The sequence below is a fragment of the Marvinbryantia formatexigens DSM 14469 genome, assembly GCF_025148285.1.
Classification (GTDB): Bacteria; Bacillota; Clostridia; order Lachnospirales; family Lachnospiraceae; genus Marvinbryantia; species Marvinbryantia formatexigens.
In genome coordinates, this window is the sequence record NZ_CP102268.1 from 2,658,880 (window position 1) to 2,774,222 (window position 115,343).

At 47.6% G+C, this 115,343-nt stretch carries 99 protein-coding genes, 3 tRNA genes, 2 pseudogenes and 1 riboswitch (2 of these 105 only partly in view); of the genes and pseudogenes, 95 read left to right on the forward strand and 9 right to left on the reverse strand.

From position 1 onward, the window contains the following. Nucleotides 1–252, reverse strand: partial view of an ROK family protein gene (locus NQ534_RS12520; RefSeq protein WP_006860393.1) — the start only. It extends 1,020 nt beyond the left edge of the window; the window shows 252 of its 1,272 coding nt (coding positions 1–252); it begins with the start codon at nucleotides 250–252; the stop codon falls past the left edge of the window. Nucleotides 253–603: 351 nt separating this feature from the next. Here NQ534_RS12520 and NQ534_RS12525 point away from each other — a divergent pair, with 351 nt between their 5' ends. Further along, nucleotides 604–1,053, forward strand: coding sequence for a hypothetical protein (locus NQ534_RS12525; RefSeq protein ID WP_143115824.1), 450 nt, complete (start codon nucleotides 604–606; stop codon nucleotides 1,051–1,053). 406 nt (nucleotides 1,054–1,459) lie between these two features. Then, on the forward strand, nucleotides 1,460–1,939 hold the full coding sequence (locus NQ534_RS12530; protein WP_040781579.1) for a flavodoxin: 480 nt from the start codon (nucleotides 1,460–1,462) through the stop codon (nucleotides 1,937–1,939). A 490-nt stretch (nucleotides 1,940–2,429) separates the two neighbouring features. Here the strand turns inward: NQ534_RS12530 and NQ534_RS12535 are convergent. Continuing rightward, nucleotides 2,430–3,822: pseudogene (locus tag NQ534_RS12535) on the reverse strand (transposase). A gap of 175 nt (nucleotides 3,823–3,997) precedes the next feature. Between NQ534_RS12535 and NQ534_RS12540 the strand changes: the two are divergent. Continuing rightward, a complete protein-coding gene (locus NQ534_RS12540) occupies nucleotides 3,998–4,639 on the forward strand; it encodes a major tail protein (RefSeq protein WP_242655299.1) in 642 nt (213 codons plus the stop codon). On the opposite strand, the gene NQ534_RS12545 is transcribed toward NQ534_RS12540, so the two are convergent. Continuing rightward, nucleotides 4,565–5,686 (reverse strand): ISAs1 family transposase, encoded by a 1,122-nt coding sequence (locus tag NQ534_RS12545; protein ID WP_260042662.1) that lies wholly within the window; start codon nucleotides 5,684–5,686, stop codon nucleotides 4,565–4,567. The genes NQ534_RS12540 and NQ534_RS12545 overlap by 75 nt on opposite strands. Before the next feature lie 170 nt (nucleotides 5,687–5,856). Here NQ534_RS12545 and NQ534_RS12550 point away from each other — a divergent pair, with 170 nt between their 5' ends. Both NQ534_RS12550 and NQ534_RS12555 read left to right on the forward strand, forming a co-directional pair. After that, nucleotides 5,857–6,231 carry a hypothetical protein gene (locus tag NQ534_RS12550; RefSeq protein WP_006864452.1) on the forward strand — a complete coding sequence of 125 codons (375 nt, stop codon included), beginning with the start codon at nucleotides 5,857–5,859 and terminating at the stop codon, nucleotides 6,229–6,231. After that, on the forward strand, nucleotides 6,228–6,401 hold the full coding sequence (locus NQ534_RS12555; protein WP_006864451.1) for a hypothetical protein: 174 nt from the start codon (nucleotides 6,228–6,230) through the stop codon (nucleotides 6,399–6,401). Before NQ534_RS12550 ends, NQ534_RS12555 begins: the two co-directional genes overlap by 4 nt. A gap of 72 nt (nucleotides 6,402–6,473) precedes the next feature. Here NQ534_RS12555 and NQ534_RS12560 read toward each other — a convergent pair whose 3' ends face one another. Further along, nucleotides 6,474–6,692, reverse strand: a complete 219-nt coding sequence (locus tag NQ534_RS12560) for a type II toxin-antitoxin system Phd/YefM family antitoxin (protein ID WP_006864450.1) — start codon at nucleotides 6,690–6,692, stop codon at nucleotides 6,474–6,476. A gap of 289 nt (nucleotides 6,693–6,981) precedes the next feature. Here NQ534_RS12560 and NQ534_RS12565 point away from each other — a divergent pair, with 289 nt between their 5' ends. From NQ534_RS12565 to NQ534_RS12780, 46 genes and pseudogenes are all read left to right on the forward strand, one after another. Then, a complete protein-coding gene (locus NQ534_RS12565) occupies nucleotides 6,982–7,239 on the forward strand; it encodes a type II toxin-antitoxin system prevent-host-death family antitoxin (RefSeq protein ID WP_006864449.1) in 258 nt (85 codons plus the stop codon). Further along, nucleotides 7,229–7,561, forward strand: a complete 333-nt coding sequence (locus NQ534_RS12570) for a type II toxin-antitoxin system RelE/ParE family toxin (RefSeq protein ID WP_006864448.1) — start codon at nucleotides 7,229–7,231, stop codon at nucleotides 7,559–7,561. Before NQ534_RS12565 ends, NQ534_RS12570 begins: the two co-directional genes overlap by 11 nt. Before the next feature lie 128 nt (nucleotides 7,562–7,689). Continuing rightward, entirely contained in the window at nucleotides 7,690–7,980 is a 291-nt protein-coding gene (locus NQ534_RS21420; protein ID WP_006864447.1) for a hypothetical protein, read from the forward strand. A gap of 94 nt (nucleotides 7,981–8,074) precedes the next feature. Then, the gene (locus NQ534_RS12575) at nucleotides 8,075–10,828 is read left to right on the forward strand and encodes a phage tail tape measure protein (protein WP_006864446.1); all 2,754 of its coding nucleotides are present in this window, start codon (nucleotides 8,075–8,077) and stop codon (nucleotides 10,826–10,828) included. Next, the gene (locus tag NQ534_RS12580) at nucleotides 10,825–11,475 is read left to right on the forward strand and encodes a phage tail family protein (protein WP_006864445.1); all 651 of its coding nucleotides are present in this window, start codon (nucleotides 10,825–10,827) and stop codon (nucleotides 11,473–11,475) included. Before NQ534_RS12575 ends, NQ534_RS12580 begins: the two co-directional genes overlap by 4 nt. Next, nucleotides 11,472–12,929: a phage tail spike protein gene (locus NQ534_RS12585; RefSeq protein WP_006864444.1), complete on the forward strand. Its 1,458-nt coding sequence runs from the start codon at nucleotides 11,472–11,474 to the stop codon at nucleotides 12,927–12,929. Before NQ534_RS12580 ends, NQ534_RS12585 begins: the two co-directional genes overlap by 4 nt. Nucleotides 12,930–12,958: 29 nt before the next feature. Then, a complete protein-coding gene (locus tag NQ534_RS12590; protein ID WP_006864443.1) occupies nucleotides 12,959–13,810 on the forward strand; it encodes an SH3 domain-containing protein in 852 nt (283 codons plus the stop codon). A gap of 129 nt (nucleotides 13,811–13,939) precedes the next feature. Next, entirely contained in the window at nucleotides 13,940–14,164 is a 225-nt protein-coding gene (locus tag NQ534_RS12595; protein WP_040785448.1) for an SHOCT domain-containing protein, read from the forward strand. A 62-nt stretch (nucleotides 14,165–14,226) separates the two neighbouring features. After that, nucleotides 14,227–15,780: a recombinase family protein gene (locus NQ534_RS12600; protein ID WP_040785445.1), complete on the forward strand. Its 1,554-nt coding sequence runs from the start codon at nucleotides 14,227–14,229 to the stop codon at nucleotides 15,778–15,780. 4 nt (nucleotides 15,781–15,784) lie between these two features. Further along, nucleotides 15,785–16,198: a serine integrase family protein gene (locus NQ534_RS12605; protein WP_006864440.1), complete on the forward strand. Its 414-nt coding sequence runs from the start codon at nucleotides 15,785–15,787 to the stop codon at nucleotides 16,196–16,198. 2 nt (nucleotides 16,199–16,200) lie between these two features. After that, nucleotides 16,201–17,781, forward strand: a complete 1,581-nt coding sequence (locus tag NQ534_RS12610; protein WP_006864439.1) for a recombinase family protein — start codon at nucleotides 16,201–16,203, stop codon at nucleotides 17,779–17,781. Between the two features lie 151 nt (nucleotides 17,782–17,932). Then, the gene (locus NQ534_RS12615) at nucleotides 17,933–18,166 is read left to right on the forward strand and encodes a helix-turn-helix domain-containing protein (RefSeq protein ID WP_040785442.1); all 234 of its coding nucleotides are present in this window, start codon (nucleotides 17,933–17,935) and stop codon (nucleotides 18,164–18,166) included. Beyond that, complete coding sequence (locus tag NQ534_RS12620) at nucleotides 18,167–20,137, forward strand: P-loop NTPase fold protein (RefSeq protein WP_006864437.1); 1,971 nt, start codon at nucleotides 18,167–18,169, stop codon at nucleotides 20,135–20,137. It begins immediately after the preceding gene. A 41-nt stretch (nucleotides 20,138–20,178) separates the two neighbouring features. Continuing rightward, nucleotides 20,179–22,170 carry an ATP-dependent nuclease gene (locus tag NQ534_RS12625; protein WP_006864436.1) on the forward strand — a complete coding sequence of 664 codons (1,992 nt, stop codon included), beginning with the start codon at nucleotides 20,179–20,181 and terminating at the stop codon, nucleotides 22,168–22,170. A gap of 1 nt (nucleotide 22,171) precedes the next feature. Further along, nucleotides 22,172–23,938, forward strand: a complete 1,767-nt coding sequence (locus tag NQ534_RS12630; protein ID WP_006864435.1) for an ATP-dependent helicase — start codon at nucleotides 22,172–22,174, stop codon at nucleotides 23,936–23,938. A gap of 609 nt (nucleotides 23,939–24,547) precedes the next feature. Next, nucleotides 24,548–25,180: a hypothetical protein gene (locus NQ534_RS12635; RefSeq protein ID WP_006864434.1), complete on the forward strand. Its 633-nt coding sequence runs from the start codon at nucleotides 24,548–24,550 to the stop codon at nucleotides 25,178–25,180. A 618-nt stretch (nucleotides 25,181–25,798) separates the two neighbouring features. Further along, nucleotides 25,799–26,668: an ABC transporter permease gene (locus NQ534_RS21550; protein ID WP_074680279.1), complete on the forward strand. Its 870-nt coding sequence runs from the start codon at nucleotides 25,799–25,801 to the stop codon at nucleotides 26,666–26,668. A gap of 140 nt (nucleotides 26,669–26,808) precedes the next feature. Then, complete coding sequence (locus tag NQ534_RS12645; protein ID WP_006864700.1) at nucleotides 26,809–27,228, forward strand: MarR family winged helix-turn-helix transcriptional regulator; 420 nt, start codon at nucleotides 26,809–26,811, stop codon at nucleotides 27,226–27,228. Nucleotides 27,229–27,347: 119 nt separating this feature from the next. Then, a complete protein-coding gene (locus NQ534_RS12650) occupies nucleotides 27,348–29,105 on the forward strand; it encodes an ABC transporter ATP-binding protein (RefSeq protein ID WP_260042669.1) in 1,758 nt (585 codons plus the stop codon). Further along, on the forward strand, nucleotides 29,098–30,918 hold the full coding sequence (locus NQ534_RS12655; protein WP_260042670.1) for an ABC transporter ATP-binding protein: 1,821 nt from the start codon (nucleotides 29,098–29,100) through the stop codon (nucleotides 30,916–30,918). Before NQ534_RS12650 ends, NQ534_RS12655 begins: the two co-directional genes overlap by 8 nt. A 39-nt stretch (nucleotides 30,919–30,957) precedes the next feature. Beyond that, nucleotides 30,958–31,854 carry an aldo/keto reductase gene (locus tag NQ534_RS12660; RefSeq protein WP_006862993.1) on the forward strand — a complete coding sequence of 299 codons (897 nt, stop codon included), beginning with the start codon at nucleotides 30,958–30,960 and terminating at the stop codon, nucleotides 31,852–31,854. Nucleotides 31,855–31,930: 76 nt separating this feature from the next. Then, a complete protein-coding gene (gene ftsH, locus NQ534_RS12665; protein WP_006862992.1) occupies nucleotides 31,931–33,856 on the forward strand; it encodes an ATP-dependent zinc metalloprotease FtsH in 1,926 nt (641 codons plus the stop codon). 592 nt (nucleotides 33,857–34,448) lie between these two features. Beyond that, complete coding sequence (locus tag NQ534_RS12670; RefSeq protein WP_006862990.1) at nucleotides 34,449–34,604, forward strand: hypothetical protein; 156 nt, start codon at nucleotides 34,449–34,451, stop codon at nucleotides 34,602–34,604. A 72-nt stretch (nucleotides 34,605–34,676) separates the two neighbouring features. Then, complete coding sequence (locus NQ534_RS12675) at nucleotides 34,677–36,011, forward strand: RNA-binding domain-containing protein (RefSeq protein WP_006862989.1); 1,335 nt, start codon at nucleotides 34,677–34,679, stop codon at nucleotides 36,009–36,011. Nucleotides 36,012–36,086: 75 nt separating this feature from the next. Next, nucleotides 36,087–36,302, forward strand: a pseudogene (locus NQ534_RS12680) (hypothetical protein); the annotation flags it as partial. A gap of 75 nt (nucleotides 36,303–36,377) precedes the next feature. Beyond that, nucleotides 36,378–38,867, forward strand: coding sequence for a DUF8426 domain-containing protein (locus NQ534_RS12685; protein ID WP_006862987.1), 2,490 nt, complete (start codon nucleotides 36,378–36,380; stop codon nucleotides 38,865–38,867). Continuing rightward, entirely contained in the window at nucleotides 38,864–39,904 is a 1,041-nt protein-coding gene (gene mcrC / locus NQ534_RS12690; RefSeq protein ID WP_006862986.1) for a 5-methylcytosine-specific restriction endonuclease system specificity protein McrC, read from the forward strand. The genes NQ534_RS12685 and mcrC overlap by 4 nt, the downstream gene beginning before the upstream one ends. Nucleotides 39,905–40,040: 136 nt before the next feature. After that, nucleotides 40,041–41,288: a TOTE conflict system archaeo-eukaryotic primase domain-containing protein gene (locus NQ534_RS21425; protein WP_006862985.1), complete on the forward strand. Its 1,248-nt coding sequence runs from the start codon at nucleotides 40,041–40,043 to the stop codon at nucleotides 41,286–41,288. A gap of 68 nt (nucleotides 41,289–41,356) precedes the next feature. Continuing rightward, entirely contained in the window at nucleotides 41,357–43,006 is a 1,650-nt protein-coding gene (locus NQ534_RS21430) for a DEAD/DEAH box helicase family protein (RefSeq protein ID WP_322790973.1), read from the forward strand. A gap of 717 nt (nucleotides 43,007–43,723) precedes the next feature. Next, nucleotides 43,724–45,349 (forward strand): anthranilate synthase component I family protein, encoded by a 1,626-nt coding sequence (locus NQ534_RS12700; protein WP_050778339.1) that lies wholly within the window; start codon nucleotides 43,724–43,726, stop codon nucleotides 45,347–45,349. Further along, entirely contained in the window at nucleotides 45,346–45,933 is a 588-nt protein-coding gene (locus NQ534_RS12705) for an anthranilate synthase component II (protein ID WP_006862979.1), read from the forward strand. Before NQ534_RS12700 ends, NQ534_RS12705 begins: the two co-directional genes overlap by 4 nt. Continuing rightward, nucleotides 45,930–46,940: an anthranilate phosphoribosyltransferase gene (gene trpD, locus NQ534_RS12710; RefSeq protein ID WP_006862978.1), complete on the forward strand. Its 1,011-nt coding sequence runs from the start codon at nucleotides 45,930–45,932 to the stop codon at nucleotides 46,938–46,940. Before NQ534_RS12705 ends, trpD begins: the two co-directional genes overlap by 4 nt. A gap of 18 nt (nucleotides 46,941–46,958) precedes the next feature. Next, on the forward strand, nucleotides 46,959–47,897 hold the full coding sequence (gene trpC / locus NQ534_RS12715) for an indole-3-glycerol phosphate synthase TrpC (protein ID WP_006862977.1): 939 nt from the start codon (nucleotides 46,959–46,961) through the stop codon (nucleotides 47,895–47,897). Nucleotides 47,898–47,969: 72 nt separating this feature from the next. Further along, the gene (locus tag NQ534_RS12720) at nucleotides 47,970–48,608 is read left to right on the forward strand and encodes a phosphoribosylanthranilate isomerase (protein ID WP_006862976.1); all 639 of its coding nucleotides are present in this window, start codon (nucleotides 47,970–47,972) and stop codon (nucleotides 48,606–48,608) included. A 215-nt stretch (nucleotides 48,609–48,823) separates the two neighbouring features. Continuing rightward, entirely contained in the window at nucleotides 48,824–50,008 is a 1,185-nt protein-coding gene (gene trpB, locus NQ534_RS12725) for a tryptophan synthase subunit beta (protein ID WP_040784211.1), read from the forward strand. Then, nucleotides 50,001–50,906: a tryptophan synthase subunit alpha gene (trpA, locus tag NQ534_RS12730; protein WP_006862974.1), complete on the forward strand. Its 906-nt coding sequence runs from the start codon at nucleotides 50,001–50,003 to the stop codon at nucleotides 50,904–50,906. The genes trpB and trpA overlap by 8 nt, the downstream gene beginning before the upstream one ends. A gap of 109 nt (nucleotides 50,907–51,015) precedes the next feature. Continuing rightward, nucleotides 51,016–51,555, forward strand: coding sequence for a prolyl-tRNA synthetase associated domain-containing protein (locus NQ534_RS12735; protein ID WP_006862973.1), 540 nt, complete (start codon nucleotides 51,016–51,018; stop codon nucleotides 51,553–51,555). Between the two features lie 98 nt (nucleotides 51,556–51,653). Beyond that, entirely contained in the window at nucleotides 51,654–52,577 is a 924-nt protein-coding gene (locus tag NQ534_RS12740) for an ArsR/SmtB family transcription factor (RefSeq protein WP_006862972.1), read from the forward strand. A 351-nt stretch (nucleotides 52,578–52,928) separates the two neighbouring features. Then, nucleotides 52,929–54,239: an extracellular solute-binding protein gene (locus NQ534_RS12745; protein WP_006862970.1), complete on the forward strand. Its 1,311-nt coding sequence runs from the start codon at nucleotides 52,929–52,931 to the stop codon at nucleotides 54,237–54,239. An 87-nt stretch (nucleotides 54,240–54,326) separates the two neighbouring features. Next, on the forward strand, nucleotides 54,327–55,214 hold the full coding sequence (locus NQ534_RS12750) for a carbohydrate ABC transporter permease (RefSeq protein WP_040784133.1): 888 nt from the start codon (nucleotides 54,327–54,329) through the stop codon (nucleotides 55,212–55,214). A 1-nt stretch (nucleotide 55,215) separates the two neighbouring features. Next, entirely contained in the window at nucleotides 55,216–56,064 is an 849-nt protein-coding gene (locus tag NQ534_RS12755; protein ID WP_006862968.1) for a carbohydrate ABC transporter permease, read from the forward strand. A gap of 62 nt (nucleotides 56,065–56,126) precedes the next feature. Then, nucleotides 56,127–57,926: a glycoside hydrolase family 2 protein gene (locus NQ534_RS12760; protein ID WP_143115794.1), complete on the forward strand. Its 1,800-nt coding sequence runs from the start codon at nucleotides 56,127–56,129 to the stop codon at nucleotides 57,924–57,926. A 214-nt stretch (nucleotides 57,927–58,140) separates the two neighbouring features. Continuing rightward, complete coding sequence (locus NQ534_RS12765) at nucleotides 58,141–58,578, forward strand: GatB/YqeY domain-containing protein (protein ID WP_040784131.1); 438 nt, start codon at nucleotides 58,141–58,143, stop codon at nucleotides 58,576–58,578. A gap of 17 nt (nucleotides 58,579–58,595) precedes the next feature. Continuing rightward, nucleotides 58,596–60,452 carry a transglutaminase domain-containing protein gene (locus NQ534_RS12770; protein WP_040784128.1) on the forward strand — a complete coding sequence of 619 codons (1,857 nt, stop codon included), beginning with the start codon at nucleotides 58,596–58,598 and terminating at the stop codon, nucleotides 60,450–60,452. A 256-nt stretch (nucleotides 60,453–60,708) separates the two neighbouring features. After that, nucleotides 60,709–60,894: a hypothetical protein gene (locus tag NQ534_RS12775; RefSeq protein WP_143115793.1), complete on the forward strand. Its 186-nt coding sequence runs from the start codon at nucleotides 60,709–60,711 to the stop codon at nucleotides 60,892–60,894. A gap of 88 nt (nucleotides 60,895–60,982) precedes the next feature. Further along, nucleotides 60,983–63,550: a PEP/pyruvate-binding domain-containing protein gene (locus tag NQ534_RS12780; RefSeq protein ID WP_006862961.1), complete on the forward strand. Its 2,568-nt coding sequence runs from the start codon at nucleotides 60,983–60,985 to the stop codon at nucleotides 63,548–63,550. A gap of 12 nt (nucleotides 63,551–63,562) precedes the next feature. Here NQ534_RS12780 and NQ534_RS12785 read toward each other — a convergent pair whose 3' ends face one another. Together NQ534_RS12785 and NQ534_RS12790 are read right to left on the reverse strand one after the other, a co-directional pair. Beyond that, nucleotides 63,563–65,164, reverse strand: coding sequence for a response regulator (locus NQ534_RS12785; protein WP_050778338.1), 1,602 nt, complete (start codon nucleotides 65,162–65,164; stop codon nucleotides 63,563–63,565). Between the two features lie 29 nt (nucleotides 65,165–65,193). Then, nucleotides 65,194–67,014 carry a sensor histidine kinase gene (locus NQ534_RS12790; protein ID WP_006862959.1) on the reverse strand — a complete coding sequence of 607 codons (1,821 nt, stop codon included), beginning with the start codon at nucleotides 67,012–67,014 and terminating at the stop codon, nucleotides 65,194–65,196. A gap of 211 nt (nucleotides 67,015–67,225) precedes the next feature. Between NQ534_RS12790 and NQ534_RS12795 the strand changes: the two genes are divergently transcribed. The 27 genes from NQ534_RS12795 to NQ534_RS12925 all read left to right on the forward strand — a co-directional run bounded on the left by NQ534_RS12795 (nucleotide 67,226) and on the right by NQ534_RS12925 (nucleotide 95,700). Further along, nucleotides 67,226–68,446 carry an ABC transporter substrate-binding protein gene (locus NQ534_RS12795; RefSeq protein ID WP_006862958.1) on the forward strand — a complete coding sequence of 407 codons (1,221 nt, stop codon included), beginning with the start codon at nucleotides 67,226–67,228 and terminating at the stop codon, nucleotides 68,444–68,446. An 80-nt stretch (nucleotides 68,447–68,526) separates the two neighbouring features. Beyond that, complete coding sequence (locus NQ534_RS12800; RefSeq protein WP_006862957.1) at nucleotides 68,527–69,402, forward strand: carbohydrate ABC transporter permease; 876 nt, start codon at nucleotides 68,527–68,529, stop codon at nucleotides 69,400–69,402. Between the two features lie 53 nt (nucleotides 69,403–69,455). Continuing rightward, the gene (locus tag NQ534_RS12805; protein ID WP_050778342.1) at nucleotides 69,456–70,262 is read left to right on the forward strand and encodes a carbohydrate ABC transporter permease; all 807 of its coding nucleotides are present in this window, start codon (nucleotides 69,456–69,458) and stop codon (nucleotides 70,260–70,262) included. Then, nucleotides 70,259–71,362 (forward strand): glycoside hydrolase family 172 protein, encoded by a 1,104-nt coding sequence (locus tag NQ534_RS12810; protein WP_006862955.1) that lies wholly within the window; start codon nucleotides 70,259–70,261, stop codon nucleotides 71,360–71,362. The genes NQ534_RS12805 and NQ534_RS12810 overlap by 4 nt, the downstream gene beginning before the upstream one ends. 848 nt (nucleotides 71,363–72,210) lie before the next feature. Next, entirely contained in the window at nucleotides 72,211–73,707 is a 1,497-nt protein-coding gene (araA, locus tag NQ534_RS12815) for an L-arabinose isomerase (protein WP_006862950.1), read from the forward strand. A gap of 134 nt (nucleotides 73,708–73,841) precedes the next feature. After that, nucleotides 73,842–75,449, forward strand: coding sequence for a xylulokinase (locus NQ534_RS12820; protein ID WP_006862949.1), 1,608 nt, complete (start codon nucleotides 73,842–73,844; stop codon nucleotides 75,447–75,449). 22 nt (nucleotides 75,450–75,471) lie between these two features. Continuing rightward, a complete protein-coding gene (gene araD / locus NQ534_RS12825; protein ID WP_006862948.1) occupies nucleotides 75,472–76,161 on the forward strand; it encodes an L-ribulose-5-phosphate 4-epimerase in 690 nt (229 codons plus the stop codon). Nucleotides 76,162–76,164: 3 nt separating this feature from the next. Beyond that, nucleotides 76,165–77,787 carry a response regulator gene (locus tag NQ534_RS12830; RefSeq protein WP_006862947.1) on the forward strand — a complete coding sequence of 541 codons (1,623 nt, stop codon included), beginning with the start codon at nucleotides 76,165–76,167 and terminating at the stop codon, nucleotides 77,785–77,787. A 5-nt stretch (nucleotides 77,788–77,792) separates the two neighbouring features. Beyond that, nucleotides 77,793–79,241, forward strand: coding sequence for a sensor histidine kinase (locus tag NQ534_RS12835; protein WP_006862946.1), 1,449 nt, complete (start codon nucleotides 77,793–77,795; stop codon nucleotides 79,239–79,241). A gap of 169 nt (nucleotides 79,242–79,410) precedes the next feature. Then, nucleotides 79,411–80,397: an ABC transporter substrate-binding protein gene (locus NQ534_RS12840; protein WP_040784121.1), complete on the forward strand. Its 987-nt coding sequence runs from the start codon at nucleotides 79,411–79,413 to the stop codon at nucleotides 80,395–80,397. A gap of 104 nt (nucleotides 80,398–80,501) precedes the next feature. Beyond that, a complete protein-coding gene (locus NQ534_RS12845) occupies nucleotides 80,502–82,025 on the forward strand; it encodes a sugar ABC transporter ATP-binding protein (RefSeq protein WP_040784119.1) in 1,524 nt (507 codons plus the stop codon). Continuing rightward, nucleotides 82,018–83,085 carry an ABC transporter permease gene (locus NQ534_RS12850; RefSeq protein ID WP_006862943.1) on the forward strand — a complete coding sequence of 356 codons (1,068 nt, stop codon included), beginning with the start codon at nucleotides 82,018–82,020 and terminating at the stop codon, nucleotides 83,083–83,085. Before NQ534_RS12845 ends, NQ534_RS12850 begins: the two co-directional genes overlap by 8 nt. Continuing rightward, nucleotides 83,082–84,095, forward strand: a complete 1,014-nt coding sequence (locus NQ534_RS12855; RefSeq protein WP_006862942.1) for an ABC transporter permease subunit — start codon at nucleotides 83,082–83,084, stop codon at nucleotides 84,093–84,095. Before NQ534_RS12850 ends, NQ534_RS12855 begins: the two co-directional genes overlap by 4 nt. A 104-nt stretch (nucleotides 84,096–84,199) precedes the next feature. Then, a complete protein-coding gene (locus NQ534_RS12860; protein WP_006862941.1) occupies nucleotides 84,200–85,219 on the forward strand; it encodes an ABC transporter substrate-binding protein in 1,020 nt (339 codons plus the stop codon). Between the two features lie 151 nt (nucleotides 85,220–85,370). Next, nucleotides 85,371–86,357 carry a diaminopimelate dehydrogenase gene (locus NQ534_RS12865; RefSeq protein WP_040784117.1) on the forward strand — a complete coding sequence of 329 codons (987 nt, stop codon included), beginning with the start codon at nucleotides 85,371–85,373 and terminating at the stop codon, nucleotides 86,355–86,357. Nucleotides 86,358–86,564: 207 nt separating this feature from the next. Next, nucleotides 86,565–86,637 (forward strand) — tRNA-Val (locus NQ534_RS12870). Between the two features lie 56 nt (nucleotides 86,638–86,693). Continuing rightward, nucleotides 86,694–86,767 (forward strand) — tRNA-Met (locus tag NQ534_RS12875). A gap of 355 nt (nucleotides 86,768–87,122) precedes the next feature. Beyond that, entirely contained in the window at nucleotides 87,123–87,371 is a 249-nt protein-coding gene (locus NQ534_RS12880) for a hypothetical protein (RefSeq protein WP_143115792.1), read from the forward strand. Between the two features lie 240 nt (nucleotides 87,372–87,611). After that, nucleotides 87,612–88,175, forward strand: coding sequence for a 2-C-methyl-D-erythritol 2,4-cyclodiphosphate synthase (ispF, locus tag NQ534_RS12885; RefSeq protein WP_040784112.1), 564 nt, complete (start codon nucleotides 87,612–87,614; stop codon nucleotides 88,173–88,175). Nucleotides 88,176–88,212: 37 nt separating this feature from the next. Further along, complete coding sequence (locus tag NQ534_RS12890) at nucleotides 88,213–89,886, forward strand: GNAT family N-acetyltransferase (RefSeq protein WP_207645541.1); 1,674 nt, start codon at nucleotides 88,213–88,215, stop codon at nucleotides 89,884–89,886. A 376-nt stretch (nucleotides 89,887–90,262) separates the two neighbouring features. Beyond that, a complete protein-coding gene (locus NQ534_RS12895; RefSeq protein ID WP_006862935.1) occupies nucleotides 90,263–91,132 on the forward strand; it encodes a KilA-N domain-containing protein in 870 nt (289 codons plus the stop codon). Nucleotides 91,133–91,394: 262 nt separating this feature from the next. Continuing rightward, nucleotides 91,395–92,804, forward strand: coding sequence for a cysteine--tRNA ligase (cysS, locus tag NQ534_RS12900; RefSeq protein ID WP_006862933.1), 1,410 nt, complete (start codon nucleotides 91,395–91,397; stop codon nucleotides 92,802–92,804). Next, nucleotides 92,789–93,256 (forward strand): Mini-ribonuclease 3, encoded by a 468-nt coding sequence (locus tag NQ534_RS12905; RefSeq protein WP_006862932.1) that lies wholly within the window; start codon nucleotides 92,789–92,791, stop codon nucleotides 93,254–93,256. The genes cysS and NQ534_RS12905 overlap by 16 nt, the downstream gene beginning before the upstream one ends. 23 nt (nucleotides 93,257–93,279) lie before the next feature. Then, nucleotides 93,280–93,435, forward strand: coding sequence for a hypothetical protein (locus NQ534_RS12910; protein WP_006862931.1), 156 nt, complete (start codon nucleotides 93,280–93,282; stop codon nucleotides 93,433–93,435). Beyond that, nucleotides 93,432–94,169 (forward strand): 23S rRNA (guanosine(2251)-2'-O)-methyltransferase RlmB, encoded by a 738-nt coding sequence (gene rlmB, locus NQ534_RS12915; RefSeq protein WP_006862930.1) that lies wholly within the window; start codon nucleotides 93,432–93,434, stop codon nucleotides 94,167–94,169. Before NQ534_RS12910 ends, rlmB begins: the two co-directional genes overlap by 4 nt. A 189-nt stretch (nucleotides 94,170–94,358) precedes the next feature. Continuing rightward, nucleotides 94,359–94,535, forward strand: a complete 177-nt coding sequence (locus NQ534_RS12920; protein ID WP_157200744.1) for an AlbA family DNA-binding domain-containing protein — start codon at nucleotides 94,359–94,361, stop codon at nucleotides 94,533–94,535. A gap of 28 nt (nucleotides 94,536–94,563) precedes the next feature. Then, nucleotides 94,564–95,700 carry a DUF8451 domain-containing protein gene (locus NQ534_RS12925; protein WP_006862927.1) on the forward strand — a complete coding sequence of 379 codons (1,137 nt, stop codon included), beginning with the start codon at nucleotides 94,564–94,566 and terminating at the stop codon, nucleotides 95,698–95,700. A gap of 706 nt (nucleotides 95,701–96,406) precedes the next feature. On the opposite strand, the gene NQ534_RS12930 is transcribed toward NQ534_RS12925, so the two are convergent. Continuing rightward, nucleotides 96,407–96,479: transfer RNA gene (locus tag NQ534_RS12930), tRNA-Thr, on the reverse strand. A gap of 210 nt (nucleotides 96,480–96,689) precedes the next feature. After that, a riboswitch (cobalamin riboswitch) is annotated at nucleotides 96,690–96,895 on the forward strand. Between the two features lie 141 nt (nucleotides 96,896–97,036). Between NQ534_RS12930 and NQ534_RS12935 the strand changes: the two genes are divergently transcribed. The 11 genes from NQ534_RS12935 to NQ534_RS12985 all read left to right on the forward strand — a co-directional run bounded on the left by NQ534_RS12935 (nucleotide 97,037) and on the right by NQ534_RS12985 (nucleotide 107,153). Next, a complete protein-coding gene (locus tag NQ534_RS12935; RefSeq protein ID WP_006862923.1) occupies nucleotides 97,037–98,680 on the forward strand; it encodes an ABC transporter substrate-binding protein in 1,644 nt (547 codons plus the stop codon). A 64-nt stretch (nucleotides 98,681–98,744) separates the two neighbouring features. Next, nucleotides 98,745–99,737: an ABC transporter permease gene (locus NQ534_RS12940; RefSeq protein ID WP_006862922.1), complete on the forward strand. Its 993-nt coding sequence runs from the start codon at nucleotides 98,745–98,747 to the stop codon at nucleotides 99,735–99,737. Further along, nucleotides 99,727–100,533 (forward strand): ABC transporter permease, encoded by an 807-nt coding sequence (locus tag NQ534_RS12945; protein WP_074680072.1) that lies wholly within the window; start codon nucleotides 99,727–99,729, stop codon nucleotides 100,531–100,533. The genes NQ534_RS12940 and NQ534_RS12945 overlap by 11 nt, the downstream gene beginning before the upstream one ends. An 8-nt stretch (nucleotides 100,534–100,541) precedes the next feature. After that, entirely contained in the window at nucleotides 100,542–101,471 is a 930-nt protein-coding gene (locus NQ534_RS12950; RefSeq protein WP_006864109.1) for an ABC transporter ATP-binding protein, read from the forward strand. Beyond that, entirely contained in the window at nucleotides 101,455–101,895 is a 441-nt protein-coding gene (locus NQ534_RS12955; protein ID WP_006864110.1) for an ATP-binding cassette domain-containing protein, read from the forward strand. The genes NQ534_RS12950 and NQ534_RS12955 overlap by 17 nt, the downstream gene beginning before the upstream one ends. 27 nt (nucleotides 101,896–101,922) lie before the next feature. Further along, nucleotides 101,923–102,162: an ATP-binding cassette domain-containing protein gene (locus tag NQ534_RS12960; protein ID WP_006864111.1), complete on the forward strand. Its 240-nt coding sequence runs from the start codon at nucleotides 101,923–101,925 to the stop codon at nucleotides 102,160–102,162. 34 nt (nucleotides 102,163–102,196) lie between these two features. After that, nucleotides 102,197–103,126, forward strand: coding sequence for a DMT family transporter (locus tag NQ534_RS12965; RefSeq protein ID WP_006864112.1), 930 nt, complete (start codon nucleotides 102,197–102,199; stop codon nucleotides 103,124–103,126). A gap of 260 nt (nucleotides 103,127–103,386) precedes the next feature. Continuing rightward, nucleotides 103,387–104,211: a DNA-formamidopyrimidine glycosylase gene (gene mutM, locus NQ534_RS12970; RefSeq protein ID WP_040785202.1), complete on the forward strand. Its 825-nt coding sequence runs from the start codon at nucleotides 103,387–103,389 to the stop codon at nucleotides 104,209–104,211. A 78-nt stretch (nucleotides 104,212–104,289) separates the two neighbouring features. Then, a complete protein-coding gene (locus NQ534_RS12975; protein ID WP_050778377.1) occupies nucleotides 104,290–105,219 on the forward strand; it encodes an RluA family pseudouridine synthase in 930 nt (309 codons plus the stop codon). Then, nucleotides 105,179–106,519, forward strand: coding sequence for a DUF362 domain-containing protein (locus NQ534_RS12980; protein ID WP_040785176.1), 1,341 nt, complete (start codon nucleotides 105,179–105,181; stop codon nucleotides 106,517–106,519). Before NQ534_RS12975 ends, NQ534_RS12980 begins: the two co-directional genes overlap by 41 nt. Nucleotides 106,520–106,748: 229 nt before the next feature. Further along, nucleotides 106,749–107,153, forward strand: a complete 405-nt coding sequence (locus NQ534_RS12985; RefSeq protein WP_050778378.1) for a hypothetical protein — start codon at nucleotides 106,749–106,751, stop codon at nucleotides 107,151–107,153. 124 nt (nucleotides 107,154–107,277) lie between these two features. Here the strand turns inward: NQ534_RS12985 and glyA are convergent, their stop codons facing one another. Continuing rightward, the gene (gene glyA, locus NQ534_RS12990; protein WP_040785179.1) at nucleotides 107,278–108,516 is read right to left on the reverse strand and encodes a serine hydroxymethyltransferase; all 1,239 of its coding nucleotides are present in this window, start codon (nucleotides 108,514–108,516) and stop codon (nucleotides 107,278–107,280) included. Nucleotides 108,517–108,874: 358 nt separating this feature from the next. Between glyA and NQ534_RS12995 the strand changes: the two genes are divergently transcribed. The 4 genes from NQ534_RS12995 (at nucleotide 108,875) to NQ534_RS13010 (ending at nucleotide 112,715) form a co-directional block, all read left to right on the forward strand. Continuing rightward, nucleotides 108,875–109,411 carry a phosphatase PAP2 family protein gene (locus NQ534_RS12995; RefSeq protein ID WP_040785209.1) on the forward strand — a complete coding sequence of 179 codons (537 nt, stop codon included), beginning with the start codon at nucleotides 108,875–108,877 and terminating at the stop codon, nucleotides 109,409–109,411. Between the two features lie 211 nt (nucleotides 109,412–109,622). Beyond that, the gene (locus NQ534_RS13000) at nucleotides 109,623–110,954 is read left to right on the forward strand and encodes a phosphoadenosine phosphosulfate reductase (RefSeq protein ID WP_006864121.1); all 1,332 of its coding nucleotides are present in this window, start codon (nucleotides 109,623–109,625) and stop codon (nucleotides 110,952–110,954) included. After that, entirely contained in the window at nucleotides 110,944–111,507 is a 564-nt protein-coding gene (locus NQ534_RS13005; protein ID WP_006864122.1) for an IbrB-like domain-containing protein, read from the forward strand. The genes NQ534_RS13000 and NQ534_RS13005 overlap by 11 nt, the downstream gene beginning before the upstream one ends. Before the next feature lie 59 nt (nucleotides 111,508–111,566). Next, a complete protein-coding gene (locus tag NQ534_RS13010; RefSeq protein ID WP_006864123.1) occupies nucleotides 111,567–112,715 on the forward strand; it encodes an aldo/keto reductase in 1,149 nt (382 codons plus the stop codon). A gap of 93 nt (nucleotides 112,716–112,808) precedes the next feature. On the opposite strand, the gene NQ534_RS13015 is transcribed toward NQ534_RS13010, so the two are convergent. Continuing rightward, complete coding sequence (locus tag NQ534_RS13015) at nucleotides 112,809–113,636, reverse strand: mechanosensitive ion channel family protein (protein ID WP_006864124.1); 828 nt, start codon at nucleotides 113,634–113,636, stop codon at nucleotides 112,809–112,811. A 406-nt stretch (nucleotides 113,637–114,042) separates the two neighbouring features. Here NQ534_RS13015 and NQ534_RS13020 point away from each other — a divergent pair, with 406 nt between their 5' ends. Both NQ534_RS13020 and NQ534_RS13025 read left to right on the forward strand, forming a co-directional pair. Next, a complete protein-coding gene (locus tag NQ534_RS13020) occupies nucleotides 114,043–114,561 on the forward strand; it encodes a type III toxin-antitoxin system ToxN/AbiQ family toxin (protein ID WP_006864127.1) in 519 nt (172 codons plus the stop codon). 304 nt (nucleotides 114,562–114,865) lie between these two features. Further along, a protein-coding gene (locus tag NQ534_RS13025; protein WP_040785182.1) for a sugar ABC transporter ATP-binding protein crosses the window boundary here: on the forward strand, nucleotides 114,866–115,343 show its start. 1,034 nt of this gene lie beyond the right edge of the window; 478 of the gene's 1,512 nt are visible here — the first part of the coding sequence; its start codon is at nucleotides 114,866–114,868; its stop codon lies off the right edge, out of view.

Here is a 115,343-nt window from a genome sequence, read left to right on the forward strand (position 1 = left end):
GTCGATAATTGATAATTTAATTTGTGCAGCGCCAATAGATACTCCAACCATATGAGCAAAATCAGGATTTATGCATAAACCATCAGAGGTATTTAATACAGATAGTTTTTTTAAGATATCTATGTTATTTGCAACTGTTGGCCATGAAACTTTTAAATTTTCAGATAATGCACTCTTGGAAATTTGTGGTTGACACCTTATGATATTGATTAATTTATTATGTGATTTCAATTGTGAAATTAGTTTCTCCATATAGATACTCCTTTAATGTAGTCAAATAAATGTTTATGCAATAAGTAGATTGATCTTTTTGCGGTAACATTTTAAGCGTAGTTTTTGTGTAGTTATGAAATACTTATTTGTATGATAGCATACCCAAAAAAAATAAGCAATTCTTTGTTGTGAAAAATATATTAAAAAACTCTAATAAAATTTTTATAGTAGTGAAATTAAATAATGAAAAAAATAAATCAAAGAAATTTGAAAAAATATTGACAAGAAAATATAAATATATTATGATTAAAATGTAAAAATCATACAAAAGTTGATTTGACCCAGGAGGTGATGGCATGGTTCCTCTCTAGTGTAATGGACATATCAAAAATGACTACATGGATGAAGGACTTATATGTACTTATAGCAGATTTGCCCGCATGGGCAAAAACAATTATAGCATTACTTATTGTGGCATACCTTTTTTATAAGAAAAAGTTAAAGCACAAAGAGAAAATGAAGAATATGCAGTTAAAGCGTGATATCAGAAGGCAGAAAGAAATTACGAAGAGGACGAAGATAATTGCAGAAAGTTTGACCAAAATGAATGAAAGTAATAACCAACTTTCAAAAACAAAGACTCTTTTTGGAAAGTGTAATGTAATTGATTATAGTGATGAGCAAAGAAAAGGGTTGGCTAAAAAATTTGATGCGAAAATGATGGACACTATAAATGATGAGATCGAAGAAATATTTTCAAAGGAAAGTACTCCTGTTTGTAAAGATGAAAAAGCTAAACAAATTAACTTTCCTAAGAATAAAAAGAAAAGGAGTAAATGAAAAGTGAATATTGAAAAGATACATATTTAATAACCTTAGTTTTAGGAAGAAGACTAAGGTTATTTTTTATTGATTTGGAAGACGATTGAACCTTACGGCAAAACTGAAAATAAGCCTGTACCTTTGGGCAAAAGGGATTTCGGATACATAAATACATTATATTAGTAAGATAGCTGAACACGAAGAAAACAGGCACTTTTCTATTTACATTTATAAGTATAGGCGTACTCTCTCACTGGCTTGCGTACCACAAATTAATACAATGCACCCTTTGAGCGATGAGGGTGCAAATTTAACGATTACCCCTACTCAAAAAACGATAGGGTGCATTTGCCTTGAATTTATGGTATTCTATGATAAAACACAGCGATAAAATATGATTTTCAGGAAAGGTAAGGTATTGACGATGAGCAAGGTATTAGTAGCGTATTTCAGTGCCAGCGGCGTAACAGCGAAACTGGCGAAGCGGCTTGCAGAGGCTATAGGAGCAGATTTACATGAGATTCAGCCGGAGGTTCCATATACGGATGCGGATCTGGACTGGATGAATAAAAAGAGCCGAAGCAGTGTGGAAATGAATGATAAATCATTCCGGCCTGCCGTTGCAAATAAAATGGAGAACATGGAGCAGTATTCCGTGATTTTCACAGCCTTCCCTATCTGGTGGTACGTCGCTCCGACTATTGTGAACACGTTTCTGGAGCAATATGAACTGACTGGAAAGACGATTATTCCACTGGCAACTTCGGGCAGCAGCGGTATGGGGAACACAAACAAGGAACTGGCGGTTTCCTGTCCGGGAGCGGAATTAAAGGAAGGAAAGCGATTCCCTGCGGATGCAAGTGCGGAAGAACTGAAAGCATGGGCAGAAGGATTCGGGATTTAAAGAAAAGACCGATAAACTTCTCAATATAGACCCATAAAGTTATCTTTCATGACAACGAATAATAAGAAATCTATGGTAACATCCTACCCGTAGTGGTAAATTATTCTACAGGAAAGGGTGCGAAGCATGGAAAATGAAGTATATGAAAAAGATTATGGAGAGGAATTCCGGGAACGGAGCGATAAGTCAGAGGGAAAGGATTTCTTAGACACATAGGTAATTGCGAAACAGGTTCCGGATATAGCTCTAATTAGTGCCGAAGCTTGGGAGTTTAGAATATCTGAGATTGAAAAGAACGGAAAAACATGGTGGATCATGATATAAGTTGGAATTGAACAGGAAATGGGCGCACTTATAGAGGGAAATGAAAAAACTTGTTTTAAAAATAGTAACTTCTATGCAATTAAGGGTTTAAGACTTCGGATGTACTGATGCTGTTCGATCTTATCAGCGAGAATCACTCCGATAAGCTGTGTGATGCCGGCCAGGATCAGATCAGCGTGAAGCGTTTTCTCATTTTGCGTTTTGCGGCCGGCGATCCCAAAGCTGTCTTTGAAGTGGCTGATGGAGCGTTCCACAGTGGTTCTGATCCTGTATGTATCGTTCCATTCTTCAGTCCCACGCACAGTGCCGGGATAAGTACGGAAGTCTTTTTCCGGGTAAAGGTATACCATTCTTCCGCATGGTGAAGATGTGCAGGGAGTGTCACAGTGACAGACACGGTGATATTTTCCTGTGGAAGGATTCTTTTCCCATCTGACTTTTGGACAGCTGAATTTATAGCGTACAATGCCGTTCCTGCGTTTGCTGGTCCCTTCATATTTCATAGGAAGGGAATGGTCAATCGGGCAACATGGGATCCCATTTTCATTTACTGGATAGTCATTGTTTCCTAATCCGGAACGGGAATTTAATGGGATGTAGGCTTTCCGGAAGTGAATGCCATTACCGTCAGCATCCATGCCAAAGGTGTCTCCTGAAAGAAGCTCTTTATAAAGTCTGGCGGAGTCAAAGGCGGCATCTCCTAAAAAAATATCCGGGCTGATGAGGGGATGTGCAGCAAACAGGTCCTGTAAAGTAGGGATAAGCAGCCTGGCATCATGGACCGATTTATCCTCATCCGGAGAACCGGACTTCTTTCCAGGAATAATTTCAGGATGCTTATCAAAAAAATCCTTATTGTAGAGGTCGATATGCCGGACAATGCCCAGACCATTTGTGACAATGCCAAATTTGTAGGCATAACAAAAATGCCCGTCAATGTAAAGCTGCTTAATATCGGGATTTGCGGCAGCATGGGAAGGCATGGAGCCGTAAGCAGCCTTGTAAGGGTCATAGTTCTGATCAAAATGCATGGTCTTTGCATATGCTTTGAGCTGTTTGATAATACGGTTGGAATATTTGGGATTGTTTTCCGTAACCCAGGCCTCTATGCCAGAGGAATCAAAGATGGTCATATCAGCCCTGGCAGAATCGATTGCCTGACAGACTGGCTCAGTAAGATCGACCAGGTGGTGAAAAAGGAGCTGCAGATCTTCAAGAAAATCCTGCTTGAACCGGGTGATTTTAGAAGCATCTGGAACCTTGTTGAAACCACGGAATTCACGGAGATGCCGGGAATACTGAAGGAAAACAAGGAGCAGGGAGTCAGTAGGGACAGAAAAAATCCGCTGGATGATAAGCGCCCATAAAAAAGCGTTCAGAGGGTATTTACGGGATCTGCCCGTTGATGCATAGAAATGCTTCCGGAAGGAAGCAGGAACAATTTCATCAAGGTCAATGTGCTGTTGTAAGAGGGACAGAAACTGAGGTCTGTCAGATTCAAAAATTTCCTGGCAATCTGAAAAAATATCTGCCAAAGAAAGCTGATTGTATGGTATCATATAGGTACAACTCCTTTCAGGTGGGTATGGTTGATTTTTGTTTGGTCACTTAAATTTTACCACAAACCTGTGAGGAGTTGTTCTGTTTTATCAAAGAAAAAGCCCGATTTTATGCGGGCTGTGGCGTTTCGCAAACGCCTAGTAAAGTGATTTATGAAATGGAGGTATGAAGGCTATGGGGAACAAAGTTAAATATAATCTGAAAAATGTCCATGCCGCCAAGCTGACCGAGACGGTGGCGGACGGGGAGACCACCTTTACCTATGCCGCACCGAAGGCGATTCCCGGTGCGGTGAGTATCAGCCTGGATGCGGAGGGGGAATCCAGTCCGTTCTATGCGGACGGCATTGTGTATTTCCGTTCTGTGACCAACAACGGATACAGCGGCGACCTGGAGATCGCATTGATCCCGGAGTGGTTCCGCACGGAGATTTTGCAGGAAGAGCTGGACGGCAAGGGCGTCCTGGTGGAGAACAGCGGGGTTGGGGAGAGCGTGAAGTTTGCCCTGCTCTTTGAGTTTGACGGGGATGTGAACGCCATCCGTCATGTGCTGTATAACTGCTCGGCATCCCGTCCGTCCATTGAATCGGAAACGAAAGAGGACACCATTGAGCCGGGAACGGAAACCCTGTCGATCACGGCGGACCCGCGCTCGGATGGGCTTGTAAAGGCAAGGACGGGCGACACCCACGACAAACGCATGAATGATTCCTATCGTCCAATTTCTGTTTTTCTTATTTTTTTAAGATTCCAATACTTCTTCCAAATGCTTGATTGGACGCAATCCAATTACATATCTCTTTTTTCTCATGGATAATTTATGTCTTGACACCTCTGCTGTCTTCAGTATACTTAAACTCCATTTCCTGATAATATTCAGGTTCTGTGCCGCCATCTTATCAATCGTTGTGTTTGCATCTTCCCGGAATGTCACATCCAAATGCCAGTGCATACTCTCTATACTCCAATGACCTCTTACCGCCCGGCTTACTGTTTCTATTTCTTCCTTCAGACTGCTGATAAAATACCGGTATTCTATCAGCCGCTTCCCTTCTTTTTCCAATGTCTTCCGTTCCATTATGATACTTTTCAGACCTTTCCAGGCTTTCTTCTGGCTTAGCCATTTTATTTTTTCCGTCTGGTAATACTCCCTTGTTTCAATCTGTCCATGTGCTTTTTCCTGTGTTTTCTTATAAATTCCCCTTTCCTTTATCTCCTTCTGGAACTCCGGGTCTTCAAAATATTCTCTTACATCCTCATATAATGTTCCCTGGTTTGCTTTTAACGAAAGAACATAATCTGCCCTCTTATTCCTTATCTTTTCTGCTATCGCTGTCTGGGTCCCCATTGCATCTATGGTTACAATCTGCCCTTTTACCTGTATTTTCTCCAGTAACTCAGGAATGGCTGTTATCTCATTGCTCTTTTCCCCGACAGCCTTCTGCCCAAGGCAGTACCCGTCTTCCTTACTCCACGCGGAAACAATATGGCCGGGTTTCTCTCCATTCCTCTTATTGGAACGCATGGTTTTACCATCAATACATATGATTTTTTTCAGCAGTTCCCCTTCGTTCCTGTTTAACCGCTCCTGCCATTTCCCATAAAGCTGCTGCAGGATCTCCGGTGACACCATTCCCATAACCCGCCGCAGGGTATCATGCGATGGCGGACCATTTTTCAGTTCAATGTACTTACGCAAATAATCCTGATAATCCTCAGCAAACAGGGCCATTTCTACCCAGTCATCTGCATTTGCAAGAGTCGCAAACAGCACAATTACCAGGATATCCTTTAACGTATGCCGGACTTTGCTTTGTTGGCGGCTGTCTTCAATATATTCCATCCATTCTAATAATTCCTGCATATCTTCACTCCCCTTTTCTTTTATTTTAACAGAAAAGAGGCGTGTTCACAATTTGTTTACTCATGCGTTTGTCGTGGGGCGACACCACGGACAAAACGGCTTATACGAACTGGTATAAATCGGTGTACCTGCCAACCAGACAGGAAGAAGCAGAGGGAGGAGTGTAAAAAATGCTGAAACGGGAGATTGAGATCTGTGGGAAAAAGGTGGCGTTCCGTTCTTCGGCCACCATCCCCCGGCTGTACCGGGCGAAGTTTAAGAGGGACATTTTCAAGGATCTTTCCAAGCTGGAGAAATCCTACAAAGGCAGGACCGAGGAGGGGGAGGAATTCCAGATCGAGGATCTGGAAATCTTCGAGAACGTGGCTTATATCATGGCTTACCATGCGGACAATTCCATCCCTCCGACCATTGAGGAATGGCTGGACCAGTTTGACATGTTCTCCATCTATGAAGTCCTGCCGCAGATCCTGGAACTGTGGGGACAGAACATGATGGTGGAGGTGCAGGCAAAAAAAGAGTTGGCAGGAGTACAAGGGAAATGACAACGCCCCTGTTCCTCCTGCGTTGTGTGGAACTTGGCATTGCAATCTCTGACCTGGACCTTCTTATGATTGGCCTCGTCATTGATATGTGGACAGAAAAAGGAAACGATGATGTGAAATACAAAAAAGTGGCCCGTGAAGCCACCCAGGAAGATTTCGATGCCTTTTAGAGTGGCTATGATAAAAGGAATGCCCCGCTGGGAAACCGGCGGGGCACAGTCTTATTCGTCACTTGTATGTTCTTACAGGGAGTTATTTGCTTTTTCTATGAGTGCTTCTTCCAGAGTGATATCAGAGGGAATCACACCGAGAAGGGCGTTTGCCATTGCAATGCGGTCTGCATGGGGATTGGACAGCATTGCAAGAATTTTTCCATTGTTGGAAATGAGAATATTTTCAGTTTCTGCAAGTTGCAGATATTTATCAAGGTTTTGTTTTAATTCTGTGACAGTAATTATCATGCATTGGACCTCCAGGTTATATTGAAATTAGTATGGTTTTCATTATGAAAAACAAAAAAAGAGGGCCCTCAGGTCCTCCCACGGTTTCAGTCCTCGCAAGTATCTGAAACCTGATCACTGGTATAAAGTTTACCGTAAGGAATAAAAAAAGTCAATATTTTTAAAGAAATGCAGGCTTTGGGAGGCATCAATATATTTTAGCACCATTTGGAAATCATAAAATTTTCCCACTCCTTGACTTGTGGCTGAATTTAGGGTAAAATAAAGCCACAAGAAAGGAGGTGCTTTTATGCAGATTATTCCTATGCGTGATTTGAAAAACACGGTCGAGGTAGAACGGCGCTGTGCTGAAGAAAATGGACCGGTTTATGTAACGAAGAATGGATATGGCCGTCTGGTTGTCATGGATATTGAGTATTACGAACGGACCATGCAGAAAATGTATGAAGCGAAAACGATCATGGAAGGTTTGGAGGATGTAAAAGCAGGACGGACTGTGGATGGAGAAAAAGCGATCAGCGATATAAGGAGAAAATATGGAATCTAAATGGGGCTATCAGTTGACGCAGAAAGCGGATGCCGATTTGGATGACATTGTGGGATATATCGCTGTGGAATTGGCAAACCCAAAGGCAGCACCGGATTTTGTGGACAAATTGCAGGGAGCGATTGAGGAGGCCCGGTCTTTCCCGGAAAGCGGTTCTTTAGTCGTGAATGAATTTGTACCAAATACGGAGATCAGAAAAAAACTGGTGGGTAATTATATTATGTATTATCTGCCGGATTTTGATGAAAAAATGATTTTTGTCCTGCGGATTATTTATGGCAGAAGGAACATGGATGAAATTTTGCGGCAGCTAAATGTATAGTGTGAAAAAAGAATAATGAAATTACACAAGGCATCGGTCAATGAATGATCGGTGCTTTCTTTATGCTCGGAAAAATGTTTATAGATTTCCGGGCTTTTCTTTTGCACATTTTTAGGAGGTGAGGAACAGTGGCAAGCAGGATCAAGGGCATCACGATTGAGATTGGGGGCGATACAACAGGGCTTGATAAAGCCTTAAAAAGCGTTAATTCGTCCATCACCCATACCCAGAGTGCCTTAAAAGATGTCAATAAGCTGCTGAAGCTGGACCCCGCCAACACAGAAACAGAAGTTATTAAAAGATGCCATTTCCTCTACCAAGGAAAAACTGGATGCCTTAAAACAGGCGCAGGCACAGGCAAAGGAGCAGCTGGAGAATGGCGACTTAGGGCAGGACAAATACGATGCCCTCCAGCGTGAGATCATCGAGACCGAGCAGGAATTAAAGCGGCTCCAGGAGCAGGCGGCGACCACCAGCACGGCCCTTGCGAAGATTGATGAGATCGGCGGCAAGATGGAGAACCTGGGTAATTCCATTGCCGGCGTTGGGAAAACGATCATGCCGATCTCCACAGGGGTTGCCGGTCTGGGGATCGCGGCAGTCAAGACAGCTGCGGATTTTGATTCTGCCATGAGCCAGGTGGCGGCGGTATCCGGGGCAACCGGGGATGACTTACAGTCCCTCCGGGATAAGGCCCGTGAGATGGGCGAGAAAACCAAGTTCTCCGCATCCGAGGCGGCGGAGGCCATGAACTATATGGCCATGGCCGGCTGGAAATCGAAAGACATGATCTCCGGCATTGACGGCATCATGAACCTTGCCGCCGCATCGGGAGAGGACCTGGCGACTACATCGGATATTGTCACCGATGCCTTGACCGCCTTCGGACTGACCGCAGCGGACTCCGGGCATTTCGCGGATATTCTTGCGGCGGCATCCTCCAATGCGAACACCAACGTGTCCATGATGGGGGAAACCTTCAAGTATTGTGCGCCGATTGCTGGCGCGCTTGGTTTTTCCGCAGAAGATACCGCCGAGGCAATCGGCCTGATGGCAAACGCGGGTATCAAATCCTCTCAGGCAGGTACTTCCCTTCGTACCATTATGAATAACCTTGCCGGGGATGTGAAGATCAGCGGGCAGGCCATCGGGGATGTGACCATTGCCACAACGAACGCGGACGGCAGCATGCGGAGCCTGTCGGATATCCTGGCAGACTGTCGTACTGCTTTTGGAAAGCTGACGGAGTCTGAAAAAGCACAGGCAGCAGAATCCCTGGTAGGCAAGAACGCCATGAGCGGGTTCCTTGCCCTTATGAACGCTGCACCTGCGGATATTGAAAAGTTAAGCGGCGCCATTGACAACTGCGATGGCACGGCTGAGAAGATGGCGGCTACCATGCAGGATAACCTGATGGGGCAGCTTACCATCTTAAAGAGTCAGTTGGAGGAACTTGCCATTTCCTTTGGCGAGATGCTGATGCCCGTGATCCGCAGCATTGTGACGAAAATACAGGAGTTTGTGGATAAGTTAAATGGCATGGATGAAGGCACCCGCCAGATGGTCTTGAAAGTAGGGCTTTTGGTGGCGGCGCTTGGGCCGTTCCTGGTGATCCTCGGTACTACGATAGCCAAGATCGGCACGGCCATGAAAGGGTTTGTACAGTTGGCGAACGGCTTTAACAAACTGAAAGTGGCAGTGCAGGGCGGCACGGGGCTGTTTGGAAAACTAGGTGCGGCACTGGGCGGCATCTCGGCTCCCGTTGTGGCAGTGGTGGCAGTCATCGGGACACTGGTGGCTGCTTTTCTGCATCTGTGGAATACCAATGAGGGATTCCGGGAGGCCATCATCGGAACCTGGAATACCATCAAAGAGACGGTCAGTACTTTCTGCCAGGGAATCGTGGACCGGCTGAATGCCCTGGGCTTTAGTTTCCAGGACATCACGCAGGTGATCTCAGCGGTATGGAATGGTTTCTGTTCCCTGCTTGCCCCGGTCTTTGAAGGCGCGTTTCAGGCAATCGCCGCAGTGCTTTCCACGGTGCTGAACGTGATCACTGGTATTTTAGATGTGTTTATCGGGCTGTTTACCGGGAACTGGTCGCAGATGTGGACGGGGATTCAAACGATTTTCTCCGGGGTATGGGAGGGAATCAAGGGTGTCCTTTCGGCAGCGGTCGGTATCATCCAGGGCATTGTGGATGTGTTCCTCGGCTGGTTCGGTACGAGCTGGAGCGAGGTCTGGACGAATATCAAGACCTTCTTTGAGGGTATCTGGAACGGTATTGTAGCTTTCTTCTCCGGCATTTGGGAGACCATCACGAACGTGGTGCAGACAGGGATCATGCTGATTGGCTCCATTCTGAGTGCTGCCTTTGACATTATCACGCTGCCTTTCCAGTTTATCTGGGAGAACTGTAAAGAGATTATCACGGGTGCATGGAACGCCATCAAATCGGTGGTATCTACAGCCATCCATGCGGTTTCTAGTGTGATCTCCTCCGTGATGTCCGTCATCCAAAATGCCATTTCGACTGTCTGGACGGCGATCAGCACAAAGATTTCCACGGTGCTGAACACGATAAAATCCGTGGTGACTACGGTATTTAACGCCATTAAGTCGGTGGCTTCCACAGTATGGAACGGTATCAAATCCGCCATTTCTACTGTGGTGGACGGAATCAAGAGCAAGGTTTCGTCTGTATTTAATGCGGTCAAGAGTACGGTGACTTCTGTATTCAATGGCATTAAAAGTACCACCACTTCCGTCTGGAACGGTATCAAGACCGCCATTATCACCCCGATTGAGGCGGCGAAAAACACCATCAAGGGGATTGTGGATAAGATTACCGGATTCTTCTCCAGCATGAAGATTTCCCTGCCGCACATCAAGCTGCCGCATTTCAGAATTTCCGGCAGCCTGTCCATTGCGCCGCCGAGTGTGCCGCACCTGTCGATTGACTGGTACAAAGAAGGCGGTATCATGACGCGGCCGACACTGTTTGGCATGAACGGCACAAACTTAATGGCTGGCGGTGAAGCCGGGGCAGAAGCGATCCTGCCATTGAAAGGTTTTTACAGTCAGCTGGAGAGTATCCTTTCTAACCGGATGGATACCAGCACCATGGAGCGTTACCTATCCATCATTGCGGCAAACAGCAGCAAGGGCATCTATCTGGAGGACGGAACACTGGTAGGGCATCTGCTCCCGGCCATTGACAGTAAACTGGGGCAGATGCAGAAGCTGAACAGGAGGTTGAGCCTATGAGACCAGATGTAAAACTAAATAATATGTGGCTGTCTGGTCTTGGGTGGCTGCGGGAGAGCATCCATTTCCCAACACCCCAGTCCCAGAGTAATACCATAGTGGTGCCGGGGCGGAATTCCCCGATCCGGTACACGGAAGCGTTGGGGCGGGTATCCTACCAGCCCCGGAGCTTTGAAATCATACTCTCCATGCTTGGCACCAGGGAGCAGTTTAATCAAAAGGTCAGTGCGGTGGTGAACCCGTTTGCCGGACAGCTGGTGAAAGTGGTTTGCAGCGAGGAACCGGGGCTGTATGCCATCGGCACACTGGAAATGGCCCCGGCCTATGATCCTCTGACCGGAAAAGGGCAGCTTACCATTTCCTGTTCCGATGGGGATTCCTACCGTTACCATGTGGAAGAAACCGTTATCACCGTGACGGGCGGAGGGAATGTCATTCTGGATAATGACTATATGCCTGTGGTCCCGGTCATCACAGCCACGGCGGAAACGGCGCTGAGCTGGCAGATCGGTACAGATACCTTCCGAAAAACAGTCAGTTCCGGCACCTGGGAGTTTCCTGAAATGGAATTGCAGGCTGGAAGAAATGTGGTGTCTGTCACTGGAAATGGAACTGTGACCTTCCGGTACCGGGAGGGATGCCTATGAGATTATTCCGTATCTATGTGGACGGGACGCTGTTTTACCATCCGCAGTTATCGAAACTGGCAGTCACGGAGGCGAAGGTGGAGGAGGATGCGGAGAACATTGACAGCCTGACGCTGTCGGCTCCTTATAACCATCCGTATTTGCATAGCATTAAACCAATGGCCTCTGTGATCGTTTGCAAAAAAGGGAATGAAACGGTTTTTGAGGGGCGGGCGCTGGATGACGGCAGTGATTTTTATAACACCCACACATGGACCTGTGAATCGGCTCTTTCCTATTTGAAGGACAGCCAGCAGCCGCCCTATAACTACAAAGGGAGCTTAAGAGGGCTTTTCGAGTATTTCATAACTGAACACAACAAAAGTGTGGAGGAGCGGAAGCAGTTCACGGTGGGAGAAGTAACGGTGGTCGATAACAATGATTATGTGGCTTACAGCTGTTCGGATTATTCCATGACGATGGACGCCATCCGGGAGAAACTGATCAATACCCATGGCGGGTACCTGCGTCTCCGGTATACCAGTTCCGGTAAGGTGTTGGATTATTTGGCGGATTTTACGGAAGCCTCCCTTCAAAAAGTGGAGTACGGAAAGAACCTGACCGATGTGAAGATCACGTTTGACCACACAGAACGGGTAACAGCACTCATTCCCCTTGGGGCAAAGGTCAAGACCACGGATGAGGACGGCAATGAGGTGGAAACGGACGAGCGAGTCACCATCGAAGCCGCCAACGATGGGAAGAACTATGTGTTTGATGAGGATGCGGTCAAAGAGATCGGCTGGATATGGGCAACGGAAGTGTGGGAGGATGTAACACTTTCTTCCAACCTTCTTAGGAAAGCGAAGGCCCGCATCGCAGAGCTGGCGAAGGGCATCACCAGCATGGAGCTGACCATTGTGGATGAATCGGATACTGGCGCGGACATTGCGGATATCCATGCAAGGCAGTATGTGTACTGTTCTTCCCCGCCCCATGGGATTGACGGGCGGTATCTGTGCATCCAGAGGACGCGGGATTATCTGAATCCTTCCGGCAACACCATCACCATCGGGGCAAGCGGTATCCGGCTGACTGCCATCAGTGCGAAGCAGAACCAGAACTTAAGCACACTGGAGCAGGATATCCTGGGGCAGACGGAGAAAATCGAGAACATCTTCGGGAAAGTCGAGGATATCACCACAGCGAAAATGTACCGGACAGAGCTGGTGGTGGAAGGCACGAGCATCTTCCGGGATAAAGGGCAGCAGAGTATTTTAAGATGCAGGGTATTGTCCTGGGATAAGGATATCACAGATACCCTTCCTGCTTCCGCTTTTTGCTGGCACAGGAAATCCGGCAATGCGGAAACGGATGCCGACTGGGACGGCCTGCACAAAGGAATGAAAAGCGTAACCATATCAACTGAGGACGTGCTAGACAATGCGTCCTTTTATTGTGAAGTCACCATTTAACTTTTTATCATCTGAAGGAGGAACAAGAAATGCCTACTATCTTAACATCCAGCCAGCAGACTTTTGTGGACATCACAGACCAGCGGAAGCTGTCGGCCTATATCACGTCCAACCTGCCGAAAACGCAGAGTGAGGACCCGAACACCTTACCTCACGCTTATGCGCCGAACTGGGAAACATCCCATCTGGTGCTGACCCCGGTGATCTTCTTAGACCAGACCAACGTGGCCCTGGATGCATCCGGGCTGACCATTTCATGGAAACGAAAAGACGGAACAGGAGCAGAGAGCGCCCTGTCATCGGGAGAAACGGTGTCCGGCGGCATCCTGACGGTCAGCCAGAACAAGCTTTCGGCATCTTCCTCTGGGATGATCACTTATATCTGTTATATCAGCTACTACGATTCGGAAACCAAGAACACGGTCAACATTTCTTCTGACATTACCTACACGCTGGTAAAGAATGCGGAGAACGCAAAACTGGCCTATGTGACGGCGGATACCTATGTGTTCAAGTACCGTGTACGAAAGACCTGGGCAGACGCAGCATCCCAGAAAGGCGCATTCCACAGCCTTGCCAATGCGAAGAAGTGTGCTGATGAGAATGCCGGGTATTCCGTGTTCGATGAATCCGGCAAGAATCTCTATATCGGGAAACAGACTGCCTTTCAGCCGTATCTGGTGAAGGTGTCTGTCTCGGACCTGCGTATCCGCAAAGGTCCCGGAACCGATAAGGCCAAGACCGGAAAGTACACGGGTACAGGTGTCTTTACGATTGTCGAGGAAGCGGACGGCCCCGGTGCATCCAAGTGGGGGCTTTTGAAAGCATACCAGAAAAATCGTGATGGCTGGGTGAGCTTGGATTTTGCACAGAGAGTATAAGTAAAGAGTGACAGGGGGGGGTATGTTTCTGCCGGCTGCATTGGATGTGGCCGGCAGAAACTGTATTGTAGATTTATGAAAGAAGGTCAATATTCCCGTCTTTACATAACAGAAGGGAGTGTGTTTGGAATGGAAGAAAGAAAAGTGCAGGTTCTTAATGCGCCGATAGCGGCAGTACCAGAAAAAAAGCAGTTTACGCAGGAAGAACTGCAGCGGGAATATGACTATATACGGGCGGAAAAACTGACCAGGAAACTGTACAATCTTGGGTTGATTACTATAGAAGAATTTGACAAAATCATGGCGTTAAACCGGGAATCTTTCTCTCCGGCATTGGCAAGGATTATGCCCTGAAATGCTTGCTATAGAGGAACTTTGACGGTAACATGTCACATACCGGAAAGGAAGGTGAGTGGATGAAAAGGATAACAAAGATTGATAAGGTAGAACCTCTTATCCCTAAAAAGCTCCGGGTGGCGGCTTACTGCAGGGTATCAACAGGAAGTGACGAACAGTTGGCAAGCCTGGAGGCACAAAAATCCCATTATGAGTCTTTCATAAAAGCAAATCCAGAATGGGAGTTTGCGGGAGTCTATTATGACGAAGGAATAACCGGAACCAAGAAAGAAAAAAGAACACAGCTGTTAAGGCTGATTTCAGATTGCGAAGCACACAAGGTTGATTTCATTGTTGTAAAGTCTATCAGCCGGTTCGCAAGGAATACAACGGATTGCCTGGAACTGGTGCGGAAACTAACGGACCTTGGCGTCTTCATCTATTTTGAAAAGGAAAATATCAATACCCAGTCCATGGAGAGCGAACTGATGCTTTCTATCCTGAGCAGCCTTGCGGAGAGCGAGTCCGTTTCAATTTCTGAAAACAGCAAATGGGGAGTCAAGAGAAGGTTCCAGAACGGCACGTTCAAGATTTCCTATCCGCCATACGGATATGATTATGTGGACGGGGGAATGGAGATCAACCCGGAGCAGGCAGAGATTGTAAAATATATTTTTGCACAGGTGCTATCTGGAATCGGTACACACCAGATAGCAGATGAACTGAATGCCAGGAAAGTGCCCACAAAAAAGGGTGGGAAATGGACGGCATCGACGATCCGGGGGATGATCTATAACGAGAAGTATGTGGGGGATGTGATCTTCCAGAAAACCTATACGGATGAGCACTTTAGCAGGCATACGAACTATGGGGAGAAAGACCAGTACCTGATGCAATGCCACCATGAACCGATCATCAGCCGTGAGGATTTTGAGGCTGCCGGGGCAGTCCTCAATCAGAGGCGGCTGGAAAAGGGAATCACAAAAGGCAGCGGGAAATATCTGAACCGGTATCCGTTCTCAGGGAAAATTGTCTGTTCGGAATGCGGCGGCAAATTTAAATGGAGGATACACAGCAAAAACGGCGGAAAGTATGTGGCATGGTGCTGTGGGAAACATATCGATGACGTCACAGCGTGTTCCATGAAATTCATCCGCAATGCGGATGTGGAGAAAGCCTTTGTGACGATGATGAACAAACTGGTTTATGGACGGAGGTTTGTGCTGAGGCCCCTGCTGGAAAGGTTGAGGGAGATGGACCGGTCGGACAGTTTCAGCATGATACAGGAATTGGAATTGAAGATGGAGAAAAATGCGGAGCAGAGACAGATACTCACTGGCCTGATGGCGAAAGGGTATCTGGAACCTGCTCTTTTTAATAAGGAAAACAATGAGTTATTGCAGGAAGCGGCGGAACTGGAGTTGCAAAAGAATGGGCTTTCCCATTCTGTAAACGGGGAAATGGTAAAGACCGGGGAAGTGGAGGCACTTTTGAAATTTGCAGAGAAGGGTGAGATGCTCACAGCCTTTGACGGGGAACTCTTTGGAAGGTTTGTGGAGCAGATTATCGTATATTCCAGAACCGAGGTCGGTTTCCAGATGAAATGCGGACTCACGCTCAGGGAAAGGATGTGATGGGGTGGGACTTACACCATATGGATACCGGATTGAGGAAGGACGTGCGGTGATTGATGAGGAGCAGGCAGAAAGGGTCAGGAAACTGTACCGGGGTTATTTATCGGGACTTGCCTTGATGCCGGCCGCAAAGCAGGCGGGGATTGAGACTTGGCATGGTTCTGCTAAACGGTTATTGCAGAACAGGCATTACCTTGGGGATGCGTATTACCCGGCGATCATTGACCGGGAGACGTTTGACAAGGCGGAGCAGGAACTTAAAAAACGGGCAGAAAAGCTGGGAAGGGTATGGGAACAGAAGGAAGAAGAAAAAGTTACCTATCCGGTGGATTTCTCCATAAAACCGATGGAGAAACAATATGAAGATCCATTTATGCAGGCAGAATATGCCTATAGTCTGATAGAAAGTGAGGGTTAGATATGAGGCAGATAGTTGGAAATCCGACGGTTACCGTTATCCCGGCCAGACCGCGTATGGGACTGGGAAGGAATAACGAAGAAAGACAAAAGATCCGTGTGGCTGCCTACTGCCGCGTCTCTACGGACAGTGATGAGCAGGCCACAAGTTATGAAGCGCAGATAGAGCATTACACGGCATTTATCAAAAAGAATCCCGATTGGGAATTTGCCGGAATATTCGCAGATGATGGAATCTCCGGAACGGATACCCGGAAACGGGAAGAATTTAACCGTATGATTGAAGAGTGCATGGAAGGGAAAATCCAGATGGTCATTACAAAGTCCATCAGCCGTTTTGCAAGGAATACACTGGACTGCCTGAAATATATCCGGCAGCTGAAGGACAGAGGCATCCCCGTATTTTTTGAAAAGGAAAACATCAATACAATGGATGCGAAAGGCGAAGTCATGCTGACCATTATGGCGTCTTTGGCACAGCAGGAAAGTGAGTCATTGAGCCAGAATGTGAAGATCGGCCTGCAGTACCGTTACCAGCAGGGACTCGTACAGGTCAACCACAACCGTTTCCTCGGATATACGAAAGACACTGAGGGGCATCTGGTCATTGAGCCGGAGGAAGCAGAAGTAGTCAAACGAATCTACCGGGAATACCTGGAAGGGGCAAGCCTTTTGCAGATTGGGAAAGGGCTGGAGGCGGAAGGTATCCTTACCGGGGCAGGGAAGAAAAAATGGAGACCGGAGACTATAAAGAAAATCCTGCAGAATGAAAAATATATCGGAGATGCGCTGCTTGCGAAAACATATACAGTGGATTTTCTCACGAAAAAGCGGGTAAAGAACAACGGGATTGTACCGCAGTATTATGTGGAGAACAGCCATGAGCCGATTATTCCCCGTGACCTTTATATGCAGGTGCAGGAAGAAATGGTACGGCGGGCAAACTTGCACAGCGGGGAAAACAGGAAGAAAAGGGTTTACAGCAGTAAATATGCGTTATCCAGCATTGTTTACTGCCCGAAATGCGGTGAAATTTACCGCAGGATTGCGTGGAATAACAGAGGAAAGCGTTCTACGGTGTGGCGGTGCTGCACCCGCGTGGAACACGGACCAGAAGGATGTGATGCGCCGACGATCCAGGAGTCAGAGTTGCAGGAGGCGGTGGCAAGGGCGATCAATGACCTGCTAGGCAGCAGAGATTCTTTCCTGCCCATCCTGCAGGCAAATATCCTTCAGGTGCTTGAGAATAACAGCAGTGATAAGATCGCAGAGATTGACTGCAGGCTGGTAGAACAGCAGCAGAAACTACTGAAACTGGCAAATGGAAAGAAGGATTACAACGCTGTGGCTGATGAAATCCACAGCCTCCGGGAGCAGAGGCAAAAGGTATTGGCACAGGACGCGAAACGTGACGGGCAGAAGAAGCATATCGAAGAGTTGAAAGCATTCCTGGAGGAACAGAAGGATATACCGATAGAGTATGATGAGCAGCTGGTCAGACGGCTGGTGGAAAAGGTAACCATTTATGATGAGAGGATAGTAGTGGAATTTAAGTCCGGAGTGGAGATAGAAGCGGATAGATAGGCATGGCATGGAGGCATCCAGCAGGTTCAGACGAACTTGTGGGATGCCTTTTTTTCGTGGGGGAATGGGGAATGAGTGTGGATATAAAGGAATATGAGGATTGTGTTTAGCAACCATGTGGTTTATAATGGAAATGTCAGGAGGAGTGAAAATGACAACATCTGATATGATTCGGGAACTTTGTGAAAAAATGAATATCAGCATCTCAGAGCTTGCTCGGAGGATTGGGCAGTCACCGCAGAATTTTAATAAGAAGTTGCAGCGGGGAACTGTTAGTGTGGAGGAAATGATTACTATTGCGAATGTGCTGGGAATCACATTTGAACAACGGTTTATTTTAGAAAATGGAAGTGAAATACGGTTTAATAACATTGGAGGAAGGTAGATGTCAACATTAAATGAATTGGAGTATTACTGCCATGAAGAGAATTCTTTTGGAGCATTAATGTTTATAGGGGAATGGGGATGTGGAAAAACGTATTTGATTGAGCATGAACTGGCGGATCGATTAGGCGAAGGTTTTATAGTTATTCGTATTTCCTTATTTGGGGAGTCATCGATAGAAAGTATCAATCGTAAAGTTCAAAAAGCATATTTTCAAGAAGTAATGTTGAATATGGGAGGAAACGTAGAGGAACTTGTGAAGGTGGTTCCCGGAGTTACGGATAAAAAGGCTTCGCAGATTGGTGAAGGTATCAATAAGGCTGCTGGAAAATTTGAGGAAATGTCGGATAAGTTAAATAAAAGCAAGTTTGGAAGGTTCGTTCACTTTGCAGCAGAAATGGCAAAGAAGATACCGGGAGCAGATAAGGTATTAGCTTTAAATCCAAGTGAGTGTATGCCTATTGAAGCGAGTATTGCAGATAAAAAAGTCATTTTAGTTTTTGATGATTTGGAAAGAAGTACTGTTGATGAAGTGACTGTTTTAGGATGTATCAATGAGTATTGTGAGAATAAACATATTAAAACTATTATTGTTGCAAATGAAGAAAAAATACTAGAGAAAAACTTTGGACAAGAAGTGGATGCGAATCAAGAAACTAGTTTCGATAAAACAATGCATACGGACACTGCGGTCAAAATCAAATATTCAGAAATAAAAGAAAAAATAGTGGTGAGAACTATAAAGAATATCCCAGATTACAAGAGTATATTTACTGAAATAATAACTGATTATAATACGCAGAATGAAGAATATAAAAATTTCTTGATAGAAAATAAAATGTGTTTAGTAAATGTTTTTACAAGTGGCAGTATTGCTAATATTAGAAGCATCAAATGTGCAATACAAGACTTTCAAAGAGTTTTTATTGAATTGAGAAAGAAAGGAATTGAAGATGACCTGCCAATATACTTCCAGACCTTTGTTGCGTATACATTGCTGATAAAAACAGGAAGAATTCCTAAATCAGAAAGATATGGGTATCTATTTTGTGATTCAGAAATTGAAAAAGAATATCCGGGTTACTATGTGAGAAGATATATGCTGCCTGGAGTAAGGGAGTGGCTAACAGAAGGTAAATGGAATGAGCAGAATATATGTGATGATATAGATAAAATGCTTGAAGTGAAGAAAGGCGCAGAACCAAAAGATCTCGTGAGGAATTTACGCTTGATAGATCTTGAAGAAGATACGATTAAGAAGGGTTTACCGAAAGTATTGGAAATGGCTTATGCCGGAACGCTGGACATTGATGACTACATTACATTATTAGGTAATATGTATTGGGCAAGAACTATTTCTTATGAATTACCAGAAAAACCGGATATGAAGAAGTTAGAAACAGGTGTTGAAAAATGTTTAGAGATTTTATGCAATAGTGATGAGGCAGATACAAGAGTCAGGAAAATGATTTCACCAAATGATATGCATCTTCTGTCTGAGGATGAAAAACGTATTTATATGAAAATTTGTGACTTTAGAGATAAAGAATTGCAGATGTTTGCAATAAATAAAAGAAAATATTTAAGAGCACTGAAATCCGGGAAGATGGCTGAAATATATGAGTGTGAAAATAAACGTTTCAATATTTTTGACGATGAATTGGCATCTGCGGTGGCAGATTGTTTTAAGGTACTTCCAAATTCAGATCGCCCCTCTTTTTCAGGCGTGTTTTGTAAAATGTGGAATTTAAGAATTGGTTCACAGGATTTATTAATTAAAGAATCAATTCCGGGACTGATGAAACTGAAAGATGGGCTTTCTCAGATAAAAACTGATGAAGAAGGAAATGGATATGGTTTGAAAGCTGCTTTGACTAAAAACTTTATGCAGGATGTCGAAGGGACTGTAACAAAAATGAAAGAAAGGCTAGATGAAATGGAAGCTTCAAAAGATGGTGGAGAACAAGGGTAAAGTGGACACAATTTTTAGAAATATCTGTGGATGGTGGGAAAATGTATTTAAAAAAACTTATTATAAAAAATTTTAGAATATTTGATGAAATGGGTATAGAACTTATTTTTAATAAGGGCGTAAATGCAATTATTGGAGAAAACAATTCTGGTAAATCTTCTGTAATAGATGCGCTTAGGATTGTTTATTCAACTGTGACATATAGAAAAGACATATTCTTTTCAAAGTCGGATTTTCATGTTTGTGAAGATGGAACAGTGGTAGACTACACTCAATTTGATGTGTATTTGGAGGATGTACCTCGTAGAATGACGGAAATCTGGAATCCACAAAGTGAGAGTGGCATGGGAGGGGATTTTCATATTAAGTTTGAAAAATATATCGCTCCCAATGGAACTGAAAAGGTTCGGTCAGTTTATTGGGGATTTGGAACAGAAGGAAATCAATTATCTTCAGATACATTTGAGGCAACAGATGTAGTTTTCTTGGGGGCACTGCGAGATTCAGAAAGTGAGATGAAACCTTCAAGAAACAGTAAACTGGCACAATTACTTCGAAATTTGGTTCCAGAAGAAGCTGTTAGGGAAGAATTAGTTCAGATTTTGAATAACGCAAATAATGATTTGTTGAAAAAAGAACAGTTAAAAAAGACGAGAAATACAATAAATCAAAATCTTGCAAGAATTGAACAGGAATTTTTAAATCAACAGATTGATATTGGCTTAGTAGAACCGAGGTTTGATTCAATTGCATCTTCCCTACGCGCATGGGTTAAGCCAAAATGGATTCTAATAAATAAGGAAGATGCTGTTTATGAAACGGCACATACATATTTTCAAAGTAATATGGATCTGAAAAAAATACAAGATGATGCAAAGGGCATATATTTTGAAATCTCTATTTTGGATAGTGAGACTGAACTTGACAAGAAAGTAGCAGATAGAATTAGTGAAATAGCGAATAAATCTTTTGAACTATATCAGAATGGCTTGGGATATAATAATTTGTTGTTTATGTCAGCAGTACTTGGTGATATGGCAATTGAGAGGGGTGGAGTTTATCAAAATCTTTTGTTAGTCGAAGAACCAGAGGCCCATCTGCATCCGCAACTACAGGAATTGGTACATGATTTTTTATCAGATGCAAATAAAAATGATGGTAATATCCAGATAATTTATACATCACATTCTCCTACGCTGGCTTCAAAAATAGATATAGATAATATTAATTTGTTATATGAGTATGGGCATAAGAAATATTGTTTGCCTTTCTCACAAACAAACCTAACAGAGGAGAATAAAAAATATTTACAGAGGTACTTGGATGTAACAAAATCTCAGATGTTTTTTGCGCGAGGAATTTTATTTGTAGAAGGAATCAGTGAAGCAATTTTACTTCCGGCAATGGCGAAGGCATTGGGCAGACCTTTTGAAAAGTATGCGGTAGAATTGGTCAATGTAGATAGTGTTGCATTTACACCATTTGTAAATCTCTTATCATCTGATAAAGTTAAGACCTGTTTTTCAAAAGTGTCCGTTATTACGGATGATGACAGATGTGCTAAAAAGAATGAAAAAGACTATATTGACAAAAATTATGATTATGATGATGTCAGTAGTGAAGTTGCTACAAACCTACAAAATGGACAACCTTCGGATAGATGTAATGATTTGACAACATTATGTTCTGGTGCGGGGATAAACATATTTACGGCAACTAAAACATTAGAGTATGCATTATGCTGTAGTGAAAATAATGTTTATTATATGGTAGAAGCATTGAAAGTATGTTATACGGAATTGGGTCCGAAGTTAGAAACGAAGGTTAGCTCGTTATCTCAATTAAGTGAAAAAGCAGCATGTGTATGGCTGTTTATAAGAACCAGAGATAAATGCAAAGGAGCAGTTGCACAATACATAAGTCAAGTAATTAGTGACCAGCATGAATTAAGAAAAAAAGGAAAGAAAATTAAGAAAGAGTTTGTTATCCCAGATTATTTGAAAAATGCGATTTATAGTGTGACGGAGCAATAGTATGGTAGAGAAAATGACGGAAGAACAGAAAGAATTTTTGAATGCAGAGGGTAAGGTGGTTATAAATGCCTGTCCAGGGAGTGGGAAGACGTATACTGTTGCACATAAATTACTATCGTATGTGGATAATTGGGAGGATTACCACAGCGGTGTTGCAGTATTATCATTTACGAATGTGGCAAGTAATGAAATATATGAAAAAGCACAATCAATTCATGGTAGTTTAGGTAAACTGGGATATCCTCATTTTATTGGAACTGTGGATAGTTTTATTGATGAATTTATTGTGTTGCGTTACGGTCATTTGCATACTGTTGGTAAAGTGCGTCCAAGAATAGCACTGTCTGATAACTGGAAGATACCATACAAATATTGGCGGTCAGAATGCAATAAGAATGGGTGTGTAGATAATATAGAGCAATTTTATTATGGAGTTGATAAAAAACTTTATAAAGGAAATGAACAGGTAATTTGTGACCGAAGAAAAGCGAAGATGCTTCCATGCCAGCAATATAAGAAGATGTTGTCGGACAGGGGAATTGTTTTTCAGAATGAGACGGCGTTATTCGCATATCAACTATTAAAGAAGTATCCGGAAGTGGCAGCTGCTATAGCGGAAAGATTTCCGATAATTATTATTGATGAAGTTCAAGATACATCGATAAGTCAGATGGCAGTTTTTGACTTGTTAAGTGAATCGGGAATGAAATCAATATTTTTGGTGGGAGATCCAGATCAGTCGATATATGAATGGAGAAACGCAAATCCAAAGTGTATGCTCCAGAAATTAGAAGATCCAAATTGGGAAACTATAGAATTGACGGGGAATTTCAGAAGTTCACAGAATATCTGTAATGTTACTTCGCTTTTTTCTGCCAGTTTGCAGGGAAATGGTAGCAATAATGCAATAGGTGAATGGAAAGACGAAAAGGAAAAGCCGGTTTTATTGCTGACAAAGAAAAATTCGGAGGATGAAATTATTAACTACTTTCTTGATAAGTGCAGCAAAATGGGGATAGAGATATTGCCCAAGAACGTTGCGGTTTTAACCAGAGGGAGGATATATTCTGATACAGATATAGCAGGTTTATGGAAAAGTAAAGAAATAGAATTATTCGCTAAAGCGGCATATGAATGGAAGTGTGGTTCAAGAAAAAAAGCCTACCAAGAGGCATCAAAGGCATCATATAGTATGATTTTCAATGAAGATATAGATGAATATGTGATGAACCAGAATATTCGGAAATATACCGATGATGATACATGGAAGGATTATGTAATAGATATTTTGGTAGATATGCCTGATGATGAAACGGAAATTGGAGAATGGGTAAAAAGCTTTTCAACGTTTTTTTACTCAGTATGTGCTAGATATGGTTATGAAATATCAATAGATAAAAAATTAAAGGATATTTTTAAGATAAAGCAGAGTGATAAAAAGACACCGAATTTCAAACAAATACCGTTAAGGAAATATTTTGAGAAAAAAACAGAAGGTAAGTATACCCGCTCCTCAATTCATGGAGTAAAAGGGGAATCTTACGATGCTGTGTTAATTTATGTTAAAAGCCGTACAGGGAGTACAATTACTCCCAAATTACTTATGGAAGGGCCTCTTGATCAAGAATTAATGCGCTTGGCATATGTAGCGATGACAAGACCGAGAAGACTGCTCATGCTTGCTATGCTTGATACCAAGGGAATAAAGACTTGTGAGAGATTTTCAGAAAAATTGTGGAAATATGAAGTTTTAGAAGGCGGTTCATAAATTGTATCTTATTATTTGCATTTGAGGGCCTAAATGACACCAAACTATTGTATAATTTTTGCAGGAGTTTGATGTTGATATTGTACACATAGAAAATATAAGATTGAGTTGCATAGTTCTGGGGGACTGGGATGCGTATAAATTTTTATAAACGATATGAAGATAACTATATTTTTGAAGGGGAGCAAAGAGAAAAATATAATCGCTCTACATTAAAATGGCTGGTTTTGTCATGCTTCTCTGTGTTTTTTCCATTATTTATTACGCTAATCACAGATAGTTATGATGGTAAATTCAATATATCGGATTTAATTAATAATGGTGATTTGATTTTGTTATCTTTTTCATTAACAATTCCGACGGCATTGGATTTGTTTGAAACAAAGAAAAATATAAATGGAAATGATAATTCATTAAGCTTATGTAGGTATTTGTGCTTGTTTATTATTGTTATACAAGTTTTGTTTTATGTTTTAATTAGAACTCATGAGGCTAAATTTTTAACGAACTTATTTTCAACAATTATAATAGTTCCGGTCTCGATTTATATATGTAGATATTCTGTTTTTTGCATGTTTATTAATTCAATAGAAGAAGGAGAACACTGACATGAGTATAGATATTTTAATGACAGCAACAGCAGTATTAGTGTCAATAGTTGCGTCAGTGGTAACGGCAATTATTCAAACTAGATTAAATAGAACACATATAAAGTTTAAAGATTTACACGTGGAGTATTTAGAAAAAGTGAATAAAGACAATACAGGAATTGTATCTGAGAAAGAAATTGACATTTTGTTGGAAACACTGAGAAAGACATATTCAAAAATGTTGGAAAAGGATAAAGAGGATAGTGACGATGTCTGTATTACTTTGTGTAAATACAATAAAGAGAATCAAAACTTGCAGGTGATCTATAGGTTACCGCAGGAACCAGAAGTTAAGCCAATATTATTTGAATATTCCATGCAGGGAAAAAATAGTCTTGCGAATTTATATATAAATAGTAATTCTGAAATTGATAAAGTTTTTAACTATAGATCAAAAAAGAATTTAAATCGGTGGGGATCATTTTTGGCCTATGTACTAAAGAAACAAAATAATGTCATGGGGATATTATGTATTTCAAGTTGGCAGAGAGTCAATGAAAGATACGGTTACGAAAATATTAAAATGCTTATAGAACCAATAGAGGAATTTTTAGTTAGTTATATACAAGACAAAAAGGATGCAGAACCGTAATGAAGTTAGAAAATATCAATAGGAATAGATATGTTTCCGCAAACGGGTATGGCACTAAAAATGCTTTTTATATGTTTCCGAGAACGGACAGGTCATTTGACATACTTCTTGTCCTCTCGTGCCATGTTGAGTGCGTGGTATTGATGTCACGGGTTGAAAAATAACGAACTAAAAAAATGTAGAAAACAAAGGGTTTCCGGGAGTTGGGACTGTTTGGACAACGGTTCCGGCTCCCGGATTTTTTGCGGTTGAGAGGACTGTGGGAACTGGTCAACGGTAAAATTGGCGGATAGTTGAGTGGACAGAATGGATATTAGGGGTGTTGAGTTGACAGGTTGGATAAATGGTATGCTGAGTTGATAGCATTGTTAAAAGGCAAATGCACGTTGTTCCTTCGGCGGAATCAACGTGCATTTCACATCGTATTCATTAAATCAAGTAGGAGCCGCTTCTGCTCATCCATATCATCATATCATCACCTGCCCATCTGTATCTATTCTAATTCCCAAAACGGTGCTATAATAGTCACAATCGGTAGATACAACATTTCCTGAAAAGGACATACACACTCATAGTATGGTAGACAGATGGGAAAGCTATTCAGCAGAAGGTTTTGATATGGGAGAACATTTATTTGAGCGTCTGGCTCGTGAACGGAATATTACAGTAGAAGAAATGCGGGCGATTATTTCTGCCCGCATTGAGAAAGGATGGAATGACCCTGATCCGGAGAAAAGGGCGCAATGGAGGAAAATACCTTGTGAGGGCGAAATTCCCACGCCAGATGAATGGCTGCAGCTATTGATACATGGCTGGTTGAAACTCCCGACGATGAGATTCTGCTTTCGATATTATGACGAGTACATTGATGGAATAACTTATGAAAAAAATCTGGATACCTTCGGAAAAGTGAGCTATGATGCGCCTGCCTCAATCAGTATTTATACAGACAGCTTTGAGGATAAGGAAGCTGTGTCCCAGTGTATTGAAAATTACAATAAAACGGTGGATGAGGACAGTCGGATCAGCTACACTGACTATGTAGAACTTTTGACTTCTTCCCTTACATCTATGGTAGATGTGATTTCCTATGTGCTGATCGCGTTTGTTGCCGTATCGCTGATCGTGTCCTGCATTATGATCGGTATTATTACTCATATTTCCGTTACGGAGCGCACGAAGGAAATCGGTATTCTGCGGGCAATGGGTGCAGCAAAACGTAATATTTCGGAAGTGTTCAATGCGGAAACTTTCTTGATTGGCCTTTGTGCGGGTGTGCTTGGCATAGCGATTTCTGCATTGCTGACTATCCCGATCAATGCAGTTCTCCAGAGTCTGCTTGGAGCAACGAACCTCAGTGTGTCTCTGCCAATTAACTACGCAGTTGTTTTGATTGTGCTCAGCATGATTATTACTGTTATCGGCGGTTTACTTCCGGCGAAAAAGGCAGCGAAGAAAGACCCTGTGATTGCTCTGCGTACAGAATAAATGTGTAATTCAGTTTGGGAGACTTCATTACGGGGCCTCCCAAACTGGAACTCTTTAATATAGAGATTGAAAATGGCGATGTTATCCTTGACAAATTAAAATTAGCGTGCTAAGATTATTGCAGAAAGGGGGTCTGTTCAATGGAAGATAGTGTATGTGGTATGCTAATCAAACAAATTAACAGCGAGCTGGAAAAAAATGCAAATAATATGCTCCGCAAGGATGATCTGACAGTATCGCAAATCGGCGCTTTGATGGAACTTGACGAAAGCATTGAAAAGCAGATGGAATTAAAAGAACTGGAAGAGGTGCTGCATATTGCAAAACCTACAGTGGTAGGAATCGTAAAGCGGCTGGAGGATAAAGGATTTGTCATAAGTACCCGAAGCATACAGGATAAACGGATTCGAATCATACAGCTCACTCCTTTGGGAGAGGAATGTTGCCGCAGGGCGAAAGAACGTATGGAACAAGCCGAAATGGCATTGACTTCCTCTCTGACAGAAACAGAGCGGCGTATTTTAATTACACTTTTGCAGAAGGTTCGTGATTCATTTTAGATTTAAGCGGATGACAACGAATAGAAATAATACCGCCAAATGGCGGTATTATAAAAATACAAAATGTTAGCTTGCTAATATTAGCAAGCTAACATACAGACCATAAAGGAGGAAGAAAAATGATTAAAATTTTCAGGTATTTCAATCGAAAGCAATGGCTTTATGTCGCCGCCAGTATCCTTTTTGTTGTGATTCAGGTATGGCTGGACTTAAAGCTCCCAGATTATATGTCCGGTATCACAACGCTTGTGCAGACAGAGGGAAGTGCTATGTCGGACATTTTGATACAAGGCGGATATATGCTGATGTGCGCTCTCGGCAGTATGGTGGCCTCAATTATTGTAGGTTTCTTTGCTGCCAGAGTTGCGGCGGGACTTGCGCAAACCCTGCGGAATTGTGTTTATGACAAGACGATGGATTTTTCTATGGAAGAGATTGATCGGTTTTCTACTGCCAGCCTCATAAACCGGACGACAAATGATGTAACTCAAATTCAAAATCTGGTAGCTATGGGGTTACAGGCGATCATGAAAGCACCCATTCTGGCAGTATGGGCAGTTGTCAAGATTGCGGGAAAAAGCTGGCAATGGACGGCGGCCACTGTTGTAGCGGTATTTGTGCTGGTGGTTGCCCTTGCTGTCACACTGATTTTTGCGCTGCCTCGCTTCCAGCGTATTCAAGGGTTGACAGATAACCTGAACCGGGTTACCAGAGAGCAGCTTACCGGAATCCGTGTGGTGCGAGCTTATAATGCAGAGGGCTATCAGGAAAAGAAATTTGCAGTTGCCAATGACGAACTGACTTCCACAAATTTGGTTGCAAATCGTGTCATGGCGATGATGTCACCAACCATGACTCTGATTAACTCAGGATTGACACTTGCCGTTTACTGGATTGGCGCTTATTTGATAGAGGCAGCAAGCCTTACCGACAAGTTGGGGATTTTCTCGGATATGGTGGTCTTTTCTAACTATGCCATGCAGGTCATTTTGGCATTTATGATGTTGAATATGATTTTTGTGTTGTTGCCCCGTGCGCAGGTATCCGCAAGGCGTATCTGTGAAGTACTTGATACGGAAAATCACATTTATGATGGTGCGGGAGTGAAGGCTGAAAAATGCGGAACGGTAGAATTTCGTCATGTATCTTTCCGGTATCCGGGCGCTGCGGCTGATACATTGACCGACATCAGCTTTACGGCAAGGGCTGGCGAAACAATCGCATTGATCGGTGCCACAGGCAGTGGAAAAACCACTCTGATTAATTTGATTCCCAGATTTTATGATGTGGCCGAAGGTCAGGTCTTAGTGGATGGCGCAGATGTGCAGGAATACAAACAGGAGGAACTGCACAATCGAATCGGTTATGTTTCGCAAAAGGCGGTGCTGTTCTCTGGTACGGTAGCTTCCAATGTGGCCTATGGGGAAAGAGGACATGGAACTGTCTCAGACGGAGAAATCAAAGAGGCGGTTGCTATCGCGCAGAGCACGGATTTTGTAGAAAAGATGGAAGGAACCTACGATGCCCCGATTGCACAAAGCGGCACAAATGTGTCCGGCGGTCAGAAGCAGAGGCTTTCTATTGCCAGAGCAGTTGCAAGAAAACCAGAGATCCTGATTTTCGATGATTCCTTTTCTGCATTGGATTACAAAACTGACCGGGCATTACGAAAAGCACTGAGCGAAAGCACGGCACAGACAACAAAGCTGATTGTGGCGCAACGTATTGGCACTATCCGTCATGCAGACCAAATCATTGCGTTGGAGCATGGAAGGATCGTAGGAAAAGGAACCCACGAGGAACTGCTAAAAACCTGTGTGACCTATCAGGAAATTGCAAGCTCACAGCTTTCAAAGGAGGAATTAAACAATGGCTGAGAAAATCGCAAGGAATCACCAAAACAGTCCTGGTATTCCCGGAGGCATGGGAACCGGTGAAAAAAGTAAGAACTTGAAAAAGGCGTATGCTGATTTTATTCATTATCTTGGAAGGTATAAATGGAGCATTCTGGCAGCGGCCATTTTCTCTGTCGTAGGCGCTATCTTGAACCTGATTGGCCCGAATAAACTCAGTGAAGTAACGGATCTGATTACGGAAGGTCTATCCGCTTCCATTCAGCTTTCTGCTGTGGTACAGATTGCCTCCCTATTGGCTGTCCTGTATGCGTTTGGGTTTCTGCTCAATTATGCGCAGGGCTTCATCATGGCGACTGTTTCCCAACGAATCACGCAGAATATGCGCCGTGATATTTCGACAAAAATCAATAAGCTGCCTCTAAGATATTTTGATTCTCATTCAACAGGCGATGTATTGAGCCGTGTTACCAATGATGTGGATACTGTGGGCCAGACCATGAACCAAAGTTTTTCCACGTTGGTTTCTTCGCTCTCTCTATTGATTGGTTCTGTCTTGATGATGTTCCTGACAAACTGGATTATGGCAGTTACCGGAATTATTGCAGCGCTGATTGGGTTTTCTGGTATTCTGTTCATTATTTCAAAATCTCAGAAATATTTTGCCGAGCAGCAACAGGAACTTGGAAGCTTAAATGGTCAGGTAGAGGAAACTTACAGCGGGTTTACCGTTGTTAAAGCATACAACGGAGGAAGAAAAGCAAAAGAAGAGTTCCATCAGCGTAGCAGCCGTTTGTATGCCTGTGCATGGAAGAGTCAATTTCTCTCAGGTCTGATGATGCCATTTATGATCTTCATCGGTAATTTTGCGTATGTGGTGGTGTGCATTGTGGGCGCTGTCCTTGCTGTGCAGGGTTCTATTTCTTTCGGTACAATCGTGGCATTTATGCTGTATATCCGGTTGTTTACGCAGCCGTTGCAGAATATTTCTCAGGCATTGTCCAGCGTACAGAGTATGGCTGCTTCCTGCGAGCGTGTATTTGAGTTTCTGGCTGAAAAAGAAATGGAGGATGAAAGCTATAAAAAAGTAGAACTGTGCAGCGTAAAGGGAGACGTTATCTTTGACCATGTTAAATTTGGGTATGATCCGGGCAAAACCATCATCAACGACTTTTCCAGCCGTGTGAAGGCAGGACAGAAAATTGCCATTGTTGGGCCTACCGGAGCTGGAAAGACAACGATGGTAAACCTGCTGATGCGGTTCTATGAGTTGAATGGCGGTACAATCACCATAGATGGGACGCCGATCAACGAACTGAAAAGAGAGAACATCCATAATTTGTTTGGTATGGTGCTTCAAGACACATGGATGTTTGAAGGAACACTTCGTGAAAACCTTGTTTACAGCAAAACCGGTGTGACGGATAAAAAACTGGACGAGGTCTGTGCGGCTACGGGACTGACGAGCCTTGTAAAGCGTCTGCCGGATGGTTATGATACAGTACTTGGTGATAATGCCAGTCTCTCTGCTGGACAAAAGCAGTTGATTACGATTGCCCGTGCCATGATAGAGGATGCTCCTCTGCTAATTTTGGACGAAGCAACCAGTTCCGTGGATACCCGTACTGAACAGAAAGTGCAAAAAGCGATGGACTCGCTGACGGAGGGACGTACCAGCTTTGTGATCGCTCACAGGCTGTCTACGATAAAAAATGCTGACTGTATCCTTGTTATGAAGGATGGAGATATTATCGAGAGCGGCAGCCATGAGGAGCTTCTCGCCCAAAACGGTTTCTACGCTGAACTGTATAACAGCCAGTTTGAGCAGGCTTCGTAATAGTAAAATGTTGAGGCTAAAACAAGTTGGAGGTTAAACATGGATATTAAGAAACCAAAAGCGGTAATCGGAACAAATTCTTGGGGCGGTGCGGTAGCGGCAAAAGTGTTCCGTGGCAGTAGTGTCGATGACCAGACTTTGAAGGATACCATAGCCGCAGCAAAAGAAAAGGGGCTGCTGATTTTTGACCTTGCTCAGGTTTACGGACTTGGAAAGGCACAAAAGAAAATAGGGGCATTTGGCACAGAAGGTATTATCATTTCTGCAAAGTTTACCCCGCCATCTAAATATACACCAGAGCAGGTTCGCAAATCTCTGGAACGGGATCTGGCAGAGTTTAAGCGGGGTTATGTGGACATTTATTGGTTGCACCGTCCGGTTGACACAGAGAAAAACCTTGCCGAGATGATAGAATTGTACCACGAGGAAAAGATTCATTATATTGGCGTATCCAATTTCTCATTGGAAGAATGTAAACAGGCAAAGGCGTTTTTAGACAGTGCCGGGGTTCCTCTGTACGGCGTGCAGAACCATTATTCCCTGCTTGACCGAAAATGGGAAGAGGAAGGGGTACTCGGTTGGTGCCATGAGAACGACATTTTATACTGGGGTTGGGCCGTTCTGGAGGAAGGACTGCTGACAGATCCACGCATCAAAAAACAGGCTTCTATTACAAAGCTAATGATGAATGGAAAGAAAGAAAAACTCACGTTGCTCTACGAACAGATGGAAAAGGTTGCGAAGAATCACCACATTACGATTCCACAGGTTGCGATTGCATTTTGCGCTGCAAAGGGTGTCGTGCCAATCTGTGGTTGCAGAAAACCTTATCAGGTTGAGCAGCTACATGAAGCGGTAAATACAGTGCTTACGAATCAGGAAATACAGCTCCTTCAGGAAGAAGCTGACAGGGCCAACGTGAAAATATTCAAGTGATCTTTCACAGAGGATACATATGCTGATCTGTATAACAGTCAGCTTGAGCAAATGACATGACGAGGAGGTAAATATTATGGATGAAAACAGAAATTCACTGCCGGGGCAAAAACGAGGTTCCACATGGATTATTGTAATCATTGTCTTTTTTCTGATTACTTTTATCCTGAATATGTTTTCTCTGAGCCGTACCTCCGTGGGCCAGATCCAAATCAGCTATGACCAGTTTCTGGATTTGGTGGAGGGAGATGTTGTGGAACAAGTTTACATGGATGATGACCAGATTCAAATTTACCTAAAAGATGGAGTGGAAGAAACGGATGTAGTCATGATCCTTGGAGACGGAGATAACTGGGAGAATATCCCGGAAACGCAATCCATGTCCTTCCGAACTGTGGTCTTCTATACTGGAAGGGTAGAGGATTCCAATCTGTCCAACTTCCTCCGGGAAAACGGCGTACATTATTCCAAAGAAATTCCTGAGCAGACTTCTGTCTTTTCTGCGATAGCGAGCTGGATTTTGCCGATTGCTATTATGTATCTGCTGTACTTCCTCGTGATGAAAGCAATGATGAAGCGCATGGGCGGCGGTATTGGTGGTTTCATGGGCGGCATGGGCGGCAACATTGGCAAATCCAAAGCTAAGGTCTATACGGTGGAGAAAAGCACTGGAGTGACTTTCCGGGACGTGGCCGGACAGGACGAGGCTAAGGAGAGTCTGGAGGAAATGGTGGACTATCTGAAAAATCCGGAGAAATATCGTGCCATTGGTGCACAGCAGCCCAAAGGCGCATTGCTGGTAGGTCCTCCGGGAACAGGTAAAACGCTTTTGGCAAAGGCAGTTGCAGGAGAAGCTGGTGTACCTTTCTACCATCTGACCGGTTCGGAATTTGTAGAAATGTTTGTAGGTGTGGGAGCCAGCCGTGTTCGAGACCTGTTTCAGACAGCAAAAAAGAATACACCATGTATCATCTTTATTGACGAGATTGATGCAATCGGAAAAAAGAGAGACAATCAATTAGGCAGTAATGATGAACGGGAACAAACACTGAATCAACTCCTTGCAGAAATGGACGGATTTGAGACAAATGGTGGCATTATCGTTTTAGCGGCTACCAACCGTCCGGAGATATTGGATCAGGCACTCTTGCGTCCGGGACGTTTTGACAGGCGGATTATTGTAGAGAAACCCGATCTTCCGGGTCGGGAAAGCATTTTGCGTGTTCATGGTAAAAAGGTTTCTCTGTCCTCCGATGTGGATTTTCATGCGATTGCCTTAGCGACCAGCGGAGCCAGTGGTGCCGACCTTGCGAATATCGTCAATGAAGCAGCACTGCGCGCTGTCCGTATAGGACGGAATGTAGTTGTTCAGGAAGATCTGATGGAATCGGTGGAAACAGTGATTGCTGGTAAGGAGAAAAAGGATCGCGTATTAAATTCGAAGGAACGTCAGATGGTAGCGTACCATGAAGTGGGCCATGCTTTGGTAGCTGCCTTGCAGAAAAATGCTCAGCCGGTACAGAAAATCACAATCATTCCCAGGACAATGGGTGCTTTAGGGTACACGATGAATGCCCCAGAGGAGGAACGATATCTGCTGACTGCGGATGAATTGCTGGCTCAGATCACCTCATTGTTAGGAGGCCGCGCCGCTGAGATTGTGAAGTTCGGTATCAGTACCACTGGTGCTTCTAATGACATTGAGCGTGCTACAGAGCAGGCCAGAAAAATGGTAACTCAATACGGTATGAGCGAGCGTTTTGGTTCTATGGGGCTCCAAAGCACGCAGAATCAGTATCTGGACGGACGCAATGTATCGACCTGTTCTGAACAGACGGGAGCCGAGGCGGATGAAGAGGTCCGCAAGATTATAGAACGCTGCCAGGACAAGGCTGTTAAACTGCTGAGAGAAAATCTGGAAGCGCTGGATCGGATTGCGACCAGACTGTTGGAGAAGGAAAGCATTAGTGGGAAGGAGCTTATGGAATTAATAGAAAAGTAATGAAATAAAAACAGTAGGCAGCTTTTGTTGTAGAACAGCAAGGCTATTCATCTTATATTTATGTTTACAAAAGAAAACATATGGACGAATATATAGAAGGTGTGGAAAAAATAATAAACCAATTACTATAAGAAATAGATATGTTTCCGTTTACGGTTGAGAGCATAAAAATAGCGGTGGATTAAGTTGGACGGAGAGACAGGGTATTTGACGTACTTTCTACCCTCTCGTGCCATGTTGAAAGTATCGTGAAATTAGTGCGGAAGAGCAACCGGAAATCAAAACTGGATACTTATGTGAAATTGAGCACGGGTATGGAAGATTATTATAGGATTAAGGATTAGGAGAAATAGCTAATTTCAATGTGTTGAATTTACGGTTTACAGTGACAACTGTTGATACATGTTATGTGTTAATGGCTGCTTTTGCGATGTATACAAAAGACTATATTTTTGCAAAAAGCTGTGTAGATGATATATATTGAAATATTAAGTCGCGCAAATTAAGATAGAATGAAAAATAAGTTTAATCCCTGCTTTATCATCCATATTATAATAGGGGGTGATAAACTCATAAAGGCAGGTAAATCAATATGAGAAAATCAGATGAAATAGTGGAAGATTTGAATACAGAGACCATGAACATCGTGGATACGCAGATGTATATTGACGGGTATCAGGTGAAGTTGGTTTCGGATACATTGTATGGATCGCTCTGGGAGGTGCTCTTCACATTGAAAGAGTTCTGATTGCAAATTATATAGTGAAAAAAATGTCACTTTGTGGTATAATGGTGTCGCTTTGAGAAGGGGAGGGACATCATGAATCTGGGAAAAGAAACGGAAACTCTTGAATTTAAGAAGACAACTGGTGAAATGAAAGAAGCAATGGTTTCGATTTCATCAATTTTAAATAAACATGGTATAGGTACGTTGTATTTTGGAGTAAAACCAAGCGGTGATGTTATTGGACAGGATGTCTCAGAGTCATCATTAAGGGATGTCTCCAGAGCAGTATATGAGAATATCAGACCTCAAATATATCCTGTTATTGAAGAGGTTGTGCTGGATCACAAACATTTGATAAAAGTAGAGTTTAGTGGCGAAAATGCCCCATATTCTGCAGCAGGAAGATACTATCTGAGAACGGCTGATGAAGACAGAGAGGTCACACCTGATGAATTAAAGGCTTTCTTTGTTGCCAATAAATATCGGGAATTATGGGAAAAGGGAAAGTCGAATGCAACAGCAAAGCAAATTGATAAGCCAGCAATCAAATCATTTTGGCAAAAAGCTATTTCGGTAGGAAGATTACCTGATGGAAGGTATACATGCCCGATTATTTTGCAAAGATTTGGACTTGTTTGCGATAATCATTTAACAAATGCTGGAGAAATACTTTTCGGAAACACTCGTCCAGTCTCGCTGAAAGCCGGGATATTTGCGACAGATGAGAAGCTGACATTCCTTGATATGAAGCTGTTTGAAGATAATATTTATAATTTGCTGAATATCGCGGAAGAATATATCTTAAAGAATATTCGATGGAGAAGCGAGATAACCGGAACAGAAAGAGAAGAAATTCCAGAAATTCCTGTGGCAGTAATCAGAGAGGTGCTGGCAAATAGTTTCGCACATGCAATATATAATGGCCGGACAATCCATGAGATATGCATTCATCCGGGAATGATTACGGTCTACAGCCCCGGAGAATACGCAAGTAAACATAAGCCGGAGGAATGCATAAAGGACAATATCGAATCGGAAATCAGAAACGCTACGATTGCCAAAATTTTGTATTTGAGTAAATCCATAGAGCAGTTTGGCAGTGGATTCAAGAGGATTAACAGCTTGTGTAACGATGCCGGCATCAAATATTCCTATGAGAACAGCGAGAATGGATTTAAGTTTGTCATCTATAGGCCAGAGCTTCAAAGTGACATTCCAAGTGTCACTTTGGATGTCACTTTGAACGGAACGGAGATGGCGGTTCTTGCTATTTTGAAGCAGAAACCAGATTCATCAAGGGATGAAATTGCAGATAAGATTTCCAAAACCGTAAGAACAGTGCAGAGAGCATTGGATTCATTGAGGGATAAAGGCTATATCAGAAGAGTTGAATCGAAACAAAATCCAGTATGGGAAATATTGAAGTGAAATCATGCCGCAAAAGTAAATCAAAATAGGATCGGGAGACCGGTCCTTTTTTGATGCCAGAGAGGAGGCGGTTATTTGTATCCGATTAGCAATGCGTTCCTCACAGCAGTGAGGGCAAATACAAGAAAATACTACTGGACAGGGAAGATTACAACTAAGGGCGATGTGGTATATGAATTTAATCAAAATGATATGGTAAAAGGCAGCGGATATATCACTTCTCAGTGCTGCGAATCCACAGAGATCGAGTTGGGAACAGTGTATTCGGTAGAGATGGGGATATCGTTTTTTCTTGCTCTTTTTCAGATAGTAAAGAGTAGGTGGATGTGGTAAAATAGCATTATTAGATCAAGGGAGGCAGTGAATATGGCAGAACAATTCAAATGGGTAAGCTTCTATATGGAGTTTGCAACGAAACTACTGGAATACAAAACGGACAGGTCGTCTCTGATTGAGACGCTGCAAAAAGTTTATTCCAACATAGGGATGAAACTTCCGAAGCTTGAAAGGGATAATGTGCCAAAAGATATTGATCCATTTACCATCTTTGGATTGTTTAACAAGGGCATCACTGATGCAAAACGTATCAGTATCTTAGGTGGCATTAAGACTTTATTCGAAATAGAAGCGGATGTACCAGATGATTTCTCCGGTATTCCGGTTCTGAACAATATGATGGCTACATTCTATGCATTTGAAGGTGGTGATCGCCGAAAAGATGATGACATTGACAATCTATGGAATGCTTTTGAATCCGCCATCAAATTAGCGGAAAATGACTCTGAAGAGAGCAGAGCTGCATTTATTTCAGCCTATGATCAGGTCAGGTCACAGTTTGCCGTTCGTTGGAATCTGACGATGGGTCTGTACTGGATCAGACCATATACTTTTATCAGTCTTGATTCACGGAACAGAGAGTTTATGAGTAATCCGGACAATATATCTGCCAATGTTGTTGCGGAAATGAAAACGCTGAAATCGGTTCCTGCTGCTGAAAAATATCTTTCTATTCGTGATAAATGCAAATCTGCAGTAGAATCCGGAGAATACGGGTATACATCATTTCCGGAGCTTTCCTATAAGGCGTGGATCGTTTCTGTGGAAAACAGCGAGATGGAGAAAGCGGCTAAGACAGGAACATCGAATGCTGCTTTTCTTAGATGGTTCAGACCAGTCCTTCAGAGCCTGCGTGATCTGGGAGGCTCCGCCACTCCGGAAGATACAAGAAAGAAAATAATTTCAAACGAGAAGCTTTCCGATGAGGAAGTCAATGCCACCTGTGGAAAGAATAACGTCAACAAGTTTGAGAATGAGGTGGCTTTCGCCAGGAGTTATCTGGTAAAAGCCGGATATATTGATAATAAGGTGTATGGCATCTGGACATTGACGGACAAAGGCCGGACGGTAGAGATGACTGATGAACTTGCATCTGAGATTTTCAAAAATGGTGTAGCTGATAACGCTGCGAAGAGTAAGGAAAAGAATTCCCTTGGCGATGCTGATGTGGCAACCGTTCACTATTGGTTATATGCACCGGGTGAAGGTGCTTCCATGTGGGAAGATTTTTATTCTGCCGGGATCATGGGACTTGGCTGGGATGAGCTGGGAGATCTGAACACCTATGCCAGCAAGGATGAAATGGCTCAGAAGCTGAGAGACATTCATGGTGGAGATTCATCATATAAGAATTCTGCACATGCAGTATGGCAGTTTGCTCATGACATTAAGCCGGGTGATGTGATTTTTGCCAAGCGCGGACGCAGTGAGATCCTTGGACGCGGAGTAGTAGAATCCGACTATGAATATGACGATAACCATGATGGCGAATATCCGAACCTTCGCAAAGTGAAATGGACTCATAAAGGCAGCTGGCAGAGTGATGAAATGTTTGCTATGAAAACGCTGACCGATGTCACCAACTACACTGATTTTGTTAATAAAATATCCGGGTTCTTCGAGGATGACGAAGAGGATACAAAGGTAATTGATTATCCGGCGTATTCCGTGGAGGATTTTCTGAATGAAGTATATATGGATGAAAAATCCTATAACAAGCTTGTCGGAGTTCTTGATAGCAAATTGAACATTATACTGCAGGGGGCTCCTGGAGTAGGAAAGACGTTTGTGGCAAAGCGTCTTGCTTATTCCATTATGGGAGTGAAGGATGTTGAGCGTGTCATGATGGTTCAGTTCCACCAGAGCTACTCTTATGAAGATTTCATCATGGGATTTCGACCGTCCGCTGACGGTTTCGATATAAAGACAGGGGTATTCTATAACTTCTGCAAAAAGGCAGAAAGAGACAGTGATAATAAATACTTCTTCATCATTGATGAAATCAATCGCGGAAACTTAAGCAAGATTTTTGGAGAGCTTTTTATGCTGATTGAGAATGATAAACGTGGAAACAAGAACAAACTTCAGCTGCTCTATCGCGATGAAATGTTTTATGTTCCGGAGAACGTTTACATCATAGGTATGATGAACACAGCGGATCGCAGTCTTGCGATGCTGGATTATGCGCTGCGAAGGAGATTTGCATTCTTTGAGCTTAAACCGGCATTTACGACAGAGGGCTTCCGTGCATACAGGGATGGGCTGGACAATAAGAAGTTTGAGGCGCTTGTAGGCTGCGTACAGAGTCTTAATGAGAGGATTGCGGCCGATGAGTCTCTGGGAGAAGGGTTCTGTATCGGACACAGCTATTTCTGCAACATGGAGCCAGAGGAAGTGACGGATGAGAAGCTTCAGGGAATTGTAGAGTATGAACTGATACCAATGCTGAAAGAGTACTGGTTTGATGAACCATTAAAGGTAAAAGAGTGGAGCGATAACCTGAGGAGTGCTGTTAAGTGATAAGAATTCAGAACATATACTATATGCTTGCCTATGCTTTTCAGGTTCTGAATGAGCAGGGGTATAGGGATATAGCAACCGAGGAATTTGATAATACCGCCGAATTGTGTGCTGCAATCCTGGCAAGAGGAATCCGTAATCAGATTAAGCGCGGCCTTGGGAGGGAGTATATTCCAAAGGCAGAGGCTTTATCATCGCTTCGTGGAAAGCTGGATATTTCTGAATCTATAAAGACACAAACATTCCTGAAGAGGCAGATGATCTGTTCGTATGATGATTTTTCCGTCAATTCTGTAATGAACAGAATCATCAAATCCACAGTCCTTCTTTTGCTCAGAGGGGATATCTCCAAATCCAGGAAAAAGGAACTGAGAAAGCTGATGGTTTTCTTTGAAGATGTGGATGTCATGGATCTGTATTCTGTAAATTGGAATATTCAGTATAATAGAAATAATCAGACATACAGAATGCTGATTTCCATATGTTATCTGGTATTTAAAGGATTGCTGCAGACGCAATCAAATGGCACAACAAAGTTGATGGATTTTCTTGATGAACAGAGAATGCATCGCCTGTATGAGAAATTCATTCTGGAATATTTCCGCAAAGAGCATCCGGAGCTGACTGCTAATGCGTCGCAGATACCGTGGCAGTTGGATGATGATTTCGGTGAGATGCTCCCGGTAATGCAGACTGATATAATGCTGACAAAGGATGAGAAGACCCTGATTATTGACGCGAAGTATTACGCGCATACAACACAGCGTCATTATGATAAAAATACGCTTCATTCCGGGAATCTGTATCAGATGTTTACTTATGTAAAGAATAAGGAAGCGGAACTGTCTGATCAACCGCACAAGGTGGCAGGTATGCTCCTTTATGCCAGAACTGACGAGGAAATCTATCCGGAGAAGGAATATCGGATGAGTGGGAATCAGATCGAAGTTAAAACGCTAAATCTGGATGGTGATTTTGATATAATCAGGAGCCAGCTGGATGAAATCGCAGAGAAGTACTTTGGAGAAGCAAAATAGGTGATAATATGCAGGATAGCCAGATGCTGGAGATATCGGCGGCTTTGGAAGGATAGGGTGCATTTGCTTCGGATTTATAATATTCTATGGTAAAAACCGGTGATAAATTATCTGCGAAAAACAGGGGGTGAGATTTGTGAGGGATGCACTGGAGAATATAACTTTATTGCAAAAGCGTTTAAATGATCTTCAGTTGGAAAATCAGGTGCTAAAGGAGATTCTGGAGCGGTCAGGTATTTCTTATGCAGATGAGCTGAGAAAATATCAGCATCCGGATGGAACAGAATTGTGGCAGGAAAATCAAGGCGGGAGAATTATACATCCGGTCTGTATTACGGATGAGATGGCGAATAAATTTTACGGTAGATTCTGGGGGCGACAGGATGTATACAGTAAACGTGCCGTAAAAAAATCCACAGGAGAAGTTGGTTATTTTCCGCAGTGTAATCATTTCTGGAAGGAATGCTGCCCTAAAAAACATGGAAAGAAAATGCGGTGTACGGACTGTCCGGACAGAGACTGGACAAAATTAAAAATCGGGCAGATTAAAAGCCATCTGTTAGGTGCAGATCCTTACGGAAATGATGTGATAGGAGTCTATCCATTGCTTCCGAACGGAACATGCCGCTTTTTGGTGTTTGATTTTGATAATCATGAAAAAGAGGCGGAAAAAAATGATTTTGCTAATAAAGGCGAGGCATGGGTGGAAGCGATGCGTCTGATCTGTGAATTGAATGAGATCGATCCTCTTGTGGAACGTTCGCGTTCGGGAAGAGGCGCTCATGTATGGACATTTTTCGAAAGAGCAGTTCCGGCATCGACAGCCAGAAAATTTGGAAATGCTTTATTGGAAAAGGGAGCAGAAACAGTAAATCTGAAATCATTTCAATACTATGACCGTATGCTTCCGGCGCAGGACAGTCTGCCGGAAGGCGGTCTGGGAAATCTGATTGCATTGCCACTTCAGGGAAGGGCGCTGCTGTCAGGAAACAGTGCTTTTGTGGATAAGAATTGGAATGCATACCCGGATCAGTGGAATGTGCTGTGGAGTAAGCCAAGGATTTCCGCCGAATTTATGGAAACCAAAATTCAAGAGTGGACTTCAACCAGTATTTTTTATGCTGAGAGCAGCCAAAATGATGCAGAAGCGCGGGAAAAACCGTGGAAAAACAGGGCAGGGCTTCTGAAATTAGGCGTAGATGGGAAATTAAACTTTACGCTATCGAATGGAATTTATGTGGATACAATGAATATACAACCGGCAGTTCAGAATCAGATACGGAGGATGGCTGCTGTAAGTAATCCGGTTTTTATAAAAACAAGGCGATGGGGCTTTCAAACTATGATAATGCACGATGGATTTATATGGGGAAAGAGCATCTGAGTGGTTATATAGAAATACCGAGAGGATTGTATGATGAATTGACTAGACAGTGCCGGGAAGCAGGAATCATGTATGAGATTGCGGATGAAAGACAGCCGGGAAGAAGGATAAAAGCTGAGTTTACCGGGCAGCTCCGTCCGGAACAGAAAACGGCGCTAAAAGAAATGCTGCGGTACGATACCGGGATACTAAACGCAGCTACAGCATTTGGAAAAACGGTTGTATGCAGCGCCATAATTGCGGAGAGAAAAGTAAATACACTTATTCTGCTGGAATCTTCGTCGCTGATTGAACAATGGGAAGAGGCACTGAATCGTTTCCTGGAAATACAGGAAGAGCCGCCAGAGTATCAGACAAAAACAGGAAGAACCAGGAGAAGAAAAAGTATTATAGGAAAGCTCCAGGGAGCGCATGATTCCATGACTGGAATGATTGATATTGCTATGGTGGGTTCGCTTTGCAAAAAGGGAGAGTTCCATGAAAAGCTCAATGATTATGGAATGGTGCTGGTGGATGAATGTCATCATGCGGCTTCTAATACGATGGCGAATATCCTGAATCAAGTAAATGCCCGTTATGTGTATGGCGTGACTGCCACGCCGATGCGCGGCGACGGGCTGGAAAAGATTACTTATATGCTGCTTGGACCGATCAGATATCGCTATACGGCAAAGGATAAAGCCGAAGCACAGGGGATAGCGCATCTCGTGTTTCCGAGATTTACAAAAGCGGTAGCACCGAGAGGGAAAAAGGATAAAATGCATCCAAACGAAGCATATGGGCTGATTCGGAATAATGACGCAAGGGATCAGCAAATTATAGATGATGTTCGAAAATGCGTACATACCGGAAGGACGCCGGTGGTATTGTCCCGATACAAAGAACATGCCTTAAAAATGTATGAGAGGCTTCAGACGTGCGCAGACCATGTGTTTCTGATGACCGGAAATAATTCGAAAAAGGAACACAGGCAAATCCGGTTGCAGATGCAGCAGGTTCCGGATGATGAAACACTGATTCTGATAGCCACGGGGAGTTTGATTGGCGAAGGATTTGATTACCCCCGCCTGGACACTCTGATTATGGCGACTCCTGTATCCTTCCGCAGCGTAGTAGAACAGTATGCAGGGAGGCTGAACCGTGATTATGAAGGAAAGAAAAACGTGATAGTTTACGATTATGTAGATAGTCATATCCCGATGTTTGACGATATGTATGCAAAACGCCTGCGAGCGTATAAGCAGATCGGCTACACAGTCGCGTCGGAAGCAGGCGGTGAGAAACAGACAGCGAATGCTATTTATGATTTTGAAAACTATAAAGAAAGTTATGAAAAAGATTTACTTGGCGCTGTACGCAGTGTTGTTATATCCAGCCCGGCTATCAGCGGTACAAAAATAAATGCGCTCATTAATCTTCTGAGAGAACGTCAGATGATGGGAGTAAGGATTACAGTAGTCACCTGGTCACCGGATGCATATGGCTATGGTAAGGCTGATTATTGGATGCAGCTTCATGAAGAAATGCGTATGGCGGGAATATGTGTAGAGCAAAAAGAAGATTTCTGCGAGCATTACGCCGTCGTAGATGATGAGATTGTATGGTATGGAAGTATGAACCTGCTGGGAAAAGAAAATGCAGAGGATAATCTGATGAGGGTTGTGAGCAAGGAGATTGCAGCGGAACTGATGGAAATTACATTTGGAGTATCTGACTAAAAAATCTTTTTCTGAAAATCCTTGACAAATTCCTTTTTTAAGCATATACTAACAACAACTTAACACATTAAACCGTTGAAGCGGAGATTAAAGCAGTTATGCGCGCACAGAGAGTCCGGGCAGGTGAGAGCCGGGTGGAGATGCAGGCTGCCAAATGGACCGCCGAGGGTGCAGGGAAAGGAAATATTCTGAGTATTCTGCGACGTGAGGGCATACGTTAGTTGCCGGAGATATGTTAGTATCTTGCAGAGCGCATGGGCAAGCCGTGAATCAAGGTGGCACCGCGGGAGAAATTGATACCCGTCCTTGACAGAAGTTTATTCTGTCATGGGCGGTTTTTTTGTTGCCATGCATCCGAAGGGAGCTGCCAGTGGCAACTCCTGCAGGTGCGGATAATGAGCCGGGCAGAAACAATCTGGCGGGATTTGGCTGCTGACGGGAACGCCTGCGTTCCCGCGGGAGCGGCGGATGCCGGAAGGAATGCTTGCATTTCGTACGGCAATTTGTCGCTCCCGGAGGAAGCGAAGCATACCGGTGTCAGCCGAAAGGCGTTCGGGGAGATTTCTATCCGGCGAAAATCGCGACAGCGAGCAGAGAAACTCTGCGAGCCTGGAGTTATTATTTCCTGACAGATATCGGGAGAAATGCCCATATTTTTAGTGGCAATCCGCTGCAGCCTCTGCTCTGCATAAGACGAGAACGAAAGGAGCTTATATGATGTATCCTGCATTAGAAAAAGTAAAGGAAATTGCTGCATCGGGCAATTACCGGCGGATTCCGGTGAGCCGGGAGCTGTACGCCGACCGCTTTACACCGATGGAGGTGATGCGGACGCTGCGTGCGGCGAGCAGACACTGCTACCTGCTGGAGAGTGCGGAAAACGACCAGAAGTGGGGCAGATATTCCATACTTGGCTATGAGCCGGTGATGGAAATTACCTGCACAGATGGAAATGTGCGCATCCGCAGAAACCAGACGGAAGAAGATGCGGAGGAGGTTACAAATAATACAGCAGCATCGGGAAATGCCACATACAGAACTGTGGCAGCAGTGGGAAATGCTGCACATGATGTGGCGGCGACACCGGGAAATATCACATACAGCAATGCAGAATCGGAGGAATTTGATATTCTGGAGGAATATACGGCGGCGCATCCGGGAAAATTCATCCGGGAAATCCTGGAAAAATACAAAAGTCCCAGGATCGAGGGGATGCCGCCCTTTACCGGCGGGATGGTCGGATACTTTTCCTACGACTATCTCAAATATGCCGAGCCGACGCTGAAGCTTGCCTCAGCGGAGGGGGAGGATTTCCGGGATATGGATCTGATGCTGTTTACGAAAGCACTGGTATTCGACCATTACCGGCAGAAGCTGGTGCTGATTACCGGGGTAGATACAGAGGATGTTGAGGCATCCTACCGGAAGGCGGAGACGGAGCTTGCGGACATGGCGTCCCTTTTAAACAGCGGGGCAAAGGCGGTGTTCAGACCGCTGAAGCTGAAAGAAGAATTAAAGCCGGACTTTTCCAGAGAGCGGTACACGCGGATGGTGGAGCGTGCAAAGCATTACATTCACGAGGGAGATATTTTCCAGGTGGTGCTCTCGAATCCGCAGACGGCAAAAGCGGAGGGCAGCCTGTTTGATACTTACCGGGTGCTGCGCACAAGCAACCCCTCGCCCTATATGTTTTACTTTTCCAGCGATGATGTGGAGATTGCCGGGGCGTCGCCGGAGACACTGGTAAAGCTGGAGAATGGAAAGCTGTACACCTTCCCGCTTGCTGGAACAAGACCGCGGGGAAAGACAGAGGAAGAGGATTTAAAACTGGAGGAGGAGCTGCTGCAGGACGAAAAAGAGCTGGCGGAGCATAACATGCTGGTGGACCTTGGCAGAAATGATATTGGAAGAATCAGCAGGCCGGGCAGCGTAAAGGTGGAAAAATATTGCAGCATTGAGCGATTCTCCTGTGTTATGCATATCGGTTCTACCGTATCCGGGCAGATCCGGGAGGAGCTGGACGGTCTGGATGCCGTTGATTCCATCCTTCCGGCGGGAACCCTGTCGGGAGCGCCGAAAATCCGCGCCTGCCAGATAATCCAGGAGCTGGAGGGCAGAAAGCGCGGCATTTATGGAGGCGCGGTCGGATATCTGGATTTCACCGGAAATCTGGACACCTGCATCGGTATCCGTCTTGTATATAAGAAAAACGGAAAAATCTGTGTGCAGTCCGGAGCGGGAATCGTGGCGGACAGCGTGCCGGAGAAGGAATACCAGGAATGCTGCAACAAGGCGAAAGCGATGGTGCAGGCAGTTCTGACGGCGCAGGAGGGATTGGAATGATTTTACTGATTGATAATTATGACAGCTTTTCCTACAATCTTGTACAGTATATCAGCAGTGTGGAGCTGGATATAAGGGTTATCCGCAATGATGCATGTGACATATCACAGATTGAAGAGATGCATCCGGAGGCAATCGTGCTTTCACCGGGACCGGGACGCCCGGCGGATGCGGGTATCTGCATAGAAGCAATATGTTACTTTAAAGATAAGGTGCCGGTTCTGGGCGTCTGCCTCGGACACCAGGCAATCTGCGAAGCGTTTGGCGGTGTAGTTTCCTACGCGAAAAAGCTGATGCACGGGAAAACCTCGCAGGCGGAGCTTTTAGGGAAATCACCTCTGTTTGAAGGTCTGCAAAGTCCAATAAAGGTGGCAAGATATCATTCACTTGCGGCGCAAAGAGAAAGCCTGCCGCCGGAGCTTATCGTTACCGCGCAGACGGCGGACGGCGAAATCATGGCGGTGCAGCACCGGGATTATCCGGTATATGGCGTGCAGTTTCATCCGGAGTCTGTTCTGACACCGGATGGATTGAAAATCATACAAAATTTTGTAAATATAGCGAAAGGAAGAAAACAGGCATGATTAAAGAAGCGATTATTGCATTATCAAAGAAGCAGGACCTCACATATGAACAGGCGGAAGCCGTGATGAATGAGATTATGAGCGGCGAGGCGACCGACGTGCAGAAGGCGGCATACCTAACGGCGCTGTCGCTGAAGGGAGAGACGATTGACGAAATTACGGCATCGGCGGCGGGGATGCGGGCGCACTGCATTAAGCTGCTGCATGATCTGGATGTGCTGGAAATTGTCGGAACCGGCGGGGATGGTTCAAATTCCTTCAATATTTCTACGACGGCATCCCTGGTGATCGCCGCAGGCGGCGTGCCGGTGGCAAAGCATGGCAACCGTGCGGCTTCCTCAAAATCGGGGGCGGCGGATGTGCTGGAAGCGCTTGGCGTGAATATCACCATTGCGCCGGAAAAGAGCGCGGAGCTTTTAAAGGAAATCGGCATCTGCTTCCTGTTTGCGCAGAATTATCATATTGCTATGAAATATGTTGCACCAATCCGCCGCGAGCTTGGTATCCGCACCGTGTTTAATATTCTTGGACCGCTTTCCAATCCGGCGGGAGCGAACATGGAGCTGATGGGCGTTTATGATGAAAGTCTGGTGGAGCCTCTGGCGCAGGTAATGGCAAAGCTTGGCGTGAAAAAGGGCATGGTGGTGTATGGACAGGATAAGCTCGATGAAATATCCATGTGCGCTCCGACCAGTGTATGTGAAATACGCGACGGCTGGTTCCAGTCTTACGAGATCACGCCGGAGCAGTTCGGTTATACGCGCTGCGATAAAGAAGAGCTGGTGGGCGGAACCCCGCAGGAAAACGCAAAAATCACAAAAGATATTTTAAATGGAACGGAGCGCGGTGCCAAACGCTGCGCGGTCTGCCTGAATGCCGGGGCGGCGCTTTATATTGCTGGAAAGACGCAGACCATCGAGGAAGGCGTGCGTATGGCGGAGCAGCTTATTGACAGTGGGGCGGCGCAAAAGAAACTGGAAGAATTCGTGGAAAGAAGTAATGCATAGGAACCGGAGAGGGCTGGAATGAATATTTTAGATGAAATTGCGGCAAAAACCAGGGAGCGGATTGCACAGGAGAAACGCAATGTTTCCCCGGAAACCATGCGCCGGGAGGCGGAGGCTGCGCTGCGCCATGAAACAGAGGCTGCACAGTGCCGGGAGGCGGAGACTGCGCTGCGCCGTGAAACAGAGGCTGCACAGCGGCGGGAGGCGGAGAGCATACTGCAATGGGAGCTGGCGGGGGCACAAAAAGAAGTCTCGTCAGAAACCGGAAAGGCGTGCGGCGTGCGCCTTCCATTTGAGGCAGCGCTGGCGGCGGAAGGAATTTCCTTTATCTGCGAGGTGAAGAAGGCGTCCCCGTCGAAAGGAATTATTGCGGAAGAGTTTCCGTATCTGAATATCGCAAAAGAATATGAGGCAGCGGGGGCTGCAGCAATCTCCTGCCTGACGGAGCCATACTGGTTCCTTGGAAAGGACGCGTATCTGCAGGAGATTGCAGCGCAGGTGAATATCCCGGTGCTGCGCAAGGACTTTACGGTTGACGAATATATGATTTACCAGGCAAAGGCGCTGGGCGCGTCCGCGGTTCTTCTGATTTGCGCTATTCTGGATGACGGACAGCTGAAAGCTTACGGACAGCTTGCCGCAGAATTGGGAATGTCAGCTCTGGTGGAAGCGCACACAGAAGAAGAAATTGCCCGCGCGCTGGCGGCGGATGCCCGAATTCTGGGCATCAATAACCGCAATCTGAAAAATTTTCAGGTAGATATTACCCAGAGCCGCAGACTGCGCGAGCTGGTGCCGGATGATGTACTGTTCGTGTCGGAGAGCGGGATAAAGACGCCGCAGGACGTCGCAGCACTGCGGCAGAATGGCACAGATGCCGTTCTGATAGGAGAGACATTGATGCGGGCACCGGATAAAAAAGTGATGCTGGATATGCTGCGCGGAAATGTTGTATAATGGAACAAAATTGCAGAGTGACGGAATGGTGATGCAGTGTTCAGAATGTGACATGAGGAGGGCGGCAGAACAATGTGTGACAAAAATACCGGGGCGGCGGTCAGACTAAAAATCTGCGGTCTGAGCCGGCCGTGTGATATTGATTATGTGAATGAGGCACATCCGGATTTTGCCGGATTCGTGGTAAATTATCCGAAAAGCCGCCGGAGTGTGACGCCGCAGCAGCTTGCGCAGCTCCGGGCACACCTGGATGAAGGGGTACTTCCCGTGGGGGTGTTCGTGAATGAAGCGCCGGAGCTGGTTGCGAAGCTTCTGAATGATGGAATCATTTCGCTGGCGCAGCTTCACGGCGACGAGGATGAAAACTATCTGAAGCGGTTGCGGACGCTGACGGACGGCAGGCTTATTCAGGCTTTTACGATTCGCAGTGAAAAGGATGCAAAGCTTGCAATGCAGAGCACGGCGGATTATATTTTGCTGGATAACGGCAAGGGCACCGGGGAGCGCTTTGACTGGCGCTTTATCCGGGAAATTTCCCGCCCGTGGATACTGGCGGGTGGACTTACGCCGGAAAATATACGTCAGGCGGCGGAATCGCTGCGACCGTGGGCTTTGGATTTATCGAGCGGCGTGGAGACAGACGGATATAAAGACCGCGCGAAAATACTGGCGGCCGCCGCGGCAATCCGGAACATGGCGGGGATTATATGAGACATAATGCGCCGGGCGGAAAGAGCGTATGAGACATAATGTGCCAGACGGGGAAATTATATGAGACATAACGTGCCGGACGGCAGCAGGTCAGCCAGGCGCACCTGTTGCCCGGAGAGAAAAGTTATATGAGACATAACGTGCCGGCAGAAACAGAAGGGCGGACGGCAGATTGCAGATATGGCAGACAATATGAGATAGAAGGAGAGAAGCAGATGAGTGCAGGAAGATTTGGGATACACGGCGGACAGTACATTCCGGAAACGCTGATGAATGCGGTTCTGGAACTGGAAGACGCTTACAACTATTATAAAAATGATGCGCAGTTTCAGCAGGAGCTGACGCAGCTCCTGAATGATTACGCAGGCAGACCTTCGCGTCTGTATTATGCGCAGCGCATGACGGAGGACCTGGGCGGAGCGAAGATTTATCTGAAAAGAGAGGATTTAAACCATACAGGTGCACACAAAATCAACAACGTGCTTGGACAGGTGCTGCTTGCAAAGAAGATGGGGAAAACCCGCGTGATTGCTGAGACGGGCGCCGGACAGCATGGTGTTGCTACGGCAACAGCGGCGGCGCTGATGGGCATGGAGTGCGAGGTCTTTATGGGTGAGGAGGACACGAAGCGTCAGGCGCTGAATGTTTACCGTATGCGTCTGCTGGGGGCGCAGGTACACGCCGTCACCTCCGGCACCGGCACCTTGAAGGATGCTGTTTCCGAGACAATGCGCGAGTGGACGAACCGCGTGGAGGACACACATTATGTGCTTGGTTCCTGCATGGGACCGCATCCGTTCCCGACGATCGTGCGGGATTTCCAGGCGGTTATTTCAAAGGAAATAAAGCAGCAGATACTGGAAAAGGAAGGAAAGCTGCCGGATGCGGTGCTCGCCTGTGTGGGCGGCGGCTCTAATGCAATCGGCGCATTTTATCATTTTATTGAGGATGAAGAGGTGCAGCTGATCGGCTGCGAGGCAGCGGGACGCGGCGTGAATACTGCGGAGACGGCGGCTACCATCGCAACCGGGCGGCTGGGTATTTTTCACGGTATGAAATCGTATTTCTGCCAGGATGAGTATGGACAGATTGCGCCGGTATATTCTATTTCCGCCGGGCTGGATTATCCGGGCATCGGACCGGAGCATGCGGATCTCTATGATAAAGGACGCGCGCAATATGTTGCAATTACCGACGACGAGGCGGTGGATGCCTTTGAATATCTGTCGAAGATGGAGGGCGTGATCCCGGCAATCGAGAGCGCCCATGCGGTTGCCTATGCGCGCAAGCTTGCGCCGACGATGCGCAAAGACCAGATTATTGTTATCAACCTGTCCGGCAGAGGAGATAAGGACTGCGCGGCAATCGCCAGATACAGAGGGGAGGATATTCATGAGTAACATTCAGAGGGCATTTGAAAATGGGAAGGTATTTATTCCGTTCATTACCTGCGGCGACCCGTCGCTGGATATCACGGAGCAGCTTGTATATGCGGCGGAGGAAGCGGGCGCTGATTTAATTGAGCTTGGGATTCCGTTTTCCGACCCGACGGCGGAGGGACCGGTGATACAGGCGGCAAATCTGCGCGCGCTGACAGGCGGAGTGACGACTGACGATATTTTTGATATGGTGCGCCGCATCCGCAAAAAAACAGACATTCCGATGGTATTTATGACGTATGCGAATGTGGTGTTTTCCTATGGCTACCAGCAGGCGGCGCAGGAGCGCCGGGCGGAGGCGGGCTGTCAAAAGGGCGCGGATTCCGGAAACGGCAGCACGGACTGCGAAAATAGCGGGATGCCTTCTGTGGGCGGCAGAGACTGCGCAGATAGTGGCAGCGGCACAGAACGTTTTATCCGGACAGCGGCGGAAATCGGCATGGATGGCCTGATTCTGCCGGATGTACCTTATGAGGAAAAAGAAGAGTTCGATATGGTGTGCAAAAAATACGGGCTGGATTTTATTTCTCTGATTGCGCCTACCTCGCATGAGCGTATCCGGCGGATCGCGGCGGACGCCAGCGGATTCGTATACTGCGTATCTTCTATGGGCGTAACAGGTATGCGTTCGGAAATTACTTCAGATGTAGGAAGCATGGTAAGGCTGGTAAAGGAAACAAAGGATATTCCCTGCGCGGTCGGATTTGGAATTTCCACACCGGAGCAGGCGGCGAAGATGGCGGCGCTGTCGGACGGAGCAATCGTGGGAAGCGCGATCGTGCGTCTCTGCGGACAGTACGGGAAGGAATGTGTTCCGTATGTCAGAGAATACATCCGCACCATGAAGGAAGCGCTGTAAGATAAAGCAGCAGAGAACAAACGGGCGGAGGACAAATAGACAGAAGAACCATTGTGTTGCAAATAAATGGCTGTGGATAAATGCCTCCGGAACCCGTGTGAGGAGAATTATGGAAGGAATTATATATACAAAGGCGCCGTCGGACGGGCGTCTGCCAAAGGAAATGGCGGTGTACCGGCTTCTGGATGAGCTGGGAATTTCGTATGAGCGGGTGGATCATCCGCCGGCAATGTCGATCGATGACTGTCACAACGTGGATGAAATTCTGGGAATCCAGATTTGCAAAAATCTTTTTCTGTGCAATCGTCAGCAGACAGATTTTTATCTGCTGATGATGCCGGGGAAAAAGCCGTTTAAGACAAAGGAGCTGAGCAGACAGATTGGCACGGCGCGGCTGTCCTTTGCCGATGAGCGCCATATGGAGGAGCTGCTTAATATTACGCCGGGGTCTGTCAGCATCATGGGGCTGATGAACGATACGCAGAATCGTGTGCGGCTGCTGATAGACGAGGACGTTTTTCACGATGAGTACGTGGGCTTTCATCCGTGCATCAATACAAGCAGCATTAAGGCGAAGGCGGCGGATATCTGGAAAAAATTTCTGCCGGCGGTGCATCACGATTATACCGTGGTGCATCTGGAAGGATAAGGACGGATGCTGGCGGGCGAAGTGCAGGCCGCCCTGCAATCAATCCGGATGGGCGTGGGAGAACAGGATGATAAGTAATCCGGGCGAAGGAGAAAAACATGGTAAAATATATGGAATGTAACATTGATGAGATGGAGCGTGTCTGCAGCCTGGGGAAGGCGCTCTCTTCTCCGGTACGACTGGAAATGCTGCAGCTTTTATACGAAAACAGTCTGATTATCGGAGAGATAGCGAAGAAGATGGACCTTCCGGCATCGAGCACGGCGTTTCATCTGAAAATTCTGGAGCAGGCGGGGCTGATTCGCATGGAAGAGCAGCCGGGAACGAGAGGAACGATGAAGCTGTGCACCAGAAAGGTGGATATCGTATCACTGGGACTGGTAAGAAGGAATAAGGACATTAATGAAATGTTCAGTGCGGAGCTTCCAGTCGGAGCTTTCAGCAGCTGCCGGGTCTCGCCTACCTGCGGGCTGTGTGCGCCGGACGGTGTTATCGGTAATGAGGATAAGGAATTCTGCTTTTATTATCCGGAACGGATGAAGGCGGGGCTGCTCTGGACCTCCTCCGGCTATGTGGAGTACCGGTTTGCCAACGGCGTACCGGCAGACAGGGAGGTTACGCGGCTTCTGTTTTCGGCGGAGCTCTGTTCTGAGGCGCCGGGATACCGGGAGGACTGGAAATCGGATATCACACTGTGGGTAAATGAGACGGACTGCGGCACTTTTACCAGCGCGGGAGATTTTGGCGGACGCCGGGGAAGGCTGACGCCGTCCATCTGGCCGGACGGCTCCAGCCAGTATGGACAGCTTACGGAATGGGAGGTGCGCGGCGACGGCACCTACATCAACGGAATCCGGGTCTCCGATACCACGATCGGGGATTTGAATCTGATGAACCGGGCTTATGTTGCTGTCCGGCTTGGAAACAGAGAAGACGCAAAATATGTCGGCGGTCTGAATCTGTTCGGAAAGCAGTTTGGAGATTACGCACAGGACCTGGTTCTGACAATGGAATATCTGTGATGCATGTGAAAAGAGAAAATAAAATATGAGAAGAGAAATATAAGCGGCTGCTTCCGGTTTTGGGAGCGGCCTTTTTGGCGCCCAGGAGGGATGCGTTTCTGCGATTGTACGGATATAGAAACAATAAAATTGTTATAGCACTAATGAAAACAACAGTAATACTGTTTAAATAACAGAAAAATTAACAAAAATCCGTTAAAAAGACAAAAAATCATGAAAAATATGGTTGACAAAAGGAAAAAATAACGTATAATCTTAGTTAAAGGAACAGAAATACTGTTCAATCTATTTGGCCGAATAGAAAAGATAGCTGTATATTTCAAAATTATTGTTATTAAGGAGGAATAAAGCATGAAACGGAAATGGACGACATTATTACTTGGCGCATCAATGACGCTGGCACTCGGAGGAATGGCATTTGCAGAGGAAGCGGATGTAAATGAAGACGGTACCGTAAACAACCCGGAGGCAGTCCAGGTAGACGAGAACAAGCTGGTATTCTGGTCACTGTTTACCGGCGGCGACGGCGAGTATATGCAGAAGATCATCGACGACTACAATGCCGGCGGTCCGACGAAGGAGGTACAGTCTATCACACTGGTATGGGATGACTATTATACAAAGCTTCAGACGGCGGTAGCGGCAAAGAAAGGTCCGGACATCGGCATTTCCCATGCGTCAAAGCTGTCAGAGCTGGTAGACCAGGGCGTGGTAGAATCTATATCCCCGTATCTGGAGGAGCTTGGCGTAGACCTTTCCACCATGTATGCGGAAAATTCTCTGGATGCCGTTACATACGACGGTGAGATTTATGCAGTTCCGCTCGATACACACGCTGAGATTCTTTACTACAACACGGACATTCTGGAAAAAGCGGGCGTGGAGCTGAACGAGGACGGCACGCTGTCCATCTCGTCGGCAGACGAATTTACAGAAATTCTGGATAAATGCAAGGCTGTCATGGAAGACGGACAGAGCGTTATTGCCCTGACAAACAACGGCGACGACCCGTACCGTACCTGGTGGGCAACCTACTTCCAGATGGGCGGCACACCGCTGGTAAACGATGAGGGTACAGAGGTAACGCTTGATAAGGATATCGCAGTGCAGGCGGCAGAATGGGTAAAATCTCTGTATGACAACGGTTATGTTCTGGAGGGTATCTCAGACCATCAGAAGCTGTTCCAGGCAGGCGACGCTGCGTTCCTGATTGGCGGAACCTGGGCGGTAGGCGTTATGGAAGAGACAGAAGGACTGAATTTCGGTGCGCAGTCATGGCCGCAGCTTTTTGACAATGCTTCCTGCTGGGCAGATTCCCACACACTGATTCTTCCGGTAAATCCGGACAGAACAGAAGAGGAAACACTGGCGGCTGTTGAGTTTCTCGTGAGCGCGTCTAAAGACGGCGGCGCTACCTGGGCAGGCTCCGGACAGATTCCGGCGTGCCTGGAGGTTGTAGACAGCGACGCATTCCTCGGACTGCCGTGCAGAGAAAATTACAAATCAGCGCTTGATAATGCGGTGCTTCCTTCCAAGAACCCGGCGTTCTATGCGATGAAAGCGGGCATGATTGAAAGCCTGGATACGCTGTGGACCGGTACGGCGGATGCAGCAGGTGCGATTGACGCACTTTATAATGAACTGGAGTCCAATCTGCAGTAAGTCCGGATCTGGATGCTCTGGCAGAGGGGAGCCGGCTGGCTCCCCTTTGCATCTTACGGAAACTTGCCGAAGAAAAGGAGGGAAAACATGAGTAAAGCAAGAAAAAGAAAAACGCTGCTCATTGCGCTGGCATTCATGCTTCCGTTTTTCGTTTTGTATACGGTTTTTACAATATGGCCGGTAATCCAGGGCTTTTATGTCAGCCTTCATAAGTGGGGACTGATGGGGAAGCAGAGCTTTCTTGGCTTTGATAATTATGTGAAATTTACCGGCGATAAAAACTTCTGGGCGGCGTTGTGGCATACGACGTTTTTCACTCTGATTACTACGCCCATGCTTGTCATTGTCTCGATGGCGCTGGCGATGCTCGCAAACCGTCCGACAAAGCTGAAAAAAGGACTGCGCATCATCTTTTATCTGCCCAGCGTGCTGTCTGTGTCGGTTGCGGCGTTTATCGCAAAATTCGCCTTTACACCGTATACAGGTCTGATAAACGGGCTGCTTCACCAGATTGGGGTGCTTCCGGCTTCGCAGGAGCTGCAGTGGCTGCAGAGCCCCAGCCTGGTGTGGGTTACCGTCTCGGTTATGACGGTCTGGTGGACCATCGGCTTTCCGATGCTGCTGTATCTGTCGGCACTGCAGGATATCTCGCCGGATGTGTATGAGGCGGCGTCCATCGACGGCGCGAGCCGCTTCCAGCAGCTCATTCATCTGGAACTGCCGCTGCTGAAGCCGACCACCTGGCTGGTAGGACTTCTGCAGATGATTGCCTGCTTCAAGGTTTTCGGACAGATCCAGCTGATCACCGGAGGAGGACCGGCGGGCTCCACGCGCCCTCTGATCCAGTATATTTATGAGACGGCATTTAAAAAGAACAATCTGGGATATGCGGCGGCAATGTCCTATGTACTGTTTGGTATCCTGCTGATACTGTCCATCGGACAGCAGATTCTTCAGAGAAGGAGTGAGGACTGATATGGCGAAAGTGAAAGTAAAAAGCAGAAAAAGGAAATCTGTCGGGTACTGGGCGCTGAACGTGGTTTCGATTTTTCTGGCGGCTGTTTTTATTGGTCCGATACTCTGGGCGCTGGCGGTTTCCTTCCAGCATGAGGGAAAGGCGATCAACAGTGTGCTGGACTGGTTTACCGGTCCGTACACGCTGGAAAACTATCCGCATATTATTTTTAATTCATCCGTACCGACCTGGCTGATAAACAGTGTGATTATTGCGGTGATTGTAACGGCTCTGACGGTGATTTTCTGCGCTATGGCGGCTTATGCAATCGCAAAGATCCCCTTTAAGGGAAGCGGTATTTTCTTCATGTATTTTCTGATTGGTCTGATGGTGCCGACAGAAGCGACGATTGTTCCGCTGTTTATCACCGTAAATGGAATGAATCTGATTGACACTTATGCAGGGCTGATTCTTCCGTCGATTGCCGGCTCCATGAACCTGATTATCATGGTAACGTTTTTCAGGAATCTGCCCAATGAGCTTCTGGAGGCGGTGCGCATTGACGGCGGCGGAGAGCTGACGATTTTTTTCCGCATTGTCCTGCCGCTGTCGAAAACCATTATTGCCACCGTATGCATTTTCGCATTTGTGGGAAGCTGGAACAATTACCTCTGGCCTCTGCTCTGCGCAATGAGTGACAGTCTGTTTACGCTTCCGGTCGGCATACCGACCTTTGCGAGCACCTACACGGTTGATTATGTAGCGCCTCTGACGGCGGCGATGGTGGCTTCCCTGCCGATGATTATTATCTATATTATCTTTGAAAAGCAGATTGTCGCGGGCATTACCTCCGGCGCGGTAAAAGGCTGATGCCTGCAAAGAAGCGCGGAGAATAAGAAATACGAAATAAGTTGATGGAGGATAAACACACAATGAAATGTTACGTAAAAGATTATCCAAGACCACAGTTTGTAAGAAGTAACTGGGAAAATTTAAACGGTACCTGGGAGTTTCGCTTTGATGATGAAAATGTCGGTGAAAAAGAAAAATGGTACGCAGGTTTTCACGGGGACAGAGAGATCCGGGTTCCGTTTACCTTCGAAACGAAAATGAGCGGTATCCATGACGAGACCCGTCACGATTTTGTATGGTATAAAAGAGAATTGCAGGCGGACGCTGCCCGGCTGGAGAAGGAGGATTACCTGCTTCATTTTGAGGGAAGCGATTATATCACAAAGGTATGGGTGAACGGACAGTTTGCCGGGGAGCACACCGGCGGCTATGCAAGATTTACTTTCAATATTACGTCTCTTTTAAAGGACGGCGCCAATGAACTGGTAGTCCGGGTGGAGGATCATTTTGATATGCAGCAGCCGCGCGGAAAGCAGAGATGGATTGATAAAAATTTCGCCTGCTGGTATGTGCCCGTTACCGGTATCTGGAAGACGGTCTGGTCGGAATATGTCTCCAGAGTGCGCATTGAGCGTGTGAAGATGACGCCGGTGCTATCCGAAGGGCTCCTGGAGCTGGAATACGATGTGACAGCTCCGGAAGAAATGCTGGATGGAAGCCTTTATGCGGCGGCGACGGTTTCCTATGAGGGCGTGCTGATAAACAGAAGCCTGACGGCGGTGATGGACCGCCATGTCAGAACGACAGTCAATATGTTTCTGAAAAACAATCATAAGCTGGAATGGGCGATCCGCACCTGGTCTCCGGAGGAGCCGAATCTCTACGATGTGGAATTTGAGCTGCTGCGCGGACATGAGGCGCTGGATAAGGCGGGTTCCTACTGCGCGATGAGAGAAATCCGCATCGACGGACCAAATATTCTGCTGAACGGACATCCGCTGTATCAGCGGCTGATTCTCGACCAGGGCTACTGGAAGGATTCCAATATGACACCGCCGGATGAGGAGGCGCTGATTGAGGATATCGACAAGATTCATGCGCTGGGTTATAACGGGCTGAGAAAGCATCAGAAGATAGAGGATGAGCGTTTCCTGTACTGGTGCGATGTGAAAGGAATGCTGGTGTGGAGCGAGGCTCCGGCAACCTTCTGTTTTACGGATTATGCGGTGGAGGAGTTTACCAGAGAGTGGATGGAGATCGTAAAGCAGAATTATAATCATCCGTGCATCATCACGTGGACGCCGTTTAATGAATCCTGGGGCATCAGCCAGGTGGAGACAAAGCGCGAAGAGCAGCATTTTACAGAAGCGATTTATCATCTGACAAAGAGCGTGGACCCGTACCGGCCGGTGATTGTGAATGACGGCTGGGAGCATACCGTCTCCGATATCATTACTCTGCACGACTATGAGGAAGCCGGAAAAATCTTTAAGGCAAGATATACAGATTACAAAGAAGAAATTATGACAACAGAAGTATATCACAGCGGCAGCAAATCTGCTTTTGCGAACGGATATGCCTATAAGGGACAGCCGGTCATTATCAGCGAATACGGCGGAATCGCTTTCAATAACGACGATGCCGGATGGGGTTATGGCGACAAGGTGAATACGCAGGAAGAGTTTATCCGCAGATTTGATGAAATTACCACGGCGGTGAAGGAGGTTCCGTACATATGCGGCTTCTGCTATACGCAGGTGTCGGATGTGCAGCAGGAAATCAACGGTCTGATGGATATGGAAAGAAACTTTAAAGTAGACCCGGCGGCGATTAAAGAAATCAACGAAAGAAGGGTAGGCTGCTGGAGGTCTTATATGTAAAAGACGGGCGTCATCCGCTATGCTGTCTGCATTTGTGGGCAGACGGCATGACGGAACGCGGATGTCCGCTTTACAGGCGGAAGAGAAAGCGGTATGTGGTCAGCACATACTGCTTTTTTGCGGGTTTCTGCACATGCGAAAATAACCGGGCGTTGCAAAATCACTTTTGATGTAGTAAAATAATATCAGTAATATTTGAAAGAGGTGTATGAAAATGGAATTGGCGACATTACAGAAGGATATGATTGCGGCGATGAAGGCGAAGGATAAGCCGCGCAAGGAGGCGATTTCTGCGCTGGTTTCCGCGGTGAAGAAGGCGGGCATCGACGCGGGTTGCCGGGAGGATATTCCGGAGACGATGGTGGACCAGGTAATTCTGAAGGAAATGAAAACGGCGAAGGAGCAGCTTGACACCTGTCCGGCGGAGCGGACAGAGCTGAAGGCGGAGTACCAGTTCCGCTACGATGTGATTTCTTCCTATGCGCCGAAGCTGCTTTCGGCGGAGGAGGTAAAGGCGCTGCTGCAGGAGAAGTATGCGGAGCTGCTTGCCACGAAAAACAAGAGTATGATCATGAAAACTGTCATGGCGGAGCTGAAGGGAAAAGCAGACGGCAAGGTGATTAACCAGGTTGTGGCGGAGCTTTGTAAGTAACATCTTTGGAGAAAATTGTGAATAAGAAAATCAGATATCTGGCGGCGCTGGTATGGATGCTTGCGCTGGTGCTCCTGCCGGCGGGCGCAGGGGCATCGGAGAGCAGCAGATATACGCAGATTCCGACGATAACAGAAAATTATGTAAACCCAATATACCGGGACACAGTCAGTGAAAGCAGGCTGGTTTTCCGGAATCCGTATGCGCCCGCTCCTCTGGCGGAATATGGCGGTTATGTTTCGGAAGCAGCGGCGGCAGAGAGCTTCCGCGGGCAGATGAAGCAGCGCGAGGAAGAGATTGTTGTCCTGGTGGAGACAACGGCGGATACGGACGGTATGCTGCGCCGGATTGCGGAGGCGGCGATGGCGCACACGGGCAATCCGACGGAGGGCGACTATCTGAAGTGGCAGTACGCGGGCTGGAGAGGTACGCTGGGCGGCTATACTGCCGGAGGGGTAAAATATCTGACACTCACTTATACGCTGACGTACTATACGGACGCGGCGCAGGAACAGTATGTGACAAATGCGGTCAATGCGCTTATCGGAACGCTTGGACTGCGGGACGCATCAAAATCCAGTTACGAGAAGGTGCGGGCGATTTATGATTATATCTGCAGCAATGTAACATATGATTCTGCAAATGCAGGAAATGAAAATTATAAGCTGAAGCACACGGCATATGCGGCGCTGGCGGATAAAACAGCTGTCTGCCAGGGGTACGCGGTGCTCTTTTACCGGCTGGCGCTGGAGAGCGGCATAGATGCGCGTGTGATTTCCGGCTATGGCGGCGGCACTGCGCATGGCTGGAATATTGTAAAGCTGGGCTCGCAGTATTATAATCTGGATGCCACCTGGGACGCAGGGCGCGATCCCTGGCTTTATTTTCTGAAAGCAGATAATTTCAGCGGACATACGCGTGGGGAAAACTATCAGACGGCGGAATTTTACGGCAGCTACCCGATGGCGGCGTCCGACTTTCCGGAGAAATGTACGCATGAGGCGGGAAGCACGGTGCAGGAAAATGTAAAGGCGGCTTCCTGTACGCTGCCCGGTTCCTATGAAAATGTAACATATTGCCAGATATGCGCGGAGGAAATGAGCAGGTATACCTGTCTGATACCGGCTGAAGGTCACACATTGCAGACCATTCCGGGAAGAGCCGCGGACTGTCTGAATACGGGTCTGACGGACGGGCAGAAATGTACGGTCTGCGGGACGGTTGTGACAGAGCAGAAAACGGTTGCCGCGAAGGGGCATTCCTGGGGCACATGGAAGACAACGGCAAATGCGACGGTATTTGCGCCGGAGAAGCAGACGGCTGTCTGCAGCGTATGCGGCGCAGTGAAGGTACAGGATAAGGGAACGAAGCTGACGGCAAAGATACGCGTGTCGGCGTCCACGCTGCTGCTGCAGAAAAAGCAGAAGACGACCGCGTGCCGGGTTACTTTTGCCAACGGTGATTCTGTGAAATCGTGGAAATCCGGCGACAGAAAAATTGCGAAGGTTTCCGGCAGGGCAGACGGCACCTGCACTATTACCGCCGGAAATAAAACCGGCAGGACCAAAATTACCGTGACGCTGAAAAGCGGTAAAACGGCAACCATCAACGTGAAGGTGCAGGCGGGGAAAGTAGCGGCGAAATCCGTAAAACTGGCTGCCACAAAGATTACATTAAAAAAGAAGCAGAAAATACAGCTTTCACCGGTGATAAAACCGGTTACCTGCCAGGAAAAGGTACAGTACAGCTCTTCTAACAGCAAAATTGCAAAGGTAAATGCGAAGGGCGTCATCACCGGGGTAAAAGCCGGAAAAACAAAAATAAAAGTAAAGGTTGGCGGGAAAACAGTAACCTGTACGGTAATTGTAAAGTAATGGAAAAATCAAATACTTCGCTGCAGGCAACGGGGTATCTGATTCTCGCGGCATTCTTTAAATGCTTGTGCATTGAAGGACCGGCCCTTGCAGGGCGTCGCAGGCACGGCATTTGGATCATTGTTCGCGGAAATAAACGGAATATGCAAAGGACCAGGCAAATCAAAGGAGATTTGCGCGGTCCTTTTTGCGTTTAAAATCCGGCGGCAGAAGAGCGGGCAGAAATAAATTGTCATTAATTTGCCCGGAATGCTTTTTGACGGAACCGATTGCCATATCTTCCGCAGCAGACACGTTGATTTTTTGCCTTTGCTGCGCCGCCTATTGGCAGCAATTTTGCCTTCATGAAAACTGGTCGGACAAAATTGCTGCCGCTATGCTCGCAAAGCCTGCAAAATCGGCCTATCGTCTGCTTGCAGAAGCATGGCAATGGATTCCTTAAAAGCAGTCCGGGCAAATTGCAGATACTGCAGTATAGCCCGCTCTTCCGCCAGCCGGATACACATAAATAAAAGGAACGGGGGATTTTTATGAGAATTTACACAGAGGCAGACCGGGTGAGTACGGGGAATAAGGGAATGGATGAGGTAATCGACATGCTGCGCATGGGCGATAACGTGGTGTGGCAGGTGGACGCGGTGTCGGATTACTGCCGCGTGGTGGCGCAGTATCTGAAGCAGGCGCAGGCGGACGGGCGTGAAATTCACTATATGCGCTTTGGGGCGCACGAGCCGGTCATTCAGGAGGCGGAGGGCGTGCAGGTGCACACGATTCATGCGGAGCTTGGCTTCGAGCATTTTGCTATGAAGGTGCATCATATTATTAAGGAAATCGGCGTGGATGCGTTTTACATTTTTGACTGTCTGACGGACCTTGTGAAATACTGGTATTCGGATCTGATGATTGGAAACTTTTTCCGTGTGACATGCCCGTATCTGTATGAACTGAACACAGTGGCTTATTTTGCGCTTATCCGCGATTCACACACGGAGCATACCATTTCGCGCATCCGCGATACGACGCAGGTGCTTCTGGATTTGTACAACGTGGGCGGCAATTATTACCTGCATCCCTTAAAGGTCTGGCAGCGCAAATCGGATACGATGTTTCTGCCGCATCTGATTTTGGGGGACACGGCAAAGACCATTACGTCAAGCTCTGAGACGGCGGCGCTGTTTTCGCATTTCAGTCTGGACCGCAACCGCACGGATTACTGGGATGTGGTGTTCCAGGAGGCTTCCATGAAGCTGTCCGGCTCGGTGGAGGAGCAGAATACGGCAAAAGAGCTGCTTCTGCGGCTGCTTATCGGGGAAGATAATCCAATCGTGGGCCTGTGCCGGGAATATCTCTCTCTGCGCGACCTGCTGGATATCAAATCACGGGAGCTGGGCACCGGACGCATCGGCGGCAAGGCGGTCGGCATGTTTCTGGCGCGCAAAATTCTGGAGAAGGACAGGGAGCACAATTTTTCGCGGCTTCTGGAGGTGCATGATTCTTTTTACATGGGCGCCGACGTATTCTATACTTATATCGTTCACAACGACTGCTGGAGGCTGCGCACGCTGCAGAAATCCAGAGAGGGCTATTATGAGTACGCAAAGCCGCTGCAGGAGAAGATGCGAAAAGGGACCTTTCCGGAGTATCTGGTGGAAAAATTTAAGGCGATGCTGGAGCATTTCGGGCAGTCCCCGATTATCGTGCGCTCCAGCTCCCTGCAGGAGGACAATTTCGGCAATGCCTTCGCCGGCAAGTATGACAGCGTGTTCTGTGTAAACCAGGGAACCCTGGAGGAGCGCTACGAGGCGTTTGAGCAGGCGGTTAAGCAGGTCTATGCGAGCACGATGAACGAGGACGCTCTGAATTACCGTATGAACCGCGGGTTGTGGGATAAGGATGAACAGATGGCGCTGCTGATTCAGCGCGTGTCCGGCGATTATTACGGAAAATATTTTTTCCCGCATGTGGCGGGCGTGGGAAATTCTTCGAATTTATATGTCTGGGACCCGTCCATTGATATGGATGCTGGCATGATACGGCTGGTGTTCGGGCTCGGCACGCGGGCGGTGGACCGCATTGAGGGAGATTATCCGCGTATTGTGTGCCTGGACGACCCCGGACGTCCGCCGCTGATTTCTTACGGCGACGAGCGGAAGTTCTCACAGCATTATGTGGATCTGCTGGACACCGGCACGAACGAGTGGACGCACAAGGATGTGGACGAGATTCTTGCGATGGATATTAAGACGAATAAAAATCTGTTTTCGTCGCTGGATTTTGACACCATGCGCTGGCTGCAGGAAATGGGCAGAAAGACGCGGAATCTTTACATATTAAATTTCAACCGGCTGCTGAAATATACGGATTTCCCGGAGAATATGCGGCAGATTCTCAAAAGGCTGTCGGAGGTTTATAATTATCCGGTAGATATTGAGTTTGCAGCGAATTTTGATAAAGATGGAAATTATAAAATCAATCTGCTGCAGTGCCGTCCGCTGCAGACGCGGGGACTTGGCAAGACGGTAGAGATACCGGAGATTACTGAAAAGACAGATTGTTTCTTTTCCACACACGGCAATTTCATGGGTGGCAACGTGCGCATTCCGGTTCAGTATGTGATTTTTGTGAAAGCGAAGGCGTACCTGGCGCTGCCGGAGCAGGAGCGCTACACGGTGGCGCGCGTCATCGGCAAGCTGAACCAGATTCTGAAGGAAGAGCATGTGCTGCTGGCGGGACCGGGACGCTGGGGCACTTCCACCACCTCGCTGGGCGTGCCGGTGCATTTTACGGAAATCTGTCATATGAGCGCTATCTGTGAGGTGGCGTACCAGGAGGGCGGTCTGATGCCGGAGCTGTCCTACGGCAGCCATTTCTTCCAGGACCTTGTGGAATCCGGCGTCTTCTATGCCGCCATTTTCGAGAAGGACACGGACGTCATTTTCAATGAAGCCTATGTGCTGGAGCGGGAAAACTGCATCGGGGAATTTGTGGAAACCGCTTACGCCAATGTCATCCATGTCGCGAAAACGGACGGACTGGAGCTGTACTCCGATACCGTCAGTCAGCGGCTGGTGTGCATGAAACGGCAGGCGACGGAGTAAAGCTGTGGGTATTCATTGCTTTTGATACTCTTCACGGTAGGCGCTGGGCGTTTTTCCTGTTTTTTTCTTGAAGCAGGAGCTGAAATAGTATTGATTCGAATAGCCTACCTGGGTACTGATAACCTTCAGGGACAGAGAGGTATTCAGCAGAAGCTGGCAGGCGGCGTCGATGCGGGTATCTGTAAGGAAGGTACTGATATTCTGGTTCCGGCACCGCTTGAACAGCGTACTGAGGTACGCCGGGGAAATCTGAAGATGCTCGGCTATTTCATTCAGGCTCAGGTCGCTGTTGCTGTAATTTTTTGTGATATATTTTACGGCAGTCTCGCACAGGCTTTCGTGGTATTTTGATACAGATTCCGAAAGCTTCTGGCAAATTGTCTGGCATGTATTAAGAAGCCAGTCGGAAATCATGGCAATCGTTTTAAAATAATCCGGATTGGTAAAAATAAAAGTGATTTCCTTTTCAAATGCAGGAGTCATGATATTTAATTCATAGCAAAATTTCAATAACCGGGCAACAACCGTGTATAATTGGGAATAAACAACAATTTTGGAATCACAGTTTCCGGGAAAAGAATGGATAAAGGCATGAATCCAGTCGGTGATGCCATCCATGTCTTTTTTACATATACATTGAATCAGATTCTCTTCGGATATGTCCCCGACGGGCAGAACTTTACTGCCGTACCGGGAAATAGCGTCTGCCTCCAGGAAAGTCTGTTCCGGAAAGAAAAAACGGTACTCCAGTGCTTTCTGGGCGCTTGCATAGGAGGAATTCAGCTCCCAGATGCTGTCAGTAATATTGCCAAGTCCGATGACAAGCCCATAACGACTGGAAAAATGCTCTGCCACTTTCTGAAAGCGGGACTGTATCAGCTCACGGAATTTATGCGTGGATGCAATATTTTCGCCAATAATACAGATAAAATTGGTCAGATCCTTCAGAACATAGTGGAAAGAAAAGGTACTGCAGATTTTGCGGACAGAATGCTCCAGATTCATAGAGCGCACACAGTATTCTTCAATACCGAGCTTCTGTTTCAGAAGATCGGAATCTGCGGCAGAAATATGCAGAACAATATAATAACGGCAGTTCAGCTTTAAATCAAGGTACTGCGCATATAGCTCCAGAATCTGCGAGGATTCCCGGTTCCCCTGCTGAATCAGGGAACGGAAAAACTGCTCCGCCATAGCGGGACGGCTCTTTTTCAGAATTTCCAGATTTTTCGCTTCCATCCTGATTTCAGCGATTACCTTTTCAAGAATCTCTGTGAGATAACTGTAATTGATGGGCTTTTCGATATAGTCGAAGGCACCCAGACGCACAGCCTGTCTGGCGTATTCAAATTCATCGTAGGCGCTGATTAAAATAATTTTAATAGAGGGATTAAGGGCGAGCGCTTTTTCGGAAAGCGCAAGCCCGCTCATACCCGGCATGGAAATATCGGAAATCAGAATATGCACAGGATGACTTTTAAGATAATCCAGTGCAGAAACGCCGTCGTATACTGCGTGTACAGAGGAGATTCCCAGACCTTCCCAGGAAATGGCGTGCAGAATACCTTCCACACAGATATAATTATCATCGACTAATAAAACATTCATATTCATATATAACATCCTTTCTGCCCGGAAGACTTTCAGGGCAATATCTGCTGAAACTCAATTTTTACGGTTGTTCCCACTTGATATTTGCTGTCAATTTCGATGAATCCATGCCCGAAAAGCTCACTGGAAATCCGGGCGTTGACGTTGCAGATGCCAAAATGACGGCTGGTATCCACAATACGTGTACGCAGAGATTCCTGCAGCTCTGCAAGCTTTTCGGGAGGAATTCCGTTTCCGTTATCGCGGATAAAAATGAGGATGGTATCATCGCCATAACGTATTTCGATTTGAATGTGCAGCTTCTGACTGCTTCCCTGCATACCGTGATGGATGCTGTTTTCGATGAAAGGCTGCAGGGTGAATTTGCAAATCATAAAATTCTCAATCGCTTCATCCGTCTCAATGCTCCATGTAAAATTTCCACCCCGGCAGATAGATTCAAGCTCCATATATAACTGGGCGATTTCAAGTTCATCCCGGATTGTGATCAGCTCGTTGGATTTACGCAGTGTCATGCGGTAAAAACGGGTGAGGTTTGTGATAAGCTTATTTGCAAGCTCCGGCTTCCCCATATTGTTGCAGACAATAATCGAGTCCAGAATATTATAAAGAAAATGAGGATTGATGAGAGACTGCAGAAGCTGATATTTTAAGGATTCCTCCTGTGCTCTTAGGGCGGTAATTGAATCAATATTTTCCTGCAGTGTTTCCATCATCCGGTTATAAGTGATGGCAAGCTTGTCCACTTCATCATAATTTTTTTCGGGCTTATCTTTTACGTATTCAATAAAGGAACCATGAAACTGATTTTCGCTGAAATTCACCTGTTTTGCCGAATTGGACAGCAGAGTAATCCGTTTTGTAAAATTGTTTGCCAGAAAAATGATAAAGACGACCATGCAGGGAACAATCAGGGCGAGAATCAGAAGAAAACTGCCTACATATGTAGAGGCACTGGCTCTCAGATAATCCTGCGATACTCTTGTCACATAGGTCCAGCCGTTGCTGAGGGCGTTGATATAGTACAGGGCATCCGGCTGGCTGGAGAAATCTGTGGCGAGCAGCTCCGGTCTGTCTGAAAAAAGATTGCAGACAAGTGTTTTTGTTTCTTCTGTACCGGAAAAAGCAACAAGCTGCTGACTGTTGTCGAGCAGATATCCGGTAATTCCGGAATCGGCATAGAAGGTGGACAGAAGCTCGGTAAATTCATCGGCATTGATACTGATGAAAAAAACATAGCGCAGTGTATTGTCCAGTCCGTCGCGCAGCATATGAATACAATTAATAGCGTCAAAGGATACATATTTTTTACTCAGCATAAAGGGATAAGACTGGTCTTCCACAAAAAGCCAGACAGAATCTGCATTGCTCTCCAGCAGCTCCTGCGCGGACAAACCAAAATCAGAGAGAGAATCCAGGCTGTAGAACATTAATCCCTCGTTTGTAAAAATATAATCAGAATCCAGAAAAATACAGATGTATCCAAAGTCGAAGGCAGAAACCAGGGTCTGGATATTTGTGCGCAGAGTATAGAAGGTCTGAAGCTGTTCTGCGCTGATGGAGCCTTCCTTTTTGGGATATGTATACATATACGAGCGGAGTGTGGCGGCCACCTGGTTCATCTGGGTAAAACGGGATTCAATCTGGTCTACAAGCTGCCGGTTGGTAAGCGCGGTAGCATTCATTACCTTGTCATAGGAGTTTTCCGTGTTAATCCGGTAGAAAATAACGCTAATCAGAAAGAGCGGTACGATAGTAGCCACCAGGAAAGCGCAGGCCAGCTTTTGCGGAAAACTGTTGCGAATCAGACAATGGGACAGCTTACTTTTAATGTGAAAAAGCTTTTTGGACATAATGATATATCTCCTCCCGGAATCGAAAAAAATAACAGTTAAAAGCGATATTATTTTAAAATAAACGAAAGAAAAATACAACAAAATATCCAAAAATAAAAAATCTTATAAAGCATTGAAAAAATAATATATTTCAATTTGCCCTGTTTTTCTGTATCCTTAGAAACAACAGAAAGCGCAGGGGCGCAACAAAAAAAGGAGGGTTATCTTTATGAAGAAAAAAATGATTGGAGCGGTATTGATGGCATCGGTGGTGTGCGGGACGCTTATACCGGCGCAGGCATCGGAAGAGTATGATTTGACGGTCTATTCCATCGAGACGACAGATCCGGATTTTGATACCTGGCTGGCGGCAGCAGAGGAGGCTACCGGGCTGAATATTAATGTAATAGCGGCACCGACGGATACGGATACCCGTCAGCAGAAAATTACGACGATTCTGTCAACGGGAGATACCTCTGTCGATGTTATTCAGATTAACGATGAAATGTCAACCGCTTTTAAAAACACAGGCTGGCTGGAAGGGCTGAATGACACAGTAATGACAGAGGATATTCTGGATAATTTTGCTGTCGGCTACATTGAAGATATGATTACTTCAGCGGATGGTCAGATTGTGGGTGTACCGGGCTACTGCGGATATCTGTCCATGTGGGTAAACCAGGAAATCATGGATGAAGTGGGAATCGAATCCATTGATACACTGGATGACTTTAAAGCATTTCTGGCAGCAGCATCCGAAAAAGAAGGGCGTTATGGCTACGGCGGCTCCTGGGAGAAAACATACGTTTTCAATGAAATCGCTCAGTTTGTCAACATGTTTGGCGGAGATTATTATGACTGGTCAAACGAGGGCAACCGGAAGGCGCTGGAATTTATGAAGGAAATGGTAGACAACGGCTGGACAAGCCTGGACCAGCTTGCGGATAAGTACGAGCAGATGAACCAGAAGTTTATTGACGGTGATTACGGAGTAGTGTTTTACTGGGGAACCGGAAGTGAGTATGCAGACGCTGGCATGAAGGGTGATGACAAGATTCATATGTACAAGGTTCCTACTTTTGAGAAGGGCAGCATTTTTACAGATTCCTGGAGTTACGTGCTGAACAGTGCATCTGAAAATAAAGAGGCGGCATATACCTTCCTGAAGTGGATTGCAAGTGAAGACGGGGAAGCAGCTATTTATAATTGCTTTGACCGTTATCCGGCAAGAAGCGATGTGGCGGAGAAGGTAGTTCCGGAAGATAATGATGTGAAAGCGATGTATGCAACATATGCGGAGGAGCTTGAGGTGCATGGACGTCCGATGCTTCCGCAGACAATGGAGTTTATTTCCGAAATGGGAACGCTGTTCCAGCAGTATGTGCAGGGAGACATTTCACTTGATGATTTCTGTGCACAGGCGCAGGAGGCTGTAGAGGCAAATCAGTAACGGATTTTAAAGGACTGCCGCAAAGGTTCAGGCGGCAGTCCTTTTCGTAAAAACCGCGTCCTGCGGAGAATGGAGGAGCTATGGGAGCAAAAAAACAAAAAATGTGGATTGCCTGGATTTTTATACTGCCGGTGTTATTAATCCGGGGATTTACCACAATCTATCCGTTTCTCAGCACGCTGAGAAACAGCTTTTATGATATTAAGATTCTGAAGGGAGTCAATGAATTTGCAGGACTTGGAAATTATATTCACGCATTCAGTGATAAAAAAGTAATTACTTCCATTGAATTTACATTGATTTTTGTGGTTGTATCGATGATTGGACATGTTGTGTTCGGAGTCGGGCTTGCACTGATTCTGAATATGAAGACGAAGCTGCAGCGCTTTTTACGGACAATCGTCCTGATTCCCTGGGCAATGCCTACGGTCGTAATTGGTATGGCGGCGAAGTGGGCGTTTAATGATAAATATGGACTGATTAATGACCTCATCCGGCGGTTCGTGGATGACTTTTCCCTGAGCTGGCTTGTCAATACGGATACGGCAAGAATCGCGGTTATTCTGGTAGATTTATGGAAGGACCTCCCTTATTTTGCTATTCTGGTTCTTTCCGGAATGCAGTTTATTTCCGGAGAGATATATGAGGCGGCCAGGGTGGATGGAGCGACAAAGGTGCAGAGCTTTTTTAAGATTACATTGCCGCTGATTTTAAAGAATGTCGTGACGCTTTGCATTCCGTTTACTATGTGGCGTCTTACTATGTTCGACCTTGTGTATGCCATGACTTCGGGAGGACCGGGCGAGGATACGGCGCTGATTGCTTACCGGATCACAACAGAAGCCTTTACGAACCTGAATATCGGGTATGCATCGGCTCTCGCGATAATGCTGTTGATTGTTATGCTGATATTCAGCGCGCTGAATATGAAGCTGGTTAGTAAAATGGAGAGTTAGGAGGAGACGCTGTGAATAAGGAGCTTGTTTATAAAAAGGTATTTGGTACAGTGATGAGGGGGCTGCTGATTTTTGTGGTGTCATTTATCATTCTTCTTCCGCTGTACTGGATATTTATTTCGTCCATCACACCATCTGCGGAGCTGTTTCAATCGCCGATAGATTATCTGCCGGACCATCCGACGCTGGAAAATTACAAATATCTGATTGAGAATGTAGGTTTGCTGGAAAAGGTGGGAAATACGGTTATTATCGTGGGACTGACGATTCTGGTAAGTACCGTTCTGTGTGTACTGGCGGCGTATGCATTCTCCAGATTTAAATCCAGAACGGTTTCCCTGGCTTTTGGCTTTATAATCGCAACGATGCTGATACCGGATATTGTACTTGCGCGTCCTTTATATACGTTTATGCAGGAGGTAAAGCTGTACGATACATATCCGGGGCTGATTATCCTGTATATCAGCGCGGTCATCCCCTTTACTGTGCTGATTCTCCGCAATTTTGTCGGGGAAATCCCGGAGGCGCTGGAGGAGGCGGCCGCTATAGACGGGGCGACTTTACTGCAGAGGGTATTTTATGTTATAATTCCGTTGATGAAACCGGCGATAGCGACCGTTTGTATTATCAATTTTATTACGTGTCTGAATAACTTTTTTACACCGCTGTTTTTTGCGAATAATATTCAGGTGCTGTCGGTATCCATTGTACAGCTTCCGCTGCGCAATAATATGTATGCGGTTCCGTGGGACCTGGTCAGCGCTATGGGCTGGATTATTTTGCTGCCGATTATTATTTTTGTGGCAGTTTTCGAAAAACAGATTATGGAAGGTATTATGGCGGGAGGAGTAAAGGCATGAATGATTTTATCAATAATATGAGTACACTGATGTTTCAGAAGAAGGGACAGAGCAGGGCGATTAATCAGGAAAATCCCACCGGAGAAAAGGGAAAGGGCGGAATGGCGGCAAGCCATCTGGGACCGGGACGCAAAGGCTCACCGTGTATGCGCGGGGTAAAACCGGGAGAGACGAGAGTGCTGGCGGAAATAGAGGGCTGCGGCGTAATCCAGCATATCTGGATTACAGTAGCGGACCGGACGGACAGCGATTATTTTGTTTTGCGGGATTTAGTCTTGCGGATGTACTGGGATGATGAAGAGGAGCCGTCGGTGGAGAGCCCGCTGGGAGATTTTTTCTGCTGCGGCTTCGGTCGGGACTGCATAGTTAATTCCATGCTGGTTGTGGTGAATCCGGCGAGGGGATTTAACAGCTATTTCCCGATGCCTTTCCGGAAAAAAGCGCGGATCACGATTGAAAACCAGCATGAAGCGGAGCTGGGGGCATTCTTTTATCAGATAGATTATACATTATATGAAGAATTGCCGGAGGATATCGCATATTTTCATGCACAGTGGCGCCGGGAAAAAATCACGGAGCTTCGAAAGGACTACACGATTCTGGATGGCGTGAAGGGAAAGGGACATTATGTGGGAACCTATATGGCGCTTGCTACGCTGGAACGCTATTGGTGGGGAGAAGGAGAACTGAAAATTTATCTGGATGGTGATGAACAGTATCCTACCATCTGCGGAACCGGAACAGAGGATTACTTCGGGGGGTCCTGGAGCTTTGCTTCTGTGGAAAATGGTGTGACGGTGGAGCATACATATAATACGCCTTTTATGGGGTATCCGTATTTCTCACGCGAGGATAACACGGTGTTTAATCAATATCACATGAATGATAAGCCGACGGAACGCGGCTTTTACCGCTGGCATATCATGGACCCTGTTTTGTTTGATGAGGATATCAAAGTTACCATCCAGCAGATTGGTGTGTGCCATAAAGGGCTTTTTGAGCGCCAGGATGATGTGTCGAGCGTGGCATACTGGTATCAGTCAGAGCCGCATAATCCGTTTCCAAAGCTGCCGCCGAAAGAAGAGCGGTGGCCGCGGTAGAATTATGGAAAAAAACTGCCCTTCGCGGGAAGATCCAAAATGGGGTTAAAAATGTGAAAAAAGATATTTGAGGAATATTGCATTTTAAAACGGTATATGCTATAATGCCAGCAGGCAAAAAGATAAAGCGTTACTCCATGCAGAGTGACAGACGAAAATCCCCCGGACGGCTATCCGGAGGATTTTCTATTCCTTTTCAATGGCGGCTTAGACCATAGGCTAGTTACCGACTATTTATCGCCGTCTAACCATTTGATGACATAGTGGCAAACTACGCCAGCCGTAACGGCAATAATAAAAGATAAAGCAAACTCCATGCAAAGCACCTCCCTCCCGTACCTGGTATCGGAGGCGGTAACAGTGGAATTGTAACATATGCTGAAAAGAATTTCAATAAACAATACAAATGCCCTGTTTTGAATGAAACGTGATTGCTCAAAAAAGCTGCCTTTGGCAATTAAACTTGCCAGGGCAGTTTTTTAATTTTATACAAGCCATGCACCTCGATTCCGCATGTACCATGCTCCATCTCGGTTGACGGCTGCGCCGTATGCCGGGTTTCTGCATCAGAAACGCCTGCAGGCAAGCCTGCGCGTTCTATGCAGAAATCCGGCGCATGGCTTTGAGCTTTACAAAAATATTCAACCAAAATCTATAAAACACAGCTTGTAGTGCCGCCTATTTTTGGTGTATACTATACAATACAATAGAATGCTTCCGGATTTTTCTGCGTTTTGCACATATGAAGCAATCGTTTAAGCAGGTTTTTGCATTTGGCTGCAAAGACTGCAAGAAGATGGTGAGGGGCAGAAATCCGGAAAATAATTTATGCTTACAGGAGGGTTAAAATGAAAGCAGCAAAGGATTATAAGTTTTGGTTCTGCACAGGTTCACAGGACTTGTATGGAGACGAGTGCCTGGCACATGTGGCGGAGCATTCCAGAATTATTGTTGATGCGTTAAATAAATCGGGTGTGCTTCCGTATGAGATTGTCTGGAAGCCGACGCTGATTACCAATGAGCTTATCCGCAAAACGTTCAACGAGGCAAATGCGGATGAGAACTGCGCGGGCGTGATTACCTGGATGCACACGTTTTCTCCGGCGAAATCCTGGATTCTGGGACTGCAGGAGTTCCGGAAGCCGCTTCTGCATTTCCATACGCAGTTTAACCGCGAGATTCCGTATGACACCATCGATATGGACTTTATGAACGAAAACCAGGCGGCGCACGGCGACCGCGAGTACGGTCATATCGTATCCCGCATGGGCATTGAACGGAAGATTATCGTTGGTTACTGGGAGGACCGCGATGTGCAGGAGAAAATCGCGTCCTGGATGCTGACAGCTATCGGAATCATGGAGAGCAGCCACATCCGCGTGTGCCGTATCGCTGACAATATGAGAAATGTTGCCGTGACGGAGGGCGATAAGGTAGAGGCGCAGATTAAATTCGGATGGGAAATCGATGCTTATCCGGTGAACGAGATCGCAGAGTATGTGGCGGCGGTTCCGCAGGGCGAGATTAACGCGCTGGTGGAGGAATACTACAGCAAATACGACATCATCCTGGAGGGCAGGGACCCGCAGGAATTCCGGGAGCATGTTGCGGTGCAGGCGGGCATCGAAATCGGATTTGAAAAATTCCTGGAGGAAAAAAATTATCAGGCAATCGTTACGCATTTCGGCGACCTTGGCTCCTTGAAGCAGCTTCCGGGACTTGCCATCCAGCGTCTGATGGAGAAGGGCTATGGCTTCGGCGGCGAGGGCGACTGGAAGACGGCGGCGATGGTGCGCCTGATGAAGATTATGACGGCGGGCGTGAAGAATCCGAAGGGTACCTCCTTCATGGAGGATTATACATACAATCTGGTGCCGGGCAAGGAAGGCGTTCTGGAAGCGCATATGCTGGAGGTTTGCCCGTCAGTTGCGGACGGTCCGATTGGCATCAAGGTTTGCCCGCTTTCGATGGGAGACCGTGAGGATCCGGCGCGTCTGGTATATACCTCAAAGACCGGTCCGGCGATTGCCACATCCCTGATTGACCTGGGCAACCGTTTCCGTCTGATTATCAATGAGGTAGAGTGCAAAAAGGTGGAGAAACCGATGCCGAAGCTGCCGGTTGCTACCGCATTCTGGACGCCGTATCCGGATTTAAAGACCGGTGCGGAGGCATGGATCCTTGCAGGCGGCGCACACCACACCGCGTTCAGCTACGACCTGACGGCAGAGCAGATGGGCGACTGGGCTGCCGCGATGGGTATCGAGGCAGTTTATATTGACAAAGATACGACCATCCGCAACTTCAAACGTGACCTGCAGCTTGGCAATATCGTATACCGTTAAGGCGGGGCACATCCCGGACACAAAGGTGTGAGTTGCTGCGAACGGAGTGAACAGTGACAGGAGAGCCGTACATTCTGGCGATACAGAGGCGGCGCCCCGGAGTGCACCTATCATATATCAGGAGGAAAGAAAAAATGAGCAGAGAGATTAATCTTATTAAAGAGGATATACAGAACGCAAAGACCGCGCTTGGTATCGAATTTGGTTCGACCAGAATCAAGGCGGTGCTTATCGATTCCGAGAGCAATCCGATTGCGGCGGGCAGCCACGAGTGGGAGAACCGTCTGGAATACAATGTGTGGACTTACAGCCTGGAGGACGTATGGGCAGGACTGCAGGATGCCTATGCGGATATGGCGGCGGATGTAAAGGCAAAATATGACCTGGAGCTTACGAACATCGGCGCTATCGGATTTTCCGCGATGATGCACGGCTATATGGTATTTAACAGCCAGGACGAGCTGCTGGTGCCGTTCCGCACCTGGAGAAATACCATGACGGGCGAGGCGGCTGGAAAGCTGTTTGATCTGTTCAACTACAACATCCCGCAGAGATGGAGCATCGCGCATCTCTATCAGGCGATTTTAAACGGCGAGGAGCATGTAAAGGACATCACTTATCTTACCACGCTGGCGGGCTACATCCACTGGCAGATGACCGGCGAGAAGGTGCTCGGCGTGGGCGATGCTTCCGGTATGTTCCCGATCGACCCGAAGACGAAGGACTACGATGAGACGATGGTGCAGAAATTTGACGCGCTGGTAGCGGACAAACACTTCCCGTGGAAGCTGCGCGATATCCTGCCGAAGGTACTGGTGGCAGGCGAGAAGGCGGGCGTGCTGACCGAGGAGGGTGCAAAGCGTCTGGATGTGAGCGGAAAGCTGCAGGCAGGTATCCCGGTATGCCCGGCGGAGGGCGACGCTGGCACCGGCATGGCGGCGACCAACAGCGTAAAGCAGCGTACCGGAAATGTTTCCGCAGGAACCTCTGTTTTTGCGATGGTGGTTCTGGAGAAGGAGCTTTCCAAAGCATATCCGGAGCTTGACCTTGTCACCACGCCGGACGGCAGCCTGGTGGCGATGGTACACTGCAACAACTGCACCTCCGACCTGAATGCATGGGTAGGGCTTTTCCGTGAATTTATGGAGACCTGCGGCATGGAGGTCGATATGAATAAATTATTCGGCACCCTGTACAACAAGGCGATGGAGGGCGACAAGGACTGCGGCGGTCTGCTGTCCTGGTGCTACTTCTCCGGCGAGCCGGTGACAGGCTTCGACGAGGAGGGGCGTCCGCTGTTCGTGCGCACGCCGGATGCGAAATTCAACCTGGCAAACTTTATGCGCACCCATCTGTACAGCTCGCTGGCAGCGCTGAAAATCGGTATGGATATCCTCTTTGAGCAGGAGCATGTGGAGCTGGATGAGCTGATGGGACATGGCGGTCTGTTCAAGACAAAGGGCGTCGGACAGAGTATCATGGCAGCGGCGGCAAACGTTCCTGTTACCTGCATGGAAACCGCAGGCGAGGGCGGCGCATGGGGCATCGCGCTTCTGGCGGCTTACATGAAGAACAAGGAAGAGGGCGAGACGCTGGAAGCATATCTGAGCAACCGCGTATTTGCCGGACAGAAGGGCGAGACGCTGAAACCGGATGCTGCGGATGTGGAAGGCTTCAACCGTTACATCGAACACTATAAAAAGGCAATGGCGGTAGAGCGCGCGGCGGTAGAGACCGTATAAAGCATAAAGGCGGGGTGAAAAGATGTTAGAGGATTTAAAAAAACGTGTATACGAAGCAAATATGCTGCTTCCGAAATATGGACTGGTAACATTTACCTGGGGAAATGTCAGCGAGATTGACCGTGAAATGGGTATCTTTGCGATTAAGCCGAGCGGCGTGGATTATGATAAGCTTACGCCGGACGACATGGTGCTGATGGATCTGAACGGCAATAAGGTGGAGGGAAACTACAATCCCTCCTCCGATACGGCGACACATCTGGAGCTTTATAAGGCGTTTGAGAAAATCGGCGGCGTGGTACATACGCATTCGCCGTGGGCGACAAGCTGGGCGCAGGCAGGACGCGCGATTCCCTGCTACGGCACAACGCACGCGGATTATATTTACGGCGAGGTGCCCTGTGCGCGCTGCCTTACCGGAGAAGAATTTAAGCAGTACGAAAGAAATACCGGTCTTCTGATTGTAGAATGCTTCCGCGACCGGGATTACGAGGCGGTTCCGGCGGTGCTCTGCAAAAATCACGGACCGTTTACCTGGGGCAAGGACGGACATGAGGCGGTCCACAATGCCGTTGTTCTGGAGGAAGTGGCAAAGATGGCGGCGCGCTGCGAAATGATCAATCCGCAGGTGCAGCCGGCGCCGCAGGAGCTGCAGGATAAGCATTATTACAGAAAGCACGGAGCGAACGCCTACTACGGGCAGGGAAAATAACAGATGTTAAAGGTATTTTTGGTAGAAGACGAAGTAGTCATGCGGAATGGCATCAAAAACAACATTCCGTGGGAAAAAGAAGGATTCGAATTTGTAGGGGAGGCCAGCGACGGAGAGCTGGCCTATCCGCTTATAAAGAAGGAAAAACCGGATATTCTGATTACGGATATCAAGATGCCGTTTATGGACGGACTGGAGCTCAGCCGCATTGTCAAAAAGGAGATGCCGCAGATAAAAATACTGATTCTGAGCGGCTACAACGAATTTGACTACGCCAAGCAGGCGATCAACATCGGCGTCACGCAGTATCTCTTAAAGCCCATCAGCTCGGCAAAGCTTCTGGAGGCGGTGAAGGAGGTTGGCGCGCTCATTGAGAAGGAGCGGGAATATGAGCGCATGATGGAGCGCTACAAAAAAGAGATGGAGGAAAATGTCCATCTGGAGCAGCAGAAGCTCTGGAATGCGCTGGTGGCGAACAAGCTGACGACAGCGGAGCTTCTGGAGGGCGGTCAGAAGGTCGGGATGGACTTTACGGCATCCGCCTATCTGGTGTTTCTCTTTAAGATCATGCAGGGCGGCGATTCCACCGGCTGCTCAAAGGACACCATAGAGGTCTCTGATAAGATCCTGGAGCTGAGCGCCGGCTGGGACAGCGTGCTCACCTTTGAGCGGAGCTCGGAGGGGTGGGTGTTCCTTATTAAGGCGCAGTCGGAGGAGGAAGCGCAGGAATGTCTGGATGGATGCAGGCGGCAGCTCACGGAGCTGGTGGGCGGATATCCGGCGCTGGAATATTTCGGCGGAATCGGCACGGTGGTGCGCCGTCTGGGTGATATTCCGCTCTCCTATCGCGAAGCGTGCAAAGCGTTTGCCAGCCGTTTTTTTACGGAGCCGAACCAGATTCTGTATTCCACAGATGTCCCGCGGCTTCATCACGGGGAGGACAATCCGATTGACGTCAGCAGTATGCGCCCCAAGAAAATGGAGCGTGAGCTGGTGGACAAATTTCTGCGCAGCGGCACGCTGGAGGAGGTAGATAACTTCCTGAATGAATACTTCCTGGATATCGGTGAGCAGAATTACCAGTCGATGCTGTACCGCCAGTATGTGGTGATGGATCTGTATTTTACGGCGACGGATTTTCTGGCGGACCTTAAAATCAGTCTGGACGATATGCCGGAGGACTGCCGCGATATCAATGAGATCGTGGCGGCGGCGACCTCGCCGGAGAGTATGCGGGAGCGGACCGGCAGGCTGTTTTCGGAGACATTGAAGTTACGCGACCGCCATTCCATGAAGCGCTACAGCGCGGTGCTGGAGGAGGCGCGCGCCTTTATCCAGGAAAACTACCAGCGGGAGGATATGTCGCTGAACACTGTGGCGTCGCAGGTGAACATCAGCCCCAGCTACTTCAGCGCCATCTTCAGCGCGGAGACCGGGCAGACCTTTGTGGAATATCTGACGCAGGTGCGTCTGGACAAGGCCAAGGAGCTGCTGATGTGCTCCAGTATGCGCACGGCGGAAATCGGCTACGAGGTCGGCTACAAGGATTCGCATTATTTCAGCTATATTTTTAAGAAAATCGTGGGCTGCAGCCCGAAGGACTATAAAAACCGCAGGAAAGAGTAGAGATTATGATGCACAAAGGCTCCTCACTTAACAAACGTATCAATGTTCTGCTGGTGGTCTGTTTTGTACCGCTGACAATCGTGGCAGTATACCTGCTTTCTCTTGTGCTGCGCTTTTCCGAGCGTTACGATGCCATCGTATCCAACATCACACAGGCAAATGAGTACAATATCAGCTTTAAAGAGGATGTGGACTATACGATGTATGTCATCGTGGCAAACTCGGAGCGGGCGGAGGAGCTGGTGGATACGGAGCTTCCCAACCGCTTGATCACGCAGGCGCGCCGGGCGTTTGAGGGGCTGGCGGAGGAGGCGGACGGCGATTACGCGAAAAACCAGCTCGCCAGGATCGTAAAGTCGCTGGATACGCTGGAGGACCGGGTGACGGAGATTAAGCAGGACGCGCAGATCAGCGGCATGTACGATAAAAACATGGAGCGGCTGGATCTGGATATCCGCATTCTCACCCAGCTTATCCAGGAGCAGATTCAGGAATATATTTACCACGAGGCAACGAATCTGGAGGCGCTGCGCGCGGGGGTACGCGCAGACGTGGCGCTGGCGGTGCGGCTCAGTATTCTGATCATCGCGGTAGTGCTTGTTGGCGCGCTGGTGCTGGGCAGGAAAATCACACGCCACCTCACAAGCGGTATCCAGCAGCTCCGCACTGTGACGAAAAAGGCGGGGCACGGGGACTTTACCGTGCGCGCCGGGCTGGAGGACAGCGATGAGGAACTGGCGGAGCTGGGCGAGGGCTTCAACCAGATGGTCGAGCGCATCGGCAATCTGGTGGAGGATATCCGCGTGGAGCAGCTCAACCTGCGGTCGATGGAGCTGAAGCTTCTGCAGGCGCAGATTAATCCGCATTTTCTTTATAACACGCTGGATACGATTGTCTGGCTGGCGGAGGCGAACCAGACGGAGCAGGTGGTCATGATGGTGACGGCGCTGTCGGACTTTTTCCGCACGACCCTGAGCAAGGGGCGCGACTACATCACGGTGCAGGAAGAAGAATCGCACATCCGCAGCTATCTGAAAATCCAGCAGTTCCGCTACCAGGATATTCTGGATTATGAGATTGATATTCCGGAGGAAATGCATCACTACCAGATCTTAAAGCTGACATTGCAGCCGCTGGTGGAAAATGCGCTCTATCACGGCATAAAGAACAAGCGCGGCAAGGGGCGCATCCTGGTGACCGGCTATCTGGAATCCGGCAGGATGGTATTTCTGGTGCAGGACAACGGGCAGGGCATGACCGGCGAGCGGCTGGCGCAGGTGCAGCGGGAAATGAACAAAAACGAGACGGATACGGGCGACCCGTCCGGCTTCGGGCTGTTCAATGTGGTGCAGCGCATCAAGCTCAACTATGGTGCACAATACGGCATCTGGATTTCCAGCACTTTTATGGAAGGAACCGAGGTGCGCGTGGAGCTGCCCGCTATAAAAAACTAACTTTTATCTAAAAAAAACAAACTTTAGAAGAAAAAACGTACAAATTAAACAAAAAATATTGTACGAATTCCGGAAATCCTTCTGTTTCTTTTTTCTCCTGGACAGTGTAAACTACTATCATAGCCGGAAGGGCTGGAGAACGAAAAAAAAGAACAGGAGGATTTTTCAAATGAACAAAAAGGTTTTAGGTATGTTAGCATGTACAGCAGTTGCAGCTTCTATGGCAGTAGGTGTATCCGCAGAAGGCGACCTGATCACGATTGGCTACGCACAGGTAGGACATGAGTCTGACTGGCGTACTGCAAACACCAAGAATTATGAGGATGTTTTCTCAGAGGAAAACGGATATGAGCTGTCTCTGATTGACTGCGACAATGACAACGCAAAGCAGCTGGAAGCAGTTCGTAACTTCATCACACAGGGAATGGACTACATCGTTATCGCTCCGATCCAGTCCGCAGGATGGGACACAGTGCTGCAGGAAGCACAGGATGCAGGTATCCCGGTTATCATCGCTGACCGTGAAATCGAAGCAGACGCTTCCATGTATGACGCATGGGTTGGAACCGCTCCGTATGATGAGGGTGTTACAGCAGGAAACTGGCTGGCAGAACAGCTTGACGGCGCAGAAGCAAAGATTCTTCAAATTGAAGGTTCTGTAGGCGCATCCGCAGCAATCGGACGTACAGATGGTTTCGCAGAGGTTATGGCAGAGCATTCCGAGTGGGAGCTGCTGGATTCCCAGTCCGGTGATTTCACACAGGACGGCGGACAGGCTGTTATGGAATCTTTCATCAAGACCTATGAAGGACAGTTCAACGTAGTTGTTTGCCAGAATGATAACGAAGCATACGGCGCAATGGATGCAATGGATGCTGCAGGTATTACATATGGTGTTGGCGGCGATGTTATCCTTATCTCCTACGATGCTACACATGACGGACTTCAGTACACACTGGACGGCAAGATCAACCTTGACGTAGAGTGCAACCCGATTCAGGCTGAAACAGTTAAGGGCGTTATCGAGCAGATGGAAGCTGGCGAAGATTTCGAAGCAACCACACTTATCACAGATGAAGCATTCTGTGCACCGGGTATCGAGAGCGAATTTGCAACAACTATGACAGAAGAGATTCTGGCAGGTCGTGCATACTAATTTCTGCTGACTGATTCAGATTAAGTGAAAGAAACGGGAGGGGAGAGCATCCCAGTAAATGGGTACCTCCCCTCTTTTTTATGGTGTAGGAAGGAGGAAGTGTGTTGGAAGCTGGTGTAGTATTAAAAATGCAGGGGATCTGCATGACATTCCCTGGCGTAAAGGCGCTTGACCACGCCTGCCTTACTTTGAGAAAAGGCGAAATACGTGCACTGATGGGAGAAAACGGAGCCGGCAAATCGACGCTTATCAAGTGTCTGACCGGTGTAAACAAATTTGAAGCCGGGGAAATTTATCTGGATGGCTTTGATAAGCCGATTGTAAATAAGGACACGATGGATGCACAGAATAAGGGTATCGCGACCGTGTATCAGGAAGTAAACCTGTGTCCGAACCTTTCTGTTGCGGAAAATCTTTATATCGGCAGAGAGCCGCTGACAAAAATCGGTACGGTAAACAGAAAAGCAATGAACCGGCGGGCGGAAGAGCTCATGAAAGAGCTGGAGCTTGATGTTGATGTGACAAGAAATCTGGAAGATTATTCGCTGGCGCTGCAGCAGATGATTGCAATCGCGCGTGCGGTGGATATGGACAGCAAGGTGCTGATTCTGGACGAGCCGACTTCTTCTCTGGACGACCGTGAAGTGGAAAAGCTGTTTGTGATGATGCGCCGTCTGAAAGCCAAGGGTGTGGGCATCATCTTTGTTACCCATTTCCTGGAGCAGGTGTATGCGGTGTGCGACGCAATCACGGTGCTCAGAAACGGGCAGCTTGTCGGTGAGTATGACATCGCAGATCTGCCGCGTGTAAAGCTGGTTGCGGCGATGATGGGTAAAGACTTTGATGACCTTGCTTCGATTAAGAAAGAAGGAAGCGGCGACAAGCGCAAAGAGCCGCTGGTAATTGAGGCGAAGGGAATGAGCCATGCAGGAACGATTAAACCGTTTGACCTGGAAATCCATAAAGGAGAGGTTATCGGTCTGACCGGTCTTCTGGGCTCCGGGCGCAGCGAGCTGGCGCGCGTTATCTACGGCGCGGACAGAAACCAGACCGGTACGCTGAAGGTAAAAGGAAAAGAAGTAAAGATTAAAAATCCGATTGACGCCATGAATCTGGGAATGGGACTTCTTCCGGATGACCGGAAAGCGGAGGGTATTATCGGAGATTTATCTGTGCGTGAAAATATCATTCTGGCGCTTCAGGCGAAGGCGGGCATCATGAAGCGCATTCCGATGGCGAAGCAGATTGAAATTGCGGATAAGTATATCGATCTGCTGCAGATTAAGACGGCAAGCCGTGAAACGCTGATCAAGCAGCTCTCCGGCGGTAACCAGCAGAAGGTAATTCTGGCGCGCTGGCTGGCGACGGATCCGGATTTCCTTATTCTGGATGAGCCGACACGCGGTATTGATATCGGAACAAAGACAGAAATCCAGAAGCTGGTTCTGAAGCTGGCGGATGAAGGAAAGAGCCTGATTTTCATCTCATCGGAAATTGAAGAAATGCTCCGTACCTGCAACCGTATGGCGGTTCTGCGCGACGGCGCCAAGGTAGGAGAGATTGAGGAAAGGGATATGAACCAGATGAATGTCATGAAAGCGATTGCAGGAGGTGACAGTAATGAGTAGTTTGAAAAAGATAACGCAGAAGCGTCTGTTTCTTCCGATTTTCAGTATGATTCTCGTTATGCTGATTAACGTGGTCTACGATGTGGCATGTGGAAACCCGCCGCTTAATTTCTTTACGATTACGATTAAAAACGGAGTGCTGTACGGTCGTCTGATCGATATCCTGAACCGTGGAACGGAAGCGGCAATTCTGGCAATCGGTATGACGCTGGTAGTATCTTCTTCAGCAGGAACGGATATCTCGGTAGGTTCCGTTATGAGTCTGTACGGCGGTATGTGCTGTATGCTGCTGGCAGGATACGGAAATACCAATGTTTCCAATTATGCGGTTCCGCTGATTGTCGGTATTGGTGCAGGTCTTTTAACTGCCTGTGTCTGCGGTCTGTTTAACGGATTTCTGGTTGCCTATATGAATATCCAGCCTATGGTGGCGACGCTGATACTATGGTCGGCAGGGCGAGCCATCGGTCTGCTTCTGTGTAACAGCCAGATTGTGTATGTGCGTGTACCGTCCTTCCAGAGAATCGGCGGTTATGTGGGATTTATGCCAACCCCGATCATTATTGCGGCGGCATGTATTCTGGTCGCGGCGCTGGTACTGAAATTTACAGCGCTTGGCACGTATATCCAGAGCGTCGGCATCAATAAGAAGGCTTCCCGTATCGCCGGATTTAATTCTGCAAAAATTATTCTTCTCTGTTATGTTATCTGCGGTCTCTGTGCAGGTCTGGCAGGTATGGTGGCAACCTCCCGCATTTATTCCGCCGATACCAATAACATCGGTCTGAATATGGAGCTGGATGCGATCCTGGCAGTTGCACTCGGCGGCAACAGCCTTGGCGGCGGTAAATTTAACCTGGCAGGCTCTCTGATCGGTGCCTACACGATTCAGGCAATCGATACGACGCTGCTGGCACTTGGTGTTTCCACGGCGCAGTCCCCGGTATTTAAGGCAATCGTCGTAATTCTGATCGTTGTTATCCAGTCGGAACCGGCAAAGGATTTCTTTAAGAGGCTGGGCAAAAAGAGAGAAATGGCAAAGGGGGCGACACAGGCATGAAGAAAAAGATAAACAGCAATAGTCTGTTGCTGCTGATTACCGTTGTGCTGTTTATAGTGATGTATGCAGCGGGCTGTATTGTTTATGCGTCCAAGGGATTTACCCATTTGCAGACGTTCCTCAATATTCTGATTAACAATGCCGGACTTATCTGCGTTGCCAGTGGTATGACCTGCGTCATGCTGACGGGAGGTATTGATATCTCGGTTGGTTCTCTGGTTGCGATGGACTGTATGATTCTGGCGGTCGGCATTGAGCAGTGGGGCTGGAGCAGCCCGGCGCTGATGCTGCTTGTTCTGGCAATCGGTCTGGTTTTCGGTCTGGTACAGGGCTTCTGTATCGCTTATCTGGATATTCAGCCGTTCATCGTTACGATGGCGGGTATGTTCTTTGCCAGAGGTATGACGGCAGTAATCTGCAGAAACCAGGTAAGTATTGTTTCTGATAAGATTTTTACCACGCTGTCAAGTCTGAAGATTGAGCTTCCGTTTGGCGGCTATGAGAACAAGAAGGGTATCATGCAGATGCCGTATCTGCGTGTAACGGTTATCGTTGCACTGATTGTGGTGGTACTTGTTTACCTGATGCTGAAATATACAAAGTTCGGACGCAGCATCTATGCAATCGGCGGCAACCAGCAGTCTGCTACACTGATGGGACTGAACGTAAAGAAAACAAAGCTGAAGGCATATGTTCTTTCCAGCTTCCTCACTTCGATTGGCGGAATCTGCTATTGTCTGAATACGATGGCGGGCACCACGCAGCAGGCGCAGGGTCTGGAAATGAGCGCGATTTCCTCGGCGGTTATCGGCGGTACGCTGCTGACGGGCGGTGTCGGAAACGTGTTTGGTTCTCTTGTGGGTGTGCTGATTAACGGTACCATTTCGTCGCTGGTTAAGACGAACGGTAAGCTGATTAGCTCCTGGTCGAATATTATTACGGCAATCCTGTTGTGCTTCTTTATCATTCTGCAGAGTATTTTTGCAAAAATCAAGGACAGCAAGAAATAAGATATGGAAATTTTCTGGAGAGGAACTGCGGTTGGCGGTTCCTCTTTTTTGCGGGATATGCTATGATAGAGAAAATGTGAAACAGGAAGGATTTCGGGAAAAGAATGCGGATGAGAAGAGTAATTGCGGCGGGCGCGGCGCTGCTGCTCTGCGGCGGATGTGCGGCGACGGACGAGCAGGAAAGAGAAGTATACACAGGGATGCAGGAGATGTCGGAGGTTGACGAAAATCTGATTGTGGTGGGATTTTCGCAGGTGGGTTCGGAATCAGACTGGCGCAATGCCCATACGCAGTCGGTGAAAGAGGCTCTGACAGAGGAAAATGGATTTTATCTGATTTTTGAGGATGCGCAGCAGAAGCAGGAAAATCAGATTAAGGCGGTGCGCAGTTTTATTCTGCAGGAGGTGGACTATATTGTATTGGCGCCGATCGTGGAGACCGGATGGGAAGCGGTCCTGCAGGAGGCGAAGGATGCCGGAATACCGGTGATTCTGGATGACCGTCTTGCGGATGTGGATGAGGAGCTCTATACCTGCTGGGTGGGTACCAACGCGGAAAAAGAGGGGGAGGATGCCGGGCTCTGGCTGGCGGATTATCTGGAGAAAGAGGGACGAGATGAGGAGGAAATAAATATTGTTACGGTGCAGGGAACGGCGGGGGCAACTGCGCAGATTGGACGCACAGACGGATTTCAAAAGATACTGAAGCAGCATGACAACTGGAAGATGCTGGACAGAATGGACGGCGACTTCACGCAGGCGAAGGGGCAGGAGGTCATGGAAACGCTGCTTGCAAAGTATGACGATATTGATGTGGTGGTCTGCGAAAATGACAACATGGCATTCGGCGCGGTGGATGCCATCAGGGCGGCAGGCAGAACCTGCGGACCGGACGGCGATATCATCATTATCTCCTTCGATGCGGTAAGCGCGGCGTTTGACGCCATGATAGCGGGGGAAATCAACGCGGTATTCGAGTGTAATCCGCTGCATGGTCCCAAGCTGCAGGAAATCATAACATCCCTGGAGGCGGGGAAAACCGTCGATAAAATCCAGTACATGGAGGAAGCATATTTCGATACCACAATGGATCTGGAAAGCATCAGGAAGGAGCGGGCGTATTAAAAGCCCTATAAAAATGTGATTTCCGCTGCTATTCATAAAATGCATAAATACATGAAGTTATCTGAATTTGACGCGGATGGAAGAAAGTGTTAAACTATCGTGGAACAAAAGCCGGGGATATTTTCCGGCTGGAAGAAGGAGATTTAAGGACATGAACAAAATCAGAATTGGAATTGTGGGCTACGGAAATATCGGACGCGGCGTGGAAGCCGCCATTAAACAGAACGAGGACTGCGAGCTGGCAGGCGTGTTTACGCGCCGCGACCCGGCTTCGGTAAAGATTTCCACGGAGGGTGCAAAGGTGTATGCTTATGACGAGCTTGCGTCGAAGAAAGATGATATTGACGTCTGCATCATCTGCGGCGGAAGCGCCACGGACCTTCCGAAGCAGACACCGGAAATTGCAAAGCTGTTTAATGTAATTGACAGCTTTGATACGCACGCCAGGATTCCGGAGCATTTCGCAAATGTGGACGCGGCTGCGAAGGAGAGTGGTCACGTCGGGATTATTTCTGTTGGCTGGGATCCGGGTCTGTTTTCTCTGAACCGTCTGTACGGCAATGCAATTCTGCCGCAGGGTAAGGATTACACCTTCTGGGGCAGAGGCGTCAGCCAGGGGCATTCCGACGCTATCCGCAGAGTGGAAGGTGTGCTTGATGCAAGACAGTATACCGTTCCGGTGGAAAGCGCGGTGGAAGCGGTGCGTAATGGAGAAAATCCGGACCTGACTACCAGACAGAAGCACACCAGAGAATGCTTTGTTGTGGCAGAGGAGGGCGCAGATCTGGCGCGCATTGAGTCGGAGATTAAAAATATGCCGAACTACTTTGCGGACTACGACACAACCGTAACCTTTATCACACAGGAAGAACTGGACAAAAATCACAAGGGCATCCCGCACGGCGGTTTTGTTATCCGCAGCGGCGAGACCGGGGACGGCACAAACAAGCATATCATCGAGTATCGCCTGAAGCTGGATTCCAATCCGGAATTTACCTCCAGCGTTCTGGTGGCATATGCGCGCGCGGCAAAGCGTCTAGCGGACGAGGGAGCGTGCGGTTGCAAGACCGTATTCGACATCGCACCGGCGTACCTCTCCCCGAAGAGCGGCGAGGAGCTGCGGGCACACCTGCTGTAACAGTTTAGTCAGCCACAGACAGGAGCTGCGGAAGCAGCGGATAGTCTGCTTTAGCAGGCGGTCTGTGATCTGCATGGCTGACGCTTGAACAGTAACCTGTGCTGAAAAACTAGTTGAAAAACTTTGCAGGATTGTGTGAAAAATACTTGACGGATTTTCCGATAAATAGTATACTTAGGAAGTGGACGAAACAAGTCCGCTTCCTGTGGGATCTTAGCTCAGCTGGGAGAGCATCTGCCTTACAAGCAGAGGGTCATAGGTTCGAGCCCTATAGGTCCCACTTTTTATGTATTATCAGCATCATGGGGCAGACACAGCCGCCCCGGAATATAACATGGCGGAATAGCTCAGTTGGCTAGAGCACACGGTTCATACCCGTGGTGTCGAGAGTTCAAATCTCCCTTCCGCTACTTGAAGCTCTGACAGATGCCGGAGCGTGAAAGGACTCCTGCTATTGAGCGGGAGTTTTTTGTTGCTGTCGCGATGGAAGACATAAATGCCACCGGAAATGCAGCTATAAAAGCGTGAATCCAGGACAGGAAAAGTGCCGCATTTTTATCTTTTCAGGACGGAAATGGTCGATTTGCTGACTGTTTCCACTGATACTGTGTAATTAATTTATATTTTTTGCATAATTTTTCACGAAATCTTCACAAAATATTATGATTCTGAATATTGTTTTTTTGAAAATATGTGCTAAAATATGATTCGTAATAAAGAGATATGCATTTTTTGGAAGCATATGATTTTGAGGAGGATTTTGAAATGAAGAAGAGAGTATTTGCTTTATTAGCAGTAGCAGCAGTAGTAGGTATGGTAGCAGTTGGATGCGGAAGCAGCAACAAGGAGACAGAAGCTACAACAACAGAGGCAGCAGCAACAACAGAAGCTACAACAGAAGCAACGACAGACGCCGCTGCAGATGAGACAGAAGCTACTACAACAGAAGCAGCTGCAGATGACACAGAAGCTGAAACAACAGAAGCTCCGGCTGATGAGGAAACAGAAGCATAAGAGTATTCTGTCAGAGTTAAGCGAACAGGAAAATGGGAAGCGCCGCAGGGATAGCCTTGCGGTGTTTTTTATTTTGTGGTAATGTGAAAGAGAATCCAATACCCCGCTGCAGGCAACGGGGTATTGACCCTCGCGGTATTCGCCAAATGCTCGTGCCCTAAAGGACTAGCCCTTGCAGGGCGTCGCAAGCACGGCGCCTGGCTCATTACTCGCGGGAATAAAAGAAAAGGAGCGGCGGTTATGAGAGTAGGAATGGGATATGATGTCCACCGGCTGACGGAGGGCAGGAAGCTGATTTTGTGCGGGGTCGAGATACCATATGAAAAGGGACTGCTCGGTCATTCGGATGCCGATGTTGCGGTTCATGCGATTATGGATGCATTGCTCGGAGCGGCGGCGCTGGGGGATATCGGAAAGCATTTTCCGGATACAGATGCGCAGTATGCGGGTATTTCCAGCATTCTGCTGCTGAAGCGCGTGGGCGACCTGCTGGAAGAAAATAATTATATAATAGAAAACATAGACGCAACGATTATCGCGCAGCGCCCGAAGCTGCTGCCTTACATGCCGCAGATGGTGAAGAATGTGGCAGAGGCGCTCGGCATCGAGGAGAACCAGGTGAATATCAAGGCGACGACAGAGGAGGGGCTGGGCTTTACCGGAAACGGCGAGGGAATATCGGCGCAGGCAATCTGCCTGCTGATGCCGCTGGTGGATATTTCACAGATGGAATACGATTATATGAGCACAGGTGGCTGCGGTGGGGGTTGTCAGAGCTGCGGCGGCTGCGGACAGGGGATCTGATATGCATAGCAGGCAGAAGGGGGAAAGGGTGTCTGATATGCATAACGGGCAGAAGGCGGGCAAAGCGTCTGATATGTATAGCAGGCAGGAGGTGGGAAAAGTGTCTGGTATAGATAGTTCGCAGAAAGTAGATGGGGGATCTGGCGTGCGGAATACGCAAAAAGTGAAAAGTGAGAGCCGTGCTCTCTGGGAGATGGTTTTTCCGGAGGACACGCAGCAGTTTCTGGATTATTATGATACATTTGTGGCGGACCATAATAAAATTTATATGGATTTTGTGGACGGGCAGGCGGTCGCCATGCTGCACCGCAATCCCTACCGGATCTGCATGGGAAATTTGCAGGCGGATACTTCCTATATAGTTGCCGTTGCTACGAGAGAGGAATACCGTCATCAGGGACGCATGAAAAAGCTGCTGCTGGAAGCGTTTGCGGACAGCTTCCGGGAGGGAGAGCCGTTTGTCTATCTGATGCCGGTATCGGAAAAAATCTATCTGCCGTTTGGATTCCGCACGGTATATTATCAGAATATACTGACGCTGGGAAGCGTATTTGCCCCGGCGGTGCCAAAAGAGGAAGAAGTGGAAGTGCGCGCTGCATCGGTAGAAGAGCCGGGCGTGACGGCGCATGGACAGGCAGTCTCCGGTGCCGGAATCCGGTGCGGTCAGAAAGTCGGTGATGGTATCGGGAGTTATGGTGGACGGGCAGCCTCCGGCGCCGGAATCCGGTATGGTCAGAGAGTCAATGATGGTGCCGGAATCATCTGCAGGCGCGCACAGCATTCACAGCTTGCCGGGCTGGCGGATTTTTCGGAGCGCGTGCTGTCGGAAAGCGGTGTGGTGCACACGAAACGCGATACCGCATACTATGAGAGAATCTGGAAGGAGCAGGAAGCGGTAAACGGCGGCATTCTTCTGTTCTATACGGAGGAAGAGCCGGATGAGGCGTGCGGCAAAACCGGATGGAACGAAGGAACAGATGAGGCGTACGGCAAAACCGAATGGCGCGAAGGAGCAGATGAGGCGTGCGGCAAAACCGGCGGGGAGATATATGCGGAAACCGGCGGGAGTAATTCCGGGATAAAGCTGCGCCTGCGGGGCTGGTGTTTTACCGGTCTTGAGGATGCGGCGGAGGTCTGGGAGCTGGTACTGGATACGAAAAATCCGTTTCTGTATGCGCAGGCGCTCCGGGCGGTAACGGAGCACTTCCGGGAGGAGCTGCCGGTAAAGGTGAGCGGGCTGCTTCCCGGTACGGAAATTGCGGGAGTTTCCAGCAGGGAATACGCCTGGCGTCCAATGACGATGGTACGCATCACAAATCTGTATGCCCTTGCGGAAAAAATCCGCGCTCCAAAGCCTTTTGCGTGCTTCCTTCATATAAAAGACGAGTGGATACCGCAAAACAACGGCTGGTTTTCTCTGCAGGTATCCGGACGCGGTGGCAGGCTGGAGAAGATAGATAATCCCGGCTCCGACGGGGCGGCGCAAGAGCCCGGAGCTTATGTGAAGGTGGCGCAGGCACAGAACGGAGTGTGCTGGGAAGCAGCGCAAGAGCAGTTCGGAGCGTGCGGGAGAGTGGTGTCAGAGCTGCCCTGCCTGGAAATGACGATACAGGAGCTGACGGACGCACTCTTTGGCATTCGTCCGCATCCGGTGCTGGAGGCGGCGGGGATAGAGCCGCTGCATCCGCTGTATTTTAACGAACTTGTGTAAGCAGGCAGTCTGTGTCGTAACAGCTCAGACAGACCTTTGCGCTTGTTGCAAAGACCATAAGAAAAAGATACAAGAGTGCAAAAATCTCATCGCTTCGCGATGGGATTTTTGCGGATAACAGGGCAGTCTGGCTGAAATGTCTGTGTTGCCATGCATACGACAAAAACGTCCAGTGAACGTTTTTTAGTCCGGCATGGATTACTGTGAACGGAGCGGACAATAACCGGTATGGCGCAGGCGGCATTGCGCTTTAAGCTGGCGCTGGAATTGAAATTGTTTGTACTTCCATGTATAATTAAGATGAAAACGAAGAATATATAATGGTCTGCAGATTATAAAAAGAAAATCATACCGGAGAGGAGATTTTAAAAACTTTATGAAAAATATGAAAATAGATGCCAATGGAACAGAGATAAGAGTGATGGGTGATGTCGTAAATGAAGAAGCCTACATATCTATAACAGACATTGCTAAATATAAAAATCCAGATAATGCGTTTATCGTGGTTGCGAACTGGATGCGGAATCATTCCACGATTTCATTCTTGGGGTTGTGGGAACAGATTCACAATCCCAATTTTAAACCTATCGAATTCGATAGGTTTAAAGCGGAGTCGGGAGATAATGCGTTTACATTGACACCACAGCAATGGATAAAAGCAACGGATGCAATCGGTATTGTATCAAAATCAGGACGATATGGCGGTACGTATGCTCATACAGATATAGCTTTTGAATTCGCGTCTTGGATTTCGCCAGAATTTAAGCTCTATATTATTAAGGATTACCAGAGATTAAAGAAAGATGAAGCAAATCGGCTTGCGATAGGTTGGGATGCAAAGAGAGAACTTTCAAAAATAAATTATCGTATCCATACAGATGCGGTAAAGGAATTTCTGATAACACCGACATTATCTCCGCAGGAAATGGCTTATACATATGCTTCAGAGGCAGATATTCTTAACATGGCTTTGTTTGGGAAAACGGCAGCGCAGTGGAGAAATGAAAAAGGAATAAGCGGCAAAACGCCTAATATTAGGGATTTTGCTTCAGCAGAAGAATTGGTGGTACTTATCAACCTGGAAGATACTAACGCTGATTTGATAAGACAGGAAATTCCAAAAATTGAAAGATTGAAAATATTGAGAGAAAAGGCGTATCGACAGCTTGAGATTCTTAAAAAGAATAAAGAAACGATAGAAGTGTTGAAGAAGAATATTATTGGCGATAATGTTAAAAATAATTGATTTCATAAACAGAAAACGATGCTGAACACGTAATATAATGAATAAGGTATGCTATGAATCGAAAAAGTAAGCGGATTAGCTGTTAGATTATTTTGGTGCCGTTTATACTTGCAGGGTGTTTGTTGTAGATAGACTGCTCTGTGCCGCTTTCGGTTGACAAAACGTGAAAAATTTAATACACTAGGGAAGATAAGTTACTGCGCACAGATTGAGCAGTAACAGGATAACGGGAAAAATATATTTACAAAATGGAGCCTGGATTATGAAAATCTATAACACGCTTTCAAAGAAAAAAGAGGAGTTTGTGCCGCTGGTGCCGGGAAAGGTGAGCATGTATGTCTGCGGACCGACGGTTTATAACTTCATCCATATTGGAAACGCGCGTCCGATGATCGTATTCGACACGGTGCGGCGCTATATGGAGCATAAGGGGTACGAGGTCAATTTTGTATCCAATTTCACGGATGTGGATGATAAGATTATCAAAAAAGCGCAGGAGGAGGGCGTCACGGCGGACGAGATTTCTCAGCGCTATATCGCGGAATGTAAAAAGGATATGGAGGGCATGAATGTAAAGCCCGCTACCACGCATCCGCTGGCAACACAGGAAATCGACGGAATGATTGAGATGATTTCCACATTGATTGAAAAAGGTTATGCCTACCCGGCAGCGGACGGTACGGTTTATTTCCGCACACGCAAGTTTAAGGAGTACGGCAAGCTTTCTCATAAAAATCTGGATGACCTGCGCGGTGGAAACCGCTCGCTGCTCGTTTCCGGGGAAGAGCAGAAGGAGGACCCACTGGATTTCGTTCTGTGGAAGCCGAAAAAAGAAGGGGAGCCGTACTGGGAATCTCCGTGGTGCCAGGGGCGTCCGGGCTGGCATATCGAGTGCTCCGTGATGTCGAAAAAATATCTCGGAGAAGAAATCGACATTCACGCGGGCGGGGAGGATCTGATCTTTCCGCACCATGAAAACGAAATCGCGCAGAGCGAGTGCTGCAATGGCAAGATTTTTGCGCGTTACTGGATGCACAACGGCTTTCTGAACATCGATAACCGCAAGATGTCCAAATCCCTGGGCAACTTCTTTACGGTGCGCGAGATCAGTGAAAAATATGATCTGCAGGTGCTGCGCTTCTTTATGCTCAGCGCGCATTACCGCAGCCCGCTTAATTTCAGCGCGGAATTGATGGAGGCGGCGGGAAATGGTCTGAACCGTATCGTTAATGCGGTGGAAAATCTGAAATTCCTTGCGGGCAATGCGTCACAGGAGACGCTCACGGAGCCGGAGGCTGAGACGCAGAAGGCGCTTGCGGAATATGAGAAGAAATTTGATGACGCGATGGATGATGATTTCAACACGGCGGATGCGATTTCAGCGATTTTTGAGCTGGTAAAATTTGCCAATACCAATGTGACGGAGGACAGCTCGAAGGCGCTCGCGGAAGCGGTGAAGGATAAAATTGTGGAGCTTTCCGACATCCTTGGTCTGATTGTGGAGAAAAAGGAAGAGATGCTGGATGCGGAGATTGAGGCTCTGATTGAGGAACGCCAGGCGGCAAGAAAGGCGAAAAACTTTGCGCGCGCCGACGAAATCCGCGATATTCTGCTAGGAAAGGGCATTATCCTAAAGGATACCAGAGAAGGTGTAAAATGGAAGAGAGCGTAGATTTTCTTGCGTATCTTGAAGAAAAATTAGAGCTGCCGGAGGTGGATCTGCGGGAATATTCCCCGCTGGTGCTGGCATATATCGGGGATGATATTTTTGATCTGGTTATCCGCACGATGCTTGTCCGTCAGCATAACTGCCAGGTGCAGAAGCTGCACAAAAAGGCAAGTATGCTGGTGAAAGCCTCCGCCCAGGCGGAAATGATCGAGGAAATCATGCCGCTTCTGACAGAGGAGGAGCTTGCCATTTACCGGCGGGGACACAATGCAAAGCCGCACACAAAGGCGAAAAACGCCACCCATTCCGATTACCACAAAGCGACCGGGCTGGAGGCGCTGATGGGGTATCTGTATCTGAAAAAGGATATGAGACGGATTGTGGACCTTATGCGGGCGGGACTGCAGACAGAAAAGGGCGGTCCGGAAGCAGGTCCGGATGGCGGCACAGAGTAGCAGCAGGGCGGTCTGCCTGGTATATGATATTATGCAGAGAAGCGGCGCGGTGGTTTGCCTGGTATATGATATTACGAAGAGAAGCGGCAGGGCAGTTAGCCGGGCATATCACGCAGATGAATGTCAGGGCAATCTGCCTGCAGCTTTATGGAAATTATACATGTGAGGGAAGCATATGAGATATGAAGAACTGACGATAGAGGGAAGAAATGCGGTGATTGAGGCGTTCCGTTCCGGGAAAACCATTGACAAGCTGTTCGTGCTGGACGGCTGCCAGGACGGTCCGGTGCGCACGATTATCCGGGAAGCGAAGAAGCATGACACCCTTCTGCAATTTGTGACGAAAGAGCGTCTGGACCAGATGAGTGAGACAGGCAGTCACCAGGGTGTGATTGCTTATGCGGCCGCGTATGAATATGCGGAAGTGGATGATATTCTGAAAATCGCAGAGGAAAAAGGCGAGGCGCCATTTCTGATCCTGCTGGACGGCATCGAGGATCCGCACAATCTGGGCGCGATTATCCGAACGGCAAATCTGGCGGGCGCACACGGCGTGATTATTCCAAAGCGTCGGGCTGCCGGGCTGACGGCGACCGTGGCGAAAACCTCGGCGGGAGCCTTAAACTATACGCCGGTGGCGAAGGTGACTAACCTTGCCAAAACCATTGAGGAGCTGAAACAGAAGGGCATCTGGTTCGTGTGTGCCGATATGAACGGCACGCCGATGTATGATCTGGACTTAAAGGGTCCCATCGGGCTTGTGATCGGCAGCGAAGGCGAGGGCGTCAGCCGTCTTGTGAAAGAAAAATGCGATTTCACAGCCTCCATACCGATGAAGGGAGACATCGACTCCCTCAACGCATCGGTGGCGGCTGGCGTGATGGCATACGAGATCGTCCGCCAGAGACGATAAATCTGTCGGATGATATATGCATCATTGAATGACAGACAAAAATCCTCATCGAAAGATGGGGATTTTTTGCTGCTATGTATACGACAAAAACGTGATCGTAGAATTTCTTGATAAGGAGTGGAGGTTTGAGTATAATAGTATCTGGATATGTATATCGTTTGCAGGATTGCGGGAAGGAGGCGGGTGATTTTGGATGATGTTTTTGATCTGACACAATTTGATGAGTATAGAGAAGACAACAGGCGGGAGGTAAAAGCGGCAGAGGGCGGCTTGCCCCAGAGCCTGTGGGATACTTACTCCGCTATGGCAAATACCTATGGCGGGGTTATCATATGTGGTGTGAAGGAACGGAAGGACGGATCGTGAAGTAAAGCCGGTTTTTGTCAATGGGGATATGTTCAAAGGCTCTTTTAAAAGGAATAATGAGGGCGATTATCATTGCACGGAGGCGGAAGTAAAGGCAATGCTCCGTGACCAGACCCGCCTGACTTCTGATATGAAAGTGCTGCTGAATCTGGAACTTTCCGATTTTGACCAGGAATCCGTAAAGAGTTACAGGGTGTGGTTCGCAACCAGGCATCCTGACCATGCGTGGACGAAATTGCCGGATGGGGAGTTCCTCGAAATGATTGGCGCTGCCAGTGATGACTGTAAGGATAGGGCACTCCATCCCACCTGTGCCGGACTTCTCATGTTCGGGAAAGAATATAAGATTACAAGGGAGTACCCAGCGTATTTCCTGGACTATAGAGACCATGCAGATCCTTCTGTCCGCTGGACGGATCGGATTCAGTCACAGTCGCCGGACTGGTCTGGAAATGTATTTGATTTTTTCACCCAGGTTTCCAGGAAGCTGCTCCGGCTGCTGAAAGTTCCGTTTAAACTTGTCGATATGGTTCGTGTAGATGAGACCCCAATGCACGATGCGGTCAGGGAAGCATTGGTAAACTGTCTTGTAAATGCAGATTACTTTCTCACCCGTGGTGTTGTGATTGACAGCTATGCTGACAAGATCATCATTAAAAATCCGGGGACGAGTATTGTGGGAAAACGGCAGATGCTTCGCGGCGGCGATTCAGAACCCCGCAATGCAAACATTATGAAGATGTTTAATCTGATTGGGTATGGTGAACACGCAGGCAGCGGTGTGCCAGACATATTTTCAGTGTGGGAAGATGCCGGATATATAGAACCTACGATCGAGGAGTATTTTGGCGAAGATGGACCAAGCAAGACAGTGGTCACATTGCCATTGGTGGAGAAAGGTTCGGTCCTTTTAGGAGAAGAATCAGAAAAAAGACCAGAAAAAGGACCAGAAACCACAAAAAAAGAGAGTGAGATTAAAAGGAGGACAGCTGCTGTATATGAATTAATTGCAAATGACCCATCGTTTTCACGTGCTGAAATTAGTCGGAGACTGCAATTGTCCGATAAACAGGCAAAATTGGCCATAGAGATATTAAAAGAACGCGGACGAATTCACAGAGAAGGTTCTGCCCGGAAAGAAAAATGGATTATAACTGGCGAATGACGTCAGATATTTCGAAGAAACCAGAAAGGGCGCTTACAATTGTGTGAAGAAAGGGGCTGTGAAAAAAGAACGCTTTTAGGCAAAAAATTTAAAAATAAAATTGGCTTGAATATAGATGCCGCAGCCACATAAAATAAAGTTGTGATTGTATTTTGCGGGAGAATCTTGTAAAATGTAATTAGAAAAGCTGTGCATCAGCGGTGGGTTGACACCTAAAATCTGATACGTTTTCCGAACGCAGGTGTCGGAGGTTGACAGGCAACGGAAAAACCTGTTATTATCTAGACGTAGGTGCAGGAGGTTGGCAGACAACAGAAAAATCAATCATGAGAAGGGAATGATCGGTGCTGCGGCGCAGACATTCCCTTTTCTAAACACTTTTATGAAAAATGTCTGGACAGGCGTTTGACGGAAAAGGATTTTTCTTTTTCAAAGGATGGCTCCCCGGTTCAGAAAGTATATGCGATTATCTCTAAAGAATATAAGGAAGAAAAATATTCGGTTCTTGAAAAACTGGATAAAGGAATAACACTGGAAAACAGTTTTTTTTCAGAGGATATTGAGTGCCTGTTGGAAAGAAAAACACTGTGTAGTATTATATAGGAACTGTCTGTAAAGGAAATATACGGAAACAGCGAATCGGCTTCCCGTAGTCTGCCCGTTTTTTATAAAAATAAAAAGTCCGATAAGCATCGGACTTTACAAAAGCTGATGACGGGACTCGGACCCGTGACCTCCTCACTACCAATGAGGTGCGCTACCACCTGTGCCACATCAGCCTGCGCGATTACTCGCTACAGTATGAAATGTTACCATACTCTCACGCGATTGTCAAGCAAAAGATTTGTATTTTTGTATTTCAAAAAATGAAAAAATAACTTCCACTGCAGGGGGAAATATGTGGGTACTTTTTCATTTTAGATGCGCCGTTACGTTTTGAGAATAAGCTTTACAGACGAATGCATTCATGTTATGATAAGTTTGTTAAAAATAAAACACAAAAAAGTTCCGGTGAAGGACATAGATGGAGAAAATCTGTCCGTCATCGGATGAAAAGGGAATGCGGTGAGAATCCGCAGCAGCCCTCGCTACTGTGTAGGGGACGAATTATCAAAGCCACTGATGCGTTGCCATTGGGAAGGTGATAAGGAGGAGGAACCAAAGCCAGGAGACCTGCTTTTTTGTGAGGTATGTATTATTTTCGATGGGAAAATAGATGCATTTGCTGAAGCGGGAAATCATAAGGCGTGCTGTTTTCATCGGGAGACAGTACGCCTTTTTTGATTCTCTTTTCACATATCCGTAATCTGCCCATCATCAAAAAGGAGGACAAAGGATGAAAAAAGCAGCCGGTATATTTATGGCTCTGACAATGTGCGCTACGATATGCACAGGATACCGGCAGGAAGCAAAAGCAGAAGAAACATCAGGAAACCATGTTGAAAATCTGGTTATCGGTACTACGGCTGAAAACAATGTATTTAATGCCCTGACCCAGACGGATGCCTTCGGCAGAATGAATTATAACGGATTTACGCAGGGAGATTTCGTGTACCGTGACGCAAATAATGAATTGCAGCCGTATTTCTTTAAGTCCTTTGAAATATCAGAGGATGGAAAGCAGATTGATTTCACATTCCCGTTGGATGCGGTATGGCATGACGGAGAACCGGTGACAAAAGACGATATTGAATTTACATTTGAATACATGCGGGACGTAAAAAAAGTTGGAAGCTTACAGAATCTGGAGCGGATTGAATTTACGGGCGAGGACAGCGCATCGCTGATTTTCTCGGAACCGGATGCCTACTACTGGATTAATTCCACCTGCAATAATAATGCCTGCGTGTATCCAAAGCATATCTGGGAAGGCGTAGAAGACTATTCATCCGTTACCGGACCGGAAGCTGCCATCGGCTGCGGACCTTACAAGCTGGTATCGGTGGATACGGATGCCCAGACTTCTTATTATGAAGCGGTTTCGGAGAATGCAATCCTTGGCGAGCTGACAGTCGACAGCGTGACTGTACAGAGCTATTCGGATGAATCGACCCTGATGATGGCTATGATGAACGGGGAAATTGACGCTATGTACAATTACGCGAACCCGATTGATGCACCTGTGATTGATACGGTAAAAGGGACAGCGGATATTGATCTGGGAGAGAGTCCTTTCAGCGGATGCTATCAGCTGGAATATGGAAAAGACCGTGCACCGGGCAATGACGAGGCATTCCGGAAGGCAGTGAGTACCGCGCTGAATTATGAACTGCTTGCGTCCACCATTAACGGCGAATATGGTACGGTTCCCGGAACCGGAATTATTCCGCCTACCTGCAAAGGCTATGACGAGACGCTCCCGATGCTTGAATATGATGCGGAGAAAGCAATGGAGATGCTTGATGAAGCCGGATATGTGGATATCGACGGGGACGGCTACCGTGAAATGCCGGATGGAAGCGCGATGGATCTGGCTGTCACGCCGCAGTACAGCTCCAGCATGGACCTTAGAATGCGTATTGCGGAAGTAATCATGCAGAGCCTCGATAAAGTAGGCATTAAGAACCATATGGACAATGACAGCATTACAAACAGTGAGGTCTGGGAAGCAAATATGACAGCAGGAGATTATGATCTGTCTATCACCCTGACGACATCCGGTATGGCATCTTACAGCACCGCATTCCGTTATTTCATGGGCGAGCTCCGGGAAGGAGAATCCTCCTGGATCTGGGGAACCGTTCATGATCCGGAATATAACGAAGCATATTATGCAATGACCGGCGCGACCTCGGACGAGGTTTACATCGAAAACTGCAAGATACTGCAGAAATATATGTCAGATACCAGAGCAGCTCAGGCTCTGTGCTGGGAGACGGCGTTCTTCCCGTATCGCACGGATAAATATGAGGGCTGGACCAACTACCCGTCCTGGGGAGTAATTAACAACACCACCTGGTTTGAGCTTACAACAAAATAGTCAGAAAACGGGGCGCTGCCAGAGTCGCAGCGCCCTGACTGTATGAGCCGAAGGAGAGAGTATTTTGCAAAAACACATACTGAAAAAAACAGTGATTGCCCTGGCAACCATTTATCTGATTATTACAATCAGCTTTGTACTGGTACATATTATGCCCGGCGATCCGATTATTCATCTGATTGGACAGGAAGAATACTATTACCTTCTGGATAATGATCCGGCTTATCTGGAGACACTGATTGAAAAGTACGGACTGAATGACAGTCTCCAGATGCAATATGTAAAATATTTAAAAAGCATTGTCACTTTAGACTTCGGGATTGCCTATTCCAACCAGAAGCCCGTCGTAGAAAATGTACTGAGTGCTTCTAAGTGGACCCTGATGCTTTCCGTACCGGTCTGGATTCTGGGAGGCATCATCGGAGCTGTTCTCGGCGTACTGGCCGGGTGGAGACCCGGAAAACTGTTTGACCGGATTATGACGCCGGTCTTTCTTGTATTGAACACGATGCCCTCAAACTGTTTAAGTCTCCTGCTTCTAATGGTTTTTTCCTATAAGCTGCGTATCTTTCCGATTAACGGCATGGTGTCGGCAGGGACACAGGGCATTGACCGTGTTTTAAGCATTCTTGAGCATATGTGCCTGCCACTGATTATTCTGCTGATATTCCGTATATCCGGCGATTTTATGCTGATGAAAAGCGCGGTTTCACAGATAAGAAACGAAGAGTATATTCTGACGGCCAGGTCAAAGGGGCTTCCCGGAAAGAATGTACTGTTTCTCCATGTCATGAAAAATGCGATGGTTCCGTATCTGACTTCCTTTTTAATGCAGATGGGGAATCTGTTGTCAGGCTCCATGATTGTAGAAGTAGTTTTCGGATGGAAGGGTATGGGGATGCTGATGTACAATGCGGTTCAGAACCGGGACTTTCCCACGGCGCAGTTCTGCTTTCTGCTCTCAGCCGTATGTGTAGTTGGAAGCAATCTTCTCAGCGATATTGTAAATGCGGCAGTTGACCCCAGAATCAAAACAGGAGGTGCCTATGAAGCGTAAAAAGAAAAGAAACCCGGCAATGACGGCAGGGCTTCTGATTATTGGATTTTTCCTGCTGGTCGCTATTTTTGCGCCGTTTATTGCGCCATATGATCCAAATGAAATGATGATCAGTTATCTCCCGCCTTCCAGGGAACATCTTCTGGGAACCAATGACGTAGGACAGGATATTTTTTCAGAGATGATTTACGGAACCAGAGTATCACTGTATATCGGCATTTTCGCGGCATTTATTGTGACGGGAGTGGGAACGGTGCTTGCATTGATTTCCGGTTATTTTGGAGGAACGGCGGATAAGATTATTACAGCCATTACGAATGTGGCTATGGCGGTGCCGGGTCTGCCGCTGACTGTTTTGCTGGTGGCTTATCTGGAGCCGGGAAAATGGAGCCTGATTATTTCTATCAGTATCACGTCATGGACAGGTACCCTCAGAATTCTGCGTTCAAGAATCCAGCAGATTTCGGAAATGCCTTTTATCAAAATTGAACGGACACTGGGCGTTTCTCCGCTGGTGATTTTGTTCAAACATATTTTGCCGAATGTAAAGGACATCATTCTGACAAGAGGGGCGCTGGCGATTTCCAGCGCTATGATGACAGAAGCCAGCTTAAGCTTCCTGGGGCTTGGAAGCGTTACGGAAAAGAGCTGGGGAGGCGTACTGCACTATGCATTTTTCCGGAACAGCATTATGAAAAACCAGGTGTGGTGGTATCTGCCGCCGATTGTCTGCATCTGTGTCGCTGTGCTTGGGTTTATGCTGGTGGGCTACTACGGCCAGATGAAGAAAGTGTAGGTGAAAACATGCTGGAGATTAAAGATTTATCAGTAAAATTTGCCTCCGAACATTCTGTGCAGGCGGTGGAGCACGTAAGCCTTTCTGTAAAAAAGGGCGAGCATGTGGCGATTGTCGGAGAGACAGGAAGCGGGAAAAGTATTCTTCTGCTGGCTGTTCTGGGGCTTCTTCCGGAAGGCGCCCTTGTGACTGGCGAAGTTTTTTTTGAAGATGTGGATTTGCTGAAGCTTTCGCCGGGACAGTTAAATAAAATCAGGGGAAACCGGATTTCCTATGTGCCCCAGGGAAGCGGAAACGGGCTGAATCCTCTTCTGCGGGTGGGGTTCCAGATAAGCGAGCCGATGGTCGTCCACAGAAAGACGCCGAAGGCGGAAGCATGGAGAAAAAGTGTGGAGCTGATGAAGAGGTTTTATATTGGGAATGAAGAACAGGCAGCAAAACAGTATCCCCATACATTTAGCGGCGGAATGAAGCAGAGGGCGCTGATCGCTATGGGAATTTCGGCGGACGCGGGAACAATTCTGGCGGATGAACCCACCAAGGGGCTGGATGAAGAACGGATTGCCGAGGTTGTCCGGTGCTTTCAGCAGTTGGAGGATAAAACGATTCTGTGCGTAACGCATGACCTGAAATTTGCAAAAGAAATCAGCCGGCGAATCTGTGTGATGTATTCCTCAAATCTGGTAGAGTATGCATCGACCGAGGAAATTTTAAGCAGCCCACTGCATCCATATACCAGGGATATGCTGATGGCGATGCCGGAGAATGGTCTGAAATTTCAGACGGGATTTTCAGTTTCTCATGACAATTATGAGAAAATGGGATGCCGGTATGCGGCGCGGTGCAGCGAATGCTTTGAAAAATGCCGGGAAATGCCGCCGGTATTTGATGTGAGCGGTCATAAAGTGAGGTGTTGGAAATATGCTTCTTCAGACTGAAAAGTTGTCAAAGCGGTACAGACGCAGCAGCGGCGAAGTCTTTTTCGCGGCAAATGAAGTGAATCTGTCCATAGAGGCAGGACAGACAGCGGGGCTTCTTGGAAAAAGCGGGAGCGGAAAATCTACAGTAGGGCAGATGATTGCCGGACTGGTAAAGCCGTCCGCCGGGCGGATTTTTTATAAGGGAAAGGAGCTGTCGTATCCCTATAAAGGGGAAGAACGCCGGAAAATCCAGATTTTATTCCAGCATCCGGAGGTGTCCTTTAACCCGGCGCTTCCGCTGATAAAAAGCATGTGCGAGCCGTATAAGCTGCTGAAAAAACCGGCAGGCGAAGAGGATATCCTGAAAGATATTGAAAAATTCGGACTGCACAGGGAGCATCTGCACCGGGCGCCGATGGAGTTATCCGGCGGGGAGCTGTAGAGGGCGGCGCTTTCCAGGATTCTTGTGATGGAGCCGGAGCTGATTATTCTGGATGAACCGACGAGTATGCTGGATGTTATTTCGCAGGCACAGATTATTCATTATTTAACGGAATACCAGAAGGAACACGGGACGGCGTATCTGTTCATCACCCATCACAGGATGCTGGCTTCCCAGGTATGCGATGAGATTTTTGAAATTGAGGAGGGACAGCTGCTTTTGCATTCGTGTTGCACGACACGTGCAGATGTGATAAAATCGCAGTGAATGATAGTGATATTTATATTAAGGGGAGCCGGATATGGAGAAAAATGATAGGAAAAAGAAAACCGCGCCGTTTCTGATTTTGTTGGCGGGCTGTCTGTGGGGAAGCATGGGGATTTTTGTGCGCACTCTGAATGCATGGGGAATGGAGAGCTTTGAGATCGTGGCGCTGCGTTCTTATGTAACAATGGTTTGTATGCTTGTGCTTCTTGTTGTTTTTCAGAGGAAGCTTCTGAAAATCCGGCTGCGTGATATCTGGTGCTTTCTGGGTACCGGTCTGTGCAGCATTGTGTTTTTTAATTACTGCTATTTCCGCACGATTATGGAAACCTCCATGCCGGTGGCGGCGGTGCTGCTGTACACCGCACCGGTGATGGTGGTCCTGATGTCGGCGGTGCTGTTTCGCGAGAAAATCACGCCCGCGAAAATGGCGGCGCTGGTGATGGTGGTAATCGGCTGCGCTCTGGTGGCAGGGCTTGTGGGAAACGGACATACGCTGACACCGGCGGGACTGCTGGTCGGTCTGGGCGCGGGCTTTGGCTATGCGCTATACTCTATTTTCAGCCGCTATGCGCTGGAGAGAGGCTATCATCCTCTGACGATTCTTTTTTATACTTTTACATTTGCTTCGGTGGGCGTGCTGCCGTTCGCGGATATGGGAGCTGTGTGGGACGCGGTGACGGCGGATGCCGCTCATGCCGGGATTTCTCTGGTGTTCGGTCTGGTGAGCACGGTGGTGCCCTATTTTGTATATACAATGGGGCTGTCCAGTGTGGAAAACGGGACGGCGTCCATCCTTGCTTCGGTGGAGCCGGTGACGGCGTCCATTCTCGGTATCGTGCTGTTTGGAGACCGGGTAGACGCATGGCAGGCGGCAGGAATGCTTCTGGTGTTTGCTTCTATTATTATATGTAACCTTGCGCCGAAGGAGACAAAGGGGCGTGCCTGCCGGGAAAGACAGGCTTAGAAGAAGGCTGCATAAGCAGGGAGTGACATGACGCGCTGGGGAAAGACCGCATAAGCAGGGAGCGACATGACGCGCCGGGGAAAGGTCGCATAAGCAGGGAGTGACATGACGCGCCGGGAGAAGCCGCATAAGCAGGGAGTGACATGACGCGCCGGGGAAAGGTCGCATAAGCAGGGAGTGACATGACGCATCGGAAGAAGGTCACATATGCAGAAAGAGATGCGCCGCTGTGCCGGGGCAGGAAAATGCAGGAGGATAAAATGCCGGAATTAGCGGAAGTGGAAATGATAAGAAGAGTTCTTGAGCCGCAGCTTGGCGGAAGAACGGTTACGAAGCTGTTGGTTGTCCGCCCGGAGGTGGTGGCGCATCCGCAGACGGAGCAGTTTGCAGAGAACGTGTGTGGGGCGGTGATTGAACGGCTGTGCAGGCGGGGAAAATATCTGCAGATTATTTTTCAAAACGGCTCGCGTGCAGTGGTGCATCTGCGCATGACGGGACAGCTCCTGGTGCTGCCGGCGGATTCGCCGCCGGAGAAATATACGCAGCTTGTTCTCTCTCTGGACGATGGCAGGGAGCTGCGTTTCCTGGATATGAGACGTTTCGGAAGATGGTGGTTTCTGCAGAAGGATGAGCCGGACACCTTTACCGGGATGCAGACGCTCGGACCGGAGCCGTCGGACGAAAGGCTGACGGCCGGATATCTCAGAGAAAAGGCGGGCGCCAGCCGGAAGGCAATCAAGGACTGGCTGCTCTGCCAGCAATATGTTGCCGGAATCGGAAATATCTATTCAGATGAAATTTTATTTGCAGCAGGTATTTATCCCGGACGCGGGGCGTGTTCGCTGACGGAAAAAGAGTGGGAGCGCCTGGCGGAGGAAATCCCGCGGACAATGCAGTTCTTTGTGGAGAAGAATGAGATTTCTGCGGAGGACTATCTGAAGAGCAAGGGAAGGGATTACCGGAACACGCCGTATTTGCAGGTATACGGGCATAAAGGAGCGCCATGTCCGAAATGCGGGGCGCCGCTGGCAGGCAGCAGGATTGCAGGGCGCAGCAGCGTCTACTGCCTGCAGTGCCAGAAATAAAACCGGAGCCGCAGGACGGAGTATGCAGCCGGAGAAAAATGGAGCCGCAGGACGGAAAACAGCCAGATGGAGAAATGCATGAAACGGATACTGAATTATCAGATTGAGAAGGAATGGGAGGGAGAGAGCGCCGCCGCATTTTTACGGGCGAAGGGCTTTTCGCGCCATATTCTGACGCATCTGAAGCAGACGGAGGGCGGCATCTGCCGGAACGGCAGCCGGATATGGCTGTCTGAACGGCTTCATTTTGGCGATGTGCTGACGGTAACATTTCTGGAAGAGCGCTCCTCGGAAAATATTGTTCCGGTTCCGATGAAGCTGGACATCGTTTATGAGGACGAGGACCTTCTGGTGATCGACAAGCCTGCCGATATGCCAGTTCATCCGTCCATCCATAATTTTGATAACACGCTGGCAAATGGTCTTGCGTATTATTACGAAAGCCGCGGCGAAGCGTTTGTTTACCGCTGCATTACGCGGCTGGACCGGGATACCACCGGGCTTTTACTCGTCGCCAAAAACATGCTCAGCGGCGCGTTTCTGGCGGAAATGGGAAAGCGCCGGGAAATCCACCGTGAATATCTGGCAATCGTTACGGGAAAAACAGAAGCAGAAGGGACGGTAGATGCTCCAATCGCCAGGGTGGAGGGCTCTGTGCTGGAGCGCTGCGTGGATTTTCAGCGCGGAGAGCGCGCTGTCACACATTATCGTACGCTGGAATACCGGGACGGGTATTCGCTGGTGCGTCTGAAGCTGGAGACGGGACGCACGCACCAGATTCGCGTACACATGAAATATATCGGGCATCCTCTGACGGGAGATTTTCTGTATAATCCCGATTACCGGCTGATGGATCACCAGGCACTGCACTCGCATTACCTGGCATTCCGGCATCCAATCACGGGAGAGAGGATGGAGTTTACATCGCAGCCGCCCTGGCAGGGGCTGTGGGAAGGGAGAGAAGAAGATGGAGAAGAAACGCTCAAGAGTTGTCATTGTTCCATGTGATTCCTACGATGAGGAAAAAGTATATCACGCGATGCGCACCGGGATTGAGCTGCTGGGCGGTATCGGGGAATTTGTATCGCCGCAGGAGAAGATTCTGGTAAAGCCGAACTTTCTCTCCGCCGCGGCGCCGGAAAAGGCGGTGACGACACATCCGGCGGTGATAAAGGCGATGCTGCGCATTTTGTCCGAGGCGGGCTGCGAAAACGTGAAATATGGTGATTCACCGGGACACGGTTCCTGTGCGGGCGCGGCCCAAAAGATTGGACTGACGCCGGAAAATACCTTTGGCGCTGTGCTGGCGGATATGTCGGAGGAGGTATGCACGCCCTTTCCGGAGGGAATGACGGCGCAGGAATTTTACTTTGCAAAGGAAGTGACGGAGGCGGATGCCATTATCAGTCTTTCCAAAATGAAAACGCATGCGCTGGAGCGGGTGACAGGAGCCGTGAAAAATGTATACGGACTGATTTGCGGCTACCGCAAGGCGGCGGGACATGTGAAATATCCAAATGCCAGCATATTTGCGCGGATGCTTGCCGATATTCACCGCTGTGTGAAGCCGCGGCTCCATATCATGGACGGCATCGTTGCTATGGAGGGCAACGGACCGGGTTCGGGCGACCCGGTGCCGATGAATGTGCTTCTGTTCTCAAAGGACCCGGTAGCACTCGACAGTGTGTTCTGCACGATGGTCTGTCTGGACCCGGAGCTGGTGCCGACCAACACGCAGGGTGAGGCGATGGAAATCGGAACCTATCACAGAAGCCGGATTGAGCTGATAACTCCGGCGGCAGAAACCGGGATGAATACGGCAGACGAAAAGGAGAACGGTGCGGCAGAAGCCGGGAAGAGTACGGCAGACGAAAAGGAGAGCGGCGCGGCAGAAACCGGGATGAGTACGGCAGACGAAAAGGAGAGCGGCGCGGCAGAAGCCGGGATGAATACGGCAGATGAAAAGCAGAGCGGCGAGAGCGTTTCTTTCCGGCGTTTAAACGGCGCAGCGCTGCGGGAAGAATTTGGAAACCGGCAGTTTAAGGTGGAACGCAGAGGGACGAAGCGGACTGCCTTTGTGCGTTACTCGGATTTTATGACGTCGCTGGCAAGGCGGCCGCGGATTGACAAAAAGCTCTGTATCCGGTGCGGTGTCTGTGTGGAGCATTGTCCGGTGCCGGGCAAAGCGGTAAACTTTAAAAACGGCAGGAAAGAGCCGCCGGTGTACGATTATAAAAAGTGCATCCGCTGCTATTGCTGCCAGGAAATGTGCCCCAGGCACGCGATAACGGCGGGCAGACGCAGATAAAGCCGGTGCTTGAGCAGCTCTTGGACAGACGCAGATAAAGCCGGTGCCTGAGCAGCCCTGAGGCAGATTCTGTGCACGGCAGGGCGGGGTGCGGAGGCGGCTTTTGATTTATAGAATCTTTAGAATATTTTAGAAACAGTTGATTGCGCTTTGTCGGCGAAAAGCTTATACTTGGTGTTGTGATTCAGGAAAAAACGGTATGATTCGCCGGAGTTTGGAGGGAGCTTTTTTGAAAGGGTTAAAGGATAAGCTTTACCAGTTTATGCAGGGCAGGAATGGTATAGATGAGATGGGTTCAGTTCTGATATGGACGTCCTTGATTCTTCTGATTATCAGTACGCTGCTGAACAGTTTTATTTTGTCGCTGATTGCGTTTGCGCTGCTGATATATTCGTATTTCCGCGTATTTTCCAGAAATCTGGGCGCGCGGCAGGCGGAGAACCAGCGCTACCTCGCGCAGAGAGAACGGCTGCGCTTTAAGCTTCAGAGCCTGAAGGTGCGCCTCGGACTGCACAAAACACACAAATATCTCAAATGCAAAAAGTGCAGTAAAAAAATGCGCGTACCGCGCGGCAAAGGAAAAATCGAAGTCACCTGTCCGCACTGCGGCGAAAAATTCATTACCAGGTCGTAGGAGGCGGTTCATCCGCCCGGAAAAAGACCCCGGAGGCAGTCAGCCATCCGGGGTTTTAATTATATCATTCAGAATTATGCGCATTTGTTTCTGATTTTTGCCGCATGACGGAGTAGTTTCCGGACTATGCATTCAGCGGATATTTATCGGTCAGCTCTTTGACGATCGCCATTGCCGCCGCCTTGTTATCGGCGCTCTTTACCATCAGAGAAATTGCTTCGGCAATCTTGTCCATATCCTGCTCATTCATGCCGCGGGAGGTGACTGCCGCAGTACCGAGGCGGACGCCGCTGGTAACGAACGGAGATTCCGGGTCGTTCGGAACGGCATTTTTGTTGCAGGTGATGTTTGCGTCATCCAGCAGCTTTTCCATCGCCTTTCCGGTGATGCCGGTGCCGCGCAGATCGACGAGCATCAGATGATTGTCCGTACCGCCGGATACGATATTGATGCCGCGGTTCATAAGACCGGCGCAGAGCGCTTTGGCATTTTTCACGATATTTTCCTGATATACCTTATATTCCGGCTGCAGAGCCTCTTTAAAGCACACTGCCTTTGCCGCGATAACATGCATCAGCGGACCGCCCTGGATGCCGGGGAATACTGCTTTGTTGAAGTTAAACTGCTTTGCCACTTCGTTGCTGCTCATGATCATGCCGCCCCGCGGACCGCGCAGCGTCTTGTGCGTGGTAGTCGTGGTGACATGCGCATACGGAATCGGGCTCGGATGCACGCCGGCGGCAACCAGTCCGGCAATGTGCGCGATATCTACCATCAGATATGCGCCAACCTCGTCGGCGATTTCGCGGAAACGCTTGAAATCAATGATGCGGGCATAAGCGCTTGCGCCTGCCACGATCAGCTTCGGTTTCGCCTCCAGGGCGATTCTGCGGACTTCCTCGTAATCAATTACGCCCTCGTCGTTGACGCCGTAAGGTACAATGTTAAAATAGGCGCCGGAAAAATTGGCGGGGCTTCCGTGGGAAAGATGTCCGCCGTGTGCCAGGTTCATGCCCATAACGGTGTCGCCCGGCTTCAGCATGGCGAAAAAGACAGCCATGTTAGCCTGTGCGCCGGAATGCGGCTGTACATTGACATATTCGCAGCCAAACAGCTCGCAGGCGCGCTTTTTGGCAAGCTCTTCCACGACGTCTACACATTCGCAGCCGCCGTAGTAACGTTTTCCAGGGTAGCCCTCCGCATATTTATTGGTGAGCGGGCTTCCCATTGCCGCCATAACGGCCTTGCTCACCCAGTTTTCCGAAGCAATCAGTTCAATGTGGGAGTTCTGACGGTCGATTTCCTGCCGGATGGCAGAAGCGATTTCGCTGTCCACTGTCTGGATTTCTTCAAAAGAATACATAAGTTTTTTCCTCCTGAATGTAAGTGAGCTGCCCGGCAAACGGACCGGACATTGATTTTTCATGCTCTTTTCTTTTAAAATCAAAATCTCATGGCTCATTATATCATAAATTTCCGACGTGTCAATCAGAAAAAGACAAATATCCGCGTGAGAAAAACATTGTGAGTGGCAGCACGGCCGGACCGCCCCGTTACATGAGAAATCTATTTAAAATTGCTTTGCGGTGGGATTTTTGTTGCAGTATGTGACAAAGATGGATATAATGATGCCAGGGGATAAAGGTCTGAACTCGCGTGAGCGTGCTCAAAAGCGGGCGCAGGACACTGGAAACCACCCTGATACGAAAACGGAGGATTTTATGACCTGGGAATTTTCTTTTCTGGATGCGCTTCAGAAGCTGCACACGCCGCTTCTGGATGATTTTTTTACAACAGTTACCTGGTTTGGCAGGGATTTCTGGATTATGCTCGGCATTTTCCTTTTGTTCTTCCGCAGAACGCGCAAATGCGGCATCTGTATGCTCGCCGGACTGATCGTGGGGGCGCTGATCACCAATGTGACGATTAAGCCGCTGGTGGCGCGGGAGCGTCCGTGCTGGATTAACGACACTGTGCAGCTTCTTGTCTCGACCCCGCGCGACTATTCATTCCCGTCCGGGCACTCGCAGGCTTCCTTTGTGTCCGCGATGGCGATATACCAGAACCATAAAAAATGGGGAATCGCGGCGTTTATTTTTGCCGCCCTTATCTCTTTTTCCAGACTGTATCTGTACGTACATTTTCCCACCGATGTGGCGGCGGGCATTCTGATTGGACTGATAGTCGGCTATTTCACCAGCAGACTTGTAAAGAGCCAGATACAGAAGCATCCGGCGGCGCAGAAATATCTGGAGTAGAACGCAGCGCGTTTTTTTGCGCGGGATGCAGAATGTGACATTTTTGCACCGGCGGCAGGACATGACCGGTGAATAGAAAGACCTGTGGTATGATGATGCCACAGGCCTTTTCTTTGCGATTTTTGTTGAATAAAGTCGTCGCATGTGTTAAATTAGTATCAATGTTACTTTGAAAACTGGTAAATTTTGGTAATTTTTTTGGGGTGACGATATGGTACGCGAATACATGGAACATAATGTTTATGAGGAATTCCAGGAGCGCCTGCGTCTGATTTTCGAGGAATTTGATAATATTTATGTGTCATTTTCCGGAGGAAAGGACAGTGGTCTGCTGCTGAACATGACGCTCGATTTTCAAAGGAAATATTATCCGGAAAAGAAAATCGGCGTTTTTCATCAGGATTTTGAGGCACAGTACACGGTAACGTCTGAGTATGTGGAAAAGACCTTTGAGCGCATCAAGGACGAGGTGGAGCCGTACTGGGTATGTCTGCCGATGGCGACGCGCACGGCTCTGAGCAGCTACGAAATGTACTGGTATCCGTGGGATGACACGAAAAAAAATCTCTGGGTGCGCCCGATGCCGCAAAAGGAATATGTGATTAATCTGGATAATAATCCGATGACGACTTACCGCTACCGGATGCACCAGGAGGACCTTGCCAAGCAGTTCGGGCGCTGGTACCGCCTGTCGCACAGCAACAAAAAGACGGTGTGTCTTCTGGGAATGCGGGCGGATGAATCCCTGCAGCGATACAGCGGATTCCTGAATAAAAAGTACGGTTATAAGGGACAGTGCTGGATCAGCCAGACCTTTAAGGATGTCTGGTGCGCATCGCCCCTGTACGACTGGTCCTCAGAGGACATCTGGCATGCAAATTATCTCTTTAATTATGAATACAACCATCTATATGACCTTTATTATATGGCGGGGCTGAAGGTTTCGCAGATGCGTGTGGCATCGCCGTTCAACGACTATTCGAAGGATTCCCTGAATCTGTACCGGGTGATTGACCCGGAAATATGGACAAAGCTGGTCGGCAGGGTGCGCGGGGCGAATTTTGCCAGCATTTATGGCAGGACCAAGGCGATGGGGTACCGCAACATCACGCTGCCCAAAGGGCACACGTGGCGCTCGTACACATTGTTTCTGCTGGATACGCTGCCGGCGAGGCTGCGGAACAATTACGTCAAAAAGTTTAATACGTCTATTCAGTTCTGGCATAAGACGGGCGGCGGAATGGACGAGGAAACTATCCAGGAGCTGCTTGACCACGGATATAAAATCCGCAGGAACGGCGTCTCGAATTATACCCTCAAGAAAAAAACGCGCGTTGTGTTTGTCGGCACAATCCCGGACGATACGGACGATATTAAATCGACCAAGGACATTCCGAGCTGGAAGCGGATGTGCTACTGCATTCTGAAAAACGATCATACCTGTCGTTTTATGGGCTTCGGGATGACGCGCGAGCAGCAGCGGCGGGTGGATATGATCCGCGAAAAATATAAGAGTCTGGAGGATATGGAAGATGGAGCGTAAAAGTCCGGTATATCATGTAATTGCCGTCCCGGTGGAAAAAATCAAACCGAATACCTACAACCCGAATAAAGTGGCTCCTCCGGAAATGAAGCTGCTTTATGAGAGCGTGAAAGCGGACGGCTATACGATGCCGATAGTATGTTATTATAATAAAACAACCGATACCTATATTATTGTGGACGGGTTTCACCGCTACCGCATTATGCTGGAGTATCCGGATATTTATGAGCGGGAAAAGGGGATGCTGCCGGTTTCGGTGATTGATAAGCCGCTCGACCAGCGAATGGCGAGCACCATCCGCCACAACCGTGCGCGCGGAAGCCATGACGTGGATTTGATGAGCAATATCGTAAAGGAGCTGCATGACCTGGGACGTTCGGATGCCTGGATCTCCAAGCATCTGGGCATGGACCGTGATGAAATTCTGCGCCTGAAGCAGATTACGGGTCTGGCGGCGCTGTTTAAGGATGTGAAATTCGGGCAGGCATGGCGTCCGGCGGAGGACGACGAGGGAGAGGAAGAAGAAGCGGAGGAAGTGCTTGACCTGGAGTGAACTCCGGATGTTATAGTATTTATGATGCCGTGAGAACATCGGGAAAGGAGAAAGGGTATATGAATTATCGGGAACTTGGAAAAACCGGTCTGCGGGTGAGCGAGATTGGTATGGGATGCGAGGGCTTCGGGGAGGACGGCTGCCGCAATACCGGGCGCTTCTTTGATATCGCAGAGGAGAACGGCGTGAATTATTTCGATCTTTACACGTCGAATCCGGAGGTCCGCGCAAGCGTCGGCAGGGCGCTGCAGGGCAGAAGAGAAAAGTTTATTATTCAGTCGCATGTCTGTTCTGTATGGAAAAACGGACAGTATAAGCGGACGAGGAATCTGGCGGAGGTGAAGGCGGGATTTGAAGAAATGCTTTCACAGCTGCAGACGGATTACATAGATATCGGTATGATTCATTATGTGGATGCGATGGATGACTGGAAGCGGGTCGTGGACGGCGGTGTTCTGCAATATGTGACAGAACTGAAAAAGGAAGGGCGCATCCGTCACATCGGCATGAGCAGCCACAATCCGCAGGTAGCGCTGGAAGCAGTAAAAAGCGGTCTGATAGAGGTGCTGATGTTCAGCGTGAATCCATGCTACGATCTGCAGCCCGCAAGCGAGGATGTGGAGGAGCTGTGGGCGGAGAAAAATTATGAGGCGCCGCTGGTAAATATGGACGCGCAGCGCCAGGAATTATATGAGACATGTCAGCGGCTCGGCGTCGGCATCACTGTGATGAAAGCGTTCGGCGGCGGGGATTTACTGGATGAGAAGCTCTCTCCGGCGGGCAAAGCTCTGACGGTGTATCAGTGCCTGCACTATGCGCTCACCCGTCCGGCGGTTGCGACTGTGCTGGCGGGGGCGCACACAGAAGAGCAGTTGAGACAGAGCATTGCCTACGAAACGGCTTCAGAGGAAGAGAAGGATTACGCGCCTGCGTTTGCCTCTTTTCCGAACATAAGCTGGAAGGGGCACTGCATGTACTGCAGTCACTGCGCGCCATGTCCGAAGCAGATTGACGTGGCTTCTGTCACGAAGTTTTTAAATCTTGCGAGGGCGCAGAAAGAGGTTCCGGAGACGGTGAGAGAACATTATGCGCTGCTGCCGCACCATGCAGGAGAGTGCATTCAGTGCGGCGCCTGCGAGAGCCGCTGCCCGTTTGAGGTTTCCATCATGGAAAACATGAGCGCGGCAAAAGAACTGTTCGGACAGTGATGCCTGTGCCGCCGGCGCCGGGCGGTCTGTGGTCTGCCCGGTATCCGGGAGTTAGGCTTTTGCTTCACGGCACAGGTTTCCGACATTCGGGAATCACGCTTTTACTTCCCGGTACTGGTTTCCGGCGTCCCCGGCGATACGCACGGCGGGCGACTGGATACCGGCTTTCTGCATATCTTCTGTGATATACTGGTTTAAATCATAGAGGACATCCAGGTAGTCAGCGTTGGCGCACCATGCGCGCACGGTAAATTCCAGTGCATCGCCGGTGCTGCCGGTCATCCGGGCAAATGGAGGCTCCGGCGACGGCAGGATTTTTTCGATTCTATTCATGGCTTTTAGCATAATCTCCTGCACTTCGGCAGGGCTTTCCCCTCTTGCACAGGTAAAGACCACCTCTGCGCGCCGCAGATTTTCCGCAGAATAATCAATAATGGTAGCGTTCATCAGATTTCCGTTCGGCACCGTGATACGTTTGTTGTCCGGCGTCACGATAATAGTGTAGAACAGGTTGATTTCTTTGGCGGTCCCGGTAATGCCGCAGGTTTCGATATAATCCCCCAGTTTAAACGGCTTGAAAATAATCAGCATAATGCCGCCTGCCAGGTTTGAAAGACCGCCCTGCATGGCGAGACCGACAGCCACTCCGGCGGAGGCAATCAGCGCGGAGATAGAGGACATCGGCACACCGAGAATGTTGACGATGATGACGGCGAGCAGAAAATAAAGTCCGAAATGCACAAAGCTCTGGATAAAGCTTTTCACTGCGCCGTCCATGCGGGAGAGAAACGCGCCCCTGGCGAACATTTTTATGAGCTTCTGCACCAGCAGTCTGCCGACAAAAAACACGACCAGCGCAAATAAAATGCGGCAGACAATATCGACCGCCTGCCCGGACAGATTATTGAAAAATGTATTCATAATATGTAGACTCCTTTCTGCGAAGCCTGCCCGCCGCGGACAGCTTCGGATTGAAATACAATGGTTTCATTTTACAGGATGAGCCTGTGAAAGACAAGTGGGTTACAGCAAAAATCATGTTTTTGTTAGTCTTGACATCGTATATGTTTTTTTATATACTATAAATGACAGATATAAAATATTTTTGGTATCTGTTTATCATACAGAAATACGATGGTACCGCATTTCTGTAAAAAGCGGTGAGTCCTACCATTAAGTGGAACCGATAAAAGCAGTGAGTCCTACTGTGAGTGGAACCGATAAAAGCGGTGAGTCCTACCGTAAGTGGAAACTATCTGGGGCTGTTGCGATGGAGGTTGGTAAATCTCCGCCGCAATAGCCTTTTTAAATAAACAGGAGATATATTATGAAGCAAAACCGTTTGAATTTGTATTTAATTGATATGAAGTATATTAGGGATTTATCAAAAGCGGATAATCACGTTATGTCTGTATCTCCACAGATATCAAAAGAAAAACGACCGTTTGTAGGTATTATAATAATTTGTGGAACAGAACAATACTGTGTACCTCTCAGCTCCCCGAAACCGAAACATGCTTCGATGAAAAATGATGTTGATTTTATGAAAATCTATGATGGAGATAAATTAATCGGGGTATTGAATTTTAATAATATGATTCCGGTTCAGGAGCGTTTTATCAGACCTTTAAACATTAAACCGTTTCCCTATGATGATGCGGGTGCGCTTCATTATAAGAAACTGGCTGCGAAACAGCTTTCCTGGTGTCAGAAAAATCAAGAGGCAATTATTCGCAGGGCAAACAGACTTTACGAAATGATTATTTCCGGTAAAGCAAATGGTCTGTTGAAACGAAGATGCTGCGATTTTTTGAAATTAGAAATGATTTTAAAAAAGAAAAGTTAGTGGATATTTTCATGTGAAAATATCATTAATGAAATTGCCGGATGCACCGGCGAAATGCTGAAAACATATCTGAAGTAAATGGCATGTTGTGCTTCCGGATTTCTCTTTTCTGCACACATCTGAAATTCGGAAGACGATGGAATGCAATATGCATAAAAAACCCCCTCTAAAACAAAAATCTACCCCTCTTTTTGTACAATCAGATAATGGTATAATAGAATCATAAAAAAGAAAACGCACACACAGCACCCCGGAAATGCCGGAGAGCTGTGCAACTTGCCAACCGGTAAAGGAGGACGACGGAATGAATGAAGTCATTGTCTCCATGAAAAATATTACCAAGACATTTCCGGGGGTGAAGGCGCTCGATTCGGTGAATTTTGAGCTGCGCTCCGGCGAGGTCATGGCGCTTCTTGGAGAAAATGGCGCGGGAAAATCCACTCTGATGAAGATTTTAAGCGGTGTCTATACGAGAGACGGCGGCACGATGGAAATCTTCGGGAAGGAGTATGGAGACCTGACGCCAAAGCAGGCGCAGCAGGCGGGCGTGGCAATTATTCACCAGGAGCTGAATATGTGCCGTCACCTGTCCGTTACGGAGAACATGTTTCTTGGACGGGAGCTGCGGGGAAAGTTCTCGCTGGATAATGCAAAAATGGAAGAGGAAGCGAAACGGATTCTCGACGATTTAAAAATCAACATCGACCCGCGGCAGACGGTCGGCGACCTGCCGGTATCCAAGCAGCAGATGGTCGAGATCGCCAAAGCGCTTTCCGTAAATG

What these genes read in the sequence shown, in the direction of transcription:
- NQ534_RS12525 (WP_143115824.1), top strand. Translation starts at nt 604, where the DNA reads ATGACTACATGGATGAAGGACTTATATGTACTTATAGCAGATTTGCCC.
- NQ534_RS12530 (WP_040781579.1), top strand. Translation starts at nt 1,460, where the DNA reads ATGAGCAAGGTATTAGTAGCGTATTTCAGTGCCAGCGGCGTAACAGCG.
- NQ534_RS12540 (WP_242655299.1), top strand. Translation starts at nt 3,998, where the DNA reads ATGGGGAACAAAGTTAAATATAATCTGAAAAATGTCCATGCCGCCAAG.
- NQ534_RS12545 (WP_260042662.1), bottom strand. Translation starts at nt 5,686, where the DNA reads ATGCAGGAATTATTAGAATGGATGGAATATATTGAAGACAGCCGCCAA.
- NQ534_RS12550 (WP_006864452.1), top strand. Translation starts at nt 5,857, where the DNA reads ATGCTGAAACGGGAGATTGAGATCTGTGGGAAAAAGGTGGCGTTCCGT.
- NQ534_RS12555 (WP_006864451.1), top strand. Translation starts at nt 6,228, where the DNA reads ATGACAACGCCCCTGTTCCTCCTGCGTTGTGTGGAACTTGGCATTGCA.
- NQ534_RS12560 (WP_006864450.1), bottom strand. Translation starts at nt 6,692, where the DNA reads ATGATAATTACTGTCACAGAATTAAAACAAAACCTTGATAAATATCTG.
- NQ534_RS12565 (WP_006864449.1), top strand. Translation starts at nt 6,982, where the DNA reads ATGCAGATTATTCCTATGCGTGATTTGAAAAACACGGTCGAGGTAGAA.
- NQ534_RS12570 (WP_006864448.1), top strand. Translation starts at nt 7,229, where the DNA reads ATGGAATCTAAATGGGGCTATCAGTTGACGCAGAAAGCGGATGCCGAT.
- NQ534_RS12575 (WP_006864446.1), top strand. Translation starts at nt 8,075, where the DNA reads ATGGAGAACCTGGGTAATTCCATTGCCGGCGTTGGGAAAACGATCATG.
- NQ534_RS12580 (WP_006864445.1), top strand. Translation starts at nt 10,825, where the DNA reads ATGAGACCAGATGTAAAACTAAATAATATGTGGCTGTCTGGTCTTGGG.
- NQ534_RS12585 (WP_006864444.1), top strand. Translation starts at nt 11,472, where the DNA reads ATGAGATTATTCCGTATCTATGTGGACGGGACGCTGTTTTACCATCCG.
- NQ534_RS12590 (WP_006864443.1), top strand. Translation starts at nt 12,959, where the DNA reads ATGCCTACTATCTTAACATCCAGCCAGCAGACTTTTGTGGACATCACA.
- NQ534_RS12595 (WP_040785448.1), top strand. Translation starts at nt 13,940, where the DNA reads ATGGAAGAAAGAAAAGTGCAGGTTCTTAATGCGCCGATAGCGGCAGTA.
- NQ534_RS12600 (WP_040785445.1), top strand. Translation starts at nt 14,227, where the DNA reads ATGAAAAGGATAACAAAGATTGATAAGGTAGAACCTCTTATCCCTAAA.
- NQ534_RS12610 (WP_006864439.1), top strand. Translation starts at nt 16,201, where the DNA reads ATGAGGCAGATAGTTGGAAATCCGACGGTTACCGTTATCCCGGCCAGA.
- NQ534_RS12615 (WP_040785442.1), top strand. Translation starts at nt 17,933, where the DNA reads ATGACAACATCTGATATGATTCGGGAACTTTGTGAAAAAATGAATATC.
- NQ534_RS12620 (WP_006864437.1), top strand. Translation starts at nt 18,167, where the DNA reads ATGTCAACATTAAATGAATTGGAGTATTACTGCCATGAAGAGAATTCT.
- NQ534_RS12625 (WP_006864436.1), top strand. Translation starts at nt 20,179, where the DNA reads ATGTATTTAAAAAAACTTATTATAAAAAATTTTAGAATATTTGATGAA.
- NQ534_RS12630 (WP_006864435.1), top strand. Translation starts at nt 22,172, where the DNA reads ATGGTAGAGAAAATGACGGAAGAACAGAAAGAATTTTTGAATGCAGAG.
- NQ534_RS12635 (WP_006864434.1), top strand. Translation starts at nt 24,548, where the DNA reads ATGAGTATAGATATTTTAATGACAGCAACAGCAGTATTAGTGTCAATA.
- NQ534_RS21550 (WP_074680279.1), top strand. Translation starts at nt 25,799, where the DNA reads ATGGGAGAACATTTATTTGAGCGTCTGGCTCGTGAACGGAATATTACA.
- NQ534_RS12645 (WP_006864700.1), top strand. Translation starts at nt 26,809, where the DNA reads ATGGAAGATAGTGTATGTGGTATGCTAATCAAACAAATTAACAGCGAG.
- NQ534_RS12650 (WP_260042669.1), top strand. Translation starts at nt 27,348, where the DNA reads ATGATTAAAATTTTCAGGTATTTCAATCGAAAGCAATGGCTTTATGTC.
- NQ534_RS12655 (WP_260042670.1), top strand. Translation starts at nt 29,098, where the DNA reads ATGGCTGAGAAAATCGCAAGGAATCACCAAAACAGTCCTGGTATTCCC.
- NQ534_RS12660 (WP_006862993.1), top strand. Translation starts at nt 30,958, where the DNA reads ATGGATATTAAGAAACCAAAAGCGGTAATCGGAACAAATTCTTGGGGC.
- ftsH (WP_006862992.1), top strand. Translation starts at nt 31,931, where the DNA reads ATGGATGAAAACAGAAATTCACTGCCGGGGCAAAAACGAGGTTCCACA.
- NQ534_RS12670 (WP_006862990.1), top strand. Translation starts at nt 34,449, where the DNA reads ATGAGAAAATCAGATGAAATAGTGGAAGATTTGAATACAGAGACCATG.
- NQ534_RS12675 (WP_006862989.1), top strand. Translation starts at nt 34,677, where the DNA reads ATGAATCTGGGAAAAGAAACGGAAACTCTTGAATTTAAGAAGACAACT.
- NQ534_RS12685 (WP_006862987.1), top strand. Translation starts at nt 36,378, where the DNA reads ATGGCAGAACAATTCAAATGGGTAAGCTTCTATATGGAGTTTGCAACG.
- NQ534_RS21430 (WP_322790973.1), top strand. Translation starts at nt 41,357, where the DNA reads ATGTATGAGATTGCGGATGAAAGACAGCCGGGAAGAAGGATAAAAGCT.
- NQ534_RS12700 (WP_050778339.1), top strand. Translation starts at nt 43,724, where the DNA reads ATGTATCCTGCATTAGAAAAAGTAAAGGAAATTGCTGCATCGGGCAAT.
- NQ534_RS12705 (WP_006862979.1), top strand. Translation starts at nt 45,346, where the DNA reads ATGATTTTACTGATTGATAATTATGACAGCTTTTCCTACAATCTTGTA.
- trpD (WP_006862978.1), top strand. Translation starts at nt 45,930, where the DNA reads ATGATTAAAGAAGCGATTATTGCATTATCAAAGAAGCAGGACCTCACA.
- trpC (WP_006862977.1), top strand. Translation starts at nt 46,959, where the DNA reads ATGAATATTTTAGATGAAATTGCGGCAAAAACCAGGGAGCGGATTGCA.
- NQ534_RS12720 (WP_006862976.1), top strand. Translation starts at nt 47,970, where the DNA reads ATGTGTGACAAAAATACCGGGGCGGCGGTCAGACTAAAAATCTGCGGT.
- trpB (WP_040784211.1), top strand. Translation starts at nt 48,824, where the DNA reads ATGAGTGCAGGAAGATTTGGGATACACGGCGGACAGTACATTCCGGAA.
- trpA (WP_006862974.1), top strand. Translation starts at nt 50,001, where the DNA reads ATGAGTAACATTCAGAGGGCATTTGAAAATGGGAAGGTATTTATTCCG.
- NQ534_RS12735 (WP_006862973.1), top strand. Translation starts at nt 51,016, where the DNA reads ATGGAAGGAATTATATATACAAAGGCGCCGTCGGACGGGCGTCTGCCA.
- NQ534_RS12740 (WP_006862972.1), top strand. Translation starts at nt 51,654, where the DNA reads ATGGTAAAATATATGGAATGTAACATTGATGAGATGGAGCGTGTCTGC.
- NQ534_RS12745 (WP_006862970.1), top strand. Translation starts at nt 52,929, where the DNA reads ATGAAACGGAAATGGACGACATTATTACTTGGCGCATCAATGACGCTG.
- NQ534_RS12750 (WP_040784133.1), top strand. Translation starts at nt 54,327, where the DNA reads ATGAGTAAAGCAAGAAAAAGAAAAACGCTGCTCATTGCGCTGGCATTC.
- NQ534_RS12755 (WP_006862968.1), top strand. Translation starts at nt 55,216, where the DNA reads ATGGCGAAAGTGAAAGTAAAAAGCAGAAAAAGGAAATCTGTCGGGTAC.
- NQ534_RS12760 (WP_143115794.1), top strand. Translation starts at nt 56,127, where the DNA reads ATGAAATGTTACGTAAAAGATTATCCAAGACCACAGTTTGTAAGAAGT.
- NQ534_RS12765 (WP_040784131.1), top strand. Translation starts at nt 58,141, where the DNA reads ATGGAATTGGCGACATTACAGAAGGATATGATTGCGGCGATGAAGGCG.
- NQ534_RS12780 (WP_006862961.1), top strand. Translation starts at nt 60,983, where the DNA reads ATGAGAATTTACACAGAGGCAGACCGGGTGAGTACGGGGAATAAGGGA.
- NQ534_RS12785 (WP_050778338.1), bottom strand. Translation starts at nt 65,164, where the DNA reads ATGAATATGAATGTTTTATTAGTCGATGATAATTATATCTGTGTGGAA.
- NQ534_RS12790 (WP_006862959.1), bottom strand. Translation starts at nt 67,014, where the DNA reads ATGTCCAAAAAGCTTTTTCACATTAAAAGTAAGCTGTCCCATTGTCTG.
- NQ534_RS12795 (WP_006862958.1), top strand. Translation starts at nt 67,226, where the DNA reads ATGAAGAAAAAAATGATTGGAGCGGTATTGATGGCATCGGTGGTGTGC.
- NQ534_RS12800 (WP_006862957.1), top strand. Translation starts at nt 68,527, where the DNA reads ATGGGAGCAAAAAAACAAAAAATGTGGATTGCCTGGATTTTTATACTG.
- NQ534_RS12805 (WP_050778342.1), top strand. Translation starts at nt 69,456, where the DNA reads ATGAGGGGGCTGCTGATTTTTGTGGTGTCATTTATCATTCTTCTTCCG.
- NQ534_RS12810 (WP_006862955.1), top strand. Translation starts at nt 70,259, where the DNA reads ATGAATGATTTTATCAATAATATGAGTACACTGATGTTTCAGAAGAAG.
- araA (WP_006862950.1), top strand. Translation starts at nt 72,211, where the DNA reads ATGAAAGCAGCAAAGGATTATAAGTTTTGGTTCTGCACAGGTTCACAG.
- NQ534_RS12820 (WP_006862949.1), top strand. Translation starts at nt 73,842, where the DNA reads ATGAGCAGAGAGATTAATCTTATTAAAGAGGATATACAGAACGCAAAG.
- araD (WP_006862948.1), top strand. Translation starts at nt 75,472, where the DNA reads ATGTTAGAGGATTTAAAAAAACGTGTATACGAAGCAAATATGCTGCTT.
- NQ534_RS12830 (WP_006862947.1), top strand. Translation starts at nt 76,165, where the DNA reads ATGTTAAAGGTATTTTTGGTAGAAGACGAAGTAGTCATGCGGAATGGC.
- NQ534_RS12835 (WP_006862946.1), top strand. Translation starts at nt 77,793, where the DNA reads ATGATGCACAAAGGCTCCTCACTTAACAAACGTATCAATGTTCTGCTG.
- NQ534_RS12840 (WP_040784121.1), top strand. Translation starts at nt 79,411, where the DNA reads ATGAACAAAAAGGTTTTAGGTATGTTAGCATGTACAGCAGTTGCAGCT.
- NQ534_RS12850 (WP_006862943.1), top strand. Translation starts at nt 82,018, where the DNA reads ATGAGTAGTTTGAAAAAGATAACGCAGAAGCGTCTGTTTCTTCCGATT.
- NQ534_RS12855 (WP_006862942.1), top strand. Translation starts at nt 83,082, where the DNA reads ATGAAGAAAAAGATAAACAGCAATAGTCTGTTGCTGCTGATTACCGTT.
- NQ534_RS12860 (WP_006862941.1), top strand. Translation starts at nt 84,200, where the DNA reads ATGCGGATGAGAAGAGTAATTGCGGCGGGCGCGGCGCTGCTGCTCTGC.
- NQ534_RS12865 (WP_040784117.1), top strand. Translation starts at nt 85,371, where the DNA reads ATGAACAAAATCAGAATTGGAATTGTGGGCTACGGAAATATCGGACGC.
- NQ534_RS12880 (WP_143115792.1), top strand. Translation starts at nt 87,123, where the DNA reads ATGAAGAAGAGAGTATTTGCTTTATTAGCAGTAGCAGCAGTAGTAGGT.
- ispF (WP_040784112.1), top strand. Translation starts at nt 87,612, where the DNA reads ATGAGAGTAGGAATGGGATATGATGTCCACCGGCTGACGGAGGGCAGG.
- NQ534_RS12890 (WP_207645541.1), top strand. Translation starts at nt 88,213, where the DNA reads ATGCATAACGGGCAGAAGGCGGGCAAAGCGTCTGATATGTATAGCAGG.
- NQ534_RS12895 (WP_006862935.1), top strand. Translation starts at nt 90,263, where the DNA reads ATGAAAAATATGAAAATAGATGCCAATGGAACAGAGATAAGAGTGATG.
- cysS (WP_006862933.1), top strand. Translation starts at nt 91,395, where the DNA reads ATGAAAATCTATAACACGCTTTCAAAGAAAAAAGAGGAGTTTGTGCCG.
- NQ534_RS12905 (WP_006862932.1), top strand. Translation starts at nt 92,789, where the DNA reads ATGGAAGAGAGCGTAGATTTTCTTGCGTATCTTGAAGAAAAATTAGAG.
- NQ534_RS12910 (WP_006862931.1), top strand. Translation starts at nt 93,280, where the DNA reads ATGATATTATGCAGAGAAGCGGCGCGGTGGTTTGCCTGGTATATGATA.
- rlmB (WP_006862930.1), top strand. Translation starts at nt 93,432, where the DNA reads ATGAGATATGAAGAACTGACGATAGAGGGAAGAAATGCGGTGATTGAG.
- NQ534_RS12925 (WP_006862927.1), top strand. Translation starts at nt 94,564, where the DNA reads ATGTTCAAAGGCTCTTTTAAAAGGAATAATGAGGGCGATTATCATTGC.
- NQ534_RS12935 (WP_006862923.1), top strand. Translation starts at nt 97,037, where the DNA reads ATGAAAAAAGCAGCCGGTATATTTATGGCTCTGACAATGTGCGCTACG.
- NQ534_RS12945 (WP_074680072.1), top strand. Translation starts at nt 99,727, where the DNA reads ATGAAGCGTAAAAAGAAAAGAAACCCGGCAATGACGGCAGGGCTTCTG.
- NQ534_RS12950 (WP_006864109.1), top strand. Translation starts at nt 100,542, where the DNA reads ATGCTGGAGATTAAAGATTTATCAGTAAAATTTGCCTCCGAACATTCT.
- NQ534_RS12955 (WP_006864110.1), top strand. Translation starts at nt 101,455, where the DNA reads ATGCTTCTTCAGACTGAAAAGTTGTCAAAGCGGTACAGACGCAGCAGC.
- NQ534_RS12960 (WP_006864111.1), top strand. Translation starts at nt 101,923, where the DNA reads ATGGAGCCGGAGCTGATTATTCTGGATGAACCGACGAGTATGCTGGAT.
- NQ534_RS12965 (WP_006864112.1), top strand. Translation starts at nt 102,197, where the DNA reads ATGGAGAAAAATGATAGGAAAAAGAAAACCGCGCCGTTTCTGATTTTG.
- mutM (WP_040785202.1), top strand. Translation starts at nt 103,387, where the DNA reads ATGCCGGAATTAGCGGAAGTGGAAATGATAAGAAGAGTTCTTGAGCCG.
- NQ534_RS12975 (WP_050778377.1), top strand. Translation starts at nt 104,290, where the DNA reads ATGAAACGGATACTGAATTATCAGATTGAGAAGGAATGGGAGGGAGAG.
- NQ534_RS12980 (WP_040785176.1), top strand. Translation starts at nt 105,179, where the DNA reads ATGGAGAAGAAACGCTCAAGAGTTGTCATTGTTCCATGTGATTCCTAC.
- glyA (WP_040785179.1), bottom strand. Translation starts at nt 108,516, where the DNA reads ATGTATTCTTTTGAAGAAATCCAGACAGTGGACAGCGAAATCGCTTCT.
- NQ534_RS12995 (WP_040785209.1), top strand. Translation starts at nt 108,875, where the DNA reads ATGACCTGGGAATTTTCTTTTCTGGATGCGCTTCAGAAGCTGCACACG.
- NQ534_RS13000 (WP_006864121.1), top strand. Translation starts at nt 109,623, where the DNA reads ATGGTACGCGAATACATGGAACATAATGTTTATGAGGAATTCCAGGAG.
- NQ534_RS13005 (WP_006864122.1), top strand. Translation starts at nt 110,944, where the DNA reads ATGGAGCGTAAAAGTCCGGTATATCATGTAATTGCCGTCCCGGTGGAA.
- NQ534_RS13010 (WP_006864123.1), top strand. Translation starts at nt 111,567, where the DNA reads ATGAATTATCGGGAACTTGGAAAAACCGGTCTGCGGGTGAGCGAGATT.
- NQ534_RS13015 (WP_006864124.1), bottom strand. Translation starts at nt 113,636, where the DNA reads ATGAATACATTTTTCAATAATCTGTCCGGGCAGGCGGTCGATATTGTC.
- NQ534_RS13020 (WP_006864127.1), top strand. Translation starts at nt 114,043, where the DNA reads ATGAAGCAAAACCGTTTGAATTTGTATTTAATTGATATGAAGTATATT.